Genomic DNA, 113652 nt, shown 5'->3' with positions numbered 1-113652 from the left:
AGCACGCGGTTGGAGCAGCGGTAGTTCTGCTCCAGCTTGATGATTTCCAGCGTGGGGTAATCGCGCCCCATCTGCTGCAGGTTTTCCGGGTTGGCGCCGCGCCAGGCGTAGATCGACTGGTCATCGTCGCCGACGCAGGTGAAGTTGCCCTTCTCACCGGCCAGCTGCTTGAGCAGGCGGTACTGCGCGTCGTTGGTGTCCTGGCATTCGTCCACCAGCAGGTAGCCGATGCGCTCGCGCCAGGCCAGCGCGATCTCCGGGTTCTCTTCCAGGATCTGCACCGGCAGGCGGATCAGGTCGTCGAAGTCGACCGCATTGAACGCGGTCAGCCGCAGCTGGTAGCGCTCGTAGACGCTGGCCGCTTCCTTCTCGCGGTTGCTGCGCGCGGCGGCCATCGCCTGTTCGGGCGACAGGCCAGCGTTCTTCGCGCGCGACACCAGGTTCTTCATGTCCTCGATGTCATCGGGCTTGGCGCCGTACATCAGGTCCTTGATCTGCGCGGCGGCATCATCGGCATCGAAGATCGAGAAACCGCGCTTCAGGCCCACGGCGGCATGTTCGATCTGCAGGAACTTCAGGCCCAGCGCATGGAAGGTACAGATGGTCACCTCGTCGGCGTCCTGCTCGCGCAGGCGCTTGGCCACGCGCTCGCGCATTTCCTTGGCCGACTTGTTGGTGAAGGTGATCGCAGCGATGCGGCGGGCCGGGTAGCGGCCACAGCCGATCAGGTGGGCAATCTTCTCCACGATCACGCGCGTCTTGCCGCTGCCGGCGCCGGCGAGCACCAGCAACGGGCCTTCGACGTGCAGGACCGCGGCAGCTTGGGGAGGATTCAGACCGTGCATGGGGACAGGATTGTAGCGGGGTGCCGGCAGGCCCACCTGACTTGCATGGCGCCCGCCCGTAAGGTATTGAATCGGCACCGGAACACAGGAGCGTGGTCCATGTCCCCGACTGTCATCGCCCGTCCGCTTGCGGCCGCCCTGCTCGGCCTGCTGGCCCTGCCTGCGGCCGGGTCCGGCCCGCCGCCGCGCACGGATGCCTATGAAGCGATCGTGCTGCAGTCGCACGAGTTCCTCATCTACCATCCGGACCTGCGCTTCCGTGGGCTCGGCATGCAGGCCCGCGAACGGGGCCGCCACGAAGAAGCCCGCATCGACTTCCGCAATGCCGCGCGCTACGGCGACAAGCTGTCACAGGCAGCGCTGGCCGACATGCTCTGGAACGGGCAAGGCGGCCCGGCTGACCGCGCCCTGGGCTACGCGTGGATGGACCTGGCGGCCGAGCGCGGCACCGAGTGGCTGGTGGTGCAGCGTGAACGCTTCTGGGAGGCGCTGTCCGCCGACGAACGCGAGCGTGCGGTGCGCGAGGGCCGCGCGCTGTACGCCGAGTTCGGTGACCCCGCCGCCACACCGCGGCTGGAACGCGAACTGCGCGCCGGCAGCATGCAGCAGACTGGCAGCCGCGCCGGCTGGAGCGGCGCCATGCGCAGCCAGGGCCGCGGCGATGCCGGGCCGCGCGTGCTGCAACCGGAGAAGCACCAACTGGCTCGTTACTGGGATCCGGTGGCCTACCGGCAATGGCAGGACGAGGCGTTGGCGAAGTCGGGGCGATGACGTTGGCTTTTTTTTATGGCCATGGCCAGGAGGGCGATCATGAAGGCGAAACACGCTCCACTTTGCCTGTTGCTGCTTCTGTCGACGGCCGCTGCCGTCGCCGCAAAGGAATGTCCGGTTGAGGCCCCGCGACGGATTCCGCCCACCGTCCTGACCGGAGGGTTTTTCGATTCGCACCCGGACCTCTTCTGGCGAAGCATGGCCCAACGGGCCGAACAGGATAAACAGCCCGCCAGGGCCCTGGTCTACTACAAACGCTCGGCACGCTACGCCGACAAGTTCTCCCAGGCAATGGTGGCAAGGCTGTACCAGGAGGGTATCGGCACTGCGCCGGACCCGGTGATGGCCTACATCTGGATGGACCTGGCCGCCGAGCGTATGTACCACGACTTCCTGGTCCTGCGGGAACACTACTGGGCACGCCTTGATCCGCTGCAGCAGGCACAGGCGATCGAGCGCGGCCAACAGGTATACGCCGACTATGGCGACCGCGTAGCCAAGCCCCGCATGGAACGGGCGCTTAGCGACGGGCGCCGGCAGATCACCGGCAGCCGCGTCGGCTACGTGAGCTCGGCCCTGGTCGTCGTGCAGCGCCGCGGCGACGAGCAGGGCATCGCAACGCCAGGCAACATCGTCTACGACAACGACTACTGGAAGGCCGCCGACTACTGGTGCCTGCAGGACAACTACTGGCGGCCAGCGCTTGCGCCCAGCATCGAGATCGGTGCACCGCAGCAGATCCGCGACGGCGGGCCGGGGGGCGACTAGAATTGGCCGATGGCCAAGCTCTACTTCTACTACTCGGCGATGAACGCCGGCAAGACCACTACCCTGCTGCAGAGCGCACACAACTACCGCGAGCGCGGCATGCGGGTGGCAATCCTGACCCCACGCCTGGACGACCGTGCCGGCGCCGGCGTGGTCGCCTCGCGGATCGGCCTGCGCGCCGATGGCATGGCCTTCGACCGCGATACCGACCTGCAGCGCTGGGTGGAGCAGGATCTGGCGGCCAACGGCCCGATGGGCTGCGTGCTGGTGGACGAGGCGCAGTTCCTGACCCGGGCCCAGGTCTGGCAGCTCAGCGAGGTAGTCGACCAGCTGCGAATTCCGGTGCTGTGCTACGGCCTGCGTACCGACTTCCGCGGCGAGCTGTTCGAGGGCAGCCAGTACCTGCTGGCCTGGGCCGACGAGATGCAGGAGATCAAGACCATCTGCCACAGCGGCAAGAAGGCGACCATGACCGTGCGCGTGGACGAGCATGGCCACGCCGTGCAGGATGGCCCGCAGGTGGAGATCGGTGGCAACGACCGCTACGTGTCGGTCAGCCGTGCGGAGTTCAAGAAGATCACCCGCGGCGAAGGACGGATCGATCCGGCGCAGGCACCCCTGCCGCTGTAAGGGGTGTTCTTTTGCAGGGCTTGCAGTCCTGCACCTGCAGAGACAACAGCAACAGCAACGGCAACAGCGGGCATTCCGTGGGATGGCGGGGCGGTGTCGGAGTGCGGGGACGCTGCAAGTACGTCCCTGTAAGCTTGGCAGCTGCATCCATGCGGCTGACACCCCGCACTCCGACACCGCCCCACCTCTGACAGTTGGCCGCGGCTGTTGGTAGGTGTCGACCTTGGTCGACACATCTGTCAGATATCGAGTGAGATTCCGGGGTCAGATCCGTTTTCCTTCGTAAAACGGATCTGACCCCATGAGCAATTCCGACAGATCGCGGCGATCTGTCGAAGGCGGGGTGGGTCCGGTGGCGGGAGTGTTCGCGGCATGGATGCCGCGACCAAGCCCCCAGGGAAGGGTTTACGGCGTCTCCCGCCGCCGGACCCACCCCGCCGTCCCACGGAATGCCCGCTTTTGACGTTGACGTTGATGTCTGCAGGTGCAGGGCTGCAAGCCCTGCAAACCCAACCCCCTCTTAGTACAGCGTGCGCTCCGGCGCACCCGCCGGCGGCGGGGTGTACTGGTACAGCCAGGTTTCCGTAAGCGTCTTGCCGCCACTGCGCAGGAACAGGCGGATGTCGATCTGCTCGGTACTGCCTTCCGGCGGCACCAGGTCGAACATCGCGCGATAGCCGTTGATCTCGCGCAGCGGGCGCGCCGACACGATCTCGACCCGGCCACGGCTGGCTTCCACCACCGCCTCGACCTCACCCTTGTCGATCAGGCTGGCCAGCTCGCCCCCTTCGAAGTCCACCGCGAAGCGCCAGCTGAAGTACTCGCGCTTCTTGCCGACCACACCGCCCAGGCCGGTGCGGCTGGCCACGCAGTGCGCCAGCGGCGGGCGCGCCGGCGGTTCGGCGCCCCAGTACAGGCGGTAGCCGACCAGCAGCTCCTGGCCCGGCTGCGGCTTTTCCTTCGGGTTCCAGAACGCCACGATGTTGTCGAACGTCTCGTCCACGGTGGGAATCTCCACCAGCTGCACCGAGCCCTCGCCCCATTCGCCCTTCGGCTCCACCCACAGGCACGGGCGCTTCTCGTAGAACACGCCGTCGTCCTGGTAATGGTCGAAATTGCGGTCGCGCTGCAGCAGGCCGAAGCCGCGCGGGTTGCGGTCCACGAACATGTTGAAGCGCAGGTTGCGCGGGTTCAGCAGCGGCCGCCAGATCCATTCGCCAGCGCCGGTCCACAGCGACAGGCCATCGGTATCGTGGATCTCCGGGCGCCAGTCCCATGCCATGCGGCGGTCGTTCTCGCCCACCTGGTACATGCTGGTGCACGGTGCGATGCCGAGCCGCTCGATCGGCTTGCGCGGGTACAGCGCGCTGTCGATGTCCATCAGCAGCACGTCGCCATTGGTGATCGCGAAGCGATAGGCGCCAGCCACGCTGGGTGAATCCAGCAGGCCGTAGACCACGATCGTGTCCGAATCAGCCGATGGCTGTTCCAGGTAGTAGGCGATGAAATCCGGGAATTCCTCCGGCTTGCCCATCCCGGTGTCGATCGCCAGGCCGCGCGCGGACTGGCCGTACTGGCCTTCCTTGCCGACCGCGCGGAAGTAGCTGGCGCCGAGGAAGGCGGCGAAGTCGCGGTCAGTGTCCTTGCGGGTGTTCAGGCGGAAGCCGGCGAAGCCGAGGTCGGCCGGCAGCTCGCCATCCTTGATGCCGCTCTTGCCGTAGTTGAACGCCGCGCCGTCATAGGCCAGCTCCTGCGCCTTGCCGTCGACCACGTCGAACATGCGCACCGGCGAATGGAAGTACAGGCCCAGGTGGAAGAACTTGGCCTGGAACTTGCCGGGCTGGTCGGCCCACAGCGCATGGTCCTGGCGGTAGCCGATCGACTGGTACTGGTCCCAGTCCAGTCCTTCCAGACGGCCCGGCAGCACCCGCTTGTGGCTCTTGTAGGGCGCCTGCGCCAGCGCGCGCGCCTGGCCCTTCAGGGTGGCGAAGTCGAACGGTTGCGGCTGGCCGAGGCGGCGCAGGCCCATCTGGCCGCTCCTGCTGGCCGCGCACGCGGGCAGGGACGGCAGGCCGAATGCAGCCAGGGCGAGGGAGGCATTGCGGATGAAGTCGCGTCGTTGCATGCAGGCGCGTCAGGCACAGGGAGGAAGGTCGGCCATCATAGGCAGACAAACGTTAACGGGCAGCGGAGACGCGCCCTGCCCGTTCAGCTGCCGCTGGCTGCCGGCTCAGCGCTGGCAGTGGCTGCACCAGACGCTGGCGCGCTGGCCGATGGTGGCGTGCTTCAGCGCGCGGCCACAGTTCGGGCAGGGCAGCCCGTCACGGCCGTACACCAGCAGTTCCTGTTCGAAGTAGCCCGGCGCGCCATCGGGGCTGATGAAATCGCGCAGGGTGGTGCCGCCACGGGTGATGGCATAGCCCAGGATCTCCTTCACCGCGTCGGCCAGCCGCTGGTAGCGTTCGCGCGAGATCTTCCCAGCCTCGCGCAGCGGACTGATGCCGGCCTTGAACAGGCTCTCGGCGGCGTAGATGTTGCCCACGCCCACCACCACCGCCTGGTCCATCAGGAAGGTCTTCACCGGCGCACTGCGGCCACGGCTGCGCGCAAACAGGTAGTCGCCGTCGAATCCCTCGTCCAGTGGCTCCGGGCCCAGCCCCTGCAGCAGCGGGTGGATCTCACCGGCGGGCTGCCAGAGCAGGCTGCCGAATCGGCGCGGGTCGTTGAAGCGCAGCAGGCGGCCGTTGTCCAGACTGATATCCACATGGTCGTGGGCGCGCAGCGGTGTGTCACCGGGCAGCACGCGCAGGCTGCCGGACATGCCCAGGTGCAGCACCGCGCTGCCGATGGCGGTATCCAGCAGCAGGTACTTGGCGCGCCGGCGGATGTCCTCGATGCGCTGCCCCGGCAGCAGCTCGGCCACTTCCGGTGGAATCGGCCAGCGCAGGTCGGCGCGGCGCAGGATCACGCCATGCACGCGGCGGCCCTGCAGGTGCGGCGCCAGGCCGCGGCGGGTGGTTTCGACTTCGGGCAGTTCAGGCATGCAGGGATTCTATCCCCGCTCTGCGGCCGGCACCTGGCCGTCGATGCCGGGGAATGATCCCCGGCATCGACCGGTGTCAGGCGCCCTGGCCGGCGCGCACAGGCTCCGCCGGAACCGGTGCCGCAGCGGCGGAGCGGTCCGGGAACAGCGACGGCAGCGTTTCCACGAACCGGGCCAGGCACTGGTCGCTGTAGCGCTCGGCCGTCTGCTTGACCAACGCATAGTCGTCGGCCTGCCAGGCTTCCAGGGGTGCGGCCACCGGTGCGTCGACCTGGCACTGCACGCCTTCGCCACCGACCAGGCGCAACAGCTTGCGGGTATACGGGAAGCCGACGTGCTGGGTCTGGCGCAGCTCGTACTGGGTATCGGCATCGCCCAGTTCCTTGTAGATCAGGGTGAAGCCATCGGCGGTGATCTGCACCGGCCGTACCTCTGCCGGCACAGCGCCCGGATGCGCGGTGAAGTACTCGGCCAGGCGCATGCGCACCTGGTCCTGCAGGTAACCGAAGGCCGGGTTCGGAACGGTCTCCACCCGGGTTCCCTTCAGCTGGTCCTTCTTGAACGAGCTGCCGCCGAGCGTGCCGGAAAACAATGACACGGCAACCTGCGCGGCCACCAGCTTGCCGGTGGTGGAACGCTGCACCAGGCGCAGCGTCTTGTCGCCGACTGGCTGGCCATCCGCGCCCATCTGCAGCTTTACGCTCACCGGCACCCGGCTTTCCCAGGCAGGCAGCTCCGCCACGGCGGCGACAACGCCGGCATCAGCGGCGGGAACGTCTGCAGCCGTCGCCGTGTCGGACGGGGCGGTCGGGGGTGGCTCATGGGCCAGCACAGGCGAGGCGATGACGAGGCTGCCGAGCAGCGCGGCCGCCAGCAGCGGTGGGTTCGATTTCATGGGGGATCCTTGGGTCGTGTCGGGCCAGTGCAGGCGATTCCGTTCGGCATCGATCATCGCAATGGCACCGCACTCCCTTCCATGTCCTTCCCCCTACCGCGATCCATCGCGGTCGACATGCCAGATCGCCTTACCCGTGCGGATCGACCCGTACCCGGGATCGCGTCGAACCCACCATCGGCAGCACGCCGGGAATCTTTAGCGCGGAGGCGCCGCCAGTTCGCGCGCATCCAGGAAACCATCACCGTTGGCATCCTGCTTGTGGAAGCGCTGCACGATCACCTGCCGCTGCTGCTCGCGGCTGATCGCCCTGCCCTTGCCACCGGGCAGCTCCTCGGCCGTCAGCACACCATCACCGTTGCGGTCCATGCGGTCGAAGGCATACAGCATCCACTGCACGTACTCGGCCTCGCTGACCCTGCCGTCGCCATCGCTGTCCATCCGCTGCAGATAGCTGGCGGTGTCGGTGACCTGGGCCAGCGCCGCGCCCGGCAGCAGTGCCGCCAGCAGAAGCCCGTACCCTGCCCTCACGCGCCCACCAGGCTGTAGCCCTTCAAGCGTGCGGCGTAGGCCTGCAACGCCGCGATACCGCTTTCCTCGGCCTCGCGGCACCACGCCTGCAACTGGTGCAGGCGCTCGGCGGCGTCGTGGCCTCGGGCTTCCAGCAACGCCGCCAGCCGCGCGCGGTACTCGACAAGGGTGCGGATGCGCGGGCGCTGTGCCACCCATGCGCTGAGCTGGGCACGGCTGTCCGGCTTCAGCCAGCGACCATCGTTGACCAGTCCACGGCGCAGCCGGCGCGGCAGCAGGCGGCGCAGCTTGGCTCCGGCCTGGGCGGCTTCCTCGCGCAGGGCCGGCATGAACACATTGCGCTGGTAGTCGGTCATCGCCTGGAAGCGATGCGACAGCAGCGCCTTAAGGGTCTCGGCATCGGGCACGGCGATGTTCGGACGCACGTCCATGGCCGGTGCCACCCGCAGCACCTTGGCCAGGCGCAGCGCCTGCAGCAGGCGGATCGCACTCCAGCCGATGTCGAATTCCCAGCGCCGCATCGCGAAGCGCGCCGAGCTGGGGAAGGCATGGTGGTTGTTGTGCAGCTCCTCGCCACCGATCCAGAACCCCCACGGCGTGAGATTGGTGGAGGTATCGGCAGACTCGTAGTTGCGGTAGCCCCACCAGTGGCCCAGGCCGTTGACCACGCCGGCCGCCCAGAACGGGATCCATGCCATCTGGATCGCCCACAGGGCCACGCCGGGCAGGCCGAACAGCACGCTGTTGATCACCAGCAGCAGCACCGGGCCCAGCGTGGCGTGCGGGGTATACAGGTGGCGCTCGATCGCATCGTCCGGGGTACCGCGCCCGTACTGTTCGATGTCCGCGCGCATGCCGCGTGCCTCCCGGTACAGCTCCACGCCGTGCCAGAACACCCTGCCGATGCCGCGGGTGACCGGGCTGTGCGGGTCGTCCTCGGTCTCCACCTTGGCGTGGTGCTTGCGATGGATGGCCACCCACTCGCGGGTGATCATCGAGGTGGTCAGCCACAGCCAGAAACGGAACACGTGGGCCAGCGCCGGGTGGAAATCGACCCCGCGATGGGCCTGGCTGCGGTGCAGGTACAGGGTCACCGAGAAGATGGTGATCTGGGTGAAGACCAGGAGCACTGCCAGCATGGCCCACCACCCCAGGCCGAGCACACCACCGGTCAACAGGGACATCAGGGCATCAGGCATGACGGCTCTCCGGATCGACGCGGGGATGGCAGACATGATGGCCGCTTGCGTTGCAAACTGCATCCCTGCGGCGATGTATCGCATCGCCATCCGTGGCACCGTTCACAGTTGGGGACCTGAGTTGTCGAGCCTTGATCCACGCGCCAGCGCCATGACCGCCGCCCCGCCCGTCGCGGAGCTGCCCCCCTTGATCGAACTGGACCGCGCCACCGTGGTGCGCGGCCAGGTGAAGGTGCTGCACGGGCTCAGCCTGCGCATCGCGCAGGGCCAGCACACCGCCCTGCTCGGCCCCAACGGCTGCGGCAAATCCACCTTCATCAAGCTGATCACCCGCGAACTGTATCCACTGGCGCAGGGCGACGGCACGGTGGCGGTGAAGGTGCTGGGCCAGAACCGCTGGCAGGTGGACCGGCTGCGCTCGCAGCTGGGCATCGTCACCGGCGACCTCAGCAGCAACCTGGCCGACATGCCCGGCCTGACCGTGGAACAGGCGGTGCTGTCCGGCTTCTTCGCCAGCTACGTGGTGCCGGCCTTCCGCGAGGTGACCGCCGACATGCGTGCACGCGTCGGTGAAACGCTGGCGATGACCGGCGCCCTGACGCTGCGCGAGCGCGCCTATGCCGAGCTGTCGGCCGGCGAGACCCGCCGCGTGCTGATCGCCCGCGCGCTGGTCAATCGACCGCAGGCACTGCTGCTGGACGAACCCTCCACCGGGCTGGACCTGGTCGCCCGCGAGCAGCTGGTGGCGACCATGCGGGTGCTGGCGCAGCAGGGCATCACCCTGGTGCTGGTGACCCACCACATCGAAGAGATCATTCCCGAGATCGAGCGCGTGGTGCTGCTGCGCGATGGTCGCGTACTGGCCGACGGCACCCGCGCCGAGCTGCTGCGCAACGAACCGCTGTCGGCGGTGTTCGGCGGCGCGATCACCGTATGCGAGCAGGAAGGCCGGCTGACCGCGTACGCGGGGTGATCGACATGCCACTGTAGAGCCGAGCCGATGCTCGGCTGCTCCTGATCACGACAAACAGCAGCCGGGCATCGGCTCGGCTCTACAGGATGCAATGCAGCGGGCCGGATATCCCGGCCCGCCACCGCCGTGCTCAGAACCGCAACGCCAGCGCGCGCGACTCGATCGGTGCCATCCGGCTCTGGTCCTGCAGCTGCAGGTCGCGCAGTTCGTACGGCGCACCGAAACCGGCCGGCAATGCGGCCTGGTCGAACGGCAGCACCAGCTGGCCTGCACCGGGGCCATCGAACCACGCCGCCGCATGTGCCTGCGCGACCGGCTTCAACTGGCCATCGCGGGCCGTGGCGTACAGCGTGCCGCGTGCTTCGTAGCGGCCAGCGGCGGCCACCTGCAGCGGCAGTGCCACCTGGCGGCTGGACGGGTCCGGTGCCGCCTGGCCACTGAAGCGCGCGGTCGGCCGTGCCACCGCGAAAGCCACCTTGCCGTCGCGCAGCACGCCATCGGCCTGGGCGAACACCTGCAGTTCCCACAGCCCCTGCACGCTGCCGAGATCGGCGGGGATGCGCACCTGCGCGCGCAGGCTGCCGTCGGTGGTGCGCAGCAGGCGCTGCGGCCAGCTGCGGCCATCCGGTGCGACCAGCAGGGCTTCACCGCCCAGGCCGCCACGGCGCGATGCCAGCTGCGCGGTGGTGGCGCCGTCTTCCAGCAGGCGTGCCTGCAGCTGCACGTTGCCACCAGCCAGCACCTGCGCCTGGTTGGCCTGCACTTCCAGCCGCAGCGGGCTGTTCGGCTCAAGCACCTGCACCACATAGCGGCCCTGCGCCTGCGTGCTCTGCAGCGTGTACGCACCGGCCGAACTGGTCGCGCCGGTGCGCAGCATGCTGCTGCCATCACCCACCGGCATGCCGGCATCCTGCAGCGCGCGCGCATCGACACTGCGGGCCACGCTGCTGCGGCCGGCCGGGTCACGCACCTGCAGGGTGTTGGCCGGCAGCGCGCGGGCACCTGCGGCCGGGCTCAGCTGGATCACCGCATCGGGCGCCGTCAGCGGCAGGTCCAGGCCGCGTTGCAGCTGCGTGCCATCGACCTGCTGCCAGTAGCTGCGGCTGACCGAGGCATACGGCGTGGCCGCCTGCAGCGGTTGTGCCGGGTCCAGCGCCCAGGCAAAGGACAGCGGCGCGTGCTCGCTTTCATCGGCGGGCAGCGGCGCGGCCACCAGTGCGGCAGGCACCTGATCGCCCGCGCGGGCGGCCTGCAGCGGCTGCGCGGCCTGCGCTGCGGAAAGGGACAGCACGGCCAGCAAAGCACTGGCCAGCAGGGTGGAATGGTTCGTCATGGTCATCTCCCTCACTGGTTCAGGTCGTTGCGCAGCAGGGTGCCGAGGCCGAAGCACTCGCGCCGGCTCTGGTTGTGGCTGAGTGGTTCGGCGCCCTGGGTGCGTGCCTTGTCGGTGAACCAGGTGGTGCCGGCAGCCTTCTGGCTGCTGCACTCCAGGAAGCCATCGGAGCAGGACGACAGCCAGTTCTGGGTGAACTCCAGGCCGACATTGGCGGCGTAGCCACCGCAGTAGCTGTTGCTGTCCCACACCGCCGATTCCACATCGCTGCCGACCACCGCACGGAACGGTTTGGGCAGCGCCGGGCGACCGGCCGTGCCGTACAGGTTCTGCGCGTTGTAGGTGGCCATGCTTGCCACCTGCTGCTGGCGTACCGCGTCGTTCTTGTAGCCCAGCAGCCAGCCCAGCGACGTTTCGAAGGTATTGCCGTTGAGCACTGCATCGGCCAGCGGTGTACCGGCCGAGGACGGAGCCAGCGCATTGACCTTGCGCACCGTGCGGATGATCTTCGGATAGCGGCTGTCGTAGGTCGGGTTGGACAGGATCCAGCGCATCACGTTGCCGCCGTTGGAGTGGGTGATCACCACCAGCTGGGTGATGCCACGGCTGTCGATGAAGCCGGTCAGCTGGTTGGCCAGGCAACCGGCCGCTTCCGGTTTCCACATGTACTGGGTGAAGTCACAGTTGATGACGACGTAGTTGCTGCTGTTCGGCAGACCCTGGCGCACGGTGTCGATGATCGCCGGCTGCCAGTAGTCCTGGGTGGCATTGGTCTGCGCGCCGGTGCCATGCACGAAGGCCACGCCGACCACGTCGGCGGCCTGCGCCGGGGCGGTTGCCAGCCCGAGGAGCAGGGCCAGGACGGTACTTCCTGTTGCGGTGCTGCGCATCGCTTCTCTCCCTCTGTCAGTGGATCCCCCCGACCCGGCTGGAACTGGACGGCCTCTCGACCCCGTTGTGTCGATGCTCGCGGCGCAGGCGCGTGAAAGTCCGTGCGCTGCGCCCGGATTCAGGAGACTGACGACACTCGATGACGTTTTTCATACTGCCCCGATGACCATGCCGGGTCTGGCCGTATGACCGATGGCCACTGCGGTGTCGCATACGGGCTGCGATCATGACGCGATGTTTTTCCTCTGGAGCCGTCCATGTCGCTGATTTCCCACACCGCCCGCCCACTGCTCGGTCTCACCGTTGTCGCGGTCCTGGCTGGCTGCGCAGCCACCGCCAGCAAGCCGACCGCCGTCGAAGCCAACATCACCACCAAGGCGGTGGGCTATCTGGACACGAGCGCGGTTCCGGCCAGCCTGGACCTGGTGCCGGCACCACCGGCGGCCGGTTCGGCCGCCCTCGCCCTGGACGAACAGGTCAGCCGTGAAGCCCGCGCGCTGCGTGGCAGCCCGCGCTTCGCCCAGGCCGGCGTCGATGCGGAACTCGGCTTCCCCGAAGGCGCCAACCACTTCTCCTGTGCCGCCGACATCGACGTCGATGCAGTGAAGACCCCGGCGCTGTACCGACTGCTGGAGCGCAGCCGGATCGACGCCAGCGCCGCCACCAAGGCGGCCAAGAACCACTACCAGCGCCCGCGCCCGTTCATGGTCAACGGTGAGCCGACCTGCTCGCCGAAGGACGAGGACGGCCTGCGCAAGAACGGTTCCTATCCGTCCGGCCACACCTCGATCGGCTGGGCCTGGGCCCTGATCCTGTCGGAGATCGCGCCGGACCGCGCCGATGCCATCCAGGCCCGCGGCCGCAACTACGGCGAGAGCCGCCTGGTGTGCAACGTGCACTGGCAGAGCGACATCCTCGAAGGGCGCTTCATGGGCGCGGCCGCCGTGGCCCGCCTGCATGACAACGCTGCCTTCAACAAGGACCTGCTGGCCGCACGCAAGGAGATCGAGGCGGCGCGCAAGGCCGGTCGGCACTCCAGCCGCGACTGCGCCACCGAGAATGCGGTGCTGAAGGTGCGCCCGCAGAGCGCGCTGTAGGCCATGCCTCTGTAGAGCCGAGCCATGCTCGGCTCAGAGCAGCCGAGCGCAGGCTCGGCTCTACACGAAGCAGGAAACAGAAGGGCCGGCATTGCGCCGGCCCTTCTGCATTGCATCAACGCAACCACCGCATCAGAACTTCGCGGTGAACTCCACGCCCCAGGTACGCGGCTCGTTGAGGAAGCCGGTCAGGTTGTTGAAGTCGATCGCGCCGACCACGCGGGTCTGGTTGGTCAGGTTGCGACCGAACACCGCCACGTCGTACTGGCCGTAATCCCAGTTGTAGCCCAGGCGCAGGCCGCCTTCCAGCGAACTGCGGCCGCGGAATTCCGGCGACTCGTAGATGAAGAAGTTCACCGCACTGCGGTAGGCCCAGTCGGTGTAGGCGTACAGCTCGCTGCCATCGCTGAGCGGGAAGCCCACGCGCAGGGTCGCGTTGTGGATCCACTTCGGCGCCTGCGGCAGCGGGTTGCCGTTCACCAGCGCATAGGTCTGGCCGTTGATCACCGTAGTCGGGTCGGTGATGGTGCAGCCACCGCCGCAGATCGCCACCGCCAGGTTCTTGTCCTTGATCTCGGTGTCGTTGTAGCTGCTGCCGAAGGTCAGCAGGACGTTGTCGGCCAGGTAGGCCTCCAGGTCCAGCTCGACGCCCTGGCCGATGGTCTTGTCGGCGTTGAGCAGGGTGGCGGTGTTGTTGCTGCCGCCCACCGCGATCAGCTGCTGGCCATCGACGTTGTAGCGGAACACGCTCAGGCCCAGGCGCGCGCGGCGCTCGAACAGGTCGGCCTTGATGCCGGCCTCGTACGAGATCACCTTCTCCGAATCGGCCTGCGACAGGCCTGGCGCGAAGGCCAGGCGGCCCTGGATCGACGGCGCGCGGAAGCCCTTGGCCACACGGGCATAGGCGTTGATGTCGTCGGTCAGCTTGTAGACGCCGCTGAGGTCCCAGCTGACGTCGTTGACGTCGGTGTTGGCCAGGTACGGGCCACTGACCGGGGTGCCGAACGGAACGGCCTGCAGCACGCTGGCGCTGAAGTCCTTCTTGTCCTGGGTGTAGCGCACGCCGGCACGCAGCTTGAAGCGGTCGGTGACATCGAAGTCACCCGAGGCGAACACCGCCCAGGCCTTGTTGCGCTGGTTCTGCACCACGTGGCCGGTCTGCGGATTGCCCGGGGCCAGCGAGTCGTAGTTGAAGTTGTTGATGGTCACGTCTTCATCGAAGTAGAAGACGCCGGCCTGCCAGTCGAAGCGGCCCCACTCGTTGGACTCGATGCGGACTTCCTGCGTCCACTGGCGGTGATGCGGCAGGCCGTCAGCCGACTCCGACGAGAACGGAATCAGGCCGGGGCCGTAGTTGCCGGCGCCAAGGAACGCCGCGCCGTAGCCACCGTCGATGTCACCGCGGTTGAGCGATTCGGCGGTTTCGTAGCCGGTGATCGAGTGCAGCGTCACCGAGCCGAGGTTCCACTGCAGGCGCGCGCTGCCACCCCAGGTCTTCAGGTCGGAGAAGTTGACGCCGTCGTTGGCCACCTTGTCGCGGTCGAAGTTCTCGACCAGCGAGTTGCCACCCTTCTCGATGATGTTGGCGCGGAACAGGCGGGCGGTGCCATTGAGCTTGCGCTTGTGCAGGTTGAACAGCGCTTCGAAGTCATCGCCTTCGTACAGGAACTGCACGCGGCCGGCGGCTTCGTCATAGCCTTCGAAGCCACTGTTGGGAGCGCCGACGCGGGTGTTGTCGACCCAGTCATCGCGGCGCTGGTAGATCGCCGAGACGCGTGCCGACCAGCGATCGGTCAGCGGGCCGCCGTAGGCGCCCTGTACGTTCCAGCTGTTGTAGCTGCCGTAGCCGACGCGGATGTAGCCATCGGCATCCTGCGACGGACGCGCCGAATCGAACTTGACCACGCCGGCCGGGGTGTTGCGGCCGAACAGCGTGCCCTGCGGACCACGCAGCACTTCCACGTTGGCCAGGTCGAACAGCGGGAAGCCCTTCAGCAGCGGGCTTTCCTGCACCACGTCGTCGTACACCAGCGACACCGGCTGCGAAGCATTGAGGTCGAAGTCGGTGTTGCCCAGGCCGCGGATGTAGAAGCGCGGGAAGGCACGGCCGTAGGACGACTCGATGTTGAGGCTGGGCACGCGTGCGGCCAGGAAACGGATGTCATCGCCGGCCGAACCGAGCACATCCAGCTTCTCGCCCTGGATCGCGGAGAGCGCGACCGGCACGTCCTTGGCGTTCTCGACACGGCGCTGCGCGGTCACCTGCAGGGCGTCGAGGGCAACCGGATCCTTGGCAGCGGGGGTTTCCTGGGCGGCTGCTACCAGCGGCAGCAGGGCGGAAAGAGCGGCAACGAGGGGGCGCGCGACCGGAAATCGGCCACGGGAAGTGCGGGTCGGGGACATGGCGGTAGGCTGTGTTTGGAGGGGTGGTAAAACGGCGCTACCAGATAATTGTTGCAATACAGCACCTACGCCGCAAATGCCCGCCGTTCATGGCCCCGTCGCCGGCACCCCCGGGCGCTCGCTAGACTCGGGGTTTCCACGCGACGGACCCGCCGCCATGACCCAGTGGTACTTCCATGCCTCCGCCCAGGCCGAGCGCATCGGCCCGCTTGATGACGGGGCCGCACGCCGCTACGCGCAGGCCAATCCACGCGCCCTGGCATGGTGCCAGGGCATGAGCGGGTGGACGCCGATCGCCGAGGTGGCCGAGCTGCAGGCTCCGGCCCCGGGCATGCCCAACACACCGCCGCCGGTCCCGGTCGCCGCCGGCGCCAGCGGCCGCGCCGACGACATCGAGTTCCGCATCGTCGGCCATGAAATGCAGTTCGTGGAGCTCGAGCTCGACCCCGGCGAGAGCGCCATTGCCGAGGCCGGCGCCTTGATGTTCAAGGACGCCACGGTGCAGATGGACACGGTGTTTGGCGCTGCCAACGGTGACCAGGGCGGCTTCATGGGCAAGATGATGGCCGCCGGCCGCCGTGTGCTGACCGGCGAGAGCCTGTTCGCCACCGTCTACACCCAGAGCGGGCATGGCAAGGGCAAGGTCGCCTTCGCCGCGCCCTACCCCGGCACGGTGCTGGCGATGAAACTGGACCAGCACGGCGGCCGCCTGATCTGCCAGAAGGACAGCTTCCTGGCCGGCGCGCGCGGCGTGCAGATCGGCGTGCAGTTCCAGCGCAGGATCATGACCGGCCTGTTCGGCGGCGAGGGCTTCATCATGCAGAAGCTGGAAGGCGACGGCTGGGTGTTCATCCACGCCGGTGGCTGCGTGATCGAGCGCGAGCTGGCCGCCGGCGAGCGCCTGGACGTGGATACCGGCTGCGTGGTGGCCTACCACTCCAGCGTGGACATGGACGTGCGCCGGGTGGCCGGCATCAAGAGCATGCTGTTCGGCGGCGAAGGCGTGTTCCTGGCCACGCTGACCGGCCCCGGCAAGGTCTGGCTGCAGTCGCTGCCGTTCTCGCGCCTGGCCGGCCGCATGTGGATGGCCGCACCGCAGGGCGGCGGCCAGAGCCGCGGCGAAGGCTCGGTGCTGGGCGGCCTGGGCCGGATGCTGGATGGTGACAACCGGTTCTGACCCACTCATTTGGTAGGTGCCAACCTTGGTTGGCACATTCCTTCAGCGCGCGACCAGGCATTTGTGCGGACCAAGGTCCGCACCCACCAGAAGCGATTCACGTTTTTTTTGCTGAATAGGGAGTTCCCCCCACCCTGCCCGCCCCGCCACGGCTTCGGTATGCTGGCGCCCTTTCCTGAATCCAGCGCCGCGAGCGCACTGCCGATGAGCCTGTTCCGCCCCCGCATGCTGCTGTCCGTCGCCCTGATCGGCCTGCTGGCCGGCTGCGGTGGCGACCCGGTCCGCCCCACGCCGCCGCCGGCGCCGACCGTGGTGCCGCAGGCCAAGCCGATCAGGATCGGCATCGCCCTCGGTGGCGGCGCGGCCAAGGGCTTCGCGCACATCGGCGTGATCAAGATGCTGGAAGCCAACGGCTTCGAGCCGGCCGTGGTCTCCGGCACCAGCGCCGGCAGCGTGGTCGGTGCGCTGTATGCCAGCGGCATGGACGCCTTCCAGATGCAGAGCAAGGCAGTCGCGCTGGACGAAGCCAGCATCCGCGACGTACGCCTGTTCTCCGGTGGCCTGGTGCAGGGCCAGAAGCTGCAGGACTACGTCAACGAGCAGGTCGCCAACCGTCCCGCCGAGCGCCTGAAGAAGCCGTTCGCCGCCGTTGCCACCCAGCTGGAAACGGGCGAGCGCGCGATCTTCGTGCGCGGCAACGTCGGCCAGGCGGTGCGCGCGTCGAGCAGCATCCCCGGTGTGTTCGAGCCGGTGAAGATCGGCGGCCGCAACTATATCGACGGCGGCGTGGTCAGCCCGGTGCCGGTGGATGCCGCGCGCCAGCTCGGCGCCGACTTCGTGATCGCCGTGGACATCTCCAGCAAGGCCAGCGGCAAGGCACCGACGGACATGCTGGGCATCGTCAACCAGTCCATCTCGATCATGGGCCAGCGCCTGGGCGAGCAGGAGCTGGCGCGCGCCGACATCGTCATCCGTCCGAAGGTACTGGACATCGGCGCCGCCGATTTCAGCCAGCGCGGCACCGCGATCCTGGAAGGCGAGAAGGCCGCAATGGCGGCCATGCCGCAGATCCGCGCGAAGATCCAGCAGTTGCAGCGCGCGCGCGCCGCCGCAGCGGCACCCGCGCCGGTGGCCGCACCAAAGTGCGAGGAAGCCTCGCGCCTGGGCAAGCTGATGGGCCGCAAGGACAAGTGCTGATCCATTGATGCCAGGCCACCGGGCACGCCTGGTGGCTGCTCAGGGCTCCAGCTGCGACAACGGCAACGCCTGGAAACCCTTCACCGTTCGCAGCACGAAGCTGGAATTGGCATCGGCCACGCCGCCGGCGTTGAGCAGCCGGTCCAGCAGGAAGTGCGAGAAGTGCTCCAGGTCGCGCACGTAGACGTGCAGCAGGTAGTCCATGTCGCCGGTCAGCGCATGGCAGGCCACCACCTCGTCCCACGCTTGCACGCTGTCCACGAAGTGGCCGATGGCGGCCTGGTCATGCTTTTCCAGCTGCACGCGCACGAAGGCCTGCAGGCCCAGGCGCAGCTGGCGCGGTTCCAGCCGCGCGCCATAGCCGACGATCACGCCCTCGCTTTCCAGCCGCTGCAGGCGGCGCAGGCAGGCCGAGGGCGAGAGGTTCACCCGTGTCGCCAGCTCGGCGTTGGTGGCGCGCCCATCCCGCTGGATTTCAGCCAGTAGACGTATATCCGTGCGATCGAACTGGACTTCTCCGGCCATTGTTGCCCCGCAACATGGTGAGTACGCAAGGATATTGCGCCAACAAGGCCAATCGACGCAACTTTTGCAACCCTGTTGCGTGCGCCCTGCCCTAGCATCGTGGGTATCCCGTCAAGGAGTGCCCCATGGACCTCGCCCAGCCCCGCCGCGTCGAACACCAGCAGACCGACAAGGGCTACGTGCCGGTGTATACCACCGCGCTCGTCGAGCAGCCGTGGGACACCTACAGCGCCGACGACCACGCCACCTGGAGCACGCTGTACCAGCGCCAGCGCGAACTGCTGGTCGGCCGCGCCTGCCAGGAGTTCCTGGACGCGCAGGACGAGATGGGCATGAGCGCACACATGATTCCGCGCTTCGACCAGCTCAACGAAGTACTGGGCGCCGCCACCGGCTGGACCCTGGTCGGCGTTGAAGGCCTGCTGCCGGAACTGGATTTCTTCGACCACCTGGCCAACCGCCGTTTCCCGGTGACCTGGTGGATCCGTCGCCCGGACCAGATCGACTACATCGCCGAACCGGACCTGTTCCACGATCTGTTTGGTCACGTGCCGCTGCTGATGAACCCGGTGTTCGCCGACTACATGGAGGCGTACGGCCGTGGCGGCGTCAAGGCCCACGCGATCGGCCCGGATGCACTGCAGAACCTGACCCGCCTGTACTGGTACACGGTGGAGTTCGGCCTGATCGATACGCCCGACGGCCTGCGCATCTACGGCGCCGGCATCGTGTCGTCGAAGGGCGAGTCACTGTACTCGCTGGAATCGCCCGCGCCCAACCGCATCGGTTTCGACCTGCAGCGGATCATGCGCACCAAGTACCGCATCGACACCTTCCAGAAGACCTACTTCGTCATCGACAGCTTCGAACAGCTGATGCAGGCGACGTCGCCGGACTTCACCCCGATCTACGCGGCACTGGCCGACCAGGCGCATCTGCCGGCCGGTGATGTGCAGGACGACGACCGCGTGTTCCAGAAGGGCACGGGTGAAGGCTGGGCCGACGGCGGCGACGTGTAAGCGCGTAACGCACACCGCTTCGCAGTGGAAACGGCGCACCCCGGTGCGCCGTTTTCGTTGTTGCCTGCACCGTTCTGTCGCGACGGCGCAGGCGAGGGCAGGACACTCAGCCGTCCACGGCCCGGCAGGAACCGCGCACCATCAGTTGCGGATGCACGCTGGCCGCAGCCGGCGCCTCCGGTACGTCGGTCTGCACCAGCATCGCGGCAGCCATGCGGCCGATGTCGGAGACGTGGCGGCGTACCGACGTCAGCGGCGGCCACAGCCGCGACGCCAGCGGGCTGTCGTCGTAGCTGACGATCGACAACTGCTGCGGCACCGCGATGCCCGCACGCAATGCCACCTGGTAGACGCCCGCGGCGATTTCGTCGTTGCCGGTGAAGATCGCACTGGGGCGTTGTCCGCCCATCAGCAGGCGTTCGGCGGCATGCACGCCGGACTCGAAGGTGTCGCCCGCTTCCAGCACGCGCTCGCCCGGCAGGGTCACGCCGACCTGGGCCAGCCGATCAAGGAAGCCGTGGGTCCGCTCGCGGGCAGCGCGCCGGTCACCGGGACCGGCAATCACCGCGATGTCGCGGTGGCCGAGCGAGAGCAGGTAGCCCGCAGCCGCCGCCGCACCATCGCGATCGTGGGTGACCACCGCCTGCACGTCTTCTTCCGACGCATGCGCGTTGATGCGGATGTGGCGGCAGTCGATCGCGTCGAGCATCTGCGCCAGCGCCATCGATTCGGAGGCGCGCGGGCCGAGGATCACGCCATGCAGTTTCTGCTGCTGCACGAAACGGCGCACGCCGTCCGCACAGTCCGGATCCTGGCTGTTGCACGGGTGCACCACCAGCTCATAGCCGGTGCCGCGCAGCGCTTCCAGCGCGCCGTGCTGCAGGTCGACAATGCATTGGGCGCCGGGGTCGTCATACACCAGGCCGATCAGGAAGGAGCGGCGGAACGCGAGTCCGCGCGCCAGCGGGTCGGGCACGTAACCGACCTCCCGCATCAACGCCTCGACCTTGTCGCGGGTGTCTTTGCGCACCAGCGGCGAGTTGTTGATGATTCTTGAAACCGTTTTCTTGGAAACTCCCGACAGTCGTGCGATGTCGTTGATCGTGGCAGCCTTGCCTTTCGATGCCGGCAACGCGGCATCGCTCATATTTCGCACTGACATGTATAGAACCAGGTAAGTCGGAGAATTCTAGCCTTGCACCCGTCGGATGCGAAGTTGCGGAACGTCGCAGCGGGTCCGAATCGCGTCGTGTTCGACACGTTTTGCTGCGCGAGGTTCCATTGTGATTGCTCTAGTGCCTCTGCATCTGAACCGTTCTTCTGCGCGTGTTCACCCTGAATGCGGACGCGACGCGCGCGAACGCCAACATTCCCTTAACCATGCTCCGCTACAGTCAGGTGCATGGACCTGCAGACCTCTCCGTTTCCGCCGTTCCGTGGCCGCGACCGGTTGATCGCTGCGGTCGACGCGGCGGTGACCGCCGGTGATGCCGGGCGCATCACCGCCGACCTGCAGCTGGCGCTGCAGGAAGCCATAACCGACAGCCGCATCGAATTGCCCGAATGCGTGCATCGGCCGGTCAGTGATCATTACGCGCGACGTCCGCTGTACCACAGCCGCGAACACGGCTACAGCGTGATCGCCATGAGCTGGGGCCCAGGGCAGGGCACGCCGCTGCACGACCACAATGCCATGTGGTGTGTGGAGGGAGTGTGGTTGGGCGAACTGGAGATCACCCGTTACGAGCTGCTGGAGCGCGCCGGCGAGCGCTGGCGTTTCCACCGCCACGCCACGCTGCGCGGAGGCTGCGGCAGTGCCGGCAGCCTGATCCCGCCGCACGAGTACCACACCCTGCGCAACGCCAGTGACGACGCATTGGCGATTTCTGTGCACGTGTACGAGTCGCAGATGGAGCGCTCGGCGGTGTTCGATCCGCTCGGTGGCGACTGGTACCAGCGCCGCATCCAGGCGCTGCAGGCCGACCCGGCCTGACCGGGGCAGGGCGGGGCGACGCTGCCAGCACCTTCGTGAGCCACGTGGCATCATGCGCCGCTGCGCTGCCGTACCCGGCGGCGATCCGCGATGCCCCGTCGGGCAAGGAGCAAGACCATGTCCAGCGCTGATCCGCGCCTGCGCGCGCTGTTGAAGCTCGCACCGGTGATCCCGGTGTACACCCCCGAAGACGTGAATGAAGCGGTCGACGTCGCCCAGGCACTGTTCCGCGGCGGCTTGCCGGTAATCGAGGTGACGCTGCGCACGCCGCAGGCGCTGGATGCGATCAAGGCGATGGTCGAGGCCGTGCCGGACGCGGTGATCGGTGCCGGCACCGTACTCGACGCCGCGCAGATGCAGGCAGCAAAGCAGGCCGGCGCGCGCTTCGCGGTGTCCCCCGGTGCCACGCCGGCGTTGTATGCGGCCGCGCGTGATGCCGACCTGCCGTACCTGCCCGGTGCCGCCACCGCCTCGGACCTGATCCTGGGCCTGGAGCATGGCCAGGACACCTTCAAGTTCTTCCCGGCGGTACAGGCCGGCGGCGCCGCGCTACTGGCCGCCTGGCACGGTCCGTTCGCCGATGTGCGCTTCTGCCCGACCGGCGGCATCAGTGCGCAGACCGCACCGCAGTTCCTGCATCTGCCCAACGTGCTGTGCGTGGGCGGTTCGTGGCTGACCACCCCGGCCCTGCTGCAGACCCGCGACTGGGAGGCGATCGAACGCCTGGCCCGCGAGGCGTCCGTGCTGGCCAGCTGAACCTGCTCCGCGAATCTTCAAAGGTTTGATCGTGATCAAAGCGCCGGCCTCGTGCCGGCGTCATTCTGTGGGCAAGCGCACTACGGAGATCCGAACATGAATTCGACCATGAAGGCCGCTGTCGTGCGTGAGTTCGGCAAGCCACTGGTGATCGAGGAAGTCTCGGTACCACGCCCGGGGGCGGGCGAGGTACTGGTCAGGATCGAGGCCTGTGGCGTCTGCCACACCGACCTGCACGCCGCCGAGGGCGACTGGCCGGTGAAACCGAACCCGCCGTTCATCCCCGGCCACGAGGGCGTGGGGCACGTCGTGGCCGTGGGAGGCGGGGTAGGGCACGTCAAGGAAGGCGACAGGGTCGGCATCCCCTGGTTGTACTCGGCGTGTGGCCATTGCGAACACTGCCTGGGTGGCTGGGAAACGCTGTGCGAGACACAGCGCAATACCGGTTACTCGGTCAACGGCGGCTTCGCCGAGTACGCACTAGCCGATGCCAACTATGTCGGCCTGCTTCCGAAGGACGTGGGCTTCGTCGAGATCGCACCGGTGCTGTGCGCCGGCGTGACCGTCTACAAGGGCCTGAAGGTCACCGACACCAAGCCCGGTGACTGGGTGGCGATTTCCGGCATCGGTGGCCTGGGCCACATGGCGGTGCAGTACGCCCGTGCGATGGGCCTGAACGTGGCTGCGGTGGATGTGGACGACAACAAGCTGGCATTGGCCCGGCAGCTGGGTGCGCAGGTCACCGTGAATGCGCGCACCACCGATCCGGCCGCCTTCCTCAGGAAGGAGATCGGCGGCGCGCACGGCGCCCTGGTCACGGCGGTCTCACCGAAGGCGTTCGAGCAGGCGCTGGGCATGGTCCGCCGTGGCGGCACCGTCTCGCTCAACGGACTGCCGCCCGGTAATTTCCCGCTGGACATCTTCGGCATGGTGCTCAACGGCATCACCGTGCGCGGCTCGATCGTCGGCACCCGGCTGGACCTGCAGGAGTCGCTGCAGTTCGCCGCCGAAGGCAAGGTCGCGGCCACGGTCAGCACCGACCGCCTGGAGAACATCAACGACGTGTTCGCGCGCATGCACGCGGGCACCATTGAGGGCCGCGTGGTACTCGACTTCGCTGCCTGACCGCCTGTGCATGGCCGCCGTCGCTCCGTCCCCCTCTCCCACGGACGCGGCGGCCATGCCGATTCATCGGTAGTGCCGGCCGCTGGCCGGCAAACCCCAGGCGGTTCGGTAGTGCCGGCCGCTGGCCGGCAACGCGGGCACTCTGTGGCCGCCGTACAATGCGCGCATGCCCGGCCTGCTCAAGACCCTGTTCCTGTCCATCGTCGCCCTGATCGGCGGCGTCCTGTCGCTTGCGCTGGTCAGCAGCGTCGCCAGCTGGCTGCCCCCGTTGCTGGGCCTGTCGCCGGACAACAACAGCGTGCAGCTGGGCTGGGACCTCACCTTCAGCGTTCTTGGTGGCATCGCGGGCGTTTCCTTTGCCACCTATTACGCCCCCTGCTGGCCGCGTTCGCATGGCTTCTCGATCTGGTCGCTGATCGCGCTGGGCTGTGGCTACGCGATGTGGACGGCCGGTGCGGATTTCCCGTTCTGGTTCGTCATTTCGCTGCTGGCATCGCTGCCGCTGCAACTGCTGGCCGGTTGGTGGTTCGGCCGCCGCGCCTCGCGCGACGCAGGGTAACGCCGCCTTTGTAGAGCCGAGCCCATGCTCGGCTTTCATGCACATCGACACAGGCAGCCGAGCATGGGCTCGGCTCTACAGGTCCATGCGCGGCAGCGTCTGCTTCAACTGCGCGATGCCCTGCCATGGGTCACTCTTCAGGCGTTGCGCCCTCGCCAGCGCCTTGCCCATGGGAAAGGCGTCGGCAGCACTGATACGCGCCAGTTCCTCCCAGCGCAGCGGCACTGCCACACCGGCGGAATCGCGCGCGCGCAGCGACCACGAGCACACGCTGGTGGCCCCTCGGGTGTTGCGCAACCAGTCGATGAAGATGACGCCACTGCGCTTGGCCTTGCTCATCGTCGCCACATAGCGATCAGGTTGCTCCTTTGCCATTGCCTGCGCAAAGGCCTCGCAGAACGCCTTCGCCTCGTCCCAGCCAGCCTTGGGCTGCAGCGGTACCACCACATGCAGCCCCTTGCCGCCAGACAGCCGCACGAAGCTCTCCAGGCCCACCTGCTGCAGGCGGTCACGCACATCGCGTGCACCCGATTTCACCTGTGCCCAGCTGACGCCGTTGCCAGGATCGAGATCGAATACCAGTCGATCCGGATGCTCGGTGTCTGCTACGGTCGCACCCCACGGATGCAGCTCCAGCGTGTTCATCTGCACCAGCTGCAGCAGGCCCCGTGCGTCGTCGATATAGACGTAGTCCTCGCGGCCGCTCTTCTGCTGCAGGGGCACCGCGTGCACCGCGTCGCCCAGGCCGGGGCCATGATGCTTCTGGAAGAAACAGGCCTTGCCCACCCCATCGGGGCAGCGCAGCAATGACAGCGGCCGTCCGGCAATTTCGGGCAGGATCCAGCGCGCCATGCGCCGGTAATAGTCGGCCACGTCGCCTTTGCCCAGTCCCTGACTGGGAAACACCACCCGCTCCGGATGCGTGATCTGGACCTCACCCCCGGCTTCAGCAACTGCGGTTGCGTTGCTCATTCCCAGGTCCTCCTTCTGCTTGTCGCTGCGCAGCCGCTTGAAACTGGCCTGGCGCAGCAGGCCTTCCTTGCCCCAGCCACGGAACGCCACTTCCGCCACCGTCACCGGCTTCACCCAGCGCACGCTGGCGGCGCGGAACGGCACATGCGCCGGAAGCTGCAGCACGGGCGTCTTTACTGCCAGTGGCTGCAATGCCTTGAGCAGCGCGCGCAGGTTCTCGTCGTCGAAGCCGGTACCGACGCGGCCCACATAGCGCAGACCCTCCTTGTCCGGCGTTGCCAGCAACAATGATCCGAAACCCACCCGCGAGCCCCTGGGGGCCGTGTAGCCGACAATCACGAACTCGTCGGTGTCTTCGTGCTTCACCTTCACCCAGCTGCGCGCGCGGGTATTCACGTACGGGGCATCCACCTGCTTGCTGACGATGCCTTCGAATCCGGCCTGGCCACTGGCATCGAACACCTGCGGGCCCTGGTCGATCACATGTTCGCTGAAGGCCAGGATGCCGGGCACGGGTCCGATGAGATCCTTCAGCAGCGCTTTGCGTTCCAGCAATGGCGCACGACTGATGTCCGCGTTGGCCACACCCGGAAGATCGAACACGATGTAGCGCAGCGGATGCTTCGAGCTTCCATCGATCACGCGCTGCAACGCTGCGAAATCGCTGCGCCCTTCCTTGTCCAGCACCACCAGCTCACCGTCCAGGCGCGCATCGCGCACCGGCAGCGCCTGCACGGCCTGCACGACCTCGGGGAAGTCATCGGTCCAATCCAGGCCATTGCGGGAGCGGAGCTTCACCTCGCCGTCGTGTAGATCGGCCAGCAGGCGATAGCCGTCCCACTTGATCTCGTGCAGCCAACGCGCGCCGTCCGGCGCGCTGTCGCGATGATCGGTCAATTGCGGTTTGAACCCATGCGGGTAGGGCGTGTCACGTGCGCCGTCCAGTTTCAGCGCGCGCGCATGCCAGCGTGCATCGGCCTTGCGGGTAGCCGTGCGTGCGGCGGGCACAGCACGCCCTGCCTTCCCCCCAGTGCGCTTCATCACGGTGGATGCGCGCTTGGGCACGTGCGCGTCCAGCAGATCGTCTGCTTCGGCATCGCGCGCCTGCTCGTCGTCGCGCTTGATCAGCAGCCACTGCACCTGGCGTCCCTTCATTGCCGTGCGCACCAGCTTCCAGCCACCGGCCAGGCGTTGTCCATGCAGTACGAAGTCGATCTTTCCAGCTGCCAGCGCCTGCAGTGGATCGCCTTCGCAGGCCCAGGTGCCCTGATCGAACACCTCCACGTGCCCCGCGCCGTAGTGGCCTTCGGGAATGTCGCCCTCGAAGCCAGCGTAGGACAACGGGTGATCTTCCACTTCCACGGCCAGCCGCTTCTCGCCGACGCGAAGCGAAGGACCTTTCGGCACCGCCCAGCTCTTCAGCACGCCGTCCATCTCAAGGCGGAAGTCATAGTGGCGCGAACTGGCATGATGCAGCTGGATGACGAAGGTTGGCCGCCGCTGCGGATCACCGCGTGCGGGTGTGTCGTCAGGCTCCGGCGTCTGCCCTGTGCCTCCGCCAAGCCGGCGCTTGCGCCGGTACTGGTGCAGCGACATGGTTCAACCTGCCTTGCGCCGTGGTGCGGCCTTCTTCGCAGCCTTCTTCGTTGTCTTCTTTGCGGCCTTCTTCACCGTCGACTTTGCAGCTGCCTTGCGCGTTGCGGCCTTCTTCGCCGGCGTGCGCTTGTTCGCATCCAGGCTCTTCTGCAGCAACGCCATGAAGTCGACAACGTTCGTTGTCGCATCCTCGTGTGGTGCGGGCTCATCTTCCACCCGCGTGGTGCCGCCCTTGGACTTGATGCGCTTGTTCAGCACCTGCTGCAGGCGCTCGCGGAATTCATCGTGGTAGTGCGATGGGTCCCAATCGCCGGACATCGACTCGATCAACTGCTCGGCCATCGCCGTTTCCTTGCTGGTGATGCGGTAGTCGGACAGCTTGCCGGCAGGCAGCTTGTAGTCCTCGGGATCCACCAGTTCCTGCGGATAGCGCAGAATCATCAGCACCAGCGCGTCCGCATGCGGCATCACCGCACACAGGTACTCGCGCGTGCGCACCACCACCCGGGCAATGCCTACCTTGCCGGTACTGCGCAGCGTTTCGCGCAGGAGCACGTAGCCCTTTTCGGCCTTCTTGCCGGGCACCAGCAGGTACGGCTTCTCGTAGTAGCGCGGGTCGATCTGCGCTGCGTCCACGAAGGATTCCACCTCCACCGCTTCGTGGCTTTCCGGCGCCGCCGAGCGGATGTCGCCTTCCTCCAGCACGACATAACTGCCCTTGTCGTACTCATAGGCTTTGACGATGTCCTTCCAGGGCACTTCCTCGCCGGTGTCGGCGTTGACCCTTTCGAAACGGATCGGCTTGCGATCGCGCGAGTCGAGCATGCGGAACTGCAGGTCAACCTTGCGTTCGCCGGACATCAGCGACACCGGCACATTGAGCAGTCCGAAGGACAGCGTACCGGTCCAGATCGGGCGGGCCATGGACGCACCTTTGATGGGGCAGGGCACCCAGCTTCGGATGGGCGGTGTAAACCACCCGTGTCGATACCGTGCACGTAGGTTCCACGCAGGTGCGGTAGTGCCGGCCGCCGGCCGGCAGAGCTCGCGGCCTCAAGTGTCCTGGGGTTGCCGGCCAGCGGCCGGCACTACTGCAGCAACGGCCTCACCGCCGCCGCCGGAATATGGTCCAGCGCGCGCCAGGCGTCCTCCACCACCGGCCGCGCCTGCGACCAGCCCAGCCGCGACTGCCCGCGCATCTGTTCCCAGTGCTCGGCCAATTCCTCGCAGGTATCGGCAGCGTCGCCGCGCGGCCAGTCGGCAGCATGGGTTGTCAACGCGAAGGCATAGACCGGGCACAGGTCACGCCAGTTGCGATGACTTTGCCCGCGACGTTCCTCGTAGTCACTGAGCATGTACTGCAGATAGTCCTGGGCCACCGCCTGCGGATCCTCATGGCGGCGCGTGCGGCGCTGCGCGGTACGTTGGCCGAGCGGATCGAGCAGGGCGTTGAACACGGACGGTGCGGGTCGTTCAAGACGGGGCATGGCCGGCTCCTGCAGCGGGGCGGGTGGGCAGGAATACGCGCGGTGCCGTTACCAGCGGGTGAGCGAGATGTTCATGACGCCAGGTTCGCGGCGGCTTTACCTGCGTCGCGGTGTAGTGGGAACCCCGAGCGCAGGTAGCCAGACCATGAGCCGAGAGACCTCCCGCGACCCGCTGCGCGCAAACCACCCGCCCATTCCGGGCGAGCAGCGCGGCAAACGCGATGCCGACAACGCCGACTACCGTGGCACCGGCGCACCGTTCTTCGATGCCGAGCACGGGAGCGACCATCTGCCGGTGAAGCACGAGGCTGAACAGGCGGCGCAGGACCGCAAGGATGGCGGTGACCGCCATCGCGGTGGCCAGGAAAGCCCGCTCAAGCGCCGCGAACGCAAGCAGCGCGCCAGCGACAACCAGGACGAAGCGCTGGAGGAGACCTTCCCGGCCAGCGACCCGACATCGCCGTTCGTGCCAGCCAAGGCCCCCGACTGACGGGTAGTGCCGGCCGCTGGCCGGCAACCTCCTGACGTCCTGCACGGCGCGATGCCGGCCAGCGGCCGGCACTACCCCTTCAACGCCACGACCATTGCAGGCCGACGTTGGCCCGCCGTCCCGGTCCCGGTTCGTAGAAGCGCCCGTTGCCATCGTTGACGATCACCGAGCCTATGTAGGCCTGGTCCAGCACGTTCTCCATCCGGGCGAAGGCGCGCAGCTCGCCACCCGGCAGGGCCCAGCGACGGCCGGCTTCCAGATGCAGCAGGGCGAAGCCGGGCGCGCGTTCGGTCGCCACGTCGTTGACTACGGTATCACTGCTGGCGGAGGCCTCCAGCGCCCACTGCCACTGGCCGGGCGACCATTGCAGCCGGGCAGAGGCCTGCTGGCGCGGTACCCCGGGCAGGCGGCTGCCGGCGGCAACCAGGGTGTTGGAGGTGAGGTACGGCGAACGCGCCTGCGCCTGCAGCCTGGTCCACGCCAGCTGCAGCTCCAGCTGCTCGGCCAGCGGCTGGCGATACTGCAGTTCCACACCCTGGCGGCGGGTGCGGCCGATGTTGCGATAGGTGCTGCGGCCGCCGATGTTGCTGGCAACTGCCAGCTCATCGTCGGTATCTGCACGGAACAGGCTGACATCGAGCTGGGTTCCATCCTGTGCGTGCCACTTGCTGCCTAGCTCCAGGCTGCGGCTGCGGGCGGCCGCCAGATCCAGCGCCAGACCCGCCTGACCATCGGCGCGATACCCCAGCTCGTTGAAGGTGGGGGTCTCGAATCCACGCCCCACGGCGGCATGCAGGCGCCACTGCGGGCTGGCCTCGAAGCTGACGCCTGCCACCGGCGTGGTCGCCTGGTAGCGCCGGTGGCCACTGTCATCCGGGTTGCGGGTGGTGATGTAGCGATCGTCCGAGTCGAAACGCACCGCGCTGTGGCGCACCCCGGCCAGCAGCGACCAGCGCGGACTCCATTGCCACCAGGCCTGGGCGAACTGGTCCACGTTCTGCACGGTATCGATCTGGTCACGGCGCAGGCGCCCGCGCACCCCGAGGGCGCTGCCCACGAAGTTCTCGTAGCCGGTGCGGTGCTGGCGCTGGCGGTCGGCGCTGAGCCCGGCCACCAGGTCCAGCGGCCGGCCGGCGAGGTCGCCGTGCCAGCCCCAGCGCGCGTCCAGCCCGCCATACCCGCCCTGCAGATCGATCACGCCGCCGGCATGCAGCGGGCTGTTGGTCTGGGGTGCCGGCGGAATCGGCAGGTATTGGGTCACCGTGCGTTGGCCGGCATAGCCCATCAATTGCCAGCGCTGTGCCCCGGTCTCCCGGGTCCAGCGCAGGCCAGCCTGCTGCTGGCGCACCGATTTGCGGGTGTTGTACTGGTGCGCGACTGCCGTGGCCTGGCGCGGATCAGCCGCCACCTGGGCACGGCTCAGGCCCAGCGGATCCTGCGCATCGGGGGCATCCAGCGCATTGAGCAGCAGCTCCAGCCGCCCACCGCCCAGATCACCACCAATGCGTGCGTTGAGCGATTCGCGGCGCGCACGGCTGTGGTCCCGCCAGCCATCGGTGCGGAAGTGGTTGGCCGCGATGTTGTAGTCCAGCGCTGGGCCGGCACCCTTGAGCTGTGCGCCGACACTGAGCGTGTTGTCGGCGCCGGCATTCACGCGCAACCGCCACGGGTCACCGGCCTGGCCCTGCGCGCTCCAGACCTGCAGCACGCCACCGGAGGAATTGCCGTACAGCGCCGAGAACGGCCCGCGCAGCACCTCGATGCGCTCGGCGCCCAACAGGCTGGCATGCGACAGCTGGCCCTGGCCGTCAGGCATGGTGGCCGGCACGCCGTCGATCAGCACCCGCACCCCGCGCACGCCGAAGGTCGAGCGTGCGCCGAAGCCACGAATCGACAGCTGCGTGTCCTGGGCGAAGTTCTGCCGGTCACGTGCCAGCAGTCCGGGGACCCCGGCCAAGGCCTCAGACAGCTGCGCACCGGTGCCCGCGCGGCTGGCGTCGATCCAGACCGTGTCCTGGCTGGCCGGCAGCGCGAACGGATCGATGCCCGGCACCCGGGCGGCCTGTACCTGCACCGCAGGCAGGGCGGTGGGCGCAGGCTCGGCCACCGCCGTCCAAGGCGACAGCAGCAGGGCGGACAGCGGCAGGCAACGGCGTCGTGCGGCGGGATTCATGATTCAGGTTGATGGATCGGGCGGCAACGCACGCCATGGTACGGGGCCGCGGATGACGATGGCGGCGGCCAGCCCCGGCAGGCTTTGTTACGATGGGCTGTTTCCGGCCGAAAAGCCGCGGACCGCGTAGCGCACTTCCTCCCCCTTTCCGTCTACCGAACGAGTACCGCCGTGTCCTTCTTTGCAAACGTGGAACTGGTCCCAGGCGACCCGATCCTGGGCCTGACCGAGGCGTACAACGCCGACAGCCGCCCGACCAAGGTCAACCTGGGTGTGGGCATCTACTACGACGAGAGCGGCCGCATTCCGCTGCTGCGCGCCGTCAAGCAGATCGAGCAGCAGCTCGCCGCTGAAGCCAAACCGCGCGGCTACCTGCCGATCGATGGCCTGCCGGCGTACACGCAGGCGACGCGTGAGCTGGTGTTCGGCAAGGATTCGCCGCTGCTGGCCGCCGGCCGCGTGACCACCGCGCAGACCGTTGGTGGCAGCGGTGCGCTGCGCGTCGGCGCCGACGTGCTGAAGAAGCTGCTGCCGCACGCCACCGTTGCGCTGAGCAACCCGAGCTGGGAAAACCACCGTGCGGTGTTCAGCGCCGCTGGTTTCGAGGTGCTGGATTACACCTACTTCGACCCGGGCACCCATGGCGTCGATTTCGACGGCATGCTGGCCGACCTGGGCAAGCTGGAAGCCGGCACCGTGGTGCTGCTGCACGCCTGCTGCCACAACCCCACCGGCGCTGACCTCACGGTCACCCAGTGGAAGCAGGTCGCGCAACTGCTGAAGGACAAGCAGCTGTTCCCCTTCATCGACATGGCCTACCAGGGCTTCGACAAGGGCATCGAGCAGGACGGCGCAGCGGTGCGCATCATCGCCGAAGCCGGCATCGACAGCTTCATCGTCGCCAACTCGTACTCCAAGTCGTTCTCGCTGTATGGCGAGCGCGTGGGTGCGCTGTCGATGGTGGCGCCGACCGCCGCTGACGCCAAGGCCGTGCAATCGCAGGTCAAGCGCGTGATCCGCACCATCTACTCCAGCCCATCCACCCACGGCGCTGCACTGGTGGCCGGCGTGCTGACCAACCCGGAACTGCGTGCGATGTGGGAGCAGGAGCTGACCGAGATGCGCGAGCGCATCCACGCCCTGCGCCACGGCCTGGTCGAGAAGCTGGCCGCTGCCGGTGCACCGCAGTTCGGTTTCATCAACGAGCAGGCCGGCATGTTCTCCTACTCCGGCCTGAGCCGTGAGCAGGTCGAGCGCCTGCGCGACGAGTTCGGCATCTACGCCGTCGGCACCGGCCGTATCTGCGTGGCCGCGCTGAACCAGAACAACCTGGAATACGTCGCCAAGGCCGTGGCCACCGTCGCCAAGGGCTGAAGCAACGCTCCAGTAGCTTGAGGACAAAGGCGCCGAAAGGCGCCTTTGTTTTTTGCGCCCTGGTCTCTGTAGAGCCGAGCCTACGCTCGGCTTGTGCGGCATGAAGGACGAAGAGCAGCCGAGCGCGGGCTCGGCTCCACAGAAGGAAGGCGCCACGAGCGCAACGCATCTGGAAACGATTACGCCTTCCCGCGCTCACGCACGGCCCCGCCAGACGGGCGACAATAGGCGTTTTCCCGCTGCCGAGACCTGCCCGCTCATGTCCCGTACTTCGTTGACCCGCTTCCTGATCCAGGAACAGCACGCCGGCCGCATCAATGCCGACCTGCGCCAGCTGATCGCGGTCGTCGCCCGCGCCTGCACCAGCATCTCCATCGCCGTCAGCAAGGGCGCCCTCGGTGGCGTGCTCGGCGACGCCGGTACCGGCAACGTGCAGGGTGAAGCGCAGAAGAAGCTCGACGTCATCAGCAACGAGATCCTGCTCGAAGCCAACGCCTGGGGTGGCCACCTCGCCGCCTGCGCCTCGGAGGAAATGGACCACAGCCAGCCGGTGCCGGACATCTATCCCCGCGGTGATTTCCTGCTGCTGTTCGATCCCCTCGATGGCAGCTCCAACATCGACGTCAACGTCTCCGTCGGCACCATCTTCTCCGTGCTGCGCTGCCCGACCAATGTCGAGCTGCCGGGCGACGACGCCTTCCTGCAGCCGGGCAGCAAGCAGATCGCCGCCGGCTACTGCATCTACGGGCCCAGCACCCAGCTGGTGCTGACCGTCGGCCATGGCACCCACGCCTTCACCCTGGACCGCGAGAAGGGCGAGTTCGTGCTGACCACCGAGAACATGCAGATCCCGGCGGCCACCCAGGAATTCGCGATCAACATGTCCAACCAGCGCCACTGGGAAGCGCCGATGCAGGCCTACGTCGGCGACCTGCTGGCGGGCAAGGAAGGCGTACGCGGCAAGAACTTCAACATGCGCTGGATCGCCAGCATGGTGGCCGACGTGCATCGCATCCTTACCCGCGGCGGCATCTTCATCTACCCGTGGGACAAGAAGGACCCGTCCAAGGCCGGCAAGCTGCGCCTGATGTACGAAGCCAACCCGATGGGCCTGCTGGTCGAGCAGGCCGGCGGCGCCGCCTGGACCGGCCGCGAGCGCATCCTCGACATCCAGCCCGACCAGCTGCACCAGCGCGTGCCGGTGTTCCTCGGTTCGCGCGAGGAAGTGGCCGAGGCCGTGCGCTACCACCACGCACACGACGACGCACAGGGCTGACAACCGATCGCCTGACAGCGGTCATGGCAGATCGATGACATGACCGTGGGGTGACACCGAGGGCGGCAAACGGCACCATCAAGCCGTTGCCGCCGAAGGAACGCACGCATGCACGAGCAGGGCCCGGTCGATTTCATCGAAGTCATCCACAACGCCGTCCCCAGCGAGGTCTGCGCGGCGATCGTCGAGCGCATGCGTGCGACGCGTGGCCTGCTGCCCGGTGCGGTGGGCAGTGGCGTGTTCCCGGAACTCAAGCACAGCAAGGATCTGCGCATCAGTGGCCTGGACGGCTGGCAGGATGTTGATCAGCAGCTGCAGATTGCGGTGTTCAACGGCCTGCTGACTTATCTACGCCGTTATCCACAGGCGTTGATCGCCCCACTGATGTTGCAGATCCAGGACAGCAACGGCCAACCGCGACGCCTGTCTGCCGAGGACTTCCCCGACATGCCGCAGCAGCAGCTGGCCGACCTGGCCCGCACCTGCCTGCGCCCGGGTGCGATCAACCTGCAGTGGTATGCGGCGGGCGAGGGCGGCTACCCGTACTGGCACTGCGAGCTGTACCCGAAGGATGCGCAGGCCGAGACCCTGCACCGGCATGTGCTGTGGACGCTGTACCTCAACGACGACTTTGACGAAGGTGAAACCGAGTTCCTGTTCCAGGGCCGCAAGATCGCGCCGCGTACCGGCAGCCTGCTGATCGCCCCGACGGCGTTCACCCACACCCATCGTGGCAACCGGCCGCAGGGTGGCGACAAGTTCATCGCGACGAGTTGGATCCTGTTCCAGAGTGCGCAGAAGTTGTTTGGAGGAGGGTGAAGCAAACTGGTCACTCGATGTTCTCAGCATCTTGTCCGGATCAAGAAGCGGGCCCCCGAGATCCTGTGCTGTCGTGCGGGCAGTTGGTGCTATCTCCTAAGGCAATCCGCTACTCGGGCTGCCCTCGCTGATAAGAGAATCTCCAGGGGCGTGCACGCCTTCCCAGGCGCCCACCTGACCCAGCGGTCTCCGGATGGCATTCAGTTCATAGCTGAGCTCGCGCATCTTGCAGTGGTCCTTCCAGCCCGCGGGGCTATCGAGATCAAAGCGCGCGTTGATGCGAAGCTGCATCAGATCATTGGATTTCCTGAGGATTTCGACGCTGCCTGAAACGGCCTTTCCGTAGCATCCAGTGCTGCCAGGTCTCAGGCTAAGGCCAGTGCTGTAGAACGCCCTGATATCACCCTCCGTCAAACTGAAGACATCGCCCTCCGCCAGATTCGGGGGAAGGATCAATGTCAGCTTCCTGTATCTTTCATTCTCAATCTTGGTCGCTGTGTACTCGCGCAATGCCACTACGACATTGTCGCCATCAACAATCCGATGGCACGCAAGTGAAATTTCCCTGTAGTCAGACCTTTCGCAGCCGGTCACATCAGAGTTGGCGTTAGACACGTAGAAGGCGCTGATCTTATGGCTACCAGGAAGCAGCGACGCGCACGCGCTGCAGCTCAAGCCTAGAACAAGCGCAATCAACAATCTCGTTCGCACAGTCGCGCTCCCCAGAAACATCTACTTGTACGGTGCGAATTTTTTATATCGCTCGCGTCGTAACCACGGCGGTCGACACCGACCAGCTCGCCCGGAACCACCGGCTCAGAATCAGGGTCTCGGCTTCCTACCTGGCCTGATCAAGGTCTTGTGCATGACCCAGGCGATCCAGCCGCAGACCAATCCGATCCCCGCGACAATGATTTCCTCTTCCTCGAAGGCAGTTCCATTTAGCCCTTGATAGGCGACGAACGCGATTGCTCTCAATGACAGCAAAGCAAATAAACCAACAGGTACCCAAAGTAGAATCTTCATCACTCTCCAAATCGCGATCGCACAAACCAGTGCTGGACGACTGGCAATCCTGGATCTCTTTTCCTGCTTTTTCGCGGTGCCATAAGTTCCTCGCACAGTCGCCTTACCGCGGATGATGTACCCAGTGCCTTGAATCCGCCGCGAGCGGTCGTCCAGTCAGAAATGATTCTGACTGCCTTGGCTCTGTGATGCCCCAGGAGAGCTCCGCCACTCTTCAAGGCTGCCATGCCAGGACCTCCAGTCAATGCTTTCTCAGCAATGGACCCGGACCACGGTCGAACGAACTCACCTCTACCGAGGGCGGCGGCGATAGAGAATCCCTCCCGCCATCAGACCAAAGAGGGCGACGCCGAAGCCCACGAGTTCTTCGTTCCCAAGCGCGTTTCCTGACATCAGCTTGGCAGTCGTCAGCAGAAGAAAGTTCAGTGGAAGCATCCAAAGGAACGCGATGCCGAGCCGGTGGATGATCTTCATTTCAGTTATCGCATTGTTCCAGATACATCGAAATAAGCCAGTATTGGGTAAAGGTTGATCCGCTCGATTATCTGGCAGGTCCAAAGGATCCCAAGAGGTTGCCGTTGCCGCCTTGCCAGGCACTGAGCTTCTCGACGGGGATCTCCTCGAGTTGACAGGTGAACTGGAGATAGAAGGAACGGTCCTCCTTTCGATAGCTGTTCCACCCAACAGCCGTCACTTTGACTTCGATCCGACTGTCGCCCTTGTGCGGCCGATGTAGTTCGATATCCGCTGAATCGGACAACCAGTAGTCTCCCTTGTGCGCGAAGCCCGCGCTGCCACTGCTCAGGCGTGCGCCGAGCACGGCCGGAATCCCTTCAGAGGACGGAGTGTATCCAGACAGGGTGCCGGTGACCTTGGTGAACTCTTGGGAATCCATCACGCCCGGTGATTCCGAGAACAGGCGAAGCAGAAGAAGGGTGTCGGTGCCCTTGCTGACCACCTGACCTGCATTTGCTGTCCACAAACGTTGTTCGAACTCGTCCAGGCCAGCCGGCATTTCAGTGACGACCGCGGCCTGCGGAACGACGATGCATTCGTGCAGGGCGCGGGCCTGGACTTGCAGGGTCGCAAGGCAGAGAAGAAGACCACTGGCACGGAAGCAGTGACTGCATTTCATCGTGTACAACACCAGGCGATGCGGCAGGGTGTGGATTGTTACCGGTGGATCGCGCTGCGGTCCAGAGCCCTAGAACAGACTGCCCTGCGGCGACTCCTTCTTCGGCGGCAGCGGCTTCTGGAACCGGCTGCAATCCAGCTTCGGCCAATGGCTGTTCTGTGCATTGAAGCCCAGACGCTTGCGTGCCAGCTTGAACCGGTTGTTCAACAGATCGGCATACACGCCCTGGCCACGCATACGCGTGCCGAACTGGCTGTCGTAGTCCTTGCCGCCGCGCAGCTGCTGGATGGTGCTCATCACGTGCGCAGCGCGATCGGGATGGTGCGTATCCAGCCAGTCGCGGAACAGCGGTGCCACTTCCAGCGGCAGGCGCAGCAGCACGTAACCGGCGGTGCTCGCACCTGCGCCGTGCGCAGCCTCCAGCACGGCTTCCAGCTCGCTGTCGTTGATCCAGGGAATCACCGGCGCCACCATCACACCGACCGGAATGCCGGCGTCATGCAGGCGCTTCATCGCGCGCAGCCGTGCATGTGGCGCTGATGCACGCGGTTCCAGCTTCGCGGAAAGATGCGGGTCCAGCGAGGTCACCGAGAAGTGCACGCTGACCAGGTTCTCCGCGGCCAGCGGCGCGAGCAGATCGATGTCGCGCTCGACCAGCGCGTTCTTGGTGATCAGCGAGAACGGATGCCGGGTCTCCAGCATCACTTCAATCAGCTGGCGGGTCAGCTTGAACTTGCGTTCGATCGGCTGGTACGCATCGGTGTTGATGCCCAGTGCGATCGGCTGCGGCACATAGCCCGGTTTCGACAGTTCCTTGCGCAGCAGCTGCGGCGCATTGGTCTTGGCGAACAGCTTGGTCTCGAAGTCCAGCCCCGGCGACAGGTTCAGATAGGCATGCGAAGGGCGGGCGAAGCAGTACGAGCAGCCGTGCTCGCAACCGCGGTAGGGATTCACCGATTGACTGAAGCCGACGTCGGGCGAGTTGTTGCGGGTGATGATGCTGCGCGCGGTTTCGGCGCGTACTTCGGTGCGCAGGCGCGGGGCGAGGAACTCTTCGCTTTCGTCGACCGCCCAGCCGTCGTCCACCGCCTCGCTGACGGTGCTTTCAAAGCGCCCGGCAAGGTGGGACGTGGAACCTCGGCCCTTGATCGCAATACCCATTGCGGCAGGGTACGTCGTGGCCGTCTCAATGGCTGCGACGGCCGCCTGAAGGGTTCAGGGCGAGGCTGAGCCGAGCATGGACTCGGCTCTACAGTTGATGCAGAGACCTTGTGGAGCCGAGCCTACGCTCGGCTGCAATGCATCAAAGCAGCGCCAGGTACCCGCGCACGGTGGCATCCAGCCCGTCATACAGTGCCTCGCCGATCAGCGCGTGACCGATCGACACCTCCAGCACCTCCGGGACGTGGGCCAGGAAGTCGCGCAGGTTGTCCTGCGACAGGTCGTGGCCAGCATTGACACCCAGGCCGACGGCCTGCGCTCGTCGGGCAGCAGTGGCGAACAGCGCCAGCATCGCATCGGCATCGCCCGCCGCATGCGCCTCTGCATAGGGCCCGGTATACAGCTCGATGCGGTCCGCCCCCACCTCAGCTGCCTGCTCCAGCAATGGGTTGCCCGCGTCAACAAACAGGCTGACCCGACACCCCATGGCCTTCAGCGCAGCCACCAGCGGACGCAGGCGCTCGGCATCGCGTTCGAAGTCGAAACCGTGGTCGGAGGTGATCTGGCCATCATCATCGGGGACCAGGGTGGCCTGCGCCGGACGGGTCTGTTCGCACAGCGGCAGCAGCCCCGGGTAGCCCTCGCGCGGCGGCGCGAACGGATTGCCTTCGATGTTGAATTCAACGCCACGCGAGCGGGTCAGCGTGGACAGGGCCAGCACGTCCTCGGCGGTGATATGCCGGCGGTCCGGCCGCGGATGCACGGTGATGCCATGCGCGCCGGCATCCAGGCAGGCCTGGGCGGCGCGCACCACGTCCGGTTCGGCGCCGCCGCGCGAATTGCGCAGGACGGCGATCTTGTTGACGTTGACGCTGAGCTGGGTCATGGAACGGGACTACTTGGAAAGAGGGGACGGGTCGTGGTCGTTGTGGTCGTCAGTGCGGCGGACCTGGGCCTGTTCGCGCAGGCGGCGCAGCTCCTCGGCATCGATCAGCGTGGCCGGGTCGCGCTGCAGGTCACCGAAGCGGGCCACGTAGCGGCCGCGCACCCAGGCCAGCAGGAAGCCGAGCGCCGCCAGCAGGCACAGGGTCATCAACCCCGCGCTCGGGGTCTTCAGCGCGAAGGCAAAGCAGCCCAGCGCCAGCAGCAGGTACAACCAGTACATAGTCGGGCTCCCCGGATGATCGCCGCAGTGTAGCGCTGCGTCAGAGCAGCGGCGAGGCCAGCCGGGCGAAGGCCTCGGGCAGGCGGTGCAGCCACAGCGAGCGGCCGGCCTGGTCGTGCACCCGCATGGAACGGTCGAATTCGCCCTGCAGCAGTTCGGCCAGCGCAGCGACGCGGTCACGGTCGCTGATCATCATCGACAGTTCGAAGTTCAGCCGGAAGCTGCGGTGGTCGAAGTTGGCGCTGCCGACGATGCAGACATCGTCGTCGGCGATGAACGCCTTGGTATGCAGCATGCGCGGGCCGTACTCGTAGATCTTCACGCCCGCGTGCAGCAGTTCGTCGAAGTAGGACCGTGCGGCCTGGGTGACGAACCAGGAGTCGCTCATCTTCGGCACCAGCAGGCGCACGTCCAGGCCGCCCAGCGCGGCCGAGGTCAGCGCCATCCTCGCTGCTTCACCGGGCACGAAGTAGGGCGTCACCAGCCACACGCGCTCGTGTGCTTCCTGGATCGCCGCCACGTGCAGGCGGTGGATGGTCTCCCAGCCCGAGTCGGGCCCGGACACCAGCACCTGGGCGCTGATCGATCCATCCGCACGCAGCGGCATGTCGGCCGGCCACAGGCGGGCGATGTCGAAACGCGAGTGGTCCTGGCCACTGGCATAGAGCCAGTCCTCGGCGAACACCAGCTGCAGGCTGCGCACCACGTGGCCGCGGATACGCATGTGCAGGTCGCGGTAAGCGTCGGGCCTGCGGCTCTCGTCTTCCTCGTCAGTGATGTTGATGCCGCCGGTGAAGGCGAGGCGACCGTCGACGATCACCAGCTTGCGGTGGGTGCGCAGGTTCAGCCACGGGCGCTTGAACGGCTTCAGCAGCTGTCGCGGATGGAACCAGATCGCTTCGCCGCCGGCGTCCAGCAGTGGCTGCAGGAAGCGCCGGGGCAGGGCGGAAGAGCCCACCGCATCCAGCAGCAGGCGCACCTGCACACCGGCCTGCGCACGTTCGACCAGGGCATCGCGCAGTGCGGTGCCGGCATGGTCGGGGTTGAAGATGTAGTACTCCAGGTGCACGTGGTCGCGCGCCTGCGCGATCGCGTCGAGCAGCGCGGCATAGGTGGCTGCGCCGTCGACCAGCCAGGTCACCTCGGTGGCACTGCTGGGCGCCAGTCCGGTGGTGGCCTGGGCAACCTTGGCCAGCTCGGTGCAGTCCGAATCGGGCGGGCAGACATCGCTGTAGTGCTCCATGCCCGAGCGTGCACGGCCACGACGCAGCCGTTGCCGCTTCACCTTCTGCGGCCCCAGCAGGTAGTAGATGAAGAGCCCGAGGTAGGGCAGCAGTGCCAGCGAAAGGATCCAGCTCAGCGTGGCCACCGGCTCGCGCTTCTGCAGCATGATCCAGCCCGCCAGCGCGAACAGGTAGAGCAGGTAGGCCACCGCCAGGATCGTGCCGAGGTGGGCGATGCCGTCGAGCCAATGGCGCAGGGAGTCGAAGAGGGCGAGCATCCGCCGATCATAGCGGCGCCTGCTGCCGGATGGGGTCGGATGGGCTCAGATCCCTTTCCTCAGGAAAAGGGATCTAAGCCCAACCCGTGCGCCACGACGAGAACACAAAAAAACGCCCCTGTTTCCAGGGGCGTCTGCAGTCGCGTCATGACTGTTGTATTGCGGTGTAGCGTTTACTGCTGCACAAATCCGATCTTCTTCATCTGAGCATTCTTCGCGGCGGCCAGAACCTTGGCCATCACGTCGTACTCGGAATCCGGGCTGGCGTCGATGCGCAGTTCCGGCTGGTTGGTCGGGTCACGCTGGACCTCCTGCTCCATCCGCTGCTGCAGCTCGCTGGTATTGATCGGGCTGTTGTTCCACGAGACCTGGTTGCTGGCGTCGATCTTCAGTTCGATCGGCGGCGGCGGTTCGACCAGCTGCGGCGGTGGGTTGAGCACGCGCTGCGGCAGGTCCACGGCGATCGGGTACGTCATGATCGGCGCGGTCACGATGAAGATGATCAGCAGAACCAGCATCACGTCCACGAGGGGCGTGACGTTGATGTCTGCCATGGGGCCCTTGCCACCACCACTACTGAATGCCATGGCTTATTGCCCCTTTTCTTTGGTCGCAACGAAGCCGACGTCCAGCATGCCCTGTTCCTGCGCGACCTTGGTCAGGTCGTTGATGACGCGCATCTTGGTGGTGCGGTCACCACGCAGGTTCAGCGGCGGCTGCGGGGTCTGCTGTGCGGCGGTCGCCAAGCGGGACTCGAGAGTCTGCTTGTTGATTTCTTCGTCGTTCCAGTAGATCGAGCCGTCTTCCTTGACTGCCAGCGTGATCGGGTTCGGACGCTTTTCAGCATCTTCCGGCTTCTGGATCAGGTTGGCTTCCGGCAGATCCACCTTGACCTTGTGGGACATCAGGGGCGCCGTGATGATGAAGATGATCAGCAGCACCAGCATCACGTCCACGAGGGGCGTAACGTTGATGTCGGCCATGGGGCCGCCGCTGTTACCACTACTGAAAGCCATAACGGGCTCCGTCTAGATCTTGGTGACTACTTACTTCGTCGCTGGGTGACGCGCGCCGCAATTAGCGGACGCGCGAACCGGTGGCGAAGAAGTCGTGCAGGTCGTGCGCGAAGGTATCGAACTTGCTGATGGTCGCGCTGTTGATCTTGCTGAAGAAGTTGAAGGCGAACACGGCCGGGATTGCGACGAACAGACCGATCGCGGTCATGATCAGCGCTTCACCCACCGGGCCGGCAACGGCGTCGATCGAAGCGGAGCCGGTGGCACCGATCTTGATCAGCGCGCCGTAGATGCCCCACACGGTACCCAGCAGACCGACGAACGGAGCGGTCGCGCCGACGGTGGCCAGCAGGGTCATGCCCGACTGCAGCTTGTTGCTTTCGCGGGTGACGGCCTGGCGCAGAGCGCGGTCGACGAACTCCGAACGGCTCAGGTTCTCACCGACGCCGCCGGTAGCACCGCCTTCAGCGCGCTGGTGGTGGGCAGCGGCCTGGGCAGCGTCCAGGGCGATCTTCGAGAACGGCTCCGAAGCCGGCTGCTCTTCCATCGCACGGATGGCGTCCTGCGCGTTCGGGGTGTCCCAGAACAGGCTGACGACGCGGTCAGCGGCGCTCTTCAGGCGGGTGGCACGGAAGATGTTGATGACGGTCCAGTACCAGGACATGGCCGACATGGCGATCAGGGTCAGCAGCACGACCCAGGAAACCGCGAAATCACCCGGCTTGGTGGTCATTTCGTGGATCAGGTGCTCGAAGCCCATCTGCGACAGGGCGTTGGACGGATTGCCCCCGGCAGCAGCGGCGATGAAAATTTCCTGCAGCATGACGCTTACCTTTGTTGTGTGTGGTGATAAAGGGTGTAGCTAAGCTAAACAATCGAACCGGGAGCGGGGGTGGCCGGAGGGCCACCCGGACGCATCAGTTCAGCGCAAAGTTGACCGGGACGCGAACGCGACCTGCCGCCTTCTTACCGCCAGATTCAGCGGCGTTGAAGCGCCACTTGCGAGCTGCTTCCATCGCAGCACGGTCCAGGTCGCGGTTACGGCTGGACTTTTCCACCGTGACATTGGTGACGTTGCCGTTGGCATCGACATCAATGATCAGGATCACTTCGCCCTGGATACCCGCGCGGAAGGCGGCCGGCGGATAGCGCGGCGGATTCATGGCCTTCGACGAGATGTCAACGCTGGCCTCGATCGAGGTCGGCGGAGCCGGCGGCGACGGGGGCGACGGCGGGGTGACGATATCGTTCGGGCGCGGCTCCGGCACGTCCACGACCGGCGCCTGCGGCGGCGGCGGTACGGGCGACGGCTTCGGCGGCGACAGATTCTTCACCGGCGGTGGCGGAGTATCCTGCGGCGGCGGCGGCGGCGGCGGCGGTGGGGGCGGCGGCGGCGCGTCGACGATGGTCACCATGACGTTGCGCTCCTTCTCCGCGACGGCCTTGGGAGCCACGGCGGGAATGAGGAGCATCATGAAGGCGGCCAGATGCAGGGCAATTACAAACGCGATGCCGACGATGCGAGGCCAGCTCAGCCCCTTGTCATCGGGTTGTTCGTACCGGTGAACGACTAGTTGTTCCGTCATGCGCCAAGAGCTCAATAGTGGGGCCGGAATCCCGGGGGCGGGATCCCTGATCAGCGGTGCATGACACCGCAGGAACCTCCAAGCTTATACCAATCCTGAGCGCCTGCGCATCAACTGAGCAGGCATTCAGGCGTTATTCCTACTTACTTCAGGTTGATGATTTTTTTGGCATCCGCCTGGTTCTTCACGCCCTTCGCCAGCGCCTGCTGGGCGGCCTGCTTGGCCTCGGGGACGCGACCTTCGGCATGCAGGACGCGTGCCAGGTTCAGGTAGGTCTCACCGTCCTTGGAGAGCGGGGCAGCCTTCTGCCACGCATCGATCGCCTGCGGCACCTGGTCGGAGTAGTAGTAGGACTGGGCCAGCGCCAGGTAGACCTGGTAATCCGGCTTCAGGATGCCCTTCTGCAACCCTTCGTTGATGACCGCGATGACGTCCTTTTCCTTGTTCTCGGTGTTGGCATAGATCGAGTACAGCTGCTTGTACTCGCGCTCTTCAGTGAGCTGGCCGCTGCTGCGCAGCTTGTCCATCACCGCGGCGGCCTTCGGCATCTGGTCAGCCTGCATGTACATGTTGGCCAGATTCAGCTGGGCCTTCTTGTCCGTCGGGTTCTTGGCCGCCAGCGCTTCTGCGGCCTGCACGGCCTCACCGGTCTGGCCGGCTTCGGACAGGGCCGCCATCAGCAGCTGGTTCCAGTTGTCCTTCGGCTCGGCGGCGCCGGCGATGGCCTGCTTCAGCACCGGGATCGCTTCCTGGTAGCGCTCCAGCTGGTACAGCGCCTGGCCCTTGGCGATCAGCTCTTCCGGCTTGGTCGACTTGCTCTCTGCGAAGTACTTGTCCAGGGTGGCCAGGCCTTCGGCGGTCTTGTCTTCCTGCAGCTGCAGCTGGCCCAGCATCAGCATCGACTGGAAGTGGCCGTTGTTGTCCAGGCCGTTGAACTGGATCACCTGCTTCAGATACGCGATGGCGCCCGGCACGTCGTCGGTCTGGTAGGCGGCCTGCGAGGCCAGCTGCGCGGCCAGCGACTTGTCGTACTCGTTGGAAGCGCTGTCGGCCAGGATCGCGTCAGCCTGTTCGCGCGTCTCCGGGAACTTTTCCTTGTTGTAGCTGTCGATCATTTTCTGCAGCTTGCTGCCCATCTTGGCCGAGGCCTTGGCGGTCGGCTCCTGGCGGGTCGCATTCGGGTACAGCGGTTCGGCCTTGGCCTGCTTGCTGCTACCGCCGCGGCTGCCACGGTCGGAGGAACGCGAGGACTGCGCAAAGGCATCGGTGACCACGGCGCCGGTCAGGGCGGTCGCGACGAGGACGGAAAGCACAGCTTTGTGGTTACGGAAAATCATCGTTCACCTCGATCGAACCGCCGGATAGCGGCAAAGTCGGACTGTCAGAAAAATCTGAGCCGCCAAACGTATCAGAAACAGATGGCGTGAGAAATCGTTTTATGTGCTGCAATACAGCATAGAACTGCGCACTCATCCGCACTTTGGCCGCAGCCCGGCCGCCTGCGCCTGCTGGTAGACCGGCGTCAGGCCCGGTGCATCACGTCGCAGCTCCTGGATCCGGTTGGCCGGATCGGGGTGGGTGGACAGCCATTGCGGGCTGCGACCGCCGCTGGCGGCCATCATGTTCTGCCACAGGTCCACGGCCTGGGCCGGGTTGAATCCAGCCTGCGCCATCAGCCGCTGGCCAATCACGTCTGCCTCGCTTTCCTGCGTGCGCGAACCCGGCAGCAGGAAGGCCGCCTGCGCGCCCATCCCACCCAGCTGGTTGACCGTGCTGGCGGCGCCATCGCCATAGGCGGCACCGGCCAGCGCGCCCAGCACGGCCAGGCCGGTCTGCGCGCCCATCTGCCGGGTGATGCGTTCTTCGTGGTGACGCGCGATGACATGGCCGATCTCATGGCCGATCACGGCAGCCAACTGGTCCTGGTTCTTGGCGACGGTGAAAATGCCGGTGTTCACGCCCACTTTTCCGCCGGGCAGGGCAAAGGCGTTCGGTTCCTTGTCGACGAACACGGCGGTCTCCCACCGTACGCCGCGGTACTGAGGCGGCAACTGCGCGACCAACGCGTTGACCACGCACTGCACGTAGCCGTTCTGGCGGCCATCGGTGCTGATCTTCTCTTTCTGCTTGGTCTCGGCAAACGCCTGCGCGCCGAGCTGGTCAAGCTGTGCCTGCGATACGCCGCCCACCATCTGCCGTCTTCCGGTTGGCGAGGTGGTGGTCGCACAGGCACTGACCACGGTGGTGATGACTAGAGCCAGCAGCAGTTGTTTCATGGGTCCGCCCCCGTGTTCATGTGCGCAGTGTGTAGCGTACCTGCTTAATCTTTCGTCAAGCGGGCACGGCGTTACGTTGACCCCAGGAACACCATTGCGGCGAGCGCCACCGCGTTGTTCAGCGCATGCGCCGTGATCGCCGCCCACAGGGTGCCGGTGCGGCGGTACAGCCAGCAGAAGGCGGCACCCATGCCGCCGTAGACCAGCCACAGCTGCGCCATGCCCAGCAGCGAGTTCTTGCTGACACCGGGCACTTCATGGACCAGGGCGAACGCCAGGCTGCTGAGGATGAGGCCCAGCCAGGGGCGGCCGGCCTGCCACAGGCGCCCGAACAGGACACGACGGAACAGCAGCTCTTCGTAGGCGGGGGCGAGGACGACCGCAAACAGCACCAGGAACAACGGGAAGCGCGCGATCGCGCTCTGCATCAGTTCCACGTTGGTCGGCACCGGCTCGATGCCGAACTGCTTGGAAAGGAAGGCGACGCCGTTGCTGCCAACCACGATCAGCGTGGCCACCAGCAGGGTCCAGCCCCAGGTGGAAGGACGCTGCAGCGCCTGTCGCGAGGCCAGGCGTTCGCCGGCGTTCGCCGGGCGCCGCCAGAAGTACAGCAGCAGCGCGGCACCACCGGTGGCGATCAGGGCCATCAGGATCTGGGCCAGGGCCCCGGGCTGGCCCACTGCCGCGCCGGCGCTGTCAGGTGTGAGTGCACCGCCATTGGCCGCGACGTTGGCGCGGCTGACCACGATCGCACGGTAGAAGCCCCAGAACAGTCCGGTGACCATGCTCAGGCCGACCAGGGTGACGGCGGCGATGCCCAGGTCGATGAAGAAACCTGCCAACGGTGCCACGGCGCGCGGCGGGGTAGACGGCGGCGGAACCGGAGGCGGAGCGGCGGAGACCGGGGCGGATGCGGACATCAGGTACCTGCGTTCAAGGGACGAAGGCCGGTGCAGCTCCCCGCGCACCGGCCAGGTCCCGATTGTGTCAGATATCCAGGTTGGCGACCTTCAGCGCATTGTCTTCGATGAAGTCACGACGCGGTTCGACCACATCGCCCATCAGGGTGCTGAAGATCTGGTCGGCAGCGACCGCATCCTCGATGCGCACCTGCAGCAGGCGACGGGTCTCCGGGTTCACCGTGGTATCCCACAACTGCTCCGGATTCATTTCACCCAGACCCTTGAATCGCTGGATCTGGCGGCCGCGCTTGGCCTCCTCGAGCAGCCATTTCTGCGCCTTCGCGAAGCTGTCGACTTCGATCGACTTGGCGCCGCGGGAAATCGTTGCACCTTCGCGCACCAGCCCGTGCAGCAGCTTGGAGGCCTGGTGGATCGCGCGCAGTTCGCCACTTTCGAACGCCGACAGCGGCAGCACCTGGATGTGCTCCTCGCCCATGTGGCGACGGGTCACCAGCACGGCGGCGGGGCGCTCCTCGTTGGCCTCCTGCAGTTCCAGGCTGAAACGCGGGCTGCCCAGGCTGCCCTGGTTGAGGCGCTTGGCCAGCGCATCCAGGCCTTCGCCTTCGCCCGCATTGCGCAGGCTGTCCATGTCCATCGGCACGAAATCGACCAGCGCTTCGAGCAGATTGCGGTCATAGCGGTGGGCATTGCGTTCGATGGAATCGAGCGCGGCGGCATAGGCCAGCAGCAGCTTTTCCAGCGCCAGGCCTTCGATGCCCGGTTCGCCGGTGGCCGGCACCAGCGCGGCGTTTTCCACCGCACTGCTGGCCAGGTAACTGTCCAGCGCCGGGTCGTCCTTCAGGTACAGCTCCTGCTTGCCCTGCTTGATCTTGTACAGCGGCGGCAGGCCGATGTAGACGTAACCGCGCTCGATCAGCTCCGGCATCTGACGGTAGAAGAAGGTCAGCAGCAGGGTGCGGATGTGGGCGCCGTCGACGTCGGCGTCGGTCATGATGATGATCTTGTGGTACCGCAGCTTGTCCGGGTTGTACTCGTCACGGCCGATGCCGGTGCCCAAGGCCGTGATCAGCGTACCCACCTGGTCGGAGGACAGCATGCGGTCGAAGCGTGCGCGTTCCACGTTGAGGATCTTGCCGCGCAGCGGCAGCACCGCCTGGTTCTTGCGGTTGCGGCCCTGCTTGGCCGAGCCACCTGCCGAGTCACCCTCGACGATGAACAGTTCGGACAGCGCCGGGTCCTTTTCCTGGCAGTCGGCCAGCTTGCCCGGCAGGCCGGCGATATCCAGCGCGCCCTTGCGGCGCGTCAGGTCGCGGGCCTTGCGCGCCGCTTCGCGTGCACGCGCAGCGTCGACGATCTTGCCGGCGATCGCCTTGGCTTCGTTCGGGTTTTCCTGCAGGAACTCTTCCAGGCGCGCGCCGAAGGCGTTTTCCACCGCCGGGCGCACGTCGGAGCTGACCAGTTTTTCCTTGGTCTGGCTGGAGAAGCTCGGGTCCGGCACCTTCACCGACAGCACCGCGATCATGCCTTCGCGCATGTCGTCGCCGGTCAGGTTGATCTTGGCCTGCTTGGCGATGCCGTTCTGCTCGATGTAGTTGTTGAGCACGCGGGTCAGCGCACCGCGGAAGCCGGCAAGGTGGGTGCCGCCGTCCTTCTGCGGAATGTTGTTGGTGAAGCAGTACATCGTCTCCTGGTAGGAGTCGGTCCACTGCAACGCCACATCCACGACGATGCCGTTGTGCTCGCCGGTGACCGAGATGACGTTCGGGTGCAGCGGGGTCTTCAGCTGGGCCAGATGCTCCACGAAGCTGCGGATGCCGCCTTCGTAGTGGAAGTCATCACGACGGCCATCGCCACGTTCGTCGGCAAGGACGATCTTGACGCCGGAGTTCAGGAACGACAGCTCGCGCAGGCGGCGAGCCAGGATGTCGTAGTGGAATTCCACGTTGTCGTGGAAGGCGACGGTCGACGGCCAGAAGCGCACGGTGGTGCCGCGCTTGGTGGTGGTTTCCAGCTTGGCCAGCGCGGTCACGGCGGCGCCGTTGCTGAATTCCTGCTGGTAGTGGAAGCCGTTCTGGAACACGTCCACCAGCAGCTTCTGCGACAGCGCGTTGACCACGCTGACGCCGACGCCGTGCAGGCCGCCGGACACCTTGTAGCTGTTGTCGTCGAACTTGCCGCCTGCGTGCAGGACGGTCATCACCACTTCGGCAGCCGACACTTCGCGACCGAGCTTGGCGCTCATCTGCTCGTGCTTGCCGGTCGGAATGCCGCGACCGTTGTCGGATACCGAAACCGAGCCATCGGCGTGGATCGTCACTGCAACGTGATCGGCGTGGCCGGCCAGCGCTTCGTCGATCGAGTTGTCGACAACCTCGAACACCATGTGGTGCAGACCGGTGCCGTCATGCACGTCGCCGATGTACATGCCGGGTCGCTTGCGGACAGCCTCCAGGCCTTCCAGGGCGGTGATGCTGTTGGCGTCGTAATTGCCGTTGTTTGCCGGGGTGTTCTGTTCGTCGCTCATTGCGCTTGCCGTAGGCTCCGCAGGTCGGCCACCGCTTGGAGCGATGCGCCGAGAATGAAAGGATTTCAACCCGAATTATACCAGCCGGGGTCGAGCGGCCCTGGTGTGCCCACTATGGCACAGCCACGATCTGTGCATGTTCCACGTGGAACCGGGCGATGTGGGTCAGTTCCTGCAGCGCCGCCGGCGTTTCGGTGGCGGTGATGAAGATCTGCGCCGGCCCACCGAGCAGGCGCTGCAGAACCCGCGCCTGGTGGGTGCGATCCAGCTCCGAGCCCAGATCGTCCAATGCGATCACCGGCCATTCGCCGCGCTGTTCCGCGTAGTCCTCGGCCTGCGCCAGCAGGCAGGCCAATGCCGTCAGCTTGGCCTGGCCGCGGGACAGCGCATCGCGACCCGGAATGCTGTGGAAATCCACGCTCCAGTCTGCCCGGTGCGGACCGACCGAGGTGTATCCGGCCTGGCGGTCACGTTCCCGGGCCAGAAGCAGCGCATCGGCCAGAGGGAGCTCGTGCCGACGCCAGCCCGGGCTGAGTTCCAGTGCCTGGATGCCGAGCTGCGGGGCCAGGCTGGAAGCCAGCGCCACGGTGCGCTGCTGCAGACGCTCCAGGTAGTGCTGCCGACGGCTGGTCAACGGCTCGCCGGCTTCAGCCAGTTCGTGATCCCAGGTATCCAGCATCCGCGACGGGCCACCTTGCTTGAGCAGGGCATTGCGCTGTTTCAGTGCCCGCGAATACCGGCGCCACAGGGACAGGAAATCAGGTTCCACGTGGAACAAGCCCCAATCGAGGAATCGGCGGCGGGGTTCACCACCACCGCTGACCAACGCATGGCTGCCTGGCTCGAATGTGACTACCGCAAGCGCTGCGCACAGATTGCCGAGCTGGGCCACGTCTTCGCCGTCCAGGCGCCCCTTCCAATCCTGACCACTGTGCCGCAGGCCGGCCTTTCGGCGGTGCGGCGGGTGATTGGCACGTTGTTCGTCCCATTCCACGAAGATTTCCAGCGCTTCCTGGCCCTGGCGCACCAATCCATCGCGGACACGACCACGGAAGCTGCGCCCATAGGCCATCAGGTGCAGGGCCTCGAGCACGCTGGTCTTGCCGGCACCGTTGTCGCCGGTCAGCAGGTTCAATCCCGGCTGGGGCGACAGCTCCACCGCATTGAAGCGACGCAGTTGGTGCAGGGCGAGGCGGCGGATAAGCATGGGGCGCGAAAGACCATCCGCACGGGGCGGCAGAGGGGCAGGGAATTCATCAGCTTACTGCATCGGTCAAGCCGGACGTGCCCGGCCAGCTATCCGGCCAGCTATGGAGCAGTTACCGCAGGTCTGCCTGCGCCCTGACCGCTGGTTCCACGTGGCGCTGTTTCCTCATCCCAGCAGATGCGGGTCTCGGCAAGCCCGGAAATCCTTCGATTCTGCGAAGGGTAGCGGGGGTGTGAGCCTTGGATTTCGCCGATTTCAGGCGATGCCGTGGACAGCGCTTGCCTCGCCGCCGGCGAGTACCAGCGGATGAACCTGCAGATTCCTTGAAATCTACGGTCCCATGCCCTGGGCGGTTCCACAGATTTCAAAGAATTCAGACCGATCGTTCCACGCTGCCACAGCTGCCCTGTATGACTTATACACAAGGTATGGGCAATCTGTGGATAAAAAAGCCCTTTTGCCATGCCTTCGAAACTATCCACAGGTTCCCCCCCAGGCTGGGAGGCCGATATACAGGGGGTTTCAGGTGCATAAATTTCTTTTAAATCAGTCAGATAAGGTGTTTTTCCACGAGATCTGGCTCTACCAGCACCACCATGCTTTAGATTTATACCCAGATTTAGAAGCTAGGCTTGCCCCAATCTGCATCGAATCTTCCCTGTGGACAGCGGCGTTTGCAGAGGGAAGTCCATCGCGCCGCGATGCAGGATCATCGGTCCCTGTCAGGCCAGATCTGGGGACAGGCGACGAGTATCGGATCCTGCACCTGGACTTTCGATCAATCGCGACTCGTCATTGCTACGATCCAGCGATCCTGTTTTCAACGATCGAGACGAACATCCCGGAAAGGCAACGGATTTCAACCGAGCCCATCGACGGAAGTGACGTCGTCCGGAGAACTGCGTCTTCTCGATGCTCCACGTGGAACCTGCAAAAAAAAACGCCCGGGAAGATCCCGGGCGTCGTTCGGTTCCACGTGGAACAGCAGCTGTCAGAGACGCAGCGGCATCACCACGTGGCGCGACTTCTCGCTGCTGGACTCACGTACAAGCGCCGAGGAGTTGGAATCGCGCAGCTGGATGATGACTTCCTCATCGCGCAGGGCGGAGAGAGCGTCCAGCAGGTAGTTCACGTTGAAGCCGATGGCCAGATCGCTGACCGTGGTGTCGGCTTCGATCTCTTCCTGGGCTTCTTCCTGTTCCGGGTTGTGCGCGCTGATCTTCAGGTTGCCCGGCGAGACTTCCACGCGGATGCCGCGGTACTTCTCGTTGGACAGGATCGCGGCGCGCTGAAGCGAGGCGCGCAGCGCTTCGCGATCAACCTTCACTTCACGGTCGGCACCGATCGGAATCACCGCTTCGTAGTCCGGGAAGCGGCCGTCGATCAGCTTCGAGGTAAAGGTGACATCGTCGCGCTTGACGCGCACGTGGCTGCGGCCGACTTCCAGCTCGATCTCGCGATCGCCGCTTTCCAGCAGGCGCTGCAGTTCGGTCACACCCTTGCGCGGCACGATGATCTGGCGCTTGGACCCGCTGGGCTTGGCCAGATCGGTTTCACACAGCGCCAGGCGGTGGCCGTCGGTGGCAACGGTACGCAGGGCATCGCCGCGCAGGTCGAACAGCAGGCCGTTGAGGTAGTAGCGCACGTCCTGCTGGGCCATCGCGAACGCGGTGCGCTCGATCAGCTCCTTCAGGGTCGCCTCACCGATGGCCACGCGCTCGGTGGCTTCCACTTCATCCACCGACGGGAAGTCGTTCGAAGGCAGCGTGGCCAGGGTGAAACGGCTGCGACCGGCCTGCACGGTGATCTTGTCTCCGGTCTGCGAGACGGTGATCCGGCTGCCGTCGGGCAGGGCGCGGATGATCTCGAACAGCTTGCGGGCGGGAATGGTGGTTTCGCCGTCCTGGGCATCTTCAACCGCGATCCGCGACACCATCTCCACTTCCAGGTCGGTACCGGTCAGCGACAGCTGGCCGTTCTGCACCTGGACCAGGAAATTGGCCAGAACCGGAAGGGTCTGGCGGCGTTCGACCACGTTGACGACCTGTGCCAACGGCTTGAGAAAGGCTTCGCGCTGCAGTGTGAAACGCATGTGGTTCCGTGCCCCTATGCTTTAAAAAATGTGGAATAAATCAAAAGCTTGGTGGTGCTGGTAGAGACAGAATCGCTGGAAAACAATGCTAAGTCTTTGTAATTAAAGGTATTTCAGACCTCGAAACCCTCTGCATTACCGACCCCCAAGGGGTGGGGAAAGCTGTGGATAAATCTGGCGCGATTTCAAACGGCATTTTTATCCACAACGTGTCCCGCGCTTGCTACCGGATTCTGCACCGTTTTGTGCGATGACGCCTCATCGGCATCCGTGCATCATTCGCTCAGCTTCCGGATCAGCTTGTCCCAGTCCTCGCGGAGCTTGCCGTCGGTCTCCATCAGGGTCCGGATCTGGCGGCAGGCATGCAGCACCGTGGTGTGATCGCGACCGGCAAAGGCGTCGCCGATCTCGGGCAGGCTGTGCTCGGTCAGTTCCTTGGTCAGGGCCATGGCGACCTGGCGGGGACGGGCCAGCGAGCGGGTCCGACGCTTCGACAGCAGATCCTTGATCTGCAGGCCGTAGTAGTCGGCAACGGTTTTCTGGATGTTGGGAATGCTGATCGCCTGCTGCTGGGCGCGCAGCAGGTCGCGCAGGGTTTCCTGGGCGAATTCGGTGGTGATCGCGCGGCCGGTGAAGTTGGCGCGGGCGGTCAGGGTATTCAGCGCGCCCTCGAGGTCGCGCACGTTGGAGCGCATCTTCTTGGCGATCAGGAACGCAACATCATCGGGAATCTCGGCACCGCGTTCGCGCGCCTTGGCCAGCACGATCGCGGCGCGGGTCTCGAAGTCCGGCGGTTCGATCGCGACCGACAGGCCCCAGGCAAGCCGCGACTTCAGGCGCGCTTCCAGGCCCTCGACTTCACGCGGATAGCGGTCGCAGGTCAGGATGATCTGCTGCTTGCCATCGAACAACGCGTTGAAGGTGTGGAAGAACTCTTCCTGGGTGCGGTCCTTGCCGGCGAAGAACTGGATGTCATCGATCAGCAGCGCATCCACCTGCTGGAACTGGCGCTTGAACTGATCCATGGTCTTTTCCTGCAGGGCCCGGATCATCGCGCTGAAGAACTGTTCCGAACGCAGGTACAACACCTTTGCACCTGGATTGGCCTGGCGCATGGCGTTGCCGGCGGCGAACATCAGGTGGGTCTTGCCCAGGCCCGTGCCTCCGTACAGCAGCAGCGGGTTGTGCGCCCGGTCGCCCGGCTTCTGCGCTGCCTGGAAGGCGGCGGCCAGGCCCAGCTGGTTGCTGCGGCCTTCGACGAAGTTGGCGAACGTGTAGTGGCTGTCCAGATTGCCGGCGAAGGGCACCTGCGGTTCGCTGGACACATGCGCCGACGGCGTGGAAACCGGCGCGTTCTGCGCCTCCACAGGGCGCGGGCGCGAGCCGATTTCAAGAAAAACGTCGCTGAAACCAGCGAAATGCGCCAGCAGCTCGCGGATCCGGGCCAGGTACAGCTCGCGAACCTGGTCGACGATGAAGGCATTCGGTGCATACAGCACCAGGCTGTCCACGCGCAGATCGGCCTGCAGCGGCTTCAACCAGGTATGAACGTCTTCCGGCGGGAACTCCGCTTCGAGGCGCTCGAGACTACGGGACCAGGCATCCATCAGCAATAATCGTCCGGTGGCCGGGGCATGGACGCGACAAGGCGCCCAAACACAGGCCGGAAAGGGGGGAAATGGATGGCTCAGACTACCACCGAGCGCCCGCCTTCGGAATGCTTGTCCCCTACTTATTCACAAAAACATCCACAGCTATTGCACAGCCCGGTGAATTCGCGTAGCTGCCAGGGGTTGACGCGGGGTAGGGTACCTCTCTAGAATTTCCGGTTCTTTCCGTCCCATTCATACGAGAGGCCCCCAATGGCCACGAAGCGCACCTACCAGCCCAGCAACCTCAAGCGTAAGCGCGACCACGGCTTCCGTGCCCGTATGAAGACCGCTGACGGCCGCAAGATCCTGTCGCGTCGCCGCGCCAAGGGCCGCAAAGTCCTGAGCGCCTGATTGCCATGCCGCACCCCGCGGCAGACGCAATCCCTTCGACAGTGAATACTGCAGACCCGCGCAAGCGATTCCCTCGCTCTGCGCGGGTTCGCACGCGTGCCGAATATTCAACGGTCTTCAACGGCGCCCGCCGTGTGTCCGATCCGCTGATGACCCTGCACTGGCTGCCGGCTGACCGGCCGGCCAGGCTGGGTCTGGCGGTTTCCCGCAAGGTTGATCCGAACGCCGTGGGGCGTAACCGGATCAAGCGCGTCCTGCGCGACATCCTGCGTCAGACACGTACCGAAATCCAGCCAGGCGACTTCGTCGTCGTGGCGCGTAGTGCTGCGCGTTCCGCCAGCAACGACGAGATCCGCCAGGCCTTCCTGCGCCTGCTGCGTCGCCTGCGTGCATTGCCCGCGCCGGGCGTGGACGGCACAATGCCGCCGCCTGATGGCATCGCAACTCCTTCTTTGACCGAGCCGGCATCGCGTCCCGGCCCCGCCGAGCCTGTCCGCTGATGAACCAGACCCGCGTATTCCTCATTTTTGCCTGGCTGATGGTGGCCGTGCTGCTGTGGATGGAGTGGAGCCGTGAAAAGGCTGCTCCGACCCCGGCACCGACGACCACGTCGGCCCCGGCTGCTGCACAGAGTGTTCCGGGCGCGACCCCGGGCAGCATCCCCAGCGCGCAGGTCCCGGGTGCGCCGGGCCAGGCCGCTGTGCAGGCCCAGGCCAGCGCCACCCCGGCCAGCCAGCGCGTGACCGTCACCACCGACGTGCTGCGCCTGGTACTGGACGGCGGCCGTGTGCTCGATGCCGAGCTGCTGCAGTTCCCGCAGACCAAGGACGAAGGCAGCCCGCCGGTTCGCCTGCTGACCGAAGACCCCGCGCATCCGTACAGCGCGATCAGTGGCTGGGCCAGCGAAGACAAGAACACCCCGGTTCCCGGCGCTGACGGCTTCAAGCTGGTCGGTGATACCAAGGACTTCGTGCTGGCCAAGGGCCAGAACGAACTGCAGATCCCGTTCGTGTGGACCGCCGACAACGGCGTGACCATCAAGCGCACCCTGACCGTCTCGCGCAACGAGTACGCCGTGCGCTTCAAGGACGAAGTCAGCAATGCCGGCGCCGCACCGTGGAACGGCTACGTCTACCGCACCCTGGACCGCACCCCGACCATCCTGTCGCGGAGCATGACCAACCCGGATTCGTTCAGCTTCAACGGCGCCACCTGGTACGACAACGACAAGAAGTACCAGCGTCGTGCGTTCAAGGATTACCTGGACGACGGCGCACTGAACCAGAACATCACCGGCGGCTGGCTGGCGATGCTGCAGCATCACTTCTTCACCGCCTGGATCCCGCAGAAGGACCAGACCGCGCACTACGTGCTGTCGCAGGTGGCCGGTCGTGACCTGATTGAAGCGCGTGGCCCGGCCTTCACCGTGGCCCCGGGCCAGTCCACCAGCACCGAGGCCCGCCTGTGGGTCGGCCCGAAGCTGGTCAACCTGATCGCCAAGGAAGACGTGCCGGGCCTGGACCGCGTGGTCGACTACAGCCGCTTCTCGATGATGGCGGTGATCGGCCAGGGCCTGTTCTGGGTGCTGAACCAGGTGCACAAGCTGGTCGGCAACTGGGGCTGGGCGATCGTCGGCCTGGTGGTGCTGCTGAAGCTGGTGCTGTACCCGCTGTCGGCGACCCAGTACAAGAGCGGTGCCAAGATGCGCCGCTTCCAGCCGCGCATCGCGCAGCTGAAGGAACGCTATGGCGATGACCGCCAGAAGTTCCAGACCGCGATGATGGAGCTGTACAAGAAGGAAAAGATCAATCCGATGGGCGGCTGCCTGCCGATCCTCATCCAGATGCCGATCTTCTTCGCCCTGTACTGGGTGCTGGTGGAATCGGTCGAACTGCGCCAGGCGCCCTGGTTCGGCTGGATCCAGGACCTGACCGCACGCGACCCGTACTTCATCCTGCCGGTCATCAACGTGGCAGTGATGTGGTTCACCCAGAAGCTGACCCCGGCACCGGGCATGGACCCGATGCAGCAGAAGATGATGCAGTTCATGCCGCTGGTGTTCGGCGTCATGATGGCCTTCATGCCGTCCGGCCTGGTCCTGTACTGGGTGGTCAACGGTGGCCTGGGCCTGCTGCAGCAGTGGTGGATGACCAAGCGCCATGGCGGCGAGCCGGTTGCGGCCACCACCGCTCCGGCCCCGGTCAAGAAGAAGTAATCGGTAGAGCCGGCCGCTGGCCGGCTGACCCCAGCAAAAGCCCGCCGCAAGGCGGGCTTTTCGCATGCGGCGGTAGAATCGCCGGCACACCGTTCCTCCCACCTTCGAGTCCGCCATGCCGCGTGCGTCGTCGTTCCGCCTGTTCCTGCCCTCGCTGTTGTTGACCCTGGTTGTTGCCGGCTGCGGCGACAAGGACGCGAAGGCGCCGGCGACCACCGTCACCCAGCCAAGCGCGCAGGCCGCGGCCGCCGCCGATCCGGCCGCCGCGCCGTTGCTGGCGGCGCTGCAGAAGCAGCTCGACGGCTACCGCCGGATCATCGTGCTGCTGGCAGACGAGGAACAGCAATCGGCCGCCGACCGCGGCACCTCCACGCGTGTGGGCCAGCAGCTGTTCCACGATGGCCTGGAACAGCGCACGGCGATCGCCGCGCAGTTCGACACCCTGCTGCGCGGCTCCAGCCCGCAGCGCTTCGCCACCCTCGGCACCGTGCTGGACTACATCGAGTCGGCGCCGGAACTGTTCGACGCCGACCGCCTGGCCTTCCGCGAAGTGCTGCGTGATCTGCATGAGCGGGTCGGCACTGATTCGTCGCTGCCGGCGGTGAAGCTGCACCAGCGCATCGGCGAGGACCTGGAGGCACTTGACGAGATCGAGCGAAACTACAACCAGGAACTGACCCGCATCTTCAGCCGCTTCGAGCGCACCCGTGCCATCGAGCTGAAGCGTGAGAAGTGGGACGACTACATCGCCCACCTGCACAAGGACTACAGCCGCGAAGCGATCCTGCGCGACTACGGCGTGATCGAGCCCTACCCGATGTCGATGAAGGACAGCGACCGCGAGATCTTCGGCCGCGACCTGCCGGCCAAGACCGTGGTGCTGACCTTCGACGATGGCCCGCACAAGGCCTATACCGATGAAGTGGTGGCCATCCTCAAGCGCTACGACGTGCCGGGCGTGTTCTTTGAAGTGGGCCGCAACCTTGGCAAGGTCGAGGCCGATGGCAAGGTCAGCCTCGGCCCGATGGCGAAGATCAGCCGCAACCTGATGGAAGAGGGCTATGCGGTCGGCAACCACAGCCTGACCCACGCCCAGTTGTCGCGCACCACCGGTGACGCGCTGCGCCAGCAGGTGCTCGACACCGACACGCTGCTGAAGGATGTCGACAGCAAGCGCGCGCCGCTGTTCCGTTTCCCGTATGGCGCGCGCAATGCCGAAGGCCTGCAGCTGCTCAACGAGGCCGGGCTGAAGTCGATCATGTGGAACATCGACTCGATGGACTGGGCCGACCCGGTACCGGAATCGATCGTGCAGCGCGTGCTAGACCAGGTGAACAAGGAACAGCGCGGCATCATCCTGTTCCACGACATCCACGACCGGGCGGTGAAGGCGCTGCCGCAGATCCTCGACCGGCTGATCGCCGATGGTTACCAGTTCGCCGGCTGGAACGGCCGTGACTTCACCGTCGCCCGTGCGCGCAAGGGTGATGCCGGTGCCGCCACGGTCACCACCGGCTACGAGAAGTCCTGGGCGATCGTGGTCGGCATCGACAACTATGCCAAGTGGCCGAAGCTGGAGTACGCCAGCCACGACGCGCAGGCGGTGGCCGATACCCTGACCGGGCAGTTCGGCTTCCCGTCCTCGCAGGTGATCGTGCTGAAGAACGAGCAGGCGACCCGCAACAACATCCTCGCGGCCTTCCACGATCGCCTGGCCGATGACCGCACCGGCAAGAACGACCGCGTGTTCGTGTTCTTCGCCGGCCATGGCGCGACCCGCCAGCTCGCTTCCGGGCGCGACCTGGGCTACATCATTCCGGTCGATTCGGACCCGAAGGAATTCGCCACCGACGCCATCGCGATGACCGACATCCAGAACATTGCCGAGAGCATGCAGGCCAAGCATGTGATGTTCGTGATGGATGCCTGCTACAGCGGCCTGGGCCTGACCCGCGGTGGCCCGTCGTCGTCGTCGTTCCTGCGCGAGAACGCGCGTCGCAGCGCGCGGCAGATGCTGACCGCCGGTGGTGCCGACCAGCAGGTGGCCGATGCTGGCCCCAACGGCCATTCGGTGTTCACCTGGGTGCTGTTGCAGGCGCTGGCCGGCAAGGGCGACCTCAACGGCGACGGCCTGATCACCGGTACCGAGCTGGCCGCCTACGTGGCGCCGGCCGTATCGGCGGTCTCGCACCAGACCCCGGCCTTCGGCAGCCTGCCCGGTTCGCAGGGCGGCGAGTTCGTGTTCCAGGTGCCGGACAGCCAGGAATTCCTCAACGCCGATACGCGCCAGCTGACCGCCGATGCGATCGCGCTGAACAACAAGGTGGATGCGGCCAGCGAGGCCAAGGGCAGCCAAGCGCCGGTGACGGTGGCCGACCTGCAGGGTGGCAAGGCCAAGCTGGTGGTGCCCACCGCTGGCCCGGCGTCAGACCGCCAGCGCGCGCAGCAGGCCAACGACCGCGGCCTGCAGCTGTACCGCGAGAAGCAGTACGACGAGGCAGCCGCGCAGTTCGCCGAAGCGCTGAAGCTGCGTCCTGATTTCGCCCAGGCCGCCAACAACCTCGGCTTCGTCTACTACCGCCAGCAGCGCTATGCAGAAGCCGCGCGCTGGCTGGAGAACACGCTGAAGATTGACCCGTCGCGCGCGGTGGCCCATCTGAACCTGGGCGATGCCTACTTCAACGCCGGCGACAAGGCCAAGGCGAAGCAGGCCTACACCACCTACCTGGCGCTGCAGCCGCAGGGCAGTGGCGCGGCCCAGGCGCGCGCGCAGCTGGAGAAGCTCTGAGCCATGAACGACGCGATCCGCACCGACACCATCGTGGCCATCGCCAGCGCCCCCGGCGCCGGCGGTGTCGGCCTGTTGCGCCTGTCCGGTCCGCGCGCTGCGGCGATTGCCAATGCGCTGGGGGCGCCTGCACTGCGCCCGCGCCACGCGCACTACGCGCGCCTGCGTGATGCCGACGGCGAGGTCATCGACGATGGCATCGTGCTGTGGTTCCCGGCACCGAACAGTTTCACCGGCGAAGAGGTGGTGGAACTGCAGGGCCATGGCAGCCCGGTGCTGCTGCAGCAGCTGGTCGCGCGCTGCATCGCGCTCGGTGCGCGCCAGGCGCGGCCGGGTGAGTTCAGCGAACGGGCGTTCCTCAACGGCAAGCTGGACCTGGCCCAGGCCGAGGCCATCGCCGACCTGATCGCCGCGGGCGACAACCGTGCCGCACGCGCGGCGCGTCGTTCACTGGATGGCGTGTTCTCGCGCCGCATCGATGCGGTGGTCGAGCAGCTGGTGCTGCTGCGCATCCACGTGGAAGCGGCCATCGACTTCGCCGACGAACCGCTGGATACCCTCGGTGGCGCGCAGGTGCGGCGTGGGCTGGAACAGGCGCGCAGCGATCTGGCCATTCTGCGCCGCGATGCCGAACGCGGCCGTCGCCTGCGCGATGGCCTGCACGCGGTGCTGATCGGTCCGCCGAATGCGGGCAAGAGTTCACTGCTCAACGCGCTGGCCGGCAGCGAACGCGCCATCGTCACCGACATCGCCGGCACCACCCGCGACACCCTGCGCGAAACCATCCGCCTGGATGGCCTGGAGCTGACCCTGGTCGACACCGCCGGCCTGCGCGACGGCGGCGACGCCATCGAACGCGAAGGCATGCGCCGCGCCCACGTGGAAATCGAGCGCACCGACCTGGCGCTGATCGTGCTGGATGCGCGCGATCCGGCGGCCGGTGAAGCGGCGCTGGGCGAGGCCGTGGCGACGGTACCGCACAAGGTCTACATCCACAACAAGTCGGATCTGCTGGCGGCGTTGCCGTCGCTGGCTGATCCGGATCGGGTGTTCGTTTCGGCCGCCACCGGCGCCGGGCTCGACGACCTGCATGCGCGCCTGCGTTCGATTGCTTCGGCCGGTGCCGGTGAGCAGGTGGACGGCGAGTTCTCCGCGCGCACGCGCCACGTGGATGCGATTGAACGCGCGCAGGAACATGCGCAGCGCGCCGATGGCGAGCTGGCGCACGAGCACCTGGAGCTGGCCGCCGAGGAACTGCGGCTGGCCCACGATGCGCTGGGTGAGATCACCGGGCAGATGAGTGCCGATGATCTGCTGGGGAGGATCTTCTCCAGTTTCTGCATCGGCAAGTAACTGTAGAGCCGAGCCCATGCTCGGCTGTTCTACCCGTCAGCCGAGCATGGGCTCGGCTCTACAGGGACTGGCTTCCCCCACCTGTCACATTGCCGCCGCATACTGACGCCCATCACATACCGCTTGGGGAAGTCGCAGTGAAGTCGTGGGGTTGTGCGTTGCTGTTGTCGCTGGCCGTGGCACCATCGGTGGCCATGAGTGCTGAATCCTCCACCCCGGCCGTGCCCAAGGTGTCGGTCTACGGCCATCGCGGGGCAAGCGCCCTGCTGCCCGAGCACACCCTGGCCTCGTATGCGCAGGCCATCGCCGATGGCGCCGACTACATCGAACCGGACCTGGTGATGACCCGGGACGGGGTGATGGTGGCCCGCCACGAGAACGAGATCGGCGGCACCACCGACGTCGCCTCGCATCCGGAGTTCGCCAGCCGCCGCACCCGCAAGGTGATCGATGGGCAGCAGGTCGAGGGCTGGTTCACCGAGGACTTCACCCTGGCCGAGCTGAAGACCCTGTACGCCCGTGAGCGCCTGCCGGAACTGCGCAGCACCGCCTACGACGGCCAGTTCCGCATCGCCAGCCTGGACGAGATCCTGGCCTTCCTGGTGCAGCAGGCCGGGCGCGCCAACCGTGGCATCGGCCTCGTGCCGGAGATCAAGCACCCGACCTATTTCCAGTCCATCGGCCTGCCGATGGAAGACAAACTGCTGGCCGCGCTGCGTGGCAACGCGTACACCAATGTCGGCCCGGTCACGATCCAGTCGTTCGAGACCGCCAACCTGCGCTACCTGCATGGCAAGATCGGCCGGGGCAGCAACATCCGCCTGCTGCAGCTGCTGTGGAAGGGCGATACCCAGCCGGCCGACATCGCCAAGGCCGGCGGCACGCTGACCTACGCACAGATGATGACCCCGGCCGGGCTGAAGGACATCGCCGCCTACGCCGATGGCATCGGCCCCGAGCTGCGCTCGATCATTCCGCTGGATGCCAAGGGCGCGCTGGGCACGCCGACCGCGCTGGTACGAGATGCGCACGCGGCCGGCCTGATGGTGATTCCGTACACCTTCCGCCCGGAGAACCATTTCCAGCCCAGCAACCTGCGCAAGGGCGCCGACAACGCGCGCAACGTCGAAGGCTCGATCGCCGAGATGCGCGCCTACCTGGCGACCGGCATCGATGCCTTCTTCACCGATGATCCGGCGCTGGGCCGGCAGGCGGTGGATGGGATGGGCACAGCGGGGAACTGAGCGATCAACGCGCCGGGCATGGCCCGGCGCTACCCGGGGGCCGGTGTGCTCTGGTAGGTGCCAACCTTGGTTGGCACGCAACAACCGCGCCGACCAAGGTCGGCCACTACCGGTTCATGAGGTTGCCGGCCAGCGGCCGGCACGACCGTCCCCTCAACCGCGCGGCTCGTCCGGCCGGCGGAACGGGATCACCACGTAGTCCTGGCCCTCGCGCGGCTGCCACAGCACCGGCACGCGCTGCGGTGACGGCGGCTCCAGCTCGTCGTCGGCCAGCGGCTCGGCCTCGTCTTCTTCGTCTTCCCAGCTGTAGCGCTGGCGCGGCGGCAGCGGATCGGCGTTGCGGAACAGCAGCGCCGCGATGATGCCGGCGAAGGCGCCGCCCATGTGCGACTGCCAGGACACGCCATCGGCATGCGGCAGGATGGTCATCAGCATGCCGCCATAGAACAGCATGCCGATCAGGCCGGTGGCGATTGCCGCACGGTCGCGGCGCAGCAGGCCGAGGCTGGCCAGCAGGAACATCAGGCCATGGGTCACGCCACTGGCACCCAGGTGCACGCTGCCCGGATTGCCCAGCATCCACGCGCCGAGGCCTGAACCCAGCCACAGCAGGGGCAGGGCGCGCACGGTGGCTTTGGGATACACACTGCCGGCCAGGGTGCCGAGGATCAGGATGGCGATGCTGTTGGCGGCGATGTGCTCGACCGAGGCATGCAGCATCGGGCCGCCGATCAGGCCGAGCAGGCCCTTGGCTTCCAGTGGCGCAACCGCCCACGGTCGCCAGTCGAACGTGCCCTGCAGGGCGAACACGGCCACCAGCACCAGCACGGCCGCCAGGCTGACATTGAACGCCCGCAGGATGCGCGAGCGGTCATTGCGGGGGGGCGGCACGTCGCCGGCGGGCAGGGGCGTGTTGTTGTCCATACCTCAGCAATGGCGGTGGCTGGCGCGAAACCAAGGCCACTGTTGCGGGAGAGTGGGTGCGGCCGGCGGGACAATCCCGCCGGCCGCGTCTTCCCACCGCTCAGGCTCAGGCGTGGCCCGAGCCTTCCTTCGGCGGGTACTTCAGGCTCAGCACCACGGTGGCGGCGATGATCACCGCGACCACGCCCAGCGACACCGGGGTCGGGATCTTGAACAGGTCGATGATCATCATCTTGATGCCGATGAAGGCCAACACCAGCGCCAGGCCGTACGGCAGCAGGTGGAAGCGGTCGGCCATGCCGGCCAGCAGGAAGAACATCGCACGCAGGCCCAGCACCGCGAACACGTTGGAGGTGAGCACGATGAACGGGTCGGTGGTGATCGCGAAGATCGCCGGGATGCTGTCCACGGCGAAGATCACGTCGGTGACCGCGATCAGGATCAGCACCGCGAACAGCGGGGTGAACCAGCGCACGCCATCGCGCTTCACGCTCAGCGCATTGCCGGCGTAGTCCGGCAGCAGGCGCAGGTGCTTGCGCATCCAGCGCAGGGCGGGGTTGGTTTCCAGATCCGGTTCCTGGCCGGCGGCGAACCACATCTTCCAGCCGGTGAACAGCAGGAAGGCGCCGAACACGTAGAGCAGCCAATGGAACTGGCTGATCAGCACGCTGCCGGCGAAGATCATGATCGTACGCAGCACGATCGCACCCAGGATGCCGATGATCAGCACCTTCTGGCGCTGCTCCTCCGGTACTGCGAAGTAGCTCATGATCATCAGGAACACAAAGATGTTGTCGACCGCCAGCGCCTTCTCGACCAGGTAGCCGGTCAGGAATTCGAGGCCGACCTTGTTGGCCACCACCTGGCCGGCGGTCTCATTCAGGTAGTACCAGAGGCCGGCGTTGAACAACAGGGCCAGCGCGACCCAGCCGATCGACCACCACAGGGCTTCCTTGAAGGTGACCTTGTGCGGTCCACCATGGCGCATCAACACGAGGTCGACCAGCAGGGCGATGACCACCACCGCTGCGAAGCCGCCCCACAACCACACGTTACCGATCGTCTGCATTGGGAATGTCCGTTGGAAAGATGAATGCCAGGCCGGACGGCGAGGATCTGCAACGGAGGATCGGGAGGGGGATCCAGGGACAGAGCTTCGCCAGTACGGCGAAGGTCTCGCTCGCAGTTCCAGTCGGCTGGAACTGCCGTTGCACCGGAGCCTGCGGGCTCGAAATGACGGCGACAACGTCTGGGAGCTACTCCCCTTCTGGCGCCGATTCTGCCGTCTGGCTGGGCGGACGTCAAATGGGGGACGAGGGGTCGGATCCCCGTAGGGGCTCTGACCCCATTCCCGAGCCCGTTCCGGCCTGGTGGGTGCCAACCTTGGTTGGCACGCCGGCGGGGGTCAGAGCCCCTTCGGGGATCTGACCCCGGCGCCCGGTTTACAATGGGTGGATGAATACCCCCCTTCCGATTGTCCGCCTCAAGAATGCGTGGCGCTCCAGCCACCCGTGGATCTTCCAGAAACTGGTCGAGAAGCCGACCGTCCGGCCCAAGCCCGGTTCCATCGTCGACGTGGTCGGCATTGATGGCGAGTTCGTTGGCCGCGGGTTCTACAACGGGCATTCGCGTATTGCCGTGCGCATCCTTGAGACCGACCAGAACGTGCCGGTGGATGCCGGCTGGTTCTCGCGCAAGATCGCCCAGGCGGTGTCGCTGCGCCGTGAGGTGCTCAAGCTCGACGCGGTCTCCGACGCCTGGCGCGTGGTGCACAGCGAAGGCGACGGCCTGTCCGGCCTGGTGGTGGATCGCTACGGCGACCTGGTGGTGGTCGAATTCTTCGCCGCCGGCATGTTCCGCCACCGCGAGTGGATCTACGACGCCCTGCGCGAGCAGTTCCCGGGTTGCCGCTTCCACAGCTTCGCCGATGAGCACGTGCAGAAACAGGAAAGCTTCGATTTCCACGGCAATACCACCACCGAAGCGTCGGTGATCACCGAGTACGGCATCAAGTTCCGCGCCGACCCGGCCGGTGCGCACAAGACCGGCTTCTTCGCCGACCAGCGCGAGAACCGCGAGTGGCTGAGCCAGCAGGTGGAAGGCAAGCGCGTGCTGGACCTGTGCTGCAACACCGGCGGTTTTGCGGTGTACGCGGCGGCGCGAGGCGCCTCGGAAGTGGTCGGCATCGACATCGATGAAGACGTCATCCAGATCGCCAAGGGCAATTCGCGCCTGAACAACGTGCGCCCGAAGTTCGTCCAGTCCGACATCTTCCCGTGGCTGCGTGATGCGGCCAATCGTGGCGAGCAGTACGACGTGGTGATCCTGGACCCGGCGAAGATGACCCGCGACCGCGACCAGGTCATCACTGCGCTGAAGAAGTACCTGGACATGAACAAGCTGGCGCTGGGCGTGGTCAAGCCGGGCGGCCTGTTCGCCACGTTCTCCTGCACCGGCCTGGTGGCCGAGGACCAGTTCCTCGACATGCTGCGCCGCGCGGCGTATTTCTCCGGCCGCACGATCCAGATCCTGAAGGTGGCCGGCGCCGGTCCGGACCACCCGTTCATGGCCCACGTGCAGGAATCGCGTTACCTGAAGGCCGTGTTCTGCCGCGTGGTGGACTGACCGCGTCACTGCCGATCTCTGTAGAGCCGAGCCCACGCTCGGCTGATCTGTCTGGCAGCCGAGCATGGGCTCGGCTCTACAAAAAGGCCGGGTGCGGCGCTATGGTCGGGCTCTTCCCAATGCCGGTGAGAGCCCATGCCATCGTTGCGCCACCTGTCCGTCGTGCTCGCCGTGGCGCTGTGCGCGCCGCTTTCGGCTCACGCCATCGAGTTCAGCGCCGAGGAACTGGCCCGTGCCAAGGCGCTGCAGCAGCGCCTGGTCACGCTCGACAGCCACCTGGATACGCCGGCAAATTTCGGCCGGACCGGCTTCGACATCGAGCAGCGCCACGACCGCAACGCGCTTTCGCAGGTGGACTACCCGCGCATGGTCGAAGGTGCGCTCGATGGTGGTTTCTGGGCGATCTACACCGACCAGGGCGATCGCAGCGCAGCGGCCCACCTGGTCGAGCGTGACCACGGCCTGCAGCGACTGCTGGAAATCCGCGAGATGCTGGCGGCCAATCCCGCGCGCTTCGCGCTGGCACTGACCGCCGATGATGCTGCGCGGATCAAGGCCACCGGCAAGCGCGTGGTCTACATCAGCATGGAAAACGCCAGCCCGCTGGTGGAAGACCCGAGCCTGCTCTCGTTCTACCATCGCGCCGGCCTGCGCCTGCTCAGCACCGTGCACTTCGCCAACAACGAGTTCGCCGATTCGGCCACCGACCCCAAGGGCGCGGAGTGGAAGGGCCTGAGCCCGGCCGGCAAGGAGCTGGTGCGGCAGGCAGTGAAGCTGGGCATCGTGATCGACCAGTCGCATGCCTCGGACGCGGTGTTCGACGACCTGCTGGCGATGATGCCGGTGCCCTTCGTGCTGTCGCACAGCTCGGCCAAGGCGGTGTACGACCACCCGCGCAATCTTGATGACGCGCGGCTGCGCAAGCTGGCCAAGGCCGGCGGCGTGATCCAGGTGAACGCCTATGGCGGCTACCTGATCGACACGGCGAAGACACCCGAGCGCACGCAGGCCGAAGAAGCGCTGAGCAGGCAGCTGGGCGGCTGGGAAGGGATGGGCATCGAGCAGGGCGTGGCCCTGCTGAAAGCCGAACAGGCACTGGACCATGAACACCCCGTGCGGCATGCCAGCCTGGACGACTTCTTCGCCCACTTCGAGCACATCCTCAAGGTGGTTGGCCCCGAGCACGTGGGCATCGGCCTGGACTGGGATGGCGGCGGTGGCCTGAGTGACCTGCCCGATGTCAGCCAGCTGCCGAAGATCACCGCCTGGCTGCTGCGCAAGGGCTATACCGAGCAGCAGATTGCCGGCATCTGGGGCGGCAACCTGCTGCGGGTGATGCGCCAGGCGCAGGATTACGCCGCAAAGCAGGGCGGTTGACCGCCCTGCGGTGGTGCCGGCCAGCGGCCGGCATTGCCCCTATCAACAGGATTCGGGTTGCCGGCCAGCGGCCGGCACGACCGGTGATCGGTCTATTTCGCGATCAGCGCATGGCGTCGGCTGTACAGCAGGTACAGCACCAGGCCGGCCACGTTCCACAACAGGAAGTACAGCTGGGTGGTGTGCGGCAGGCTGATGAACAGGTAGATGCAACCCAGCGCGGCCAGCGGGCCAACCACGAAAGCAGCCGGCGTACGGAAGCTGCGCTCGCGGTCCGGCTCGCGCAGGCGCAGCACCACCAGGCAGACGCCCACTGCAGTGAACGCGGCCAGGGTACCGGCATTGGCCAGCGCGGCGATCTCGTCCAGGCGGGCCACGCCGGCCAGCGCCGACACCACCACCGCAGTGAACAGTGTGGTCGCCACCGGCGTGCCGGTACGCGCGTTGACCTTGGATAGGCCACGCGGCAGCAGGCCGTCGCGGCTCATCACGAAGAAGATGCGGCTCTGGCCGTACAGGAAGGCCAGCAGCACGGTCGGCAGCGCGATGATCGCAATCACGCCGATCACCATCGCCGCTGTCGGATGGCCCAGCTGGCGCATGATCAGCGCCAGCGGCTCGGCGCTGTGCCCGAACACGGCGTAGCTCATCGCACCCACTGCGGCCAGCGCCACCAGCACGTAGACAATGGTGCAGCCGATCATCGAACCGATGATGCCGATCGACAGGTCACGGCCCGGGTTCTTGGTCTCCTCCGCAGCAGTGGAGATCGCATCGAAGCCGTAGAAGGCGAAGAAGATGATCGCCGCTGCCGCCATCACGCCGTGCTCGACGCCATCGGGGCCCATCGACTTGGCAAAGCCATACGGCATGAACGGCTGCAGGTTGGCGCTGTCGAACGCAGGCAGGGCCACGGCCACGAAGATCGCCAGCGCGATCAGCTTGAACACCACCAGGATGGCATTGAGCGTGGCGCTTTCCTTGGTCCCGGCCATCAGCATGCCGGCCACCAGCCAGGTGATGATGATCGCCGGCAGGTTGATCATGCCGCCTTCCACGTGCGGGCCGGCTGCCAGCCAGGCCGGCAGGTGCACGTTCCAGCCGAACTGGGTGTGGACCCATTCGAGGAAGCCGACGAAGTAGCCGGACCAGCCCACCGCCACCGTACTCACCACCAGCGAGTACTCCAGGATCAGGCTCCAGCCCACCACCCAGGCGAACACCTCGCCCAGCGCACTGTAGCTGTAGGTGTAGGCGCTGCCGGCGGCCGGCATCATCGTCGACAGCTCGGCATAGGACAGCGCCGCACAGGCGCAGACCGCACCGGCGATGGCGAAGGAGATCAGCACGGCCGGGCCGGCCAGATTGGCACCGACGCCGATCAGCGTGTAGATGCCGGTGCCGACGATGGCACCGATGCCCAGTGCGATCAGGTGCGGCCAGCTGAGCGTCGGGATCAGGCGCCTGCCGGCTTCGTGGACGGTGACGGAATCTAGGGACTTGCGCCGGAACAGGGACATGCAGGCCTCGGAAGGGGTGACTAAGAACGACAAGTTCCCGAGTGTGACCGAACGCAGCGCAGCATTACCACTGACGGGGGTCATGCATGGCGGGGCACGCGCTGCGCCCCGGCCAGGCTGCCGGAATCGGCACAATCCGGCGGCAGCCACCGGTGTACGTTCGTCCCGGCCCCCGCTAGGACTCGATGTTGGCCATGCCGCTGACCGAATAACGTTCGCCGGCCGCGGCATGCAGCGGGAAGGCCGCATCCAATGCGTCCAGCGTGGCCGCATCCAGTTCCACCTGCAGTGCAGCGAGGTTCTCGTCCAGCCGTGCCCGCCGCGTCGTGCCCGGGATCGGCACGATGTGCCCGCCGCGCGACAGCACCCAGGCCAGCGCCAGCTGCGAGGCAGCGATGCCGCGCTCGGCGGCCAGCGCCTGCACGGTGTCCACCAATGCCAGGTTGCGCTGGAAGTTTTCGCCTTCGAAGCGGGGCGAGGTGCGCCGGTAATCGTCGGCGTCGAAGTCGTCCGGGCTGCGGATGGCACCGGTCAGGAAGCCACGGCCCAGCGGCGAATACGGCACGAAGCCGATGCCCAGCTCCGCCGTGGTGGCCAGCACTCCGTTCTGCTCCGGCTTGCGCGACCACAGCGAGTACTCGCTCTGCACCGCCGTGATCGGGTGCACCGCATGGGCGCGGCGGAGGGTGACCGCCGAGGCCTCGGACAGGCCCAGCCAGCGCACCTTGCCCTGTTCCACCAGGCGTGCCATGGCACCCACGGTGTCCTCGATCGGCACGGTCGGGTCGACGCGGTGCTGGTAGTACAGGTCGATGTGGTCCACGCCCAGGCGACGCAGGCTGGCCTCGCAGGCGGCCTGCACATAGTCCGGGTGGCCGTTGATCTGCCGCGCCTTCGGGTCAGCCGGGTCCAGGCCGATGCCGAACTTGCTGGCCAGGAACACCTGGTTGCGGCGGCCGGCAATCGCGCGACCGACCAGCACCTCGTTGGTGTGCGGGCCATACACATCGGCGGTGTCGAGCAGGGTCACGCCACGGTCCAGCGCGTGCCGGATGACGGCAATGCCGTCATCGTCACTGCCGCGGCCGCCGTAGTACGCGCTCATGCCCATGCACCCCAGGCCGAGGGCGGACACGGTGGGGCCGGCGGGGCCGAGAGTACGGGTCTTCATGCGGATCTCCTTGGGGAAGGCGCCACGTCTGGATGGGCAGTGGCGAGGGCACAGCATCCTCCACGCCATCATGTGGATAAACTGCGTGTCACCGGACTTACCTTGAAGGCTGCCTTCACAATGGATGCCTCCGTCCCGCTCACTGCTGTGGTCGCTTTCGTCCACGTGGCCGAGCACGCCAGCTTTACCCGCGCCGCCGATGCCCTGGGTGTGTCGACCTCGGCGCTGTCGCAAAGCGTGCGCGCGCTGGAAGCGCGGATGGGCGTGCGGCTGCTGCAGCGGACCACGCGGCGGGTCAACCTGACCGAGCACGGCGCGCGTTTCCTGCAGCGCGTGCGCGGCGGCCTGGACCAGATCGACCAGGCATTTGCCGAACTGGACAGCGCGCGCTCGGTGCCTGCCGGGCGGCTGCGCGTGACCCTGCCGCGCATCGTCGCCGATCGCATGGTGCTGCCGCGGCTGCCCGACTTCCTTGCGCGTTACCCGCAGGTGCAGGTGGAACTGTGCGTCGACCCCGCGCTGACCGATCTGGTGGCCGAGGGCTTCGACGCCGGCATCCGCCTGGGCGAATCACTCGCACAGGGCATGATCGCGGTGCCGGTCGGGCCACCCGAGCGGCAGGTGGTGGTAGCCACGCCGGCCTATTTCGAACGCCATGGCGTGCCGCAGACCCCGCATGACCTGCAGGGCCACGCCTGCATCGTGCACCGGCTGGCCAACGGCCGGCTGATGCCCTGGGAATTCAGCCGCGAAGGCCACGACCTGGACGTGGAAGTGAGCGGACGGCTGGTGTTCAACGATGCCGGCGTCGCCCATCGCGCCGTGCTGGCGGGGCTGGGCATGGCCCAGGGCTTCGCCTCGCTGATGGCCGACGACATCGCCGCCGGGCGACTGCAGAGCGTGCTGCAGGACTGGCAACCGCCATTCCCCGGCTTCCACCTCTACTACCCCGCGCGTGAGCAGATGGCGCCCAAGCTGCGGGTGTTCATCGACCACCTGCGCGCGGAGATGCACGACCGGTAGATGCCAACCTTGGTTGGCATGCTTCAATCGACCACGCGCGCCGCTACGCCTCCCGGCCAGTGGCAGCCATCCTCCTGCCACGCCTGGCTGTCATCGTGGAAGGTGGTGCGACGGCCATCACGGGCGCGTTCGTAGCTCAGATCCAGTACCAGCGCGCCCTGCGTGCTCAGCAGGTAGCGGCCGTTGAGGCGCCCGTCGATGCGCTCTTCCCACACGCTGTCGAACTGGTACGGGCGATCTTCGGCCAGCACCGTGGTCTCCATCGAGATCCGGTGCAGGGGCAGGCGCTCGCGCTGGCCGGCGTAACGCACGTCGGCCCGGCCGTCTTCCAGCCAGCGCCATTCCAGGTGGATGTTGTCGTTGCGACCGCCCGTCAGGCAGCGATGGTCCTGCACGGTGCCGGCAGAGGCGGCACCGGCCAGCAGCAGGGTCATGCCGAGCAGTGGCAGCCGCCCGTTCATCCGTTCAGCCCCAGGCGGATGCCGAACCCCACCAGGAACAGGCCGGCCACGCGACGCAGCGCATCGCTGATCCGCGGGTGCTGGATCAACCGGCGGCGGGCCAGGTTGCCCACGCCGATCAGCATCGAGCAGTAGGCGATACTGACCACCAGGATGATGCCGGCCAGCGCGGCGAAGGTGGCGATGCCCTGGTGCGCCTTCGGATCGATGAACAACGGCAGGAAGGCCATGTAGAACAGGATCGCCTTCGGGTTGAGCAGGCTGACCAGGATCGCCTGCTGGAAGTAGCGGCCGGGTTGCATGCGGATCGGGTCGGCGTCGCCGCCCTCGTGCTTGGGCGTGCGCAGCAGGCTGATGCCGACCCACACCAGGTAGGCCGCGCCGAGGTACTGCACGGCGTGGAATACCAGAGGATTGGCCTTCAGCAGTGCGGCCACGCCGGCCAGCGCCAGCCACATCAGGATCTGGTCGCCGACCAGCAGGCCGGCCAGTGCGGTGTAGCCGCCGCGCACGCCGCCACGGCCGGTGGCAGTCAGCAGCGTGAAGGTACCGGGACCGGGCAGGGCGAGAAACACCAGCACGGCGACCAGAAACGTCCACAGGTCCTGGATGCCCATCCACGGCATGGCGGTGCTCTTCTGTTACGGGGGGCCGCCATTGTCGGCCAGCGCTGCGGCGGGCGACAGGGGGCCGGTGGGGCCAACCGGCATCCCGGACAGCAGCGGTTGCAGATGCTGGCGCAGCTGCGCGTGCAGCTGCCGCACGGCGGGTGAGAACTGCTTGCGATGCGGGCACACCAGCTGCAGCGGGATGCTGCTGCCAACGCCGTCCAGCAGCACCTGCAGGCGCCCGGCCAGCACATCCTCGCGCAGGTCCAGCCAGGACTTGTAGGTGATGCCTTCGCCGGCCACGGCCCAGCGCCGCACCACGTCGGCGTCGTCGCAGACCAGCGGGCCGCGTACCGGAACCACGCTGCGGCGCCCGTCCACCTCGAACGACCAGCGATCGTAGGCGCGGCCATTGAGTTGATAGACCAGGCAGTCGTGCTCGCGCAGATCCTCCAGGCGCGTGGGCGGGCCACGCCGCTGCAGGTAGCCGGGCGAGGCGGCCAGCACGCGCCGGTTGCCTTCCAGCAGGGGCAGGGCTACGTAGTTGGCGTCATCGAAGTGGCCGATGCGGATGGCCACGTCGACCGGTTCGCGGAACACGTCGGCGACCTCGTCGGACAGGCGCAGGTGCAGGCGCAGCCGCGGGTGCGCGGCGCGGAACGCGCTCAGCCAGGGCAACAGCAGGTTGCGGCCGAAGTCCGACGGCGCCGACAGCTGCAGGATGCCGTGCAGCTCGGTGTCCTCGCCCTGCACGCGGGCCTGGCCTTCGCGCAGGGTGGCCAGCACCTCCTGCGCATACGGCAGGTAGAGCGCGCCCTCGCCGGTCAGGCGCAGGCTGCGGGTCGTGCGCACGAACAGGCGCAGGTCCAGCTCGCGCTCCAGCCGTGCCACCGCCGCAGCGACCTGCCCGGGCAGCAGGTCGGCCTCGCGGGCGGCCTGCGAGAAGCTGCCCAGCGCGGCAGTGCGGACGAACAGCTGCAGATCGTCGATGCGGATCATCTTCATCGCCAGAGTGAAAGTGCTGCCCGATTCTGCGCCTTTCCGAGGGAGCGCGCGCGGCGCAACCTGTCGCCTCCTTCCCCACTGGACCGCTGCCATGCGCGCCATTGCCTATACCCACGCCGGCCTGCCGATCGATGATGCCCGGGCCCTGATCGACATCGAACTGGAGCTGCCGCAGCCCGGCCCCCGCGACCTGCGCGTGGCGGTACGCGCGGTGGCGGTGAACCCGGTCGACACCAAGGTCCGCCGCGGCGTGGCCACCGATGGCCCGCGCGTACTGGGCTGGGACGCGGTCGGCATCGTCGACGCGGTGGGCAGCGAGGTGACCCTGTTCCAGCCCGGCGACGCGGTCTACTACGCCGGCGTCATCGACCGCCCGGGCAGCAATGCCGAGTACCAGCTGGTGGACGAGCGCAGCGTCGGGCGCAAGCCGGCCAGCCTCGATGATGCCGCCGCCGCGGCGCTGCCATTGACTGCAATCACCGCCTGGGAGCTGCTGTTCGACCGCCTGCGCATCCCCGAGGGTGGTGGCGAGGGCCAGACCCTGCTGGTGATCGGTGCTGCCGGTGGTGTCGGTTCGATCCTGGTGCAGCTGGCGCGGAAGCTGACCAGGCTGACCGTGATCGGCACCGCCTCGCGTCCGGATACCCAGGACTGGGCATACGCAATGGGCGCGCACCACGTGATCGACCACCGCCTGCCGCTGGCCGAGGGACTGGCGCGGCTCGGCATCAGCGAAGTGCAGCATGTGGCCAGCCTGACCCACTCCGACCAGTACTACGCGCAGATCGTGGAACTGCTGGCGCCGCAGGGCCAGCTGGGGCTGATCGATGATCCTGGCCAGGTGGACGTGATGGCGCTCAAGCGCAAGGCGTTGTCACTGCACTGGGAGTCGATGTTCACCCGGCCGCTGTACCGCACCGCCGACATGCAGCGCCAGCACGACCTGCTGGACCGTGTGGCCGAGCTGATCGACACGGGCGTGCTGCAGACCACGCTGGGCGAGCACTTCGGGCGCATCGACGCGGCCAACCTGCGGCGCGCCCACGCGCTGCTGGAGAGCCACCGCGCCAAGGGCAAGATCGTGCTGGAAGGCTGGTAAGGCCGGATCGTTCCCGCACCCTTGGGGTCAGATCCCTTTGCCCCGGGAAAGGGATCCGACCCCTGCCTCAGGCCACGCCGTTGTCGACGTGGGTGGTGAAACCCGGCTGCTGTCGCAGGCGCTCGAACCACGCCGCGAGGTGTGGCAGCACGGGCTTGTTGCCGGGCGTGCTGCGCCAGCGTTGGGTCGACAGCCCGAGCACGATGTCGGCCAGAGTGAAGGTGTTGCCCGCCACGTAGCCGTCGGTAGTGGCCAGCTGTGCATCAAGGACAGCCATCAGCCGGTTCCACTGCGCCAGGCTGGCTGCGGCGCGGGCGTCATCCGGGTAGTCCGGGTGCTGGCGCACGCGCGCCATGAACACGTGCCGCCAGGCACTGTTGAGGTCGCTGGCCTGCCAGTCCATCCATTGTTCGACCCGCGCACGATCCTGTGCCGCGCGGGGCAGCAGGTCATCACGGCCAGCGCGTACGGCCAGGTAGCGGCAGATGCTGTTGGATTCCCACAGCACGAAGTCGCCATCGCGCAGCACCGGCACCTGCCGGTTCGGGTTCAGTGTGGCCAGCAGGTCCGCCGGCGGCGCTGGCTCGTGGTGAAGTGGCAGGTCGAGCCCGACGCACAGCCACAGCACCTTGCGCACGTTGATGGAGGTGGGCTTTCCGTACAGAGCGAGCATGGGGGCTTCCGGGGCAGACCGACCCAGCCTAGCGCAGCGGGGCTAAACTGATCGCATGAATATCGAAGTCCTCATGATCCTGGCAGTGGTCCTGCTGCTGGCGACCCTGGTCGCGCTGGTGCTGCTGTGGCGTCGCAGTGCTGGCGGTGCACCCTCCGACGAACTGCAGCGGCTGCTGGACAGCGAACGCGAACAGCATCGCCTCGCCCTGGTCGATGCCGGCCAGCTGCGCGGCCGCCTCGATGCGCTGAGCGCTGAACTGGAGAACGAACGGAGCCGCAGCCAGCAGCACGCACAGGCCGTCACTACGCTGACCGCCCGGGTGGAGCGCGAAGCAGCGCTGTCGGCCAGTCGCGAAGCACAGCTGGCCGAACGTGAAGCGGCCCTGGCGCAGGCGCGCGCTGCCGTTGCCGAGACCAGCAGCGAGCTGCAGCAGGCGCAGCAGCGCTACCAGCAGTTGCACGGTGAACATGCCCGCGCGGTGGCCAATCTGCAGCACTCCGAACGGGCCAGTGCCGAACTGCGCAGCTATCTTGATACCGCCAAGGAAAAGCTGTCGGGCGCCTTCGCCGAACTGGCGGGCAAGGTGTTCGACGAACGCGGACAGCAGTTCGAGAAGAACGTGCGGCAGGCGACAGTGCAGTCACGCGCGGACATCGAGGGGCTGCTCAAGCCGTTCGCCGACAAGCTGGGCGATTTCCGCACCCGCGTCGATACGCTGTATGGCGAGGAAGCGCGGCAACGCGCCAGCCTGCTGGGTGCGGTGGGCGAACTGAAGACGCTCAACCAGGACATGGCGGCGCAGGCATCGGCGCTGACGAATGCGCTGAAGGGCAATGCCAAGGTCCGCGGCGACTGGGGCGAGCTGATGCTCGACAACGTACTGCGCGGATCGGGGCTGGAAGAGGGCGTGCACTACCAGCGTCAGAAGCATGCCGTGGATGACGAAGGTGCGCGCCTGCGACCGGACGTGGTGGTGCAGTTCCCCGACGAACGCAGCGTGGTGATCGACAGCAAGGTGAACCTGATCGCCTGGCAGGAAGCCATGAATGCCACTACCCCGGAGCAGTCGGAAGACGCGTTGCGCAGGCACGCGGTTGCGCTGCGCCAGCACGTTAAGGACTTGGGCGAGAAGAATTATCCGAAGGCGTTGGGCAGCGAGACGCTGGACATCACCATCGCCTTCGTTCCCATCGAGGGTGCCTTGTCAGCCGCACTGGGCGCCGATGGCAGCCTGCAGGCGTTCGCCTTCGACAACCGCGTGGTGTTCGCCTCGCCCAACACCCTGATGGCGCTGCTGCGCGTGGCCGAGCGCCTGTGGACGCGCGACAAGGTGCAGAAGCAGGCGCTGAAGATCAGCGAGGCCGGCGGTCTGGTGCTGGACGCCCTGACCGGGTTCCTGCAGGACTTCACCGCCATGGGCAAGAAGCTGGACGATGCCGGCAAGGCCTACGCCGATGCGCGCAATCGCCTGATCGATTCGCCGCAGTCGGCCATCAGCCGCGCCCGTCGGCTTGCCGAACTGGGCAGCAAGGCCAAGCGCGCGCTGCCCCCGGAGCTGACCCCGGACCCGATGCAGCAGCTGGGCGCGCCGGAGGACGACGAGGACGGCAATGCGGGTTGACACGTCCCGTGCACCTGCGCCTAGCTATGCTGGGCACCCTGAGTCCGTGGCGGGTATCGACATGCGCTTGCGCTCCTGTGCCGTTCTTGTCCTGGCTGCGTTGCTGGCTGCGTGCAGCAGCACGCCCCCGGTCGCCGACACGACTACGGCCGCTCCTGCGCCGGAAGCCAGCGAGGCCTACCGCGAAGCACGTGACGTCGACTGCCAAGCCGCTGGCGGCACGCTGCAGCGGCTCGGCCGCCTGCAGCGCGAGCAGTGCGTGATTCCCTATGCGGACGCCGGCAAGGCCTGCAGCCGCAAGAGCGACTGCACGGGCCAGTGCCTGGCCGGAGCCGAGGTGGCCGCCGGCAGTGCCGCCACCGGTACCTGCCAGCGTGATGTGCGCCAGAACTTCGGGTGCCGCCAGCGCATCGATGATGGCAAGGCGCAGGGCACGATCTGCGTGGACTGAATCCTGCCTGTAGAGCCGAGCCCAGGCTCGGCTGCCATACCATCAGCCGAGCATGGGCTCGGCTCTACAACAGCGCGCGCGGCGCTATGCTGGTGGGCCATTCCCCGCCGTAGCCGGAGCCCCCGCGTGAGCACCCCGATCCAGGACATTCCCCTCACCACCATCGACGGCCAGCCGTCCTCGCTTGCCGACTACCAGGGCAAGGTGCTGCTGCTGGTCAACGTCGCCTCCAAGTGCGGCCTGACCCCGCAGTACGAAGGCCTGCAGGCGCTGTATGCGGAAAAGCACGCGCAGGGCCTGGAAGTGCTGGGCTTCCCCGCCAACAACTTCCTTGGCCAGGAGCCGGGCAGCGAGGCCGAGATCCAGCAGTTCTGCCAGCTCACCTACGATGTCAGTTTCCCGATGTTCTCCAAGATCAGCGTGGCTGGCGAGGACACCCACCCGCTGTACCAGCAGCTGACCGCCGCGCAGCCGCAGTCGATCGGCGAAGGCCCGCTGCGTGAGCGCCTGGCCAGCAAGGAGATCCCGATCCATCCGGCACCGGCGGTGCTGTGGAACTTCGAGAAGTTCCTGGTCGGCCGTGATGGCAAGGTCGTCGCACGCTTTGCCCCGGACGTGGCCGCCGATGACGCGCGCCTGCGCGAGGCCATCGAGGCCGCGCTGGCGGCCTGAGCACGGCGTGCCAACCAGGGTTGGCACCCACCGGAAAAGAAAAACCCCGCCGAGGCGGGGTTTTTCATGCACCGTCGCGCGGCCTCAGTGGGTCCACTGCGGCATCGGCATCGCATCGACGGGGATCGGCGAATTGGCATCGTCATGGCCGCGGTCGCGCTTGCTGCGCAGATCGTTCTCGATCTGGTAGTTGCGGCGCTGCATCCAGGCATCGCGGACCAGGGCGTATTCGTCCACTGCGGTGTCGCGCAGATCGTCGATCGCCAGCAGCTGTGCGCGGGTGTCGACCAGCTGCAGGCCCTGCAGGCCGATGCGGATCTTGTCTTCCTCGACGCGCCGGATCGGCGACAACGGGATGTCACCGGCCAGGCCGAACACGTCGCGTACGGTACGCGGGCCGAAGAACGGCAGTTCCACGTAGCGCGAACGACGCCAGCCCCAGGCACCCAGGGTCTGGCCGAAGTCTTCATTGCGACGCGGCACCATCGCCTTGCTGGCTGGATCGAACAGGCCACCGATGCCCAGCGTGCTGTTCATCAGGAAGCGGCCGAGGCTGTCCCACGCATCGGCACCACGGCCCTGCAGCAGCTGGTTGGTGATGGTCACCGGCGCACGCAGGTTGCTGAAGAAGTTGCTGACGCCGGTGCGCGCGAAGCGCGGCACCACATGGGCATAGGCGGTGGCCAGCGGGCGCGCCACGCCGCGGTCGACCGCATTGTTGAAGGTGTGCACCTTGCGGTTGAACGGTTCCCACGGATCGTAGGCCGCCGCGTTGCCGGTGTTGCCGGTACCACCATAGAGGGCGTCGAAATCATCGTCGCCGGCGGCGGTGGACGCTGCGGCCTTCGGTGGGCTGGCCTCTGCGCCCTGCGGCGCAGCCGTCGGCGCTGAAGCGGTGGGCGCGGCAGGGTTGGCCACGGAGGCGACCGGAGCAGCGTCGACCCCGCCGGTATCGGCCGTTGCGGCCGGAGCAGCAGGGCCGGGCGCAACCACGGTGCTGGCGACCGGTGCATCGCTGCGCGCGGGCTTGCCGGCACAGGCGGTCAGGGCGGTGGCCAGGAGGATCAGGGGGAAAGTGCGTACGACGTTCATGTCAGCTCGCAGCAGAAGTAGCGTTGAAATCCAGGTCGGGCGACAGCCGATAGGCTGCGCTCAGCTCGTTGAAGCCGGCGGGCGCGCCGGAAATGGCCAGCGCATGGCCCGCCTTGCGTGCACGGGCCGCCAGCTCGGCCAGCAGCGCCAGGCCGGCGCTGTCCACGCGCTCGACCTCACCCAGCTCCAGCCGCGCCAGCTTGGCCGGCAGGGCCTGCAGCTGCGGCCACAGTGCGATCACCGCGGCACGGTCAAGCACCCCGCGCAGGCGCAGGGTGTCGCCTTCCAGCAGCGCAAGTGCGTTACTTGCCATTGCCCGCGGGCCCGGCCTGCATGCTGCCGCTGTGCAGCTCGCTGGCCACCTGCTTGATGCCCTTCTGGCGCAGCGGGGTATCGAACTGGTTGCGGAAGGTCTGCACGTAGGAGATGCCTTCGATGTTGACGTCGAAGATCTTCCACTGACCGTTCACGTTGCGCATCCAGTATTCGACCGGGGTCGGTTCGTTGCCGGCGCGCACCAGTTCGGTGCTCACGCGCACGCCACGGTTGCCCGGCAGCGGGCTTTCACCCTTCAGGCGGAAGCTCGGCTTGCCCTGGATGTTGAGCAGGGTCGAACCGTAGCGCTGCATCAGGCTGTCGGCCATGGCATCGGCGAACAGCTTGATGTCGGCATCCGAGGCGCCGCGGGCGTGCGGGCCCAGCACCAGGCGCGCGGCATAGTCGCGATCGAAGGTGCGGTTCAGTTCGCTGTCGATGTAGCTGCGCAGGCTGGCCGGGTTGCTGCTGAACTCGCTGCGGCGCTGCTGCAGGGTGGTGAGGATGCGCGTGCTGGCATCGATCACCACCTTGCCGGCCTGGCCCTGCGCCGCGGCAGCGGCGGGGGCGGCAGCGGTGGCCTGGGCCTGGGCGAGGAATGGAGTAGCCGCCAGCAGCGCCGAGGCGAGCAGGGCCGGGATCAGTTTCATCTTCATGGTTGCGGTTCCGTTGCAGGCGCCTGCGCGCCATCGTTGGGCTTCTGGCCTGCGCCACCACCGGCGCCGCCACTGAACATGTACTTGCCGACCAGCTGGATCAGGTCCACCGCCGGCTGGGTGAAGACGATCTCGTCACCGGCCTTGAGCACGTCCGGGTCACCGCCCGGCTGCAGACCGATATAGCTCTCGCCGAGCAAACCACTGGTGAAGATGCCGGCCGAGGTGTCCGCCGGCAGGTCCTTGACCTTGCTGTCCATGCGCAGGGTCACGATGGATTCGAACTTCACCGGATCCAGGTCGATCGAGGCGACCTGGCCGACGGTGACGCCGCCGATCTTCACCGGCGCCTGCTTGCGCAGCTGGCCGACCTGGGAGAAACGCGCCTTCAGCTCGTAGCCCTGGCTGCCCCAGCTCCAGCGCTGGTTGGTCGAGGCCACGGCCAGCACCATCAGCGAGGCCAGGGCCAGCAGCAGGAAGGCGCCGACGGAGAATTCGAGTCTGGGACCGCGGATGGCCATGTGGATTACCTGATCGAGTCGTGGTGGCCGCGCGCGCCTGCGCACCGCCGGTGGAGGGGTTAGGTGAACAACATTGCCGACAGCACGAAGTTGAACATCAGTACCAGCAGCGAGGCGTTGACCACCGCACGGGTGGTCGCCACCGAGGTGCCCTCGATGGTCGGCTCGGCGTGGAAACCAACGTAGGCGGCGACCAGCGCGGCGGTGCCGCCGAAGATCGCCGACTTCAGCATCGCCACGCCGAAGTCATCCCAGAAATCGACGCTGTTGCGCAGCGCCGACCAGAACACGCCATTGTCCAGGCCCAGCACGTGTACCGCTTCGAAGTAGCTGGCACTGATCGCCAGCGAACAGAAGATGCCGGTCAGCAGGGGTACGGTCAGCACCGCCGCCCAGAAGCGCGGCGCCACGGCCTTGGCCACCGGGTCGATCGCCATCAGCTCCAGTGCCTTGATCTGGTCGGTGGCGCGCATCAGGCCCAGTTCGGCGGCGATCGAGCTGCCGGCGCGGCCGATGAACAGCAGCGCGGTCAGCACCGGTGCCAGTTCGCGGTACAGCGACAGGCCGAGCAGGGTCGACAGCGCGTCGGCCGCACCGAAGGTGGTCAGCGTGCGGTAGCCCTGCAGGGTCAGCACCAGGCCGACGAAGGCGCCACCGACGGCGATGATCGGCAGCGAGCGCGCGCCGATCTTGTAGATCTCGCGGGTCAGTTCGGCCAGGAAATCACGGGTCGGCAGCGAACCACGCAGCACGGTCAGCGAGAACAGGCCGGCGCGGCCGAGCGAGCGGGTGGCTTGGACGAACGGCATCAGGCGACCCTCGCGCGCGGTGCGGCATCGAACGGGATGGGGCCATCAGGCTGGCCGTGCAGGAACTGCCGCAGCAACGGGTCCTGGCTGGACTGCAGCGCCTCGGGCGTGCCCTGGAACACGATGCCGCCATTGGCGATGGCGATCACCTGGTCGCAGATCGGCAGGGTCTCGTGCACGTGGTGGCTGACGATGATGCTGGTCAGGCCCAGGCTGTGGTTGAGGCGCTGGATCAGGCTCATGATCACGCCAGAGGCGATCGGGTCCAGCCCGGTCAGTGGCTCGTCGTAGATCATCAGCGGCGGGTCCAGCGCCAGCGCGCGGGCCAGCGCGACGCGGCGCGCCATGCCACCGGACAGCTCGCGCGGCCAGGCATCGGCAGCGGCCAGCAGGCCCACCGCATGCAGCTTCATTTCCACAAGGCGGCGCAGCACGGCGGTCGGCAGGCCGGTATGCGTGCGCAGCGGCAGCGCGACGTTTTCGGCCACAGTGAGGTCGGTCAGCAGGCCGTTGCCCTGCAGCAGTACCCCCACACTCTTGCGCATTTCCAGCAGCGCGCCGCTGTCCTGCGGAATCGGCTTGCCGAACAGGGTGACCTCGCCAGCCACCGGGCGCAGTTCGCCGGTCAGTGCCGCCAGCAGGGTCGACTTGCCGCTGCCGGACGGACCCAGCACGGCCGTGATGCTGCCCTTGGGCACCTGCAGCGACACGTCGCGCAGGATCGTGCGCCCGCTCCGGTCGATGCGGACGTTGGATAACTGCACCAGACTGGAGGTGGAAGCCGACATGGGCACCATTAACGTTTTTTAGACATCGAAGGATCGGGCCCGTCGGCTGAACATAAGCAGACTGGACGGTCCAGTATTGTGGCACGGCAAGATCCCTGCCAGGCCGGGATAATCGGCCGGCAGCCCGGAACAATCCGTACCGGCGATGGGCCGGCCATTGAATACTGCCTGCCGTGCTGCACACTGTGCATGATGAGTGACCCGGGCAGCGATTTCCGCCTCTACCATTCCAACTCCCTGGACGTGCTGGCCGCGCTGCTGGCGCGCAACGTGCGTGCGCCGGTTGCGGGTCAGCCGCTGCTGGCGCCGGAGGTGGTGCTGATTCCGCAGGTGGCGATGCGGCGTTGGCTGCAAGCAACACTCGCTGCCGAATATGGCGTGGCCGCCAATCTTGAGTTCCTGACCCCGGGCGAGTTCGTTGCCCGTGCACTCAACGCCAATGTGCCCGGCGAACGCGACGACCTGGACGCGGCCGGCCTGCACTGGAAGGTGTACCAGGCACTGCGCGACCCGGCGTTGCTGGCGCAGCCACCGATGCGCGCGCTGCAGTCCTATCTTGCCGGTAGCGATGCATTGAAGCCGTGGGCGTTGGCCGGTGAACTGGCGTCGGTGTTCGAGAAGTACCAGGCCTGGCGCCGCGACTGGCTGCTGCGCTGGGAGGCCGGCGCCGACCCGGCCGACCCGCAGGCCATCCTCTGGCGCAGCATCGCCGCTGGCCACGACTACCGCGCGCGCCGCATCCAGGCTTACCTGGACCGCTTCGATGGCGCCGGCCAGCCGTTGCCGCAGGGCCTGCCACCACGCATGTCCGCGTTCGCGACGCTCAACATCTCGCCCGATGTGCTGCGGGTGATGGCCACCCAGGCGCGGGTGGGCGAGCTGCACTTCTATATGCCCACGCCGGTGCAGTCGTACTGGGGTGACCTGCAGACGCTGGCCGAGCGCCTGCGCAGCGGCGCGCCCGATCCCTTCGGTGAAGCGGCCGGTGAGAACCGCCTGCTGGAAGCCTGGGGCGCGGCCGGGCGCGATTTCATGGCGGTGCTGGGCAGTTACGAGGTGGTGCACCCGGCCGGCGAGATTGCCGCGTATTCGGATCCGGAGGACGACACCCGGCCGACGCTGGCCGAAGGTGGACTGTCCGACAGCCTGCTGCATCGCCTGCAGCGCGATCTGTTCCACCGCCGTGCGCTGCCCTCGGGCGAGCTGCGCGACGGGCTGCGCAGCGACGATCCCAGCCTGCAGGTGCATGCCTGCCATACCCGCCTGCGCGAACTGCAGGTGCTGCACGACCAGCTGCGCAGCCTGCTGCAGGACCCGCGCTTCGACCCGCCGCTGCAGGCGCGGGAGATCGCCGTGCTTGCACCGGACATCGACCCCTATGTGCCTTATCTGGAAGCCGTGTTCGGCGGCCGTGGGGGCGAGGACGAGCACATTCCCTATGCGCTGGCCGACAGCAGTCCGCTCGCCGGCGAGCCACTGGCCGACGTGTTCGTGCACCTGCTGGGCCTGCCGGTCTCGCGTTTCGGCCTGAACGAAGTGCTGGACCTGCTGGCCAGCGCGCCGCTGGCCGAAGCGGCCGGGCTGGAGGCGGTGGACTTTGATCGCCTGCATGGCTGGCTGCAGCAGGCTGGCGCACGCTGGGGCCTGGATGCGAAGCACCGCAACCAGCACCAGGCCCCGGCCGACGACGCCTACACCTGGCAGTTCGCGCTGGATCGCCTGGTGCTCGGTCATGCCACCGGCAGCGAGGCCGACCTGGCCGGTGTTGCCCCGTGGATCGAGCTGGAGGGCGGCGCATTGGACGCCCTGGACCGGCTGCTGCGCCTGTTGCGCGTGTTGGCGGTCTACCAGCGCCGCCTCGGCGAACTGCTGACGCCGGCGCAGTGGCGGCAACGCCTGCTGTCGCTGCTGGACGCGCTGCTGCCGACTGCGCCCAGTTCGCCCAACAGCCAGCGTGCCCTGGAGCGCCTGCGCAAGCTGCTCAACCAGTTCGCCGATGATGCCGCCAAGGCCGGCTTCACGGACGGGGTGCCGCCGGAGGTCGTGCGCGCGCACTTCGCCGGAGCACTGGGCGAGGCCGATACGCGCGCGCCGCTGCTGACCGGTGGCATCAGCTTTGGCCGCATGGTGCCGATGCGCCTGCTGCCGTTCCGGGTGATCTGCGTGCTCGGTCTCAATGATGGCGATTTCCCGCGCCGTGACCCGGCTGCCGGTCTCAACCAGCTTACTGCCGAGCTGGACACGCCGCGCCGCCGGCCCGGCGACCGCTCCACCCGCGAAGACGACCGCTTCCTGTTCCTGCAGCTGTTCGCCGCCGCGCAGGAGGTGTTCTACCTGAGCTACCTCGGTGCCGATCCGCGCGATGGCAGCGCGCGTGAGCCGTCGGTGCTGGTCAGTGAACTGATCGATGCCGCCGCTGCGTATCACCTCGATCCGCCTGCGGCGGTCCGCGACTTCACCGTGCGCCACGCACTGCAGCCGTTCTCTCCGGCGGCGTTCGGTGACGGTGATCCACGCCGCTTCAGCTATCGCCGCCAATGGCATCCGGCCGCCGGTCGCCTCACCGGCGCGCGCGGAGGCCTGCAGCCGTGGTTCGATGCCGCGTTGCCGCCGCTCGACGATGCGGTGGAAGACGACGTTGCACTCGATACCCTGCGCCGCTTCCTGTGCGATCCGGCCGGGCAGTTCCTGGCGCAGTCGCTGGGCCTGCGCCTGGCCGACGATGTCGAGGAGGTCGATGACCTGGAACCGCTGGTGCTGTCCTCGCGCGGGCCGGAAAAGCGCAGCGTGCAGGCGGCGGTGGTACGCGCCACGCTCAGTGGCGATACCGAGCCGTTGTATCCGCGGCTGCGCGCGCGTGGCCTGCTGCCGTCGGGCCCCCTGGGTGAGCGCCAGTTCGAGGTGGAGCAGTTGAAGACCCGCCCGTATGCCAGTGCATTGCTGGGCTGGATGCGGGGCGAGCCGCTGGAAAGCCGCCGCTATGAAGTGGAGATCGATGGCGTGCGCCTGCATGGCCGTGTGGCCGATCGACACCCCGACGGGCTGGTGCGCCTGCGCGCTGGCACCCTCAATGGCACTGCGGTGATCCGCCAGGGCCTGGATTGGCTGCTGGCCAACGCTGCCGGCGATGCCCTGCCGCTGGTGCAGTTCCATGATGGCGGCGACGCCGGTCCCGGCCCGCATGTACTGCCGGCACTGAGCGCTCCTGCTGCACGCGCGGCATTGCGCGCATTGCTGCAGTTGCGCCAACGCGGACTGCGTGAACCGCTGCGCTTTGCCCCCTACACCGGCTGGGTGCTGTACAACGCGCCGGCCGAAAAGCAGCGCAGCGAAGGCTGGAAGCAGTGGCACGGCAGCGACCGCAGTTGGGGTGAATCCAGCAGCGACGCCTGGCAGCTGCTGCTGCGCGGTGCCGATCCATTTGCCACCGACGCCGGCTATGCCGATCTGCTGCGCAACAGCCAGGTGGTCTTCAGCGCGGTGCGCGAAGGCCGCACCCTTGGCGCCGATGCACGCCAGGAGGGCAGCACATGAGCACCGCCATCGTCGATGAGGACTCCCAGCGCATGGCGGGCGATCCCTATCTGGCCCTGCCGCTGGATGGTATCCGCCTGATCGAGGCCAGCGCCGGTACCGGCAAGACCTTCACCCTGGCCACGCTGTTCACCCGCCTGGTGGTGGAGCAGGGCCTGCGCATCGGCCAGATCCTGGCGGTGACCTTCACCGATGCCGCCACCCAGGAACTGCGCAAGCGCATCCGCGAGCGCCTGTCGCTGGCCGCGCGCCTGGTCGATCTGGAACCGGCCGAGGGCGAAGCACCGGACACGAGGCTGACCCGCCAGGTGCTGCAGCGCCATCTGCAGGGGGGCACCGAGAGCGCCGCCGCACTGAAGCGCCGCCTGCAGGTGGCCGCCGATGAGATCGACCTGGCGTCGATCTTCACCATCCACGGCTTCTGCACCCGCGTGCTGCGCGAGCATGCGCTGGAGAGCGGCCATACCTTCGATCCGCCGGAACTACTGGCCAGCGACCGTGAGCTGTTGGAGGAACTGGCGGCCGATCTGTGGCGGGTGCACGCCAACGACGCGGCCACGCTGGAGCCGCTGACCTGGCTGTGGTCCAACCCGGACGCGCTGGCCACCGATCTGCGCGCGTTGCTGGCTGCGCCGCCTCTGCGCCCGTTGCCACGGCCGGTGGCGCTGGCCGATCCACAGCCGGCATTGCGGGCCGCCGCCACCGAACTGCAGCAGGCGCTGCGCGGGCATGGCGAGCAGTTCTTCATCGACCTCTGCGATGCCGTCGACAACAAGTGGATCAACGGGGTGTCCTACAAGCTGGGTTGGCTGCACACGCTGGGCCGGCAGCTGCTGGCCTGGGCCGAGCGCGGCGACCCGCGCGAGCTGCTGGCCAGCGAGCGCCTGCCGGCACTGCTGCCGGAGGTGCTGGCCGACAAGACCAACAAGAAGTTCCCCGACCGCACGCCGTCGTCGCCAGTGCAGGTGCCGTTGGCGCGCTATGTCGCGCTGCTGGCCGAACGCGATGCCTGGCTGCGTGGTACCGCGCTGAATTTCCTGCACGCGCTTCGCGCCGAAGCCATGCAGCGCCTGCAGGCGCTGAAGCGCACGCGCCGGGTGCAGACCTATGACGATCTGATCGATGGCGTGGCACTGGCCCTGGAAGGCCCGCAGCGGCTGCCGCTGGTAAGGCAGCTGCGCGCGCAGTACCGCATCGCGCTGGTCGATGAGTTCCAGGACACCGATGATCGCCAGTGGAACATCTTCCACACCGTGTTCGGCAATTCGCCGGAGGTGCGCGAACTCGGCCTGGCACCGGCGCTGTTCCTGATCGGCGATCCCAAGCAGGCGATCTACGGGTTCCGCGGCGGCGACATCCACACCTACCTGAAAGCCAAGCAGGTGGCGCAGCAGGCGCCGGTGCTGGACCAGAACTTCCGCTCGCGACCGTCAGTGCTGCGCGCGTTGCAGGCGCTGTACGACAACGGGGGTGAGGACGCCTTCCTCGAGCCTGACATCCAGTTCGAGCCGGTGCGTCCCGGTGGCGTGCGCACCGATGAGGACTATCTGCACGACGGCCACGCCGCCAAGGCACTCACCCTGCGCGTGCTGCGCAGCGGGGGTGACAAGGCGATGAGTGCCGATGCCTCGCGTGAGGCAGCGACCCAGGCCTGCGTCGCTGCGATCCACCAGGCCCTGGTCGAGGCGCGTGCGGGCAAAGCGGTGTTGCGTGGGCGCCCGGTGCAGCCTGGAGATATCGCGGTGCTGGTGCGCTCGCATCGCGAGGCCACGCTGGTGCAGCGCGCGCTGGCTGCGGTTGGCATACCCGCAGTGGCGGCGGGCAAGCAGAGCCTGTTCGCCACCAGTGAGGCACGTGATCTGCGCGCGTTGCTGCTGGCGCTGCTGCAACCGGCAGACGAAGGCCGCCTGCGTGCAGCGCTGGCCACGGTGTTGCTGGGCCAGCGGGCCAGTGCGATCGCGGCGATGGAGCGCGAGGGCGACCTGCAGCGCGGGTTCCAGGCGCAGCTGCTGCACTGGCGCGAGCGCTGGCAGCGCGGTGGTCCGTTCGCGGTGATCGCCGATGTCTGTGCCGCGCACGGCGAACGCCTGCTGGCGCTGATCGACGGCGAGCGCCGCCTGACCAACTACCTGCAACTGGGCGAACTGCTGCAGGAAGCCTCGGCGCAGGCGCTGGGCATGCATGGCCTGCTGGACTGGCTGCAGGGGCAGATGGGCAGCGCCGACCAGGATGACGAGCAGCAGTTGCTGCGCCTGGAATCGGATGCACGCCGCGTGCAGATCATCACCCTGCACAAGAGCAAGGGCCTGGAGTATCCACTGGTGTTCCTGCCCTTCGTCGGCATCGACGGCGGCGCACCGAACACCGCCTCGCACTGCACCGTGCACGTCGATGGCCAACGCCAGCTGCACTGGAAGCTGGACAGGGACGAGGCCTGGGAAGCGGCCAGCACACAGCGCGAGCGTGAGCAGCGGGCCGAGGATGCGCGCCTGCTGTATGTGGGACTGACCCGCGCCGAGCATGCGCTGTGGATCGCCGTGGGTGATCTGGCCGGGCTTGGCAAGACGCGCCTGGCGCCGCTGCTGGGCGACCTGCAGGCGCTGCGCGCGCACGCCGACGTGCACATCGATGACAGTGAGACAGTGGCCGCGCTGCCGCAGCTGGCGGCCGAAGTGGAAGGGGATCTTCCGGCAGTGCGTGCACTGACCCGGCGCGTGCCGCACGACTGGTGGGTATACAGCTTCACCCAGCTGGCGCATGCCGACGCGGGCGCTGGCAGTGATATTGAAGCCGCCGCCACCGAGCTGCCGGCGCCCGCCGCCGACGAACCCGCGGGCCCGGAACTGCCGCTGGAGCCCGCGCTGCCGGAACCCGCCGCCGTCGAAGACAGCCCGCCGGTCGACCCGCGCTTCATGGGCAGCCGCTTCGGCAACGTGCTGCACGAGGCGATGGAGAACGTCGACTTCGCTGCGTGGGGGGGCTGGCAGCCGGGCCTGGAAGCGCCCGAGGGCCAGGCCGAGGTGCTGCGCAAGGCGCTGCACGATGAAGGCTATGCCGACGTCGACCTGGACGATGGCGTGGCGGTGCTGGTGCCGTTGGTCGGCCACACGCTCACCGTGCCACTGCCCGAGGGCGGTGCGCTGCACAGCCTGGGCGAAGGCGAGCGGCGCGCGGAAATCGACTTCCATTTCGCCATCGAACCGACCACGGTACCGGCGCTGTTGCAGCTGCTGCATGCACATGGGGTTTCCAGTGCGCGTCGCGGCTTCGGCCAGCGCCGCCGCCTGGAAGGGCTGATGACCGGCATGATCGACCTGACCTACGTGCGCGACGGGCGCTGGTACGTGCTCGACTACAAATCCAACCGGCTGCCCGGCTACAGTCCGGACCTGCTGGCCATTGCCATGCGCCACAGCGAGTACGACCTGCAGGCGCTGATCTATACCGTGGCCCTGCATCGCTGGCTGCGCTTCCGTCTGGGCGCGGCCTACGATTACGAGCGCGACATGGGGGGCATCCGCTACCTGTTCTGCCGCGGCCTGGATGCAGCCGGCAACGGCGTGCATGTGGACCGCTTCCCGTTCGCGCTGGTGGATGCACTCGACGCGCTGTTCGCAGGTGGCGAGCAGGCCCAGGCCGAACTGGCCGCACGTGCCCGTGGGGCCAGCGCATGAGCCTGCTGAAGGAACTGCACCAGAAGGGCCTGCTGCGCACCCTCGATCACGCGTTGGCGACCAGCCTGCAGCGGTTGCGCGACGACACGCCGGACAGTGTGGCGCTGGCGGCCGCGCTCGCCTCGCTGGCGGTGTCGCAGGGCCACGCCGGGTTTGATCCGGCACAGCCGCAGCGGTTGCTGGACGGCGTGCCCGAGTGGCCTGCCGCGCAGGACTGGCTGGCGCAGCTGCGCGCATCGCCCTGGGTAGCGACGCCGGAGCAGGCCGATGCCATCGCCGAGGATGCGCCGCTGGTGCTGGAGAACGGCCTGCTCTACCTGCGCCGCTATCGCGAGTACGAGCGGCAGTTGGCGGCCGGGCTGCAGCGCATCGGCCGGCATCCGCTGCCGGCACCGGACATGGCCGCGCTGGCACCGTTGTTCGCGCAGCTGTTCCCGCAGGCACTGGGCAGCGAGGATCACCAGGCACGCGCCGCCGGCGTGACCCTGCGCCATCCGCTGGCGCTGGTCACCGGCGGTCCCGGCACCGGCAAGACCACCACCATCGCGCGGCTGTTGCTGCTGCTGGCCGCACAGGCCCGGCACGCTGGCCAGCCGCTGCCCGAGGTGGCGCTGGCCGCGCCCACCGGGCGCGCCGCCGAACGCATGGCCGAGAGCCTGCGGCTGGCCGTGCAGCGCCTGCAGGAGCACGGCGTGGACCCGGCGCTGTGCGCGGCACTGCCCAGTTCCGGCACCACCCTGCATCGCCTGCTCGGCGTGATCCCGGATTCGCCGCGCTTCCGCCACCACGCCGACAATCCGCTGCCGGTGGACGTGGTGGTGGTCGACGAAGCCTCGATGATCGATCTGCCGATGATGGCCAAGCTGGTCGACGCGATCGCCAGCGGCACCCGCCTGATCCTGCTTGGCGACCCCGATCAGTTGCCCTCGGTCGAAGCCGGTGATGTGCTCAGCGCGATCCTGCGCGCCAGCGGTGATGGCATCGGCACCCGCGCCGATGATGCGCAGGCACTGCAGGGTCTGTTGGCACCGGCCACGTTGCAGCCGCAGGCCACGCCGCGCGCCTTCGCCGGCCGCCGCGTGCAGCTGCAACGTGGTTACCGGCAAAGCGATGCGCTGGACCTGGCACCACTGGCGCATGCCGTGCGCGAAGGCGACAGCAGCACCGCATTGCAGCTGCTGCGCGGTGGGTCGCTGGCAGGCGTGCATTTCCACGAAGGCGAGGCCGATCCATTGCGCGGCCAGCGCGAGCACCTGCTGGGCCACTGGCGTGCACTGGCCGACGCGGCCGATCCAGCGCTTGCCCTGCAGCAGGCCGGGCGCCTGCGCGTGCTGACCGCGCTGCGCGAAGGCCCGCAGGGTGCGCGCGGGCTCAACAGCCGCATCGAACAGCTGCTGGCCGGCAACACCCCGGGCTACTTCCAGGGCCGCCTGCTGCTGGTCACCGAGAACAGCTACCGGCACCGCCTGTTCAACGGCGATATCGGCATCTGCCTGCGCGATGGCAGTGGCGCGATGGTGGCCTGGTTCCCCGGCGACACCGTCGAGCAGCCGCGCGCCTTCCACCCGGCCGCACTGCCCGCGCACGAAAGCGCCTTTGCGATGACCGTGCACAAGGCACAGGGCTCGGAGTTCGATGAAGTGTGGTTGCAGCTGCCACGGCAGGACAGCCGTGTGCTGTCGCGCGAACTGGTCTACACCGGCCTGACCCGCGCCCGCCAGGTGCTGCATGTGGCGGGCAGCGCAGAGGTGCTGCAGGCCGCATTGAAACGCCACGCCAGCCGGTTGGGTGGCCTGGCCTGGCGGCTGGGTGCGGAAGCGGTGGCCGAAGCACCGGCGCGCCTCGAACAGCCCACGGTGCAGGGCCAGTTGTTCTGAATCGGGGTCGGATCCCGTTCCCACCGGGAACGGGCTCTGACCCCATCGCCCCGATGTCGCATTTGCCCTTTGATGACGCCGCCGGCGCTACCTATCCTGCGTTGCTACCCCACGACACAGGAGCCGGCGCATGGCCCTAATCGCCTTGGATGATCCCCGCTGGGCCGAACTACAGCATGCCTACGGGGCTGCGGATGACATTCCGGAGCTGCTGGCGAATCTGAGTATTCCGAAGGGTGAAAGAGCGGACGACGATCCCATTGAAGATACCTGGGAGGAACTTTGGAGCAGCTTGTGCCATCAAGGGGATGTCTACAGCGCTTCGTTTGCGGCTGTGCCGCACATTGTTGACATGCTTCTGCAGCAGCCAGAGCTCTTGATGTTTGACTTTGTTGGGCTGCCGGTCAAGATCGAAGTCGAGCGGCGGGAAGCTGGAATCTCAATTCCTGAATCCGTGGAGCCTCAGTACTCAGAAGCGCTTCAGAACCTTGCATGCTTCGCCGCAAGCGTAATCCTCGATAAACATGACAAGAGTATGAGTTCAGCGTTGCTGACAGCGCTTGCCCTGGCCCATGAGAACACGGGTGTCGCGCGGATGCTTGGGCAGATAACCGCTTACGAGGCTGATGAAGCGGTCGATCTGTTCCTGAATCGCTAGCCAGAAGCAGTCGAGCATGGCTCGACTCTACAAAAGCGTACTTCGATCATTTCCAAGTTCATCCACGCATGGCGTGGATCTACCGTGTCGACCAAGGTCGACACCCACCAGAGCAGAACGCCGTGCCGACAGATCGCAGGAAACTGTCGAAGGCGGGGTGGGTCCGGGTGCGGGGGCGTGAGCCGCATGGATGCGGCGACCGAGCTTACAGGGACGTACTTGCAGCGCCCCCCGCAGCCGGACCCGCCCCGCCAACCCACGGATAGCGCGCATTTGACGTTGCCGTTGATTCGGCAGGTGCAGGGCGCAGCCCTGCCGCCACACCTATTCCGCGATCAACACCAGCCCATCCGGGAACACGATCGCCGCTTCGTCGGCACTCACATCGAAGAAGCCCACGCCGTGCTTTTCGGCCAGGTCCTGCACGCGGCCATGCGCACGCTCGGCCACCGAATAGGCAAACGCACCGTAGATCACCTGCTGGCCGATGCTGTACTCGGTCACCTCGGCGCGGTCGTCATCATCGTTGCTCAATGGGCCGTTCAACGGCGGGAAGTCCTGCGCCATCTCCGCGAACCACGCCTGCAGCGCCGCGCTGCTGACTGCCGGGTCGTCGTACTCGTGGCGCTCGTTCCACTGCGTCTGCTTTTCGAACCAGGCGATGAAGGCTGCCGCCTCGCGTGGCGCGGCGCTGGCCTCGAACACCATCATGTCGTAACTCATTGGAGCTTCCTGTGCAGAGCAGGGGTCAGAGCCTTCGCTCGCGGCGAAGGATCCGACCCCGGCAACGAGGTCTGTGGCTGCACAGGGTATCGCGCTACGGCTGTTCGGCTGCACTCATGGCCAGGCCCGGCGCCAGCGCCTTCGCCTCCGGGAACAGCGCGAAGCGCAGGCCGATCAGGCCCATCAGCGCCTCGTCGCGTGCCTTGCAGGCGGCTACGCTGCCGACCCGTCCCAGCGAGGTATCCAGCCGCTCGCGCAATGCGTCGGCCGCCACCATCGGCTTGCGTGCGGCAATCTGCCGCCGGTAGTGCACGGCGACCTCCTCAAGAATGTGCTCGACCGCCTCGCGGCTGCGCTCGGGCAGTTCCAGCCGCGCGCGGCGCAGCTGCAGGATGTTCAGGCCGATGCGTGCTTCATTGAGCATGTCCACCGAAGCGATGTCGCTGCCCTCCGGCGTCGCCGCCAGGCGCGGCGCGAGCAGGCCCAGCAGGTCGAGCATGCGTGCGGCGAAGCGCTGGCGGTCCTGCTGGCCGCGCCCTTCGGCGGCCTCGGCCAGCGTAGTCCAGCCCTGCCGCACCAGCCGGCGCGCGGTCCACTCGGCACCCACCGAACGGAACAGGCGGGTCATCACCACCGCAAAGCCAATGCCGATGAACATCGCGATCGACGAGTTGAGGAAGGTCTGGATGTTGGCGCTGTAGGTGTTCTGCAGGCTCAGCAGCGCGGCCAGGTTCACCGTCAGCGGCAGTGCGAACAGCGCGCTCTTGGGGTGGTGGAGCATCAGCCCCAGCGGCAGGAACGCCACCGCCAGCACCAGCGCCAGCAAGCCGAAGTCGTGCACGGCCGGGAACACGCCGAACAGGTACACGCCGGCCACCACCGAGGCGACCATGGCCCACACCAGGAACGACACCATGCTCGGTGCCGGGTCGTCCTGCGCGGCGAAGAACGCCGCCGTCACGGCCGCCATCATCGCGCCGTTGCCACCGCCCTCCCAACCCAGCGCGATCCACAGCACGCAGTAGCTCATCAGTGCCACGCCGGCACTGAGCGCGGAGAACAGCGCCATGCCGTAGTCGACGTGCTTGTCGGCGGCCACGCGTTCGGTACGGATGCGGTAATGCGCGCGGTCCAGCGGCGCGGTGCCGTGGTCGATGGCGTGCTGCAGGGTGCGGCAGTCCTGCCACAGGTCCACCAGTTCCTCCAGGCGCAGCAGCAGGCTGGCCAGCTGCAGATGCTGCAGGTCGCGGTCCACCTGCGGCTTCAGGGCACTGATGCGCGCGCGCAGGCGGGCGTATTCACTGGCGTTGGTTGGGCCATCCAGCCAATCGTGGATGTCATCGACCAGCGCCGGCAGCCCTTCGGGCAGGGCTTGGCCGTCGCTGCGCAGCGCACTCAGGCGATCGGCAATCGAGGACAGCACTGGCAACAGCAGCAGCATGCGCTCACGCAGGCGCTCCATCGACACCGCAGACCCGGCATGGCGCGGATCATCGCGGCGCAGGAATTCGATCAGTGCCTCGAACTGCACCAGGTCGGCGGCCAGCCGGTTGCGCGGCGCGTGCGCGCGTCCACGTTCAAGGATCTGCCGGCACCACTGCGCGGCGTCCTCCATCCAGTTGCCGATGCGCGCGCGCAGCATCGGGCGTACCGAGGCCGGGAACAGCAGCGAAGCGGCCAGCACCGCCACGACCGTGCCGAGGATGATCTCCTCGCTGCGTGCCACCACCGTGTCGAAGATGGTCTCCGGCGAAGTCACCGCAGGGAAACCGATGAAGGCGGTGGTGTAGCCGGCCAGCAGGAACGCGTAGCCGCGCGGGCCGCGGTTGAGCAGGGCCATGAACAGGCAGCCGGCCAGCCAGATCGACATGGCCGCGCTCAGCACCAGCGGCGTCTCCACCAGCGCCGGCAGCACCAGCAGGGTGGCCAGGCCGGCCACCAGGGTGCCGACGATGCGGTACACGCCCTTGGCCCGGGTCGGGCCCAGCAGCGGCTGGCTGACGATGTACACCGTGCCCATCGCCCAGTACGGGCGCGACAGGTTGCCGGCCATGGCGATGTACAGCGCGGCCACTGCGGCCAGGTAGGTCTTGATCGAGAACAGCCAGGCCTGGCGGTCGGTCAGCGCGTTCATGGTTTACTTCGCTGCGGTCGAGGCGTTGGGCGCGGTGGCGCTTGCCTGCCAGCCACCGCCCAGCACCAGGAACAGATGGATCTGGTCGCGCGAGACCTGCGCTTCGGCGGCCGCCAGGGTGGCATCGCTGGTGGCCAGGCTGCGGTCGGCATCCAGGCTGGACAGGTACGGCGTGCGGCCACCCTGGTACAGCCGGCGGTTCTGCTCGGCGGCCAATGCGGCCTGTTCCTGCGCAGTGCGCAGCGACTGCAGCCGGCGCAGGTCCTGCGCGTAGCGGTCCAGCGCGGTCTGGGTCTCGCGCAGCGCTTGCAGCACGGTGTGGTCGAACTCGGCCAGGGCCGCATCGGCGCCCGCTTCGGCAGCGTGGATGCGTGCGTGCGTGCCGGACGACGGCAGCGTCCACGAGATCAGCGGGCCGATCGACCACTGCTGGGTCATCGGCGTGCCGAAATCCTCCAGCAGGCCGGCGGCACCGAGCGAGGCCCCCAGGCGGATGTCCGGATACATCTCAGCGGTGGCGACGCCAATCCGCGCGGTGGCCGAAGCCAGCTTGCGTTCGGCCTGGCGCACGTCCGGGCGGCGCTGCAGCAGTGCACGGCCATCACCGACCGGCAGCGGCTGCGCCAGGCCGGGGGCGTGTGCACAGTCGATCACGCCGGCCGGCAGCTGGCCCGGGGTCTGCCCGAGCAGGGCGGCCAGCGAATAGGCGGCCGCGGAACGCTGCGCGCGCAGCGGCGGCAGCGCGGCTTCCAGCAGCGCGACCTGGGCATTGGCGCGGGCCAGTTCCGGCGGCGTGCCACGGCCAGCCGCGATCAGGCGCTCGGTGACCGTACGGCTGCGTTGCTGCAGCTGCAGCGAATGTTCGGCCACGTGCAGCTCGTGGTTGGCGTGGCAGATTTCCAGATAGCTGTCGGCCACCTGCGCGACCACGCTGACCTGGGCCAGGTCGCGCGCGGCAGCAACGGACTGCTCGTCGGCACGCGCTGCCTCGGCGCCGCGCTTGAGCTTGCCGAACAGGTCGAACTGGTAGCTGACCGCGAACTTGCCATCGGCCAGGTTGATCACCGGCAGCTCGTGCTCCTGCAGGAACGATTCGGCCGACAGCTGCGCGCGGCTGACCCCGGCCTCGGCCTCGTACTCGAAGCCACCGGCGTCCAGCGCCTGCTCGTACACCGCCGCGGCACGGCGCAGGTGTGCATCGGCGGCCTTCAGCTCGACGTTGTCACGCAGCGCCTGCGTGATCAGGCCGTCCAGCACCGGGTCGTTGTACAGCGACCACCAGCGGTCGGGCAGCGCCTGGTTGGCGGCCACCTGCGGGTTCTGCGTATCGATGAAGGCCGCATTGGCCTGCGGGCGCTTGAAGGCCGAGCCTTCCGGCAGGGCGTAATCCGGGCCGACGGTCTTGCAGGCCGCCAGGCTGGCCAGCGCAACGATCAGGCCGAGACGGGGCAGGGCGGCGTTCACAGGCCCGCCTGTGTCGGCGCAGTGCCGGCCTTGTCGTTGTGCGGATGGCGGCCGGTGTCCACGGTCACCGTGGCGGTACGGCCGGCGATCAGTTCCACGCCCTTGGGTACTTCGTCGATGGCGATGCGCACCGGAATGCGTTGTGCCAGCCGCACCCAGTCGAAGGCCGGGGTCACGTTCGGCAGCAGGGTGCTGCCGTTGCTGCGGTAGCGGTCTTCGATGCCGGCGGCGATGCTCTCCACATGGCCACGCAGCGGGGCCGACTCGCCCATCAGGCGGATGTCCACGCGCTGCCCCGGGGCCACGCCGCGCAGGCGGGTTTCCTCGAAGTAGCCATCGATGCGGAACGAGCCGGTATCCAGCAGCGCCAGCACCGGCTTGCCGGCTACCACGTAGTCGCCCACGCGCAGGGTGCGGTCGTTGACCCGGCCATCGGCCGGTGCGCGCACTTCGGTGCGGCCCAGGTTGAGCTCGGCCAGGTCGACCGCCGCCTGTGCGGTGGCCAGCGCAGCCTGTGCGGCCTGCAGCTTGGCGCGGCGCACTTCGGCGTCCTCGGCGGCGACCAGGTCCTGCAGGCTGCGGTCACGGCCGATCTCGCGGCGCAGCTGCGCCACCGATGCCTGGCGCTCGGCCAGGTTGGCGCGGGCCTGCTCCAGCGCGATGCGGTAGCGGGCGCGGTCGACCACGAACAGCAGGTCACCCTTCTTCACCGCCTGGTTGTCGGCCACCTGCACCGTTTCCACCAGCCCGGACACGTCCGGCGCCACCTGCACCACGTCGGCGCCGACATGGGCATCGCGGGTCCACGGCTCATCCATGTAATAGACCCACAGCTGGCGCAGCACCAGCAGGGCGATGATCACGGCTGCGCTGGTGAGCAGCACCGGCAGGGTCTTCTTCACGATCTTGTTCACGATTGCATCCAACGCAGGAGGTGGAACAGCAGGCCAAGCACGATCCCGTACAGGGCCAGGTTGAACAGCGCCGGGTGCCATACGTGGCGATAGGCGCCGGCACGCTGCAGCAGCGCGTGCAGGCCGCTGTTGACCAGGTAGGCCAACAACATCAGCCCGAGCAGGGTCGGGACGAACACTCCGTGGAGACTGAATTCACCGGGCATCGGTAGGGGCGGGGGCGAGGTGGGGGAGGGGAGGAACAACGAGACAACGGCAACGGGTAAAAGCCGCTGGCGTGTGCACGGCAGCGGCGGTATTCGGGGGCAGCGGTCTTACGTGATGCGGTCGGCGGCCTCGGCCAGCAGGCGCCATGCCTTCAGCACGGCGTGCAGTTCATCCATGGAAAGCTCGCCGAACACGTCCTGGCGCAGGCCGATCAACTGGTCTTCCAGCTCGCTGACCAGCGCATGGCCCGCGTCGGTCAGCCACAGCAGGTTGGCGCGGCGGTCGCTGGCGTCGCTCTCGCGGCGGACCAGGTCGCTGGCGCACAGCTTGTCCAGCAGGCGCACCAGGGAAGGACCCTCCATGCCCAGCTGCTGGGCCAGCGCCACCTGGCGGATGCCACCGCCGGAGCGGCCGATCATCAGCAGGGGCATGGTGCAGGCGGTGGAGATGCCGTAGCTGCCGAGCCGGCTGTCGGCCAGGCGCTGCCACTGCCGCCCTGCGTACAGCAGGCCGGAGCTGAGCTGCATCTGCAGCACGGTGCGCTCGTCGAGGGGTCGGTCCATAAGAGATAGATAGGATACTACTAATTTCATTCCTATCAATAGGTATTGCTGAATGGGTGGGTAGGAATACTGAGGAAAGCGTTGCGCCCGCTTGGTGTCGGGTGGGGCAGCGGGGGGCGGACGGTGCAGGACACGCCGCAAGTACGTCCCTGTAGGCTCGGCCACGGCATCCATGCCGTGGACGGTCCTGCCCCGCCCGGCCCCGCTGCCCTCCCATCACCCCGCGAGCGCGGTGGGTTGGCTCTTTAAAGGCAGGAGCAGTGCGGACCAACGGCCCGCACCCACCGCAGCAGCGGCCCGCGGTGCTTCAGAAGCCATGAACCCCCGCTTTTGCCCCCGCTTTCGGGCGGTCCGGCCGCGCCCGCAGGAAACCGTCGGAGAGGGGGAGGGGCAGGCCGGGCAGGACCGTCCACGGCATGGATGCCGTGGCCGAGCCTACAGGGACGTACTTGCGGCGTGTCCTGCCCGGCCTGCCCCTTCCCCCTCTCGCTCAGCAGCAACGAGGCGCCGGAAGAACCCCCCGATGAACCGTCCCAACAGGACGACCCACCCCCCGGTCGGGTACGATGCTCGCCCCCCGTTCGGGACGCTGTACGCAATGAGCAAGAACAACGAAAAGGCCGCCCCGCAGGGCGACGTGACCCAGGACCAGGCCGAGGATGCCGTGCGCACCCTGCTGCGCTGGGCCGGTGAGGACCCGTCCCGCGAAGGCCTGCTGGATACCCCCCGCCGTGTCGCCGAAGCCTATGGCGACTGGTTCAGCGGTTACCGCGACGACCCGCGCGCCTACATGGAGCGGACCTTCGAGGAAGTGGCCGGCTACGACGAACTGATCGTCCTGCGTGACATCGAGTACGAAAGCCACTGCGAGCACCACATGGCGCCGATCATCGGCCGCGTCCACGTCGGCTACCTGCCGGCCGGCAAGGTGGTGGGCATCAGCAAGCTGGCCCGCGTCGTCGAAGCCTACGCCCGCCGTTTCCAGGTGCAGGAGAAGATGACCGCGCAGATCGCCCAGTGCATCCAGGATGTGCTGCAGCCGATCGGCGTCGGTGTGGTCGTCGAAGGTGCCCACGAATGCATGACCACCCGCGGCATCCACAAGCGCGGCGTCAGCATGGTCACCTCGAAGATGCTGGGCAGCTTCCGCGACGACGCGCGTACCCGCGCCGAGTTCCTGCGCTTCATCGAAGTGGGCGGCAAGCGCTGAGCCGCTTGACCGCACTGCGCCGGCCTCTGCGGGCCGGCATGCCCACGGCTGCCCGCGCGGCCGCCGCGGGCGGCTGCTCGTCCCCGCCAGCCCTCATGACTCCTTTCGCTGCATGAAGCACCGCGAACGCATCTCCCGTTACCGCCATCTGCGCGAACAGCCCCAGTGGAAGCTGCTTGCCGCCGACCACGCCCCGGAAATCATCGGCCTGCTGCAGGGGCTGCTGATGGACGGCGAGCGCACGCTGCCGTCGTCGGTGCTCAACGAGCGCCTGCAGCGTGCGCTGGACCAGCTCAACGGCGACGAACTGTCGCGTGAGCTGCCGCGTACCGCGCAGGCCTACATCGCGCACTGGCTGGCCCAGGGCTGGCTGGAACGCCGCCTGCCCGAAGGCGCCGACCAGGAGCAGTACGAGCTGTCGACTGCGGCACTGCAGGCCATCCGCTTCGCCGATGGTCTTGAGCAGGCGCGCGTGGCCGCCACCGAAAGCCGCCTGGCGCTGGTCATCGAACAGCTCTCGCAGTTGGCCGCGCAGACCGAGTCCGACCCGGATGCACGCCTGTCAGCACTGCGCGACGAGCGCGACCGCATCGACGCCGAGATCGCCCGCGTCGGTGCCGGCCGCGTGGTCGCGCTGGATGGCAAGCGCGCGCTGGAGCGTGCGCGCCAGATCATCGGCCTGGCCGACGAGCTGACCGAGGATTTCCGTCGCGTGCGCGACGATTTCGAGCAGCTCAACCGCGACTTCCGCGAACGCATCATCGACGACGAGGGCGAGCGCGGCGATGTGCTGTCGCAGCTGTTCGAAGGCGTGGATGTGATCGGCGAGAGCGATGCCGGTCGCAGCTTCCAGGCCTTCTGGCGCCTGCTCAACGACGCCGAACAGAGCGCCCAGCTCGATGCCGCGCTGGAAGCGGTGCTGGCGCGTGGCTTCGCCCGCCGCCTGGACCGCAATGAACGCAACTTCCTGCGTGGCTTCACCAGCACCATGCTCGAGCGCGGTGGCCAGGTGCACGACGTGCTGCAGAATTTCGCGCGCAGCCTGCGTGGCTTCGTGCAGAGCCGTGGCTATCTGGAACAGCGCCGCCTCAACCAGCTGCTGAAGCAGGCGCAGTCCGAAGCGCTGGCCCTGCGCGACGAATTCCCCGCACAACGCGGCATCGGCCGCGACCTGCAGCTGACCACCAGCCGCCTGCGCTCGTGGTCGCAGTGGAAGCTGCACGATCCGCGCAGCGCCCAGGTCGATGGCAACGTCGAGTACAACGACGCCGCAGCCATCAGCCTGGAGAGCGTCGGTGACCTGGTCGCTTCGTCTGAAATCGACTTCCGCACCCTGCGCCGCGACCTGCACGACCTGCTCGATGCACAGCCGCGGCTCAGCATCGCCCAGGCACTGTCGCAGCGCGAAGCACCGCAGGGGCTCGGCAGCGTCATCGGCTACCTGTCGCTGGGCACGCGCTTCGGCAACGTGATCGCTGGTGAGCAGGAGCTTGCCGAATGGCGTGGTGGCGACGGCCAGGTCCGTCGCGCCCGCATCCCGCTGGTTTGGTTCACCCAGGAGAGACGCCATGAGCTGGCATGAAGATCCCATCGACGCACCGCAGGCCGACGTGGCGGAAGACGCCTACGAAGCCGAACCGGTGGCGGCCGTGGCGCAGCCCCGCCGTGGCAATGACGTGTATTACCTCGGCGACACCGGGCGCCTGCCGCTGGATGCACGCCGCGCGCTGTGCCAGCTGCTGATCGGCCCCAGCATCGACCAGCTGCGCCACGCCAAGCTGTGGCCGGCACTGATCCGCAGCGAGGCGGCCATCCGCTCCTCGCTGGCGGACCTGTTCCTGGAACTGGTGCTCGACCGTGACAGCGGCGTGGCCTTCACCCGCCAGGCCGATACCGAAGACGTGGATGCGCCGGTGCTGCTGCGCACCTCGCCGCTGACCTTCATCGATTCGGTGCTGCTGCTGTACCTGCGCCAGCAGCTGGCCGAGGCCGATGCGCGCGGCAACCGCGCGGTGGTCGCCGACGCCGAGATGGCCGAAGCGCTGGCCATCTACGAGAAGAACCTGTCCACCGACCGCGCCGGCTTCAACCGCCGTGTCGCCTCGGCGGTGCAGAAGATGAAGGACAACCACATCCTGACCCGCCTCAGCGGCCAGGAAGACCGCCACGAAGTCTCGCCGGCGCTGAAGCTGCTGTTCTCCGCCGAAGACGTATCCCAGCTTTCGGCGGTCTACCGCCAGCTGCGTGAAACCCCGGCCGCCGAGGCCTGAGAGACCCGACCATCGCATGGCTATCTCCAAGCACACTCCCGCCCTGTTCAACGAAGGCCTGCCGGACCCGCGCCTGCAGCAGTTCCGCATGCGTCGCCTGCAGGTACACAACTGGGGCACGTTCAACGGACTGACCGAAGTACCGATCGCCGAGCGTGGCTTCCTGTTCGTCGGCCGTTCCGGCTCGGGCAAGTCGACCCTGCTCGATGCCATGTCCGCGCTGCTGACGCCGCCGGCCATCGTCGATTTCAACGCCGCCGCGCGTGAAGCCGAGCGCAGTGGCCGCGACCGCAACCTGGTGTCCTACGTGCGTGGCGCGTGGGCCGACCAGCAGGACAGCGGCACTGGCGAAATCGCCACCCAGTACCTTCGCAAGGGCGCGACCTGGACTGCGCTGGTGCTGGAGTACCGCGCCGGCGATGGCCGCGTGGTCAGCCTCGTGCGCCTGCTGTGGATCTCCGGTAACGGAACCTCGGCCGGTGACGTGCGCAAGCACTACATGATCGCCGAGCGTCCGTTCGACATCGCCAAGGATCTTGGCGGCTTCGACCTGGACCTGCGCAAGCTCAAGCAGAAGCTGTCCGACCTGCACCACTTCGACACCTTCTCCGGCTACGCCGAGCGCTTCCGCGACCTGCTCGGCATCGACAACGAGATGGCGCTGCGCCTGCTGCACAAGACGCAGTCGGCGAAGAACCTGGGCGACCTCAACGTCTTCCTGCGCGACTTCATGCTCGACACGCCGAAGACCTTCGACGCCGCCGAGCGCCTGGTCAGCGACTTCGCCGAACTCGATGGCGCGCACCAGGCCGTGGTCACCGCCCGCCGCCAGGTGGAGACCCTGCTGCCGGCACGCGCCTACTACAACGACCTGAAGGAAATGCACCGCCGGCGCGGCGACGACGAAGCCCTCAAGCTTGGCGTCGACAGCTTCCGTGAAAGCCGCCGCCAGGCGCTGATCGAGGCGCGCCTGCGCGAGATGGACGTGCGTGACCGTGGCCTGCTCGGGGAAGAAGCCCAGCGCCGTGCCGCACTGGACAACCACACCGAGCGCCTGGCCGAACTGGAACTGCAGCGTCGCCAGCAGGGCGGTGAGCGCATCGAGGAACTGGAACGCGAGCAGGGCCGCGCCGAAGCCGAGCGTGACCGCCGCCAAGCCAAGCGCGAGCAGGCAAGCCTGGCCGCGCAGCAGCTGGGGGCTGAACTTCCGGACGACGCACACGGCTTCGCCGAGCTGGTCGAGCGTGCGCAGAACGAACTGCAGGACCGCCAGCGTGCCTCCTCGGCGCTGGACGATGCGATCAGCGATCGCCTGGGTGGCAAGCGCGATGACGAGCGCCGTTTCGGCGAAGTCCGTGCGGAACTCGAAGCGATGCAGCGCACGCCCTCCAACATCCCGGCGCCGATGCAGAAGCTGCGCGCGCGCCTGGCCGAGGAAACCGGCATTGCCGAGGCGGCGCTGCCGTTCGTCGGCGAGCTGATCCAGGTCCGCTCGGAAGAGCAGGGCTGGCAGGGTGCCATCGAGCGTGTGCTGGGTGGCTTCGCGCTGTCGCTGCTGGTCGATGACAAGCACTACAACGACGTCGCCGAGTGGGTGAATCGCACTCACCTGGGCATGCGCTTCACCTACTACCGTGTGCGCCGCAACGATGATGCGTTCGCGCGCGAGCCGTCGGCGAAGTCGCTGCTGCACAAGCTGGAGCTGCGCGAGCACGTGTTCGAAAGCTGGCTGCGCCGTGAGCTCGGCAAGCGCTTCGACTACGAGTGCGTGGATGCCAAGCAGCTGCGCAACGTCGACCGCGGCATCACCCGAGAAGGCCAGGTCAAGCATCCCGGCGACCGCTTCGAGAAGGACGACCGCAGTGCGGTGGGCGACCGCCGTCGCTGGATCCTCGGCTTCAACAACCACGACAAGGTGGGCGCCTTCGAGCGCGAAGCCCAGGAACTGGCCAAGCGCATCGCCAGCTGCGAGACCGACATCGCGCGCCTGCGTGGGCAGCGTGACCGCGACAACGAACGTCGCCTGGCCTGCCACGAGCTGGTCAGCATCAGCTGGAACGAGATCGACATCGCCGCCCCGCAGCAGCGCCTGACCGATATCGAGGCCACCCTGCGCGACCTGCGCGAAGGCAATGCCGACCTGGCCAAGCTGGCCAAGCAGATCGACGCCGTGCGCGCCGACATCGAGCAGGCCCGCCGCACCTATGAAGACGTCCGCGTCGAGCGCGGGCAGCTGGTCAAGGAACGCGATCGCCTCGACCGCGCTCGCCAGCAGAGCCGTGCGCTGGTGCTGCCGAGCCTTGCCCAGGAGCAGGAAGCCGGGCTCGCCGAGCGCCTGCAGGAGCAGGGCCCGCTCAGCCTGGAAACGCTGGAGGCGCACATGCGCCAGGTCAGCAACGCGCTGAACGAGCAGCTGTCGACCTCGCAGCAGGACCTCAACCGCATCGAGAACCAGCTGATCGGTTGCTTCCGTCGCTTCATCCAGCAGTGGCCGGAGGAATCGGGCGACTTCACCGTATCGGTGGCCTCGGCCGAGGATTTCCTTGCCCGCCTCGAGCGCCTGGAGCGCGACGGCCTGCCGCAGCACGAAGAGCGCTTCTTCGATCTGCTGCAGAACCAGAGCAAGAACAACCTGCTGGCCCTGCAGCGCCACAGCGCCGAGGCCCGCAAGTCGATCGGCCAGCGCCTGGACGAAGTGAACGCCAGCCTGGAGCAGGTGCCGTTCAACCGTGGCACGCTGCTGACCATCGAACTGAGCGACCGCCGCCTGCCGGAAGTCGGCGAGTTCCACCTGCAGCTGCGCGAGGTGCTGGCGCAGCAGCAGACCGAGCAGCGCGAGCTGGCCGAATCGCAGTTCACCGTGCTGCGCCAGCTGGTCAACCGCCTGGGTTCGCAGGAAGGCGAGGACAAGCGCTGGCGCGAGCTGGTGCTGGACGTACGCATGCACGTGGAGTTCATCGGCGTCGAGCTGGATGCGGAAACGCGCCAGCAGGTCGAGATCTACCGTAGTGGCGCGGGCAAGTCCGGTGGCCAGCGCCAGAAACTGGCCACCACCTGCCTGGCTGCGGCACTGCGCTACCAGCTCGGCGGCGCCGACAGCCAGCTGCCCAGCTACGCCGCCGTCGTGCTCGACGAAGCCTTCGACAAGGCCGACAACGAGTTCACCGCGCTGGCGATGAACATCTTCGACAACTTCGGTTTCCAGATGGTGGTCGCCACTCCGCTGAAGTCGGTGATGACGCTGGAGCCGTTCATCGGTGGCGCCTGCTTCGTCGAGATCAGCGGCCGCCACGACTCCGGCGTGCTGCTGATCGAGTACGACGAAGAAGGCAAGCGCCTGAAGCTGCCCGAGCGCAGCCGCCAGCAGGCCAACGAACCGGAAGAAGCCGAAGCCTGACCCGGTCGATTGAATGGGGATGCCGGCCAGCGGCCGGCATTACCCATGGGCGGGGTTCACGACCCGATCGGATGGGGATGCCGGCCAGCGGCCGGCACTACCCATGGGCAGCGTTCATGACCCGGTAGTGCCGGCCGCTGGCCGGCAACCGCATTCACGCACCGCGGAAGGTATCCCACGCCATCCGCGCGATCAGTACCACCACCAGCCCCACGAACAACTTGCGGATGAACGGCGTGCCGCCCTTCAACGCCAGGCGCGTGCCCACCACCGAGCCGATGATGTTGGCCGCCGCCATCGGCAGCGCGAACAGCCACAGGATGTTGCCGGTCGGTACGAAGAACGAGATTGCCGCCACATTGGTCGCCAGGTTCACCACCTTCGACGCCGCTGACGCACGCAGGAAATCCAGGCCGAAGAAGCGCACGAACAGGAAGATCAGGAAGCTGCCGGTGCCCGGCCCGAAGAAGCCGTCGTAGAAGCCGATCGCCGCACCGATCGCCAGCGCGATCGCCAGTTCGCGGCGGCCGATCTCCTGCGGCCGGTGCAACGCGCCGAAGTCCTTCTTCCACAACGTGTAGGCCAGCATCGCGATCAGCAGCACCAGCACCAGTGGGCGGACCGCATCCTTGGGCAGCAGGCTCACCGCGGTGGCCCCGGCGAAGGAGAAGATGAAGGCGGTACCGGCCGCGAACAGTACCGGCTTCCACGGGAAGCGCACGTTGCGCGCATAGCGCCAGGCGGCCGCACCGGTACCGAACATCGAACTGAACTTGTTGGTACCGAACAGCATCGCCGGCGTCTGCTGCGGCAGCACCGTGAACAGGCCGGGCAGCTGCACCAGGCCACCGCCACCGACGGCGGCATCCACAAGGCCGGCGATGAAGGCGATCACCACCAGCCACCACAACTCAGGGGGAACCAGTTCCAGCACGGCGATCAATCAAGGAGGGGGCGCGACAGCATACGCCTGTCCTGCTCCGGGCGACTGCGGCCCCGCGTGGATCAATCCCGGCAACCCGGCGACAATGCCGGCATGAGCCGAAAACCCACCGATCCCTGCCCCTGTGGCCTTCCCGCCGACTATGCTGCCTGCTGTGGCCGTTTCCATGCCGGTGAAGCCGCGCCTGATGCAGAGCACCTGATGCGTTCGCGCTACAGCGCCTATGTGCGTGGCCTGGCTGACTACCTGCGCCAGTCCTGGCATCCGGACACGCGTCCGGCCGAGCTGTCGCTGGACGATGCCCCCGGCCAGCGCACCCATTGGCTGGGCCTGACCGTGCACGAGCACACCATCACTGGTGCTGACAGCGCCGAAGTCCGCTTCACCGCGCGCTACCGCATCGGCGGCGGCAGCGCGGTGAGGATGACCGAGCACAGCCGCTTCCAACGCATCGACGGCCGCTGGTACTACCTCGACGCGGTCTGAGCACTACGCGCCGTGCGCTGCCAGAACGCGCTGGCCGCCGTGCGCGCGCACCTGGTTGCGGCCCCCGTCCTTGGCCACATACAGGGCCTGGTCGGCGGCCTTGACCACGGCCATCGGCCGCGGATCCACGCGGCTGTCGGCCAGCCCGATGCTCACCGTCACCTGTACCACCTGGCCGCTGCCACCGCGTCCGCGCCGCTGGCGGCCGGCTTCGTGGTCACGGCTGCGGGTGCTGCGGTCGCGAAGCTGCATGCGGGTGTCCTCGATGCTCTGCCGCAATGCTTCCACGGCATCGACACAGGCTGCCGCCGGCCGGTCCAGGAACACCACCGCGAACTCCTCGCCGCCATAGCGGAACGCACGGCCACCGTCGCCCACCCGCGCCAGCCGCGACGCCACCAGGCGCAGCACATCGTCGCCGGTGTCGTGACCATGGGTGTCGTTGAATGACTTGAAGTGGTCAACGTCCACCATCGCGATGCTGTAGGTACCGCGTGCCCGCTGCAGGGTCTCGTTGAACGCCCGTCGCCCCGGCAGGCCGGTCAGCTCATCGCGGAAGGCCATGTGGAAGGATTCCTGCAGCATCGCGCCCAGCATCAGCAGCAGGGCGGCACTGCTCAGCGCCGGCAGCAGCACCGGCTGCAGGAAGATCCGCGGCAGCATCCACCACAGGCACAGAAGGGCCAGCAGCATTGCCGTGTGCAGTGGCCGCGGATGCCGCCAGGCCTGCCAGCCCAGCGCTGCGGTCGCCAGCAGGAACAGCAGCGCCGGCAACTGCGCCAACGCGTTCCAGTTGGCGGGAATCCAGGCCCAGTGACGGTTCGACAGCAGATCGTGCATCCCCCGCGGCTGCTGTGCCGCCAGCAGCAGGAAGACCAGCAGCGCCGCGCCGCACACTACGCTGCGCAGCAGCAGGTCCTGGCGTCGGCGTCCGCGTTCCGGCCATCGTGCCAGTCCGGCGAACAGCAGCGGCACCCACGCCGAGATCGCGTGGAAGCGCAGCGGGGTCAAGGCGTCGACATGGCCGCTGCGCAGGTAGCCACCGACGTCCCGGTGCAGCAGGGCGAATACCACCGCCACCACCAGCAGCAGGCACAACGTGCGCATCTGGTGGTAGAGCAGGGCCAGGCCTGCACCGAGACAGGCCAGCAGCCAGGGCAGGATGCGCTGCGCCGGGCTGGCGACATCCTCGGTGCCCAGCGCCATCCACAGCACCAGGACGACCAGCACGGCGGGCAGCACGAACAGGTAATGCGCAGGCTGGCGGAGCGGATGCAGGGGCACGCGGTAAGTCCAGTGCGGTGACGATGCGGCCGCAACATTGCCGTTAGCGGCGTCCCCACGCACTTCTTGAATGCGCGTGCCCGCTGTCATGTGAACGTGGTGATGTGGTGCCATGACGTTGCGCTCACCGTCCTGCGCCGATGCTTTCGGCATGGACAGCGTACCCACCGCCGTCGCTGCCCCGCAGCGCGATCTCGCCCGCCGCTTTGCACAGGTGCGGGCGCGCAGCCTGCAGCTGGCCGCGCCGCTCAGTGCCGAGGACGCCATGCTGCAGAGCATGGCCGACGCCAGTCCCAGCAAGTGGCACCTGGCCCATACCACCTGGTTTTTCGAACGCTTCGTGCTGGCCGGTTTCGCCACCACGCCCGCGCATGACCCGGCCTGGGACTATCTGTTCAACAGCTATTACAAGAGCATCGGCCCGGCGCATGCGCGGCCGCAACGCGGTCTGCTGTCGCGGCCCTCGCTGCAGCAGGTGCGCGACTACCGGCAACAGGTCGACATGCAGGTGCAGTCACGGCTGGCAGCCGGTGACCTCGACGCGCAGGCGCTGCACCACCTGCAGTTGGGTCTGCAGCACGAACAACAGCACCAGGAACTGCTGTTGACCGACATCAAGCATGCGTTCTGGTGCAATCCACTGCAGCCACCGTATCGCGACGACCTGCGGCCCGTTGCCAGCACCGCCGCGACGCAGGGCTGGATCGAATCGCCCGAACGCATCGTCACCGTCGGTGCCGCGGCATGGCCCCGGCACGCCGCCTTTGCCTACGACAACGAATCGCCGCAGCACCGCGTGCTGCTGCCCGCGCATGCCCTGGCCGAGCGTCCCGTCAGCAATGCCGAGTACCGCACCTTCATCGAGGCAGGGGGGTACCGCGAACCGCGCTGGTGGCTCAGCGAAGGCTGGGCGCTGCGAGAAGCCGAAGGCTGGCAGCACCCCCTGTACTGGGATGATGCCCTGCAGCGCGAGTACACCCTGGGTGGTTGGCGCGAGCTGGATCCGCATGCGCCGGTCTGCCACCTCAGTTACTACGAGGCCGATGCCTGCGCCCGCTGGGCCGGTGCGCGCCTGCCCAGCGAGTTCGAGTGGGAAGCGGCCGCCGCGTCGCAGCCCCTGCGCGGTCATTTCGCCGATGACGATCACCTGCACCCGCAGGCAGCCGGGGGCAGTGGGCTGCGGCAGCTGTTCGGTGATGTCTGGGAATGGACCGCCAGCGCCTATGGTGCCTACCCGGGCTTCCGCTCTTTTGACGGCAACCTCGGCGAATACAACGGCAAGTTCATGTGCGGGCAATGGGTGCTGCGCGGCGGCAGCTGTGCCACGCCCCGTGGCCATGTGCGCGCCAGCTACCGCAATTTCTTCATGCCGCCGGCGCGCTGGCAGTTCTCCGGACTGCGCCTGGCCAGGGACCTCATATGAGCACGGTGCATGACGCGCTGCAGGCGCTGACCGACCTGACCCCCAGCCGCCAGCAGATCCTGGCCGATGCGCTGGCCGGTCTGTCATGCGCATCGCGGCAGCTGCCTTCCAAGTACTTCTACGATGCCCGCGGCTCGCGTCTGTTTGAACAGATCACCCAGACCCGCGAGTACTACCCCACGCGCACCGAGCTGGCGCTGCTGGCGCGGGTGCTGCCCGATATCGCGCGCGTGGTCGGACCGCGCCTGCATGTGGTCGAGCTGGGCAGCGGCAGTGGCCGCAAGACCGCGTTGCTGCTGGCCGCGCTGCAGGATCCGGTGGCCTATACGCCGATCGAGATCTCGCGGGCCGCACTGCTGTCCAGCATCGACCACCTGGCGCCGGCGCTGCCCGAGGTCGAGATGCTGCCGGTCTGCGCGGACTTCACCCGCGCCGTCGCCGTGCCCATGCCCGAACGCGAACCCGCGCGACGGCTGCTGTTCTTCCCCGGTTCCACATTGGGCAATTTCGCCGAAGCAGAGGCCGTCGCCCTGCTGCGGGCGATGCGTCAGACGATGGGCCGCGACGGCCTGGCACTGATCGGCATCGACCTGCACAAGGACACGGCGCTGATCGAAGCGGCCTACAACGATGCGCAGGGCGTCACTGCGGCATTCACCCTCAATCTGCTGGCCCGCCTCAACCGCGAGATCGGAAGCGATTTCGATCTCGATGGATTCCGCCACCGCGCCCGTTACAGCACCGCGCGGCTGCGCATCGAAACCGACCTGGTCAGCCAGTGGCCGCAGGACGTCCACCTCGGTGGCCGCACCTTCCACTTTGCTGCCGGTGAACCCATCCGCGTCGAGTACAGCCACAAGTACACCGATGACAGCTTCGACGCGCTGTTGCAGCAGGCGGGCCTGCAGGTCGCACAGCGTTGGGATGCCGAAAGGCCCGCCTATGGCCTGCGCCTGCTGCGCGTTGCCTAGGGGGGACGGCCAGCCGGTGCCCCTTCAGGTTCGGCCGCACTGCTGCCCCTAAGATGGCCATGCAACGGCAACACGGAGGACGCCATGCCCATTCTGACCACGCTCGGCCTGGCAGCCGCCCTCGCGTCGACCCCGACGCTGCCTGCGGCTCCCGCCGCCAGCAACGATCCGGCGTTCAGCCGCTGCCTGGCGGGCTTGCAGGCCACCGCCGCAACCCAGGGCATCGGCGCCGACCGTTTCAACGAGATCACCACCGGACTCACGCCGGACCCGAGCGTGCTCGGACTGCTGGACGCACAGCCGGAATTCACCACGCCGATCTGGGATTACCTGGCCGCGCTGGTCGACCGCCAGCGCGTCGATGATGGCCGCACCCTGCTGCAGCAACATCGCGATCTGCTCGATCGCGTCTCCGCGCAGTATGGCGTCGACCCGGCCACCATCGTCGCGGTCTGGGGGGTGGAGAGCGACTATGGCCGCGTCTTCGGCAAGCGCCCGCTGCTGCAGTCGCTGGCCACGCTGTCCTGCGCCGGCCGCCGCCAGGCCTTCTTCCGTGGCGAACTGCTGGCACTGCTCAAGCTGATCGACCGCGGCGACCTGCAGGCCCAGGGGCTCACCGGTTCCTGGGCCGGCGCCTTCGGGCATACGCAGTTCATGCCCAGCACCTACGCACGTATCGCGGTCGATGGTGATGGCGATGGCCGCCGCGATCTGGTCGGCAGCATTCCCGACGCGCTGGCGTCCACCGCCAACTACCTCAAGCGTGCGGGTTGGCGCAGTGGCGAACCGTGGGGCATGGAGGTCCGTGTTCCCCCCGGCTTCAATGCCAGCCAGGCGGGCCGCACCCAACGTCGAGCCCTCGCCGATTGGCGCGTGCAGGGCGTGACCGCGCTGGATGGCAGCGGGCTGGTGCCGCCCAATCTGCCGGCCGACGCGCGCGCCGCCCTGCTGCTGCCGGCCGGCATCAAGGGCCCGGCGCTGCTGGTGTTCCGCAACTACGATGCGATCTACAGCTACAACGCCGCCGAAAGCTATGCACTGGCCATCGCCACGCTGGCCGACCAGCTGCGTGGCGGCACCGGCCTGGCCACCGCCTGGCCGACCGATGATCCCGGCATCGGCCGCGATGAACGCCGCCAGCTGCAGACCCTGCTGCTGGCCCGCGGCCACGACATCGGCAGCGCGGACGGCATGATCGGCACCGCCACGCGCCGCGCGATCCAGGCCGAGCAGCAGCGCCTGGGCTGGGCCAATGCGGATGGGCGCGCCGGCCAGCGCATCCTGCGCGCGTTGCAGCAGGAGGCAGCCGCAGGGACGCCTGCCACCCGCTAGACCTTGCCGATCACAGGCTGGCCGCGACATCATCGCCGCGGTCTTCAAGGAGCGTCATAGCATGCAGTCGAACCCGGACATCAGCACCGGCCTGTACCACGGGCTCGAGGCCTGGCAGATACGCACGCCCAGCGCCACCGCGGCCATCAGCGTGTTCGGTGGACAGCTGCTGTCGTTCATCCCGGAGGGGCAGCCGGACCTGCTGTGGCTGTCGCCGAAACGGGCCGGGCTGCCCACGCCGATCCGGGGTGGCGTTCCAGTGTGCTGGCCGTGGTTCGGTCGCCAGGGCCAGAGTGATGACGTGCCGGCACACGGCCTGGTACGCACCGCGCGCTGGGAGCTGCTGCAGGCCCGCCAGGACGATGACGGTGAACTGGAGCTGCAGCTGGCGCCCCTGTCGATTGCCGAGTGTGGCCTGCGCCTGCAGATGCAGCTGCGCATCGGTCGCCAGCTGCGCCAGCAGTTGACCACCGAGAACACCGGCCCGTCCCCGGTGGCTTTCACACAGGCCCTGCACAGCTACTTCCGGGTGGGCGATGCCCGTCGTGTCGAGGTTGATGGCCTCGATGGCCTGCACTATCTGGACAAGTACGAGGATTACACGCAGCTGCGCCGGCAGCAGGGGCCCTGGTCGCTGCGTGACCCGCGCGATCCGGGGCGCAGCGACCGCATCTATACCGGTGCCGGTGGCCACTACGTGCTTCGCGATCCCGTCCTGCAGCGGCGGATCGAGATCCGCAGCGAAGGCAGCCAGACCCTGGTGGCGTGGAATCCGGGCGCGGAGGCGGCGGCGAAGATGGCCGATGTCGGCGACGGTTGGCACGATTACGTGTGCCTGGAAGTAGCCAATGCCGGGCCGGAGCAGATTGCCCTTGCACCCGGCGCGCGCCACCAGCTGGTGCAGGTACTGGCCAGTGAACCGCTGCAGGCCGTGGCGGGGTGTTCGGAGTAACCATGGGATCGACAGGAATGGATGGCATGCAGGACGCACAGTGGTGGTACGCCAACAGCAAGCAGAGCGAAGGGCCGGTGGACCTGGCCGGGCTGCGCCGTCTGCAGCAGGACGGCACGGTAACCGCCCGTACGCTGATGTGGCGGGAAGGAATGGCATCGTGGCGGCCGCTGGCCGAGCTGGATCCTTCGGTGGCGCCGATGGATCCGACCCCGCCGTCGATTGAACCGGCGCAGGCCGTCAGCGCCAGCGGCGCATCGACCGCTGATCCGTCCGACCCCTATCGTGCGCCGGCAGCTTCGCCGGTGGCCGCGACCGCGCCGCAGCTGGAAGGCGACATCGCCTTGTACGCCGCCGTGGTCGGCGGCAACTTCCCGATCTATCGACAGCGCTGGCGGCTCGACCAGGGCATTGCCGACGGCAACGGCACCTGGCACTGGCCGGCGTTCCTGATCGGCGTGATCTGGATGGTGTACCGCAGGATGTACCGGCTGGCAGCGATCTGGGCCGGCGTGCTGGTGTTCTTCAGCATCGCCGAGGCGTTGCTGGGCGTTCCGGAAGGCGTGTCGACGGTCATCACCCTCGTCATCAACATCACCGCCGCGGTGTATGCCAACCGCTGGTACCTGGCGCATTGCCAGCGTGAGATTGCCCGCGCGCGCGCGTTGGTGGGAGATGACGAGGCGCGCCTGCGCAGCGAGCTGGCCAGACGGGGTGACACCAATGCACTGGCGGCGGCGGTGGTGGCCATCGCCGTCGTTGCGGTGATGCTGGTGGGGCAGGCGCTGGCAGGCTGAGGCCGGGAAGGCTTCAGATCCAGCGGTGGCTGCCGCTACCGCGGGATCGTCCTGGGCAAGGAATCGCCGACATGAATCATCTGGATACTCCGCCGGTTTCCCCGGCGGATGACAATCCCTATCTTGCGCCTGCCACAGAGGTGGACGACGCGCCCGCTCCGTCCGACGCGGACTACCTGAACCTCCTCGTCGGCCCCAACGCGGCGCTCTATCGCCAGCGCTGGCACCTGGGCAGCCCGGTGCCGAAGCCGCCGCGACCGTGGCACTGGCCCGCCTTCCTGGTGCCGACGTACTGGCTGCTGCACCGGAAGATGTACCTGGCAGCCATCCTCTTCGAGCTGGTCCTGATCGGCATCGCGCTGCTGGCGGCCCGCGCCAACCCGCTGCTCACGGTGGCGTTGCTGGCGGTGCCTCGGTTCGCCATCGCGGTGACCGCCAATACCCTGTACCTGCGCTACTGCGCGCGACTGCTGGGCAAAGTGAAGGCTGCCCACGCCGGGCAGCACAACCGCATCCGTGCCGAACTGCAGCGTCGTGGCGGCACCAGCGTGTGGGCGGTGGTGATCGGCATGGCGGCCAACGCGGTGATCAATACCGTCGCCCGCATGGCGGCCTGATCATGCCGGCCTGATAGGGTTGCTCAGGCCGTTGTCCGTGCCCGCAACACCAGCAGGCACAGCGCACCGGCCAGCAGTCCCCAGAACGCCGAGCCGATCCCGGCCAGGGAAACTCCGGAGGCGGTAACAAGGAAGGTGACCAGCGCCGCCTCGCGGTCGCGCTCCACCGCCAATGCACTGGCCAGGCTGTTGCCGATGGTGCCGAACAGCGCGATACCGGCCACGCAGGCCACCAGCTCCCTGGGGAAGGCCGCGAACAGTGCGGCCACCGTGGCGCCGAACAGCCCGATGACAATGTAGAAGGCGCCGGCCGCCATCGCTGCGGTGTAGCGGCGTGCCGGATCCTCGTGCGCATCGCGGCCCATGCAGATGGCGGCGGTGATCGCCGCCAGGTTCAGTGCATACGCACCGAACGGCGCCAGCAGCGTATTGATTACACCGATCCAGCCGATCAACGGCGACACCGGGGCGTCGTAGCCGGACGCGCGCATCACCGCCACACCGGGAATGTTCTGCGAGGCCATGGTGACCACGAACAGGGGCAGGGCAATGCCGGCCACGGCGGTCCACGACAGCGAGGGCGTCACCCACTGCGGGATCGCCAGTTGCAGATGCACCTGCTGGGCGTGCAGCAGGCCACGGCTCGCGGCGACGGCGATGCCGACCAGCAACGTGGCGATCACCGCATAGCGCGGGAACAGCCGGCGCCCGGCCAGCCAGGTGGCGAACATTGCCAGCGCGAGCACCAGCTGGGTGTTCATGGCGACGAACACATCCAGCCCGAAGCGCAGCAGCACACCGGCCAGCATGCCGGCGGCCAGCGCCATCGGTACCCGTTGCATCAGTCGCGCGAAGACCCCCGAGAAACCCGCAAGCAGGCCCAGCACGGCGGCCAGCAGGAATGCGCCCGTGGCCTCGGAGAGCGAAGCACCGCCGGCACCCACCACCAGCATCGCTGCACCCGGGGTCGACCACGCTGTCACCACCGGCACCCGATAGCGCAGCGACAGGCCAATGCAGGTCACGCCCATGCCCAGCCCCAGCGCCCACATCCAGGAGGCGATCTGCGCCTGGTCGGCACCGACGGCCTGTGCCGCCTGGAACACGATCACGGCCGAGCTGGCGAAGCCCACCAGTACCGTAATGAAGCCAGCGACGATTGCCGGCATCGAAAGATCGCGCCACCACGCGCGCCGCACCTGCATGCTCATTGTCCTGTCTCCACTGTGCATCCCTGCATTGATAAGGGTTGCGGCGTTGACCGCGCAACGCGCGGGCAACGCCGCAGTGATCTTCGAGCGTACGTCATGCGTGATGGCGCGGTGCTTCTGTCATCACGCTGCAAAAAAAGCCTTGACGAAATCCGCAGGATCTCTAGAATTCGCTCCCTTGCTGCAGCGCATCGCTTCCCCGGAAACGACACGCGAACAGCGACGCCACCACCGACGAACGAGTTGATCGAACGAAGGTGTTGACGGACTCGAAAAGTCCGGCATAATAGGCGGCTCGCAACGACGAAAGGCCCTCGGGCCCAAGACGAAGCAGCATCGGCAACAACGTCCACTCCGGTGAGACGGCCTTGAAAAAAGGTGTTGACGAAGCGGAAAAGCCGGCTATAATGGGCGGCTCGCTACGAAGGAAACTTCGCAGCACACGGGAACGGCGCTGAGGCCACT

102 protein-coding genes (1 of these 102 only partly in view) are annotated in these 113652 nt (G+C 67.2%); 44 read left to right on the top strand and 58 right to left on the bottom strand.

Translation table 11 applies throughout. The features are described 5' to 3' along the window. Positions 1-845: the beginning of a UvrD-helicase domain-containing protein gene (locus AC5P8F_RS16755; protein ID WP_197574340.1), read on the bottom strand. 1132 nt of this gene lie to the left of the window's left edge; the window shows 845 of its 1977 coding nt (coding positions 1-845); the start codon lies at positions 843-845; its stop codon lies beyond the left edge, outside the window. A gap of 99 nt (positions 846-944) precedes the next feature. Between AC5P8F_RS16755 and AC5P8F_RS16750 the strand changes: the two genes are divergently transcribed. From AC5P8F_RS16750 to AC5P8F_RS16740, 3 genes are read left to right on the top strand one after another with little or no spacing between them, the layout of a single operon-like run. Further along, positions 945-1616, top strand: a complete 672-nt coding sequence (locus AC5P8F_RS16750; protein WP_049404934.1) for an SEL1-like repeat protein — start codon at positions 945-947, stop codon at positions 1614-1616. Between the two features lie 39 nt (positions 1617-1655). Beyond that, positions 1656-2384 (top strand): SEL1-like repeat protein, encoded by a 729-nt coding sequence (locus AC5P8F_RS16745; RefSeq protein WP_032962363.1) that lies wholly within the window; start codon positions 1656-1658, stop codon positions 2382-2384. Positions 2385-2393: 9 nt separating this feature from the next. After that, on the top strand, positions 2394-3014 hold the full coding sequence (locus AC5P8F_RS16740) for a thymidine kinase (RefSeq protein WP_008264720.1): 621 nt from the start codon (positions 2394-2396) through the stop codon (positions 3012-3014). Positions 3015-3534: 520 nt separating this feature from the next. Here the strand turns inward: AC5P8F_RS16740 and AC5P8F_RS16735 are convergent. The 5 genes from AC5P8F_RS16735 to AC5P8F_RS16715 form a co-directional block, all read right to left on the bottom strand. After that, positions 3535-5139 carry an OpgD/OpgG family glucan biosynthesis protein gene (locus AC5P8F_RS16735; protein WP_014645440.1) on the bottom strand — a complete coding sequence of 535 codons (1605 nt, stop codon included), beginning with the start codon at positions 5137-5139 and terminating at the stop codon, positions 3535-3537. A gap of 105 nt (positions 5140-5244) precedes the next feature. Further along, positions 5245-6057 (bottom strand): bifunctional DNA-formamidopyrimidine glycosylase/DNA-(apurinic or apyrimidinic site) lyase, encoded by an 813-nt coding sequence (mutM, locus tag AC5P8F_RS16730; protein ID WP_014645439.1) that lies wholly within the window; start codon positions 6055-6057, stop codon positions 5245-5247. Between the two features lie 76 nt (positions 6058-6133). Beyond that, complete coding sequence (locus AC5P8F_RS16725) at positions 6134-6952, bottom strand: hypothetical protein (protein WP_197605488.1); 819 nt, start codon at positions 6950-6952, stop codon at positions 6134-6136. A 198-nt stretch (positions 6953-7150) separates the two neighbouring features. Further along, the gene (locus AC5P8F_RS16720; protein ID WP_014645437.1) at positions 7151-7483 is read right to left on the bottom strand and encodes an EF-hand domain-containing protein; all 333 of its coding nucleotides are present in this window, start codon (positions 7481-7483) and stop codon (positions 7151-7153) included. After that, a complete protein-coding gene (locus AC5P8F_RS16715; RefSeq protein WP_014645436.1) occupies positions 7480-8682 on the bottom strand; it encodes a DesA family fatty acid desaturase in 1203 nt (400 codons plus the stop codon). Before AC5P8F_RS16715 ends, AC5P8F_RS16720 begins: the two co-directional genes overlap by 4 nt. A gap of 151 nt (positions 8683-8833) precedes the next feature. Between AC5P8F_RS16715 and AC5P8F_RS16710 the strand changes: the two genes are divergently transcribed. Further along, positions 8834-9655 carry an ABC transporter ATP-binding protein gene (locus AC5P8F_RS16710; protein ID WP_032962356.1) on the top strand — a complete coding sequence of 274 codons (822 nt, stop codon included), beginning with the start codon at positions 8834-8836 and terminating at the stop codon, positions 9653-9655. Positions 9656-9785: 130 nt separating this feature from the next. Here AC5P8F_RS16710 and AC5P8F_RS16705 read toward each other — a convergent pair whose 3' ends face one another. Both AC5P8F_RS16705 and AC5P8F_RS16700 read right to left on the bottom strand, forming a co-directional pair. Then, entirely contained in the window at positions 9786-10988 is a 1203-nt protein-coding gene (locus AC5P8F_RS16705; protein WP_049442567.1) for a DUF4785 domain-containing protein, read from the bottom strand. Positions 10989-10999: 11 nt separating this feature from the next. Continuing rightward, on the bottom strand, positions 11000-11878 hold the full coding sequence (locus AC5P8F_RS16700; RefSeq protein WP_032962353.1) for a hypothetical protein: 879 nt from the start codon (positions 11876-11878) through the stop codon (positions 11000-11002). A 258-nt stretch (positions 11879-12136) separates the two neighbouring features. Here AC5P8F_RS16700 and AC5P8F_RS16695 point away from each other — a divergent pair, with 258 nt between their 5' ends. Next, positions 12137-12976, top strand: coding sequence for an acid phosphatase (locus AC5P8F_RS16695; RefSeq protein WP_049408886.1), 840 nt, complete (start codon positions 12137-12139; stop codon positions 12974-12976). A gap of 132 nt (positions 12977-13108) precedes the next feature. Here AC5P8F_RS16695 and AC5P8F_RS16690 read toward each other — a convergent pair whose 3' ends face one another. Further along, entirely contained in the window at positions 13109-15379 is a 2271-nt protein-coding gene (locus AC5P8F_RS16690) for a TonB-dependent receptor (protein ID WP_049408885.1), read from the bottom strand. Between the two features lie 157 nt (positions 15380-15536). On the opposite strand from AC5P8F_RS16690, the gene AC5P8F_RS16685 reads away from it, so the two are divergent. Both AC5P8F_RS16685 and AC5P8F_RS16680 read left to right on the top strand, forming a co-directional pair. Next, positions 15537-16556: a TIGR00266 family protein gene (locus tag AC5P8F_RS16685; protein ID WP_014645430.1), complete on the top strand. Its 1020-nt coding sequence runs from the start codon at positions 15537-15539 to the stop codon at positions 16554-16556. A gap of 204 nt (positions 16557-16760) precedes the next feature. Then, positions 16761-17753: a patatin-like phospholipase family protein gene (locus AC5P8F_RS16680; RefSeq protein WP_032958418.1), complete on the top strand. Its 993-nt coding sequence runs from the start codon at positions 16761-16763 to the stop codon at positions 17751-17753. 39 nt (positions 17754-17792) lie between these two features. On the opposite strand, the gene AC5P8F_RS16675 is transcribed toward AC5P8F_RS16680, so the two are convergent. Then, complete coding sequence (locus AC5P8F_RS16675) at positions 17793-18278, bottom strand: Lrp/AsnC family transcriptional regulator (RefSeq protein WP_014645428.1); 486 nt, start codon at positions 18276-18278, stop codon at positions 17793-17795. Positions 18279-18403: 125 nt separating this feature from the next. Between AC5P8F_RS16675 and phhA the strand changes: the two genes are divergently transcribed. Beyond that, positions 18404-19297, top strand: a complete 894-nt coding sequence (phhA, locus tag AC5P8F_RS16670; protein ID WP_014645427.1) for a phenylalanine 4-monooxygenase — start codon at positions 18404-18406, stop codon at positions 19295-19297. A 106-nt stretch (positions 19298-19403) separates the two neighbouring features. Here phhA and AC5P8F_RS16665 read toward each other — a convergent pair whose 3' ends face one another. Further along, positions 19404-20459, bottom strand: a complete 1056-nt coding sequence (locus AC5P8F_RS16665) for a LacI family DNA-binding transcriptional regulator (protein ID WP_041862907.1) — start codon at positions 20457-20459, stop codon at positions 19404-19406. 240 nt (positions 20460-20699) lie between these two features. Between AC5P8F_RS16665 and AC5P8F_RS16660 the strand changes: the two genes are divergently transcribed. The 4 genes from AC5P8F_RS16660 (at position 20700) to AC5P8F_RS16645 (ending at position 23730) form a co-directional block, all read left to right on the top strand. Further along, positions 20700-21290, top strand: a complete 591-nt coding sequence (locus AC5P8F_RS16660) for a cysteine dioxygenase family protein (protein WP_495228610.1) — start codon at positions 20700-20702, stop codon at positions 21288-21290. A gap of 117 nt (positions 21291-21407) precedes the next feature. Next, positions 21408-22046, top strand: coding sequence for a bifunctional 4-hydroxy-2-oxoglutarate aldolase/2-dehydro-3-deoxy-phosphogluconate aldolase (gene eda, locus AC5P8F_RS16655; RefSeq protein WP_014645424.1), 639 nt, complete (start codon positions 21408-21410; stop codon positions 22044-22046). 96 nt (positions 22047-22142) lie between these two features. Beyond that, positions 22143-23171, top strand: coding sequence for an alcohol dehydrogenase AdhP (gene adhP, locus AC5P8F_RS16650; RefSeq protein ID WP_075075937.1), 1029 nt, complete (start codon positions 22143-22145; stop codon positions 23169-23171). A 166-nt stretch (positions 23172-23337) separates the two neighbouring features. Next, a complete protein-coding gene (locus tag AC5P8F_RS16645) occupies positions 23338-23730 on the top strand; it encodes a hypothetical protein (protein WP_014645422.1) in 393 nt (130 codons plus the stop codon). A gap of 75 nt (positions 23731-23805) precedes the next feature. On the opposite strand, the gene ligD is transcribed toward AC5P8F_RS16645, so the two are convergent. The 3 genes from ligD to AC5P8F_RS16630 all read right to left on the bottom strand — a co-directional run bounded on the left by ligD (position 23806) and on the right by AC5P8F_RS16630 (position 27785). Further along, positions 23806-26298 carry a DNA ligase D gene (ligD, locus tag AC5P8F_RS16640; protein ID WP_014645421.1) on the bottom strand — a complete coding sequence of 831 codons (2493 nt, stop codon included), beginning with the start codon at positions 26296-26298 and terminating at the stop codon, positions 23806-23808. 3 nt (positions 26299-26301) lie between these two features. Next, positions 26302-27222: a non-homologous end joining protein Ku gene (gene ku / locus AC5P8F_RS16635; RefSeq protein ID WP_032958403.1), complete on the bottom strand. Its 921-nt coding sequence runs from the start codon at positions 27220-27222 to the stop codon at positions 26302-26304. Positions 27223-27386: 164 nt separating this feature from the next. Further along, entirely contained in the window at positions 27387-27785 is a 399-nt protein-coding gene (locus AC5P8F_RS16630; protein WP_014035432.1) for a hypothetical protein, read from the bottom strand. A 145-nt stretch (positions 27786-27930) separates the two neighbouring features. On the opposite strand from AC5P8F_RS16630, the gene AC5P8F_RS16625 reads away from it, so the two are divergent. Next, positions 27931-28275 carry a hypothetical protein gene (locus tag AC5P8F_RS16625; protein ID WP_014645419.1) on the top strand — a complete coding sequence of 115 codons (345 nt, stop codon included), beginning with the start codon at positions 27931-27933 and terminating at the stop codon, positions 28273-28275. A 79-nt stretch (positions 28276-28354) separates the two neighbouring features. On the opposite strand, the gene AC5P8F_RS16620 is transcribed toward AC5P8F_RS16625, so the two are convergent. Then, entirely contained in the window at positions 28355-30448 is a 2094-nt protein-coding gene (locus AC5P8F_RS16620) for a TonB-dependent receptor family protein (RefSeq protein WP_495228608.1), read from the bottom strand. Positions 30449-30619: 171 nt separating this feature from the next. On the opposite strand from AC5P8F_RS16620, the gene AC5P8F_RS16615 reads away from it, so the two are divergent. The 3 genes from AC5P8F_RS16615 (at position 30620) to AC5P8F_RS16605 (ending at position 33917) form a co-directional block, all read left to right on the top strand. Beyond that, positions 30620-31822 (top strand): amino acid aminotransferase, encoded by a 1203-nt coding sequence (locus tag AC5P8F_RS16615; RefSeq protein ID WP_014645417.1) that lies wholly within the window; start codon positions 30620-30622, stop codon positions 31820-31822. Positions 31823-32081: 259 nt separating this feature from the next. Then, complete coding sequence (locus AC5P8F_RS16610; protein ID WP_032957939.1) at positions 32082-33098, top strand: class 1 fructose-bisphosphatase; 1017 nt, start codon at positions 32082-32084, stop codon at positions 33096-33098. A 108-nt stretch (positions 33099-33206) separates the two neighbouring features. After that, entirely contained in the window at positions 33207-33917 is a 711-nt protein-coding gene (locus AC5P8F_RS16605) for a 2OG-Fe(II) oxygenase (protein WP_134966366.1), read from the top strand. A 96-nt stretch (positions 33918-34013) separates the two neighbouring features. On the opposite strand, the gene AC5P8F_RS16600 is transcribed toward AC5P8F_RS16605, so the two are convergent. The 19 genes from AC5P8F_RS16600 to dnaA all read right to left on the bottom strand — a co-directional run bounded on the left by AC5P8F_RS16600 (position 34014) and on the right by dnaA (position 53136). Then, positions 34014-34532 (bottom strand): hypothetical protein, encoded by a 519-nt coding sequence (locus tag AC5P8F_RS16600; protein ID WP_141098666.1) that lies wholly within the window; start codon positions 34530-34532, stop codon positions 34014-34016. A gap of 207 nt (positions 34533-34739) precedes the next feature. After that, positions 34740-34943, bottom strand: a complete 204-nt coding sequence (locus AC5P8F_RS16595; RefSeq protein WP_046427592.1) for a hypothetical protein — start codon at positions 34941-34943, stop codon at positions 34740-34742. 291 nt (positions 34944-35234) lie between these two features. Continuing rightward, positions 35235-35417, bottom strand: coding sequence for a hypothetical protein (locus AC5P8F_RS16590; RefSeq protein WP_041863994.1), 183 nt, complete (start codon positions 35415-35417; stop codon positions 35235-35237). Positions 35418-35484: 67 nt separating this feature from the next. Then, positions 35485-36090 carry a hypothetical protein gene (locus AC5P8F_RS16585; RefSeq protein WP_229653730.1) on the bottom strand — a complete coding sequence of 202 codons (606 nt, stop codon included), beginning with the start codon at positions 36088-36090 and terminating at the stop codon, positions 35485-35487. A gap of 57 nt (positions 36091-36147) precedes the next feature. Beyond that, positions 36148-37239 carry a PA0069 family radical SAM protein gene (locus tag AC5P8F_RS16580; protein WP_032957941.1) on the bottom strand — a complete coding sequence of 364 codons (1092 nt, stop codon included), beginning with the start codon at positions 37237-37239 and terminating at the stop codon, positions 36148-36150. Between the two features lie 142 nt (positions 37240-37381). Then, entirely contained in the window at positions 37382-38125 is a 744-nt protein-coding gene (locus AC5P8F_RS16575) for a pyridoxine 5'-phosphate synthase (protein WP_111206048.1), read from the bottom strand. A gap of 9 nt (positions 38126-38134) precedes the next feature. Beyond that, positions 38135-38404: a hypothetical protein gene (locus tag AC5P8F_RS16570; RefSeq protein ID WP_053494962.1), complete on the bottom strand. Its 270-nt coding sequence runs from the start codon at positions 38402-38404 to the stop codon at positions 38135-38137. 40 nt (positions 38405-38444) lie between these two features. After that, a complete protein-coding gene (cls, locus tag AC5P8F_RS16565; protein ID WP_111206047.1) occupies positions 38445-39905 on the bottom strand; it encodes a cardiolipin synthase in 1461 nt (486 codons plus the stop codon). 173 nt (positions 39906-40078) lie between these two features. Then, positions 40079-40492, bottom strand: a complete 414-nt coding sequence (locus tag AC5P8F_RS16560) for an ExbD/TolR family protein (protein ID WP_005411740.1) — start codon at positions 40490-40492, stop codon at positions 40079-40081. 3 nt (positions 40493-40495) lie between these two features. After that, positions 40496-40921: an ExbD/TolR family protein gene (locus AC5P8F_RS16555; RefSeq protein WP_005421196.1), complete on the bottom strand. Its 426-nt coding sequence runs from the start codon at positions 40919-40921 to the stop codon at positions 40496-40498. Positions 40922-40982: 61 nt separating this feature from the next. Continuing rightward, the gene (gene exbB / locus AC5P8F_RS16550; RefSeq protein WP_005411738.1) at positions 40983-41744 is read right to left on the bottom strand and encodes a TonB-system energizer ExbB; all 762 of its coding nucleotides are present in this window, start codon (positions 41742-41744) and stop codon (positions 40983-40985) included. 94 nt (positions 41745-41838) lie between these two features. Beyond that, a complete protein-coding gene (locus AC5P8F_RS16545) occupies positions 41839-42507 on the bottom strand; it encodes an energy transducer TonB (RefSeq protein ID WP_049408447.1) in 669 nt (222 codons plus the stop codon). Positions 42508-42650: 143 nt separating this feature from the next. After that, on the bottom strand, positions 42651-43844 hold the full coding sequence (locus AC5P8F_RS16540) for a tetratricopeptide repeat protein (protein WP_014035419.1): 1194 nt from the start codon (positions 43842-43844) through the stop codon (positions 42651-42653). A 132-nt stretch (positions 43845-43976) separates the two neighbouring features. Further along, on the bottom strand, positions 43977-44783 hold the full coding sequence (locus tag AC5P8F_RS16535) for a M48 family metallopeptidase (protein WP_014645409.1): 807 nt from the start codon (positions 44781-44783) through the stop codon (positions 43977-43979). A 71-nt stretch (positions 44784-44854) separates the two neighbouring features. Continuing rightward, positions 44855-45703 (bottom strand): CPBP family intramembrane glutamic endopeptidase, encoded by an 849-nt coding sequence (locus AC5P8F_RS16530; RefSeq protein ID WP_046433405.1) that lies wholly within the window; start codon positions 45701-45703, stop codon positions 44855-44857. A 67-nt stretch (positions 45704-45770) separates the two neighbouring features. Beyond that, positions 45771-48230, bottom strand: coding sequence for a DNA topoisomerase (ATP-hydrolyzing) subunit B (gyrB, locus tag AC5P8F_RS16525; RefSeq protein WP_495228603.1), 2460 nt, complete (start codon positions 48228-48230; stop codon positions 45771-45773). A gap of 112 nt (positions 48231-48342) precedes the next feature. Next, complete coding sequence (gene recF / locus AC5P8F_RS16520) at positions 48343-49437, bottom strand: DNA replication/repair protein RecF (RefSeq protein ID WP_014645406.1); 1095 nt, start codon at positions 49435-49437, stop codon at positions 48343-48345. Positions 49438-50428: 991 nt separating this feature from the next. Beyond that, positions 50429-51529, bottom strand: coding sequence for a DNA polymerase III subunit beta (gene dnaN / locus AC5P8F_RS16515; RefSeq protein WP_005411731.1), 1101 nt, complete (start codon positions 51527-51529; stop codon positions 50429-50431). Between the two features lie 275 nt (positions 51530-51804). After that, positions 51805-53136: a chromosomal replication initiator protein DnaA gene (gene dnaA / locus AC5P8F_RS16510; protein ID WP_014645405.1), complete on the bottom strand. Its 1332-nt coding sequence runs from the start codon at positions 53134-53136 to the stop codon at positions 51805-51807. 255 nt (positions 53137-53391) lie between these two features. Here dnaA and rpmH point away from each other — a divergent pair, with 255 nt between their 5' ends. The 6 genes from rpmH (at position 53392) to AC5P8F_RS16480 (ending at position 61132) form a co-directional block, all read left to right on the top strand. Continuing rightward, the gene (gene rpmH / locus AC5P8F_RS16505; protein ID WP_005411729.1) at positions 53392-53532 is read left to right on the top strand and encodes a 50S ribosomal protein L34; all 141 of its coding nucleotides are present in this window, start codon (positions 53392-53394) and stop codon (positions 53530-53532) included. Positions 53533-53537: 5 nt separating this feature from the next. Next, entirely contained in the window at positions 53538-54032 is a 495-nt protein-coding gene (gene rnpA / locus AC5P8F_RS16500; protein ID WP_080053031.1) for a ribonuclease P protein component, read from the top strand. After that, the gene (gene yidC, locus AC5P8F_RS16495; protein WP_014648955.1) at positions 54032-55747 is read left to right on the top strand and encodes a membrane protein insertase YidC; all 1716 of its coding nucleotides are present in this window, start codon (positions 54032-54034) and stop codon (positions 55745-55747) included. Before rnpA ends, yidC begins: the two co-directional genes overlap by 1 nt. A gap of 115 nt (positions 55748-55862) precedes the next feature. Continuing rightward, complete coding sequence (locus tag AC5P8F_RS16490; protein WP_032958459.1) at positions 55863-58535, top strand: polysaccharide deacetylase family protein; 2673 nt, start codon at positions 55863-55865, stop codon at positions 58533-58535. Positions 58536-58538: 3 nt separating this feature from the next. After that, positions 58539-59888, top strand: a complete 1350-nt coding sequence (gene mnmE, locus AC5P8F_RS16485) for a tRNA uridine-5-carboxymethylaminomethyl(34) synthesis GTPase MnmE (protein ID WP_111205865.1) — start codon at positions 58539-58541, stop codon at positions 59886-59888. A 137-nt stretch (positions 59889-60025) separates the two neighbouring features. Further along, a complete protein-coding gene (locus AC5P8F_RS16480) occupies positions 60026-61132 on the top strand; it encodes a glycerophosphodiester phosphodiesterase (RefSeq protein ID WP_111205866.1) in 1107 nt (368 codons plus the stop codon). A 153-nt stretch (positions 61133-61285) separates the two neighbouring features. Here AC5P8F_RS16480 and AC5P8F_RS16475 read toward each other — a convergent pair whose 3' ends face one another. Together AC5P8F_RS16475 and AC5P8F_RS16470 are read right to left on the bottom strand one after the other, a co-directional pair. Beyond that, on the bottom strand, positions 61286-62056 hold the full coding sequence (locus AC5P8F_RS16475) for a rhomboid family intramembrane serine protease (RefSeq protein WP_049442540.1): 771 nt from the start codon (positions 62054-62056) through the stop codon (positions 61286-61288). 106 nt (positions 62057-62162) lie between these two features. Continuing rightward, positions 62163-63125, bottom strand: coding sequence for a TerC family protein (locus tag AC5P8F_RS16470; RefSeq protein ID WP_014648950.1), 963 nt, complete (start codon positions 63123-63125; stop codon positions 62163-62165). A 386-nt stretch (positions 63126-63511) separates the two neighbouring features. On the opposite strand from AC5P8F_RS16470, the gene AC5P8F_RS16465 reads away from it, so the two are divergent. Both AC5P8F_RS16465 and AC5P8F_RS16460 read left to right on the top strand, forming a co-directional pair. Continuing rightward, the gene (locus AC5P8F_RS16465) at positions 63512-64681 is read left to right on the top strand and encodes a class I SAM-dependent rRNA methyltransferase (protein ID WP_014648949.1); all 1170 of its coding nucleotides are present in this window, start codon (positions 63512-63514) and stop codon (positions 64679-64681) included. A 135-nt stretch (positions 64682-64816) separates the two neighbouring features. Further along, the gene (locus AC5P8F_RS16460; RefSeq protein WP_495228602.1) at positions 64817-66058 is read left to right on the top strand and encodes a dipeptidase; all 1242 of its coding nucleotides are present in this window, start codon (positions 64817-64819) and stop codon (positions 66056-66058) included. A gap of 92 nt (positions 66059-66150) precedes the next feature. On the opposite strand, the gene AC5P8F_RS16455 is transcribed toward AC5P8F_RS16460, so the two are convergent. Next, positions 66151-67578, bottom strand: coding sequence for an amino acid permease (locus AC5P8F_RS16455; RefSeq protein ID WP_329768340.1), 1428 nt, complete (start codon positions 67576-67578; stop codon positions 66151-66153). Between the two features lie 175 nt (positions 67579-67753). Continuing rightward, on the bottom strand, positions 67754-68749 hold the full coding sequence (locus tag AC5P8F_RS16450; protein ID WP_495228600.1) for an aldo/keto reductase: 996 nt from the start codon (positions 68747-68749) through the stop codon (positions 67754-67756). A gap of 120 nt (positions 68750-68869) precedes the next feature. Here AC5P8F_RS16450 and AC5P8F_RS16445 point away from each other — a divergent pair, with 120 nt between their 5' ends. Next, positions 68870-69772, top strand: a complete 903-nt coding sequence (locus AC5P8F_RS16445) for a LysR family transcriptional regulator (protein WP_329768338.1) — start codon at positions 68870-68872, stop codon at positions 69770-69772. 23 nt (positions 69773-69795) lie between these two features. On the opposite strand, the gene AC5P8F_RS16440 is transcribed toward AC5P8F_RS16445, so the two are convergent. From AC5P8F_RS16440 to AC5P8F_RS16430, 3 genes are read right to left on the bottom strand one after another with little or no spacing between them, the layout of a single operon-like run. Further along, the gene (locus AC5P8F_RS16440) at positions 69796-70233 is read right to left on the bottom strand and encodes a hypothetical protein (protein WP_014648944.1); all 438 of its coding nucleotides are present in this window, start codon (positions 70231-70233) and stop codon (positions 69796-69798) included. Then, on the bottom strand, positions 70230-70859 hold the full coding sequence (gene leuE / locus AC5P8F_RS16435; protein WP_495228597.1) for a leucine efflux protein LeuE: 630 nt from the start codon (positions 70857-70859) through the stop codon (positions 70230-70232). The genes AC5P8F_RS16440 and leuE overlap by 4 nt, the downstream gene beginning before the upstream one ends. A gap of 15 nt (positions 70860-70874) precedes the next feature. After that, a complete protein-coding gene (locus AC5P8F_RS16430; protein ID WP_111205871.1) occupies positions 70875-71846 on the bottom strand; it encodes a LysR family transcriptional regulator in 972 nt (323 codons plus the stop codon). 91 nt (positions 71847-71937) lie between these two features. Between AC5P8F_RS16430 and AC5P8F_RS16425 the strand changes: the two genes are divergently transcribed. Further along, positions 71938-72945 carry a zinc-binding alcohol dehydrogenase family protein gene (locus tag AC5P8F_RS16425; protein WP_495228594.1) on the top strand — a complete coding sequence of 336 codons (1008 nt, stop codon included), beginning with the start codon at positions 71938-71940 and terminating at the stop codon, positions 72943-72945. Positions 72946-73012: 67 nt separating this feature from the next. On the opposite strand, the gene AC5P8F_RS16420 is transcribed toward AC5P8F_RS16425, so the two are convergent. Next, positions 73013-73618: a glutathione S-transferase family protein gene (locus tag AC5P8F_RS16420; protein WP_126411548.1), complete on the bottom strand. Its 606-nt coding sequence runs from the start codon at positions 73616-73618 to the stop codon at positions 73013-73015. Between the two features lie 55 nt (positions 73619-73673). Between AC5P8F_RS16420 and AC5P8F_RS16415 the strand changes: the two genes are divergently transcribed. From AC5P8F_RS16415 to AC5P8F_RS16405, 3 genes are all read left to right on the top strand, one after another. Beyond that, entirely contained in the window at positions 73674-75242 is a 1569-nt protein-coding gene (locus tag AC5P8F_RS16415; RefSeq protein WP_014648940.1) for a DNA recombination protein RmuC, read from the top strand. A gap of 61 nt (positions 75243-75303) precedes the next feature. Further along, entirely contained in the window at positions 75304-75693 is a 390-nt protein-coding gene (locus AC5P8F_RS16410; RefSeq protein WP_041863989.1) for a hypothetical protein, read from the top strand. A 126-nt stretch (positions 75694-75819) separates the two neighbouring features. Then, positions 75820-76365: a glutathione peroxidase gene (locus tag AC5P8F_RS16405; protein ID WP_014648938.1), complete on the top strand. Its 546-nt coding sequence runs from the start codon at positions 75820-75822 to the stop codon at positions 76363-76365. Between the two features lie 84 nt (positions 76366-76449). Here AC5P8F_RS16405 and AC5P8F_RS16400 read toward each other — a convergent pair whose 3' ends face one another. The 6 genes from AC5P8F_RS16400 to AC5P8F_RS16375 are packed head-to-tail and all read right to left on the bottom strand — an operon-like array spanning position 76450 to position 80546. Continuing rightward, positions 76450-77457, bottom strand: a complete 1008-nt coding sequence (locus AC5P8F_RS16400; protein WP_481453843.1) for an MlaA family lipoprotein — start codon at positions 77455-77457, stop codon at positions 76450-76452. A gap of 1 nt (position 77458) precedes the next feature. Next, positions 77459-77770 (bottom strand): STAS domain-containing protein, encoded by a 312-nt coding sequence (locus tag AC5P8F_RS16395; RefSeq protein WP_014648936.1) that lies wholly within the window; start codon positions 77768-77770, stop codon positions 77459-77461. Continuing rightward, entirely contained in the window at positions 77760-78428 is a 669-nt protein-coding gene (locus AC5P8F_RS16390) for an MlaC/ttg2D family ABC transporter substrate-binding protein (protein WP_495228590.1), read from the bottom strand. Before AC5P8F_RS16390 ends, AC5P8F_RS16395 begins: the two co-directional genes overlap by 11 nt. Next, positions 78425-78949 (bottom strand): outer membrane lipid asymmetry maintenance protein MlaD, encoded by a 525-nt coding sequence (gene mlaD / locus AC5P8F_RS16385; RefSeq protein ID WP_014039020.1) that lies wholly within the window; start codon positions 78947-78949, stop codon positions 78425-78427. Before mlaD ends, AC5P8F_RS16390 begins: the two co-directional genes overlap by 4 nt. Positions 78950-79008: 59 nt before the next feature. Next, complete coding sequence (locus AC5P8F_RS16380; RefSeq protein WP_005414955.1) at positions 79009-79758, bottom strand: MlaE family lipid ABC transporter permease subunit; 750 nt, start codon at positions 79756-79758, stop codon at positions 79009-79011. Beyond that, a complete protein-coding gene (locus tag AC5P8F_RS16375; RefSeq protein ID WP_111205879.1) occupies positions 79758-80546 on the bottom strand; it encodes an ABC transporter ATP-binding protein in 789 nt (262 codons plus the stop codon). Before AC5P8F_RS16375 ends, AC5P8F_RS16380 begins: the two co-directional genes overlap by 1 nt. A gap of 189 nt (positions 80547-80735) precedes the next feature. Between AC5P8F_RS16375 and recC the strand changes: the two genes are divergently transcribed. The 4 genes from recC to AC5P8F_RS16355 all read left to right on the top strand — a co-directional run bounded on the left by recC (position 80736) and on the right by AC5P8F_RS16355 (position 90289). Then, positions 80736-84080 carry an exodeoxyribonuclease V subunit gamma gene (recC, locus tag AC5P8F_RS16370; protein WP_495228588.1) on the top strand — a complete coding sequence of 1115 codons (3345 nt, stop codon included), beginning with the start codon at positions 80736-80738 and terminating at the stop codon, positions 84078-84080. After that, entirely contained in the window at positions 84077-87754 is a 3678-nt protein-coding gene (gene recB, locus AC5P8F_RS16365; protein WP_495228586.1) for an exodeoxyribonuclease V subunit beta, read from the top strand. The genes recC and recB overlap by 4 nt, the downstream gene beginning before the upstream one ends. Further along, complete coding sequence (gene recD / locus AC5P8F_RS16360; RefSeq protein ID WP_164110133.1) at positions 87751-89631, top strand: exodeoxyribonuclease V subunit alpha; 1881 nt, start codon at positions 87751-87753, stop codon at positions 89629-89631. Before recB ends, recD begins: the two co-directional genes overlap by 4 nt. Positions 89632-89761: 130 nt before the next feature. Next, positions 89762-90289: a hypothetical protein gene (locus AC5P8F_RS16355; RefSeq protein WP_053494829.1), complete on the top strand. Its 528-nt coding sequence runs from the start codon at positions 89762-89764 to the stop codon at positions 90287-90289. Between the two features lie 324 nt (positions 90290-90613). Here AC5P8F_RS16355 and AC5P8F_RS16350 read toward each other — a convergent pair whose 3' ends face one another. From AC5P8F_RS16350 to AC5P8F_RS16325, 6 genes are all read right to left on the bottom strand, one after another. Continuing rightward, positions 90614-91012 (bottom strand): hypothetical protein, encoded by a 399-nt coding sequence (locus tag AC5P8F_RS16350; RefSeq protein WP_049405551.1) that lies wholly within the window; start codon positions 91010-91012, stop codon positions 90614-90616. 94 nt (positions 91013-91106) lie between these two features. Beyond that, positions 91107-93146, bottom strand: coding sequence for an FUSC family protein (locus tag AC5P8F_RS16345; RefSeq protein ID WP_111205876.1), 2040 nt, complete (start codon positions 93144-93146; stop codon positions 91107-91109). A 3-nt stretch (positions 93147-93149) separates the two neighbouring features. Next, positions 93150-94610, bottom strand: coding sequence for an efflux transporter outer membrane subunit (locus AC5P8F_RS16340; protein ID WP_111205877.1), 1461 nt, complete (start codon positions 94608-94610; stop codon positions 93150-93152). Further along, positions 94607-95524, bottom strand: a complete 918-nt coding sequence (locus AC5P8F_RS16335; RefSeq protein ID WP_049442557.1) for an efflux RND transporter periplasmic adaptor subunit — start codon at positions 95522-95524, stop codon at positions 94607-94609. Before AC5P8F_RS16335 ends, AC5P8F_RS16340 begins: the two co-directional genes overlap by 4 nt. Then, positions 95521-95730, bottom strand: coding sequence for a DUF1656 domain-containing protein (locus AC5P8F_RS16330; RefSeq protein ID WP_010487502.1), 210 nt, complete (start codon positions 95728-95730; stop codon positions 95521-95523). The genes AC5P8F_RS16335 and AC5P8F_RS16330 overlap by 4 nt, the downstream gene beginning before the upstream one ends. A 108-nt stretch (positions 95731-95838) precedes the next feature. Beyond that, entirely contained in the window at positions 95839-96294 is a 456-nt protein-coding gene (locus tag AC5P8F_RS16325; RefSeq protein WP_012481667.1) for a MarR family winged helix-turn-helix transcriptional regulator, read from the bottom strand. A gap of 598 nt (positions 96295-96892) precedes the next feature. On the opposite strand from AC5P8F_RS16325, the gene folE reads away from it, so the two are divergent. The 4 genes from folE to AC5P8F_RS16305 all read left to right on the top strand — a co-directional run bounded on the left by folE (position 96893) and on the right by AC5P8F_RS16305 (position 103171). Beyond that, positions 96893-97504, top strand: a complete 612-nt coding sequence (gene folE / locus AC5P8F_RS16320) for a GTP cyclohydrolase I FolE (protein WP_004141296.1) — start codon at positions 96893-96895, stop codon at positions 97502-97504. Between the two features lie 112 nt (positions 97505-97616). Beyond that, positions 97617-99086 carry a DUF3375 domain-containing protein gene (locus AC5P8F_RS16315; RefSeq protein WP_032960145.1) on the top strand — a complete coding sequence of 490 codons (1470 nt, stop codon included), beginning with the start codon at positions 97617-97619 and terminating at the stop codon, positions 99084-99086. Then, entirely contained in the window at positions 99073-99774 is a 702-nt protein-coding gene (locus AC5P8F_RS16310; RefSeq protein ID WP_005421303.1) for a DUF4194 domain-containing protein, read from the top strand. The genes AC5P8F_RS16315 and AC5P8F_RS16310 overlap by 14 nt, the downstream gene beginning before the upstream one ends. A 16-nt stretch (positions 99775-99790) precedes the next feature. Further along, positions 99791-103171, top strand: coding sequence for an ATP-binding protein (locus AC5P8F_RS16305; RefSeq protein WP_032960149.1), 3381 nt, complete (start codon positions 99791-99793; stop codon positions 103169-103171). Between the two features lie 154 nt (positions 103172-103325). On the opposite strand, the gene AC5P8F_RS16300 is transcribed toward AC5P8F_RS16305, so the two are convergent. Continuing rightward, the gene (locus AC5P8F_RS16300) at positions 103326-104105 is read right to left on the bottom strand and encodes a sulfite exporter TauE/SafE family protein (protein ID WP_032960169.1); all 780 of its coding nucleotides are present in this window, start codon (positions 104103-104105) and stop codon (positions 103326-103328) included. A gap of 102 nt (positions 104106-104207) precedes the next feature. On the opposite strand from AC5P8F_RS16300, the gene AC5P8F_RS16295 reads away from it, so the two are divergent. Then, entirely contained in the window at positions 104208-104600 is a 393-nt protein-coding gene (locus AC5P8F_RS16295) for a YchJ family protein (RefSeq protein WP_111205918.1), read from the top strand. Positions 104601-104603: 3 nt separating this feature from the next. Here the strand turns inward: AC5P8F_RS16295 and AC5P8F_RS16290 are convergent, their stop codons facing one another. Beyond that, complete coding sequence (locus AC5P8F_RS16290) at positions 104604-105884, bottom strand: GGDEF domain-containing protein (RefSeq protein WP_495228583.1); 1281 nt, start codon at positions 105882-105884, stop codon at positions 104604-104606. A gap of 151 nt (positions 105885-106035) precedes the next feature. Here AC5P8F_RS16290 and egtB point away from each other — a divergent pair, with 151 nt between their 5' ends. From egtB to AC5P8F_RS16260, 6 genes are all read left to right on the top strand, one after another. Further along, positions 106036-107307, top strand: a complete 1272-nt coding sequence (egtB, locus tag AC5P8F_RS16285; protein ID WP_049405565.1) for an ergothioneine biosynthesis protein EgtB — start codon at positions 106036-106038, stop codon at positions 107305-107307. Next, positions 107304-108278, top strand: a complete 975-nt coding sequence (gene egtD, locus AC5P8F_RS16280) for an L-histidine N(alpha)-methyltransferase (protein WP_241887652.1) — start codon at positions 107304-107306, stop codon at positions 108276-108278. The genes egtB and egtD overlap by 4 nt, the downstream gene beginning before the upstream one ends. Positions 108279-108362: 84 nt before the next feature. After that, positions 108363-109610 carry a lytic murein transglycosylase gene (locus tag AC5P8F_RS16275; protein ID WP_329768333.1) on the top strand — a complete coding sequence of 416 codons (1248 nt, stop codon included), beginning with the start codon at positions 108363-108365 and terminating at the stop codon, positions 109608-109610. A 61-nt stretch (positions 109611-109671) separates the two neighbouring features. Continuing rightward, a complete protein-coding gene (locus AC5P8F_RS16270; protein ID WP_329768332.1) occupies positions 109672-110562 on the top strand; it encodes a D-hexose-6-phosphate mutarotase in 891 nt (296 codons plus the stop codon). A 26-nt stretch (positions 110563-110588) separates the two neighbouring features. Beyond that, complete coding sequence (locus tag AC5P8F_RS16265) at positions 110589-111359, top strand: GYF domain-containing protein (protein ID WP_032960164.1); 771 nt, start codon at positions 110589-110591, stop codon at positions 111357-111359. A gap of 71 nt (positions 111360-111430) precedes the next feature. After that, the gene (locus AC5P8F_RS16260) at positions 111431-111976 is read left to right on the top strand and encodes a DUF2628 domain-containing protein (RefSeq protein ID WP_329768331.1); all 546 of its coding nucleotides are present in this window, start codon (positions 111431-111433) and stop codon (positions 111974-111976) included. 23 nt (positions 111977-111999) lie between these two features. Here AC5P8F_RS16260 and AC5P8F_RS16255 read toward each other — a convergent pair whose 3' ends face one another. Together AC5P8F_RS16255 and AC5P8F_RS16250 are read right to left on the bottom strand one after the other, a co-directional pair. Further along, complete coding sequence (locus AC5P8F_RS16255) at positions 112000-113187, bottom strand: benzoate/H(+) symporter BenE family transporter (RefSeq protein WP_197606874.1); 1188 nt, start codon at positions 113185-113187, stop codon at positions 112000-112002. A gap of 163 nt (positions 113188-113350) precedes the next feature. Next, the coding region (locus AC5P8F_RS16250; RefSeq protein ID WP_495228580.1) for a hypothetical protein at positions 113351-113652 on the bottom strand (302 nt) is incomplete at its 5' end.

The sequence above is a fragment of the Stenotrophomonas sp. YJH_SMC_69 genome (assembly GCF_059370495.1).
Note: the sequence above shows the minus strand (reverse complement) of the source record. Positions and strands in the feature narration are given on the sequence as shown.

Bases quoted from the DNA above. Each gene is read 5' to 3' on its own strand.
- AC5P8F_RS16750 (WP_049404934.1), top strand. From the start codon at position 945: ATGTCCCCGACTGTCATCGCCCGTCCGCTTGCGGCCGCCCTGCTCGGC.
- AC5P8F_RS16745 (WP_032962363.1), top strand. From the start codon at position 1,656: ATGAAGGCGAAACACGCTCCACTTTGCCTGTTGCTGCTTCTGTCGACG.
- AC5P8F_RS16740 (WP_008264720.1), top strand. From the start codon at position 2,394: ATGGCCAAGCTCTACTTCTACTACTCGGCGATGAACGCCGGCAAGACC.
- AC5P8F_RS16735 (WP_014645440.1), bottom strand. From the start codon at position 5,139: ATGCAACGACGCGACTTCATCCGCAATGCCTCCCTCGCCCTGGCTGCA.
- mutM (WP_014645439.1), bottom strand. From the start codon at position 6,057: ATGCCTGAACTGCCCGAAGTCGAAACCACCCGCCGCGGCCTGGCGCCG.
- AC5P8F_RS16725 (WP_197605488.1), bottom strand. From the start codon at position 6,952: ATGAAATCGAACCCACCGCTGCTGGCGGCCGCGCTGCTCGGCAGCCTC.
- AC5P8F_RS16715 (WP_014645436.1), bottom strand. From the start codon at position 8,682: ATGCCTGATGCCCTGATGTCCCTGTTGACCGGTGGTGTGCTCGGCCTG.
- AC5P8F_RS16710 (WP_032962356.1), top strand. From the start codon at position 8,834: ATGACCGCCGCCCCGCCCGTCGCGGAGCTGCCCCCCTTGATCGAACTG.
- AC5P8F_RS16705 (WP_049442567.1), bottom strand. From the start codon at position 10,988: ATGACGAACCATTCCACCCTGCTGGCCAGTGCTTTGCTGGCCGTGCTG.
- AC5P8F_RS16700 (WP_032962353.1), bottom strand. From the start codon at position 11,878: ATGCGCAGCACCGCAACAGGAAGTACCGTCCTGGCCCTGCTCCTCGGG.
- AC5P8F_RS16695 (WP_049408886.1), top strand. From the start codon at position 12,137: ATGTCGCTGATTTCCCACACCGCCCGCCCACTGCTCGGTCTCACCGTT.
- AC5P8F_RS16690 (WP_049408885.1), bottom strand. From the start codon at position 15,379: ATGTCCCCGACCCGCACTTCCCGTGGCCGATTTCCGGTCGCGCGCCCC.
- AC5P8F_RS16685 (WP_014645430.1), top strand. From the start codon at position 15,537: ATGACCCAGTGGTACTTCCATGCCTCCGCCCAGGCCGAGCGCATCGGC.
- AC5P8F_RS16680 (WP_032958418.1), top strand. From the start codon at position 16,761: ATGAGCCTGTTCCGCCCCCGCATGCTGCTGTCCGTCGCCCTGATCGGC.
- AC5P8F_RS16675 (WP_014645428.1), bottom strand. From the start codon at position 18,278: ATGGCCGGAGAAGTCCAGTTCGATCGCACGGATATACGTCTACTGGCT.
- phhA (WP_014645427.1), top strand. From the start codon at position 18,404: ATGGACCTCGCCCAGCCCCGCCGCGTCGAACACCAGCAGACCGACAAG.
- AC5P8F_RS16665 (WP_041862907.1), bottom strand. From the start codon at position 20,459: ATGTCAGTGCGAAATATGAGCGATGCCGCGTTGCCGGCATCGAAAGGC.
- AC5P8F_RS16660 (WP_495228610.1), top strand. From the start codon at position 20,700: ATGGACCTGCAGACCTCTCCGTTTCCGCCGTTCCGTGGCCGCGACCGG.
- eda (WP_014645424.1), top strand. From the start codon at position 21,408: ATGTCCAGCGCTGATCCGCGCCTGCGCGCGCTGTTGAAGCTCGCACCG.
- adhP (WP_075075937.1), top strand. From the start codon at position 22,143: ATGAATTCGACCATGAAGGCCGCTGTCGTGCGTGAGTTCGGCAAGCCA.
- AC5P8F_RS16645 (WP_014645422.1), top strand. From the start codon at position 23,338: ATGCCCGGCCTGCTCAAGACCCTGTTCCTGTCCATCGTCGCCCTGATC.
- ligD (WP_014645421.1), bottom strand. From the start codon at position 26,298: ATGTCGCTGCACCAGTACCGGCGCAAGCGCCGGCTTGGCGGAGGCACA.
- ku (WP_032958403.1), bottom strand. From the start codon at position 27,222: ATGGCCCGCCCGATCTGGACCGGTACGCTGTCCTTCGGACTGCTCAAT.
- AC5P8F_RS16630 (WP_014035432.1), bottom strand. From the start codon at position 27,785: ATGCCCCGTCTTGAACGACCCGCACCGTCCGTGTTCAACGCCCTGCTC.
- AC5P8F_RS16625 (WP_014645419.1), top strand. From the start codon at position 27,931: ATGAGCCGAGAGACCTCCCGCGACCCGCTGCGCGCAAACCACCCGCCC.
- AC5P8F_RS16620 (WP_495228608.1), bottom strand. From the start codon at position 30,448: ATGAATCCCGCCGCACGACGCCGTTGCCTGCCGCTGTCCGCCCTGCTG.
- AC5P8F_RS16610 (WP_032957939.1), top strand. From the start codon at position 32,082: ATGTCCCGTACTTCGTTGACCCGCTTCCTGATCCAGGAACAGCACGCC.
- AC5P8F_RS16605 (WP_134966366.1), top strand. From the start codon at position 33,207: ATGCACGAGCAGGGCCCGGTCGATTTCATCGAAGTCATCCACAACGCC.
- AC5P8F_RS16595 (WP_046427592.1), bottom strand. From the start codon at position 34,943: ATGAAGATTCTACTTTGGGTACCTGTTGGTTTATTTGCTTTGCTGTCA.
- AC5P8F_RS16590 (WP_041863994.1), bottom strand. From the start codon at position 35,417: ATGAAGATCATCCACCGGCTCGGCATCGCGTTCCTTTGGATGCTTCCA.
- AC5P8F_RS16580 (WP_032957941.1), bottom strand. From the start codon at position 37,239: ATGGGTATTGCGATCAAGGGCCGAGGTTCCACGTCCCACCTTGCCGGG.
- AC5P8F_RS16575 (WP_111206048.1), bottom strand. From the start codon at position 38,125: ATGACCCAGCTCAGCGTCAACGTCAACAAGATCGCCGTCCTGCGCAAT.
- AC5P8F_RS16570 (WP_053494962.1), bottom strand. From the start codon at position 38,404: ATGTACTGGTTGTACCTGCTGCTGGCGCTGGGCTGCTTTGCCTTCGCG.
- cls (WP_111206047.1), bottom strand. From the start codon at position 39,905: ATGCTCGCCCTCTTCGACTCCCTGCGCCATTGGCTCGACGGCATCGCC.
- AC5P8F_RS16560 (WP_005411740.1), bottom strand. From the start codon at position 40,492: ATGGCATTCAGTAGTGGTGGTGGCAAGGGCCCCATGGCAGACATCAAC.
- AC5P8F_RS16555 (WP_005421196.1), bottom strand. From the start codon at position 40,921: ATGGCTTTCAGTAGTGGTAACAGCGGCGGCCCCATGGCCGACATCAAC.
- exbB (WP_005411738.1), bottom strand. From the start codon at position 41,744: ATGCTGCAGGAAATTTTCATCGCCGCTGCTGCCGGGGGCAATCCGTCC.
- AC5P8F_RS16545 (WP_049408447.1), bottom strand. From the start codon at position 42,507: ATGACGGAACAACTAGTCGTTCACCGGTACGAACAACCCGATGACAAG.
- AC5P8F_RS16540 (WP_014035419.1), bottom strand. From the start codon at position 43,844: ATGATTTTCCGTAACCACAAAGCTGTGCTTTCCGTCCTCGTCGCGACC.
- AC5P8F_RS16535 (WP_014645409.1), bottom strand. From the start codon at position 44,783: ATGAAACAACTGCTGCTGGCTCTAGTCATCACCACCGTGGTCAGTGCC.
- AC5P8F_RS16530 (WP_046433405.1), bottom strand. From the start codon at position 45,703: ATGTCCGCATCCGCCCCGGTCTCCGCCGCTCCGCCTCCGGTTCCGCCG.
- gyrB (WP_495228603.1), bottom strand. From the start codon at position 48,230: ATGAGCGACGAACAGAACACCCCGGCAAACAACGGCAATTACGACGCC.
- recF (WP_014645406.1), bottom strand. From the start codon at position 49,437: ATGCTTATCCGCCGCCTCGCCCTGCACCAACTGCGTCGCTTCAATGCG.
- dnaN (WP_005411731.1), bottom strand. From the start codon at position 51,529: ATGCGTTTCACACTGCAGCGCGAAGCCTTTCTCAAGCCGTTGGCACAG.
- dnaA (WP_014645405.1), bottom strand. From the start codon at position 53,136: ATGGATGCCTGGTCCCGTAGTCTCGAGCGCCTCGAAGCGGAGTTCCCG.
- rpmH (WP_005411729.1), top strand. From the start codon at position 53,392: ATGGCCACGAAGCGCACCTACCAGCCCAGCAACCTCAAGCGTAAGCGC.
- rnpA (WP_080053031.1), top strand. From the start codon at position 53,538: ATGCCGCACCCCGCGGCAGACGCAATCCCTTCGACAGTGAATACTGCA.
- yidC (WP_014648955.1), top strand. From the start codon at position 54,032: ATGAACCAGACCCGCGTATTCCTCATTTTTGCCTGGCTGATGGTGGCC.
- AC5P8F_RS16490 (WP_032958459.1), top strand. From the start codon at position 55,863: ATGCCGCGTGCGTCGTCGTTCCGCCTGTTCCTGCCCTCGCTGTTGTTG.
- mnmE (WP_111205865.1), top strand. From the start codon at position 58,539: ATGAACGACGCGATCCGCACCGACACCATCGTGGCCATCGCCAGCGCC.
- AC5P8F_RS16475 (WP_049442540.1), bottom strand. From the start codon at position 62,056: ATGGACAACAACACGCCCCTGCCCGCCGGCGACGTGCCGCCCCCCCGC.
- AC5P8F_RS16470 (WP_014648950.1), bottom strand. From the start codon at position 63,125: ATGCAGACGATCGGTAACGTGTGGTTGTGGGGCGGCTTCGCAGCGGTG.
- AC5P8F_RS16465 (WP_014648949.1), top strand. From the start codon at position 63,512: ATGAATACCCCCCTTCCGATTGTCCGCCTCAAGAATGCGTGGCGCTCC.
- AC5P8F_RS16460 (WP_495228602.1), top strand. From the start codon at position 64,817: ATGCCATCGTTGCGCCACCTGTCCGTCGTGCTCGCCGTGGCGCTGTGC.
- AC5P8F_RS16455 (WP_329768340.1), bottom strand. From the start codon at position 67,578: ATGTCCCTGTTCCGGCGCAAGTCCCTAGATTCCGTCACCGTCCACGAA.
- AC5P8F_RS16450 (WP_495228600.1), bottom strand. From the start codon at position 68,749: ATGAAGACCCGTACTCTCGGCCCCGCCGGCCCCACCGTGTCCGCCCTC.
- AC5P8F_RS16445 (WP_329768338.1), top strand. From the start codon at position 68,870: ATGGATGCCTCCGTCCCGCTCACTGCTGTGGTCGCTTTCGTCCACGTG.
- AC5P8F_RS16440 (WP_014648944.1), bottom strand. From the start codon at position 70,233: ATGAACGGGCGGCTGCCACTGCTCGGCATGACCCTGCTGCTGGCCGGT.
- leuE (WP_495228597.1), bottom strand. From the start codon at position 70,859: ATGCCGTGGATGGGCATCCAGGACCTGTGGACGTTTCTGGTCGCCGTG.
- AC5P8F_RS16430 (WP_111205871.1), bottom strand. From the start codon at position 71,846: ATGAAGATGATCCGCATCGACGATCTGCAGCTGTTCGTCCGCACTGCC.
- AC5P8F_RS16425 (WP_495228594.1), top strand. From the start codon at position 71,938: ATGCGCGCCATTGCCTATACCCACGCCGGCCTGCCGATCGATGATGCC.
- AC5P8F_RS16420 (WP_126411548.1), bottom strand. From the start codon at position 73,618: ATGCTCGCTCTGTACGGAAAGCCCACCTCCATCAACGTGCGCAAGGTG.
- AC5P8F_RS16415 (WP_014648940.1), top strand. From the start codon at position 73,674: ATGAATATCGAAGTCCTCATGATCCTGGCAGTGGTCCTGCTGCTGGCG.
- AC5P8F_RS16410 (WP_041863989.1), top strand. From the start codon at position 75,304: ATGCGCTTGCGCTCCTGTGCCGTTCTTGTCCTGGCTGCGTTGCTGGCT.
- AC5P8F_RS16400 (WP_481453843.1), bottom strand. From the start codon at position 77,457: ATGAACGTCGTACGCACTTTCCCCCTGATCCTCCTGGCCACCGCCCTG.
- AC5P8F_RS16395 (WP_014648936.1), bottom strand. From the start codon at position 77,770: ATGGCAAGTAACGCACTTGCGCTGCTGGAAGGCGACACCCTGCGCCTG.
- AC5P8F_RS16390 (WP_495228590.1), bottom strand. From the start codon at position 78,428: ATGAAGATGAAACTGATCCCGGCCCTGCTCGCCTCGGCGCTGCTGGCG.
- mlaD (WP_014039020.1), bottom strand. From the start codon at position 78,949: ATGGCCATCCGCGGTCCCAGACTCGAATTCTCCGTCGGCGCCTTCCTG.
- AC5P8F_RS16380 (WP_005414955.1), bottom strand. From the start codon at position 79,758: ATGCCGTTCGTCCAAGCCACCCGCTCGCTCGGCCGCGCCGGCCTGTTC.
- AC5P8F_RS16375 (WP_111205879.1), bottom strand. From the start codon at position 80,546: ATGTCGGCTTCCACCTCCAGTCTGGTGCAGTTATCCAACGTCCGCATC.
- recC (WP_495228588.1), top strand. From the start codon at position 80,736: ATGATGAGTGACCCGGGCAGCGATTTCCGCCTCTACCATTCCAACTCC.
- recB (WP_495228586.1), top strand. From the start codon at position 84,077: ATGAGCACCGCCATCGTCGATGAGGACTCCCAGCGCATGGCGGGCGAT.
- recD (WP_164110133.1), top strand. From the start codon at position 87,751: ATGAGCCTGCTGAAGGAACTGCACCAGAAGGGCCTGCTGCGCACCCTC.
- AC5P8F_RS16355 (WP_053494829.1), top strand. From the start codon at position 89,762: ATGGCCCTAATCGCCTTGGATGATCCCCGCTGGGCCGAACTACAGCAT.
- AC5P8F_RS16350 (WP_049405551.1), bottom strand. From the start codon at position 91,012: ATGAGTTACGACATGATGGTGTTCGAGGCCAGCGCCGCGCCACGCGAG.
- AC5P8F_RS16345 (WP_111205876.1), bottom strand. From the start codon at position 93,146: ATGAACGCGCTGACCGACCGCCAGGCCTGGCTGTTCTCGATCAAGACC.
- AC5P8F_RS16330 (WP_010487502.1), bottom strand. From the start codon at position 95,730: ATGCCCGGTGAATTCAGTCTCCACGGAGTGTTCGTCCCGACCCTGCTC.
- AC5P8F_RS16325 (WP_012481667.1), bottom strand. From the start codon at position 96,294: ATGGACCGACCCCTCGACGAGCGCACCGTGCTGCAGATGCAGCTCAGC.
- folE (WP_004141296.1), top strand. From the start codon at position 96,893: ATGAGCAAGAACAACGAAAAGGCCGCCCCGCAGGGCGACGTGACCCAG.
- AC5P8F_RS16315 (WP_032960145.1), top strand. From the start codon at position 97,617: ATGAAGCACCGCGAACGCATCTCCCGTTACCGCCATCTGCGCGAACAG.
- AC5P8F_RS16310 (WP_005421303.1), top strand. From the start codon at position 99,073: ATGAGCTGGCATGAAGATCCCATCGACGCACCGCAGGCCGACGTGGCG.
- AC5P8F_RS16305 (WP_032960149.1), top strand. From the start codon at position 99,791: ATGGCTATCTCCAAGCACACTCCCGCCCTGTTCAACGAAGGCCTGCCG.
- AC5P8F_RS16295 (WP_111205918.1), top strand. From the start codon at position 104,208: ATGAGCCGAAAACCCACCGATCCCTGCCCCTGTGGCCTTCCCGCCGAC.
- egtB (WP_049405565.1), top strand. From the start codon at position 106,036: ATGGACAGCGTACCCACCGCCGTCGCTGCCCCGCAGCGCGATCTCGCC.
- egtD (WP_241887652.1), top strand. From the start codon at position 107,304: ATGAGCACGGTGCATGACGCGCTGCAGGCGCTGACCGACCTGACCCCC.
- AC5P8F_RS16275 (WP_329768333.1), top strand. From the start codon at position 108,363: ATGCCCATTCTGACCACGCTCGGCCTGGCAGCCGCCCTCGCGTCGACC.
- AC5P8F_RS16270 (WP_329768332.1), top strand. From the start codon at position 109,672: ATGCAGTCGAACCCGGACATCAGCACCGGCCTGTACCACGGGCTCGAG.
- AC5P8F_RS16265 (WP_032960164.1), top strand. From the start codon at position 110,589: ATGCAGGACGCACAGTGGTGGTACGCCAACAGCAAGCAGAGCGAAGGG.
- AC5P8F_RS16260 (WP_329768331.1), top strand. From the start codon at position 111,431: ATGAATCATCTGGATACTCCGCCGGTTTCCCCGGCGGATGACAATCCC.
- AC5P8F_RS16255 (WP_197606874.1), bottom strand. From the start codon at position 113,187: ATGAGCATGCAGGTGCGGCGCGCGTGGTGGCGCGATCTTTCGATGCCG.